Consider the following 81465-nt stretch of genomic DNA (forward strand, 5'->3'; position numbering starts at 1 on the left):
CAGCTTGGTGTGCAGGTCGGTCAGCGTGCCTTCCAGCCCATAGCCGACCTCGATGCGCATCTTGCGGTCGTTGGGCGCGACCAGAAGCAGAACGCCGTTGTTCTCCTTGGCCTGGCCGAGCTTCCAGAAGCGGAACAGCCGGTTGGCGTAGGGTTCGATCTCCTCGCCGCCGAGGCTGGGGATAGTGGCGACGACGATCTGGTCCGAGCCCTTGGTTTCGAAGTCCGCCAGCTTCTGCGTCAGCGCCGCCTTGGTCGCGGCATCGATGATGCCGGCATTATCGACCACGCGGCCCGTGAGCGCCGGCAGATCGGCAGCGAAGGCGATTAGGGGCAAGAGGAGGAAAAGGCAGAATAACGCGCCAAGAAAAACCAGGTTGGCGTTCTGTCGCGCCCCCCTCTGTCCTGCCGGACATCTCCCCCTCATGGCGAGAGATTGGATGTCATACAGGGTTTCGCCAATCGCCAGGGATTGAGAGTGGAAACCGGCCGCAAAGCTGCCAATCCCCTTTGAGGGAGAGGTGTCCGGCAGGACAGAGGGGGGTGTTTGCACGCCAGCGATCCGTCTTTTCGCGGAATTTATTCCGATGACAGTCGCCGTTCACCCGCCCTGCTTCGTGCCGAAATCGACCTTCGGCGGCTGCATCTTGTCTTCCTCGACGGTGAAGTTGGCGAAGGGCTCGCTGCCGCGGAACCAGAAGGTCGCCCACAGCACCGACGGGAACGTCTTCAGCGTCAGATTGTAGTCCCTGACGGCCTGGATGTAGTCGCGACGCGCCACCGCGATGCGGTTCTCCGTGCCTTCGAGCTGCGCCTGCAGCGCCAGGAAATTCTGGTTAGCCTTGAGGTCGGGATAGGCCTCCGACACCGCGATCAGCCGCGACAGTGCGCTGGTCAGCCCTGCCTGGGCATCCTGGAACTTCTTGAGCGCTTCCGGATCCTTCAACGTTTCCGGCGTCACCGTGATCTGCGTCGCCTTGGCCCGCGCCTGGACAACGGCGTCGAGCGTGTCCTTTTCATGCGAGGCATAGCCTTTGACCGTCTCGACCAGGTTGGGGATGAGGTCGGCGCGGCGCTGATACTGGTTCAACACCTCGCTCCATGCCGCCCTGGCGTTTTCTTCCGCCGTCGGGATCGTGTTGTAGCCGCAGCCGGCAAGCAGCGGCAGCACGATTGCCATCATCAGGAAGGCGGGCAGCGTGCGGAATGTCGATGGTCGAGCAAGGCGCTGGGCAAGCATGATGGGGGTCCCTCGATAGAAGTTGCATCCGAAGCATTACCACAATCGGCGCGCAAGAAAACGGCCCCGACCTCTGCAGCAGGCCCGGCGTGGATCGCCCCCGCGCAAGGCCCTGTGATTGGCCGCGCGAACGCGATAAGGTTCCACCAAAACGAGACATCATCATGCCGGAAGGCCAGGACAGCGACAGGGAATCGCGCCGTATCCTCCAGCGCGTCGCGCAGGAGACCGATCCGGCCGGCAACTCTTTCGTGACACGGACGACAAAAGGCATGCGCGACCACGTTTCCGCGGCCGATGCCGACCGCTCGGACCCGATCGAAGTCTGGGGTACGCGCGTTGGCAGGATACTCGGCCTGCTTCTGGCGCTGGGCTTGATGGTCTGGCTCGTGCTTTTCCTCACCCGGGGCAGCTAGGAATCAAAAACAATGAGCGCCGAAAAAACCGACGCGCCGCGCGCGGTCATCGTCATTTCCAGCCATGTCGCGCGTGGCTCGGTCGGCAACCGTGCCGCCGTCTTTGCGCTGGAGACGCTGGGTTTTCCGGTCTGGGCGGTGCCGACAATCATCCTGCCATGGCATCCCGGCCATGGCCGCGCGACCCGCATCGTGCCGCCGCTCGACCAGTTCAAGGCGCTGATGGCCGATCTGGAGCGCGCGCCGTGGCTCGGTGAGGTAGGTGCCGTGCTGTCGGGCTATCTCGGCGAGGCCGGCCAGGCCGAGGCGGTCGCCTCTCTGGTCTCCGCGGTCAAGGCGAGGACGCCCGACGCCGTCTATATCTGCGATCCGGTGATGGGTGATTCCGGTGGCCTCTATGTGCCCGAGCCCACCGCCGCCGTCATGCGCGACCGGCTGATGCCGATCGCCGACATCGCCACTCCCAACCGCTATGAGCTGGAATGGATGGCCGGCGCGCCGCTGCCCGACCTGAAATCGGTGATCTCGGCGGCACTCCATGCCGGACCGTCGACCATGCTGGTCACCTCGGCACCGTCGATGATTTCAGGCGGCACCGGCAATCTGCTGCTCGACGGCACCCAGGCGCTGCTCGCCGAACACCGCCTGATCGACAAGCCGCCGAACGGCCTGGGCGACCTGACCGCGGCGGTCTACCTGGCGCGCATCCTGTCCGGCCAGCCGGCGATCAAGGCGCTGCAGTCGACCACGGCGGCGGTCTACGAGATCCTGGCGCGCACGGCAAAACGCGGCGGCGACGAGTTGCAGCTCGAGACCGATGCGCAGAGCCTGTCGCACCCGATGGCCATGGTCCAGCTGCGCCACCTCACGCATCCGGGGCGGGACCGCCGGGCGTGACCCCGGCCAAAGTCGTGCTCGTCGGCGCCGATGGCTGCAAGGCCGGCTGGATCGCCGTGCTGCGCGAACCCGGTTCGACACCTCGTAACCCCGACGCCGCGCCGTCGGTCGATGTCTTCCCCACCTTCGCCGCCTTGCTGGCGGCGATCCCCCACGACGCGATCGTCGCCGTCGACATGCCGATCGGCCTACCGGAATTTTCGCAAAAGGGCGGGCGCGGACCGGAGGCGCAGGTGCGGCCGCTGCTCGGCGCGCGCCAGTCCAGCGTCTTTTCGATCCCATCGCGCGCCGCGCTCTATGCCGACACCGGCGGCTTCACCACGATCGAAGCCTGGTACGCGGCACATATCAGGGCAAGCGAGGTGGCCAGGACCACATCCGATCCGCCGCGCGGCGTTTCTATCCAGGCCTTCGGCATCTTCTCGAAAATCCGCGAGATCGACGCGTTGCTGATCGCGCGGCCCGAGCTGCGCGGTCGCGTCTTCGAATCGCACCCGGAAGTCGCCTTCTGCCGCCTGAACGGCGATCGGGCCATGCTGTTGCCGAAGAAGATCAAGGGCAGCGTCAATCCAGCCGGCATGGCGGAACGCAAGGCGCTGCTTTGCCGGCACGGCTATGACATGGACTTCCTCGACCAGCCGCCGCCACGTGGTGCGGCCGCCGATGATTTCCTCGATGCGGCGGCCATGATGCTGATCGCCGCCCGCATCGTTGGCGGCAAAGCAAAACCGTTTCCCAACCCGCCGCTCGCTGACGGTTTTGGCATACCGGTCGCGATCTGGGCGTGACAAAGCCGGCGGGCGTTCCCGCTTTGGCGCATGACATTTATGGCCAGCCACCGCAATTCTGCATTGCTCGCAGCGGGCTTTTACCGTTAGAGCCTTTCGTCGACCGCAACGAGCTTCCGCCTCCAACCGGAAAGGCCTTAGCCGCCCATGCCTCATCTTCCCGACCACCTCCTCGCCGGCTACCGCAATTTCATGAACGGCCGCTACCTCACCGAGAGCGGCCGCTATCGCGAGCTCGCCCGCGAAGGCCAGGCGCCCGAGACCATGATCGTCGCCTGTTGCGATTCGCGCTCCGCGCCCGAGGCGATCTTCGACGCCGGCCCCGGCGAGCTTTTCGTGCTGCGCAATGTCGGCAATCTGGTGCCGCCTTACGAGCCGGACGGCGAGTTCCATTCGACCTCGGCGGCGCTCGAATTCGCCGTGCAGAGCCTCAAGGTCAAGAACATCGTCGTCATGGGCCACGGCCGCTGCGGCGGCATTCGCGCCGCGCTCGACCCCAATTCCGCGCCGCTGTCTCCCGGCGACTTCATCGGCAAATGGATGAGCCTGATCGCGCCGGCTGCCGAGACGGTGTCGGCCAGCACCTTCATGACGGCGACAGAGCGCCAGACGGCCCTCGAGCGCATCTCGGTCCGCTATTCCATCGCCAATCTCAGGACCTTTCCCTGCGTCTCGATCCTCGAGGGCAAGGGGCGGCTGTCGCTGCACGGAGCGTGGTTCGACATTTCGACCGGCGAGCTCTGGGTGATGAACAAGGAGACCGGCGATTTCGAGCGGCCGGTGCTGGAATGAACGGGGCCGCGCGCCAGCTGACGGACGTCCGGCCGGTCGTCTTCACGGCAGCGGTATTGCTGTTGGCGATCATGGCCGCTCGCGCCGATGACCGCGCCATCATCAGCCGCTGGTATTCGGCGCTGCTGGTCGCCGATCGCACCGAACTGGCGGACCTGCTCGCCGACGACGTCCGCATCAAGCTCGACGACCTCGGCGTCGTCCAGAGCAAACAGGAATTCATCGCTTCGCTCGACGAATGGAAAGGTGCGGTTGCCGGTGCTGCTATCCGCCACCGCATCGAGAAGAGCGAAGGCGGGGTCACCACCGTGATCGCCTGCTACGATTTCCCCAACAATGACATGCTGATGCAGGAAACCTTCGCGGTGAGCGACAACCGCATCACCGCCAGCTCGCAAGCCGCGATCGCCGAAACCTGCGAGGGCTACTGAGGCGGAGCGGCCAACTGGTATATTGCGGGTCAGCAGGCAGCGTCCTACATCGGTGATACCCTCCTTCCTGCCGCCAGCGAAAGACCCTCCATGCCCTCCACGAAAGTCGTCGATCTTGCCGCCCATCCGTTGACCGTGTGGCGAGGCCCGCTCGGTCTGCCCGATTTTGCCCATATTGGCGACGGTGATTTTTCCCCCGTCTTCGACGCCGCGCTGAAGGCGCATGAGGCGGAGATAGACGCGATCGCCACCAACAAGGAAGTACCGACCATCGAGAACACGCTTGCCGCGCTGGAACTTGGCGGCGAGGCGCTCGATCATGTCTCGTCGATCTTCTGGTGCCGCGCCGGCGCTTACACCAATGAGACGATCCAGGCGCTGGAGCGCGACATTTCGCCGAAGATATCGAGGCACTTCTCGGCGATCTCGATGAACGAGAAGCTGTTTGCCCGTATCGACAACCTCTACCAGCGCCGCGAAGCTCTGAAGCTCGATCCCGAGACGCTGCGCGTCCTGGAGAAGACCTGGAAAGGCTTCGTGCGTTCCGGCGCCAAGCTCGACGCCGACGGCAAGACGCGATTGGCCAAGATCAACGAGGAGCTGTCGTCGCTCGGCACGACTTTCGGTCAGAACGTGCTGGCCGACGAGCGCGACTGGGCGCTGTTCCTCGACGAGGCCGACCTCGCCGGCCTGCCGGATTTCGTGAAAAGTTCGATGGCCGAGGCCGCCGAGATGCGCGGCCGGAAGGGCCGCTACGCCGTCACCCTGTCGCGCTCGATCTACGAGCCGTTCACGACCTTCTCGGAACGCCGCGACCTGCGCGAAATCGCCTATCGCGCCTTCACCATGCGCGGCCAGAATGGCGGCGCGTCCGACAACACGACGGTGGTGCGCGACATGCTGAAGCTGCGCGCCGAGAAGGCGAAGCTGCTCGGCTACGCCTCCTTCGCCGCGCTCAAGCTCGACGACACCATGGCCAAGACGCCGAAGACGGTGCATGCGCTGCTCGACCCGGTCTGGGAAAAGGCGCTGGAAAAAGCCGCCGCCGACCAGAAGGAGCTGGAGCGGCTGGCGGCGAAAGCCGGCAGCAACGAAAAATTCGCTGCCTGGGACTGGCGTTTCTACCAGGAGAAGCTGCGCGCGGAAAAGTTCGCTTTCGACGAGGCGGAGCTGAAGCCCTATCTGCAGCTCGACCGCATCATCGATGCCTGTTTCGACGTGGCGACACGGTTGTTCGGCATCACCTTCCAGGAGAAGAAGGGCATCGCCGCCTGGCATCCGGAGGCGCGTGTGTTCGTGGTGAAAAACGCCGACGGCAGCGAGCGCGGCCTGTTCCTGGCCGACTATTTCGCGCGGCCCTCGAAGCGTTCCGGCGCCTGGATGAGCGCGCTGAAGTCTGGCTACAAGCTCGGACATGGCTCGCAGCCGGTGATCTACAACATCATGAACTTCGCCAAGCCGCCGGCGGGCGAACCGGCCCTGCTGTCGGTCGACGAGGCGAAGACCTTGTTCCACGAGTTTGGCCATGCGCTGCATGGCATGCTGACCGACGTTACCTGGCCGTCGGTATCCGGCACCTCGGTCAGCCGCGACTTCGTTGAATTGCCCTCGCAGCTCTACGAGCACTGGCTGACGGTGCCGGCGGTGCTGGAAAAGCACGCACTGCATGTCAAGACCGGCAAGCCGATGCCGCAGGCGCTGCTCGACAAGATGCTGGCCACGCGCACTTTCGGCGCCGGCTTCGCCACCGTCGAGTTCACCGCTTCTGCCTTGATCGACATGGCCTACCATGCACGGCCCGATGCGCCGGAGGAAGCGCTTCGTTTCGAGGCCGAAACATTGGAAAAGCTCGACATGCCCGACACGATCGCGATGCGCCATCGCACCCCGCATTTCGGCCATGTCTTTGCGGGCGAGGGCTATTCGGCCGGCTATTATTCCTACATGTGGTCCGAGGTGCTCGACGCCGATGCCTTCGCCGCCTTCGAGGAAACAGGCGATCCCTTCAACCCGGCGCTGGCCGAGCGGCTGAGGAAGAACATCTATGCAGCCGGCGGCTCGAAGGACCCTGAGGAGCTTTACACGGCCTTTCGCGGCAAGATGCCTTCGCCGGAAGCAATGATGGTCAAGCGCGGATTGGTGTAGCGCCCTTTTTCCTTCTCCCCTTGTGGGCCACAAGGGGAGAAGGAAGAACCCTACACCGCCCAAGGATCAGCCATCCTTGGCCACACCGGCCGGGTCAGCTTCGTGTAATTCGTCGCCGCCGGATTGCTGGGATACGAACTCGGCGCAGCGACATAGATGATCTCGGCGGCGATCGGCTCGAAGCCGGCGTAGAAATGATTCGTTGATTTGATCAGCAGTATGTCCTTCGTCAGCGGATCGACGCCGATGTTGGAAAAGATATCCGGCTCGAAGGTCTGCGTGCGATTGGTGTTCAGGATCACATCGACCTCGGTGCCTTCGATGCGCACCACCGCTGACGGTCCCAATGTCACGCGGCTCGGACCGAAACTCTGCCAGCCTTCGCCGACGGCCTTTAACACCGTCACGCTCGCATCGATCGGCTCGCCCGCCTGCGGCCCGGCCTTGCCGCCGAAGCGCAGGTCGATGACCGCGCCCTCGCCCGCTGCCTGGCAGAAAGTCACCGCGATCGGATCCCAGATCGTCGCCACGCCGACGCTTGTGATGCCCCGCGCCAGCAGTTCGCGAAGCACGATGGTGCCGTCGCCGGGAACGCCGCCGCCGGGATTATCCCAGATGTCGGCGATGACCACGGGCTTGCCGGGATTTTCGGCGCGAACGGCCAGCGCCCGATCGATGCCGTCGGCCGCGCTCAGCATGGCCATCGCCGTCGTTTCGCGCATGGCATAGAGCTCGCGTCCCAGCCGCTCGGCCAGCGCATCGCCTTTGGCCTTGTCATCGTTGGTGACGACAAGGATGCGCGTGCCCATTTCGGGCACGTCCGCGGCCATGAAGCCATGGATGACCGAGACCGACAGCACGCCGTCCTTGCCGTGCAGCGCCTTGATGCGGTCGACGAAGGAGCGCATCGGTTCGCGGCTGGTCGGCAGCACCTGGATCATGCGGCAGTCGAAGGTCGAGATGACGGGTTTGATCTCGCCGCGCGCCGCGGCAAGTCCAAGTTCGACGACGTGTTCGCCGCGCTCGTAGAAATCGGTGTGCGGGAATTCGAGGAAGTAGGCCATGATGTCGGAGGCCGCCACGCGCTTCGGCGTCAGATGGCTGTGCGGATCGAACTCGCAGGCGATCACCACGCCGGGCCCGACAATGCCGCGCACGCGCTCCAGCAGATCGCCCTCGCAATCATCATAACCCTGCGCCACCATGGCGCCATGCAGGCCCAAAATGACGGCATCGACCGGAAGTGCCGCCTTGAGCTGGCCGAGTATCTCGTCGCGCAGCGCTTCATAGGTCTGCCGCTGCACCAGGCCGCCGGGCTCGGCCCAGGTCGCGGTGCCCTCGATCACGGTCAGACCTTCCGCGGCCGCGCGACGGCGCAGCGCCACGATCGGCGAGGAACACAGGGTCGGCGTTTCCGGATGCTTGCCCGGCCCGGCATAGAACGCCATCTCGAACGAGGCCCGGTCGGTCGGCACCGGCGAGAAGGTGTTTGTTTCCGTCGCCAGCGAGGCGGTGAAGACGCGCATGAAAGCTCCATGGACTTCTTGTTTTTCGCAATTCCGGACGGAAAACCGCCGCGCACTTTTCCTGGACTTGCTGGGATCGCTACTTGACCGCCCCGAGCGCCAGCCCCCGAACGAGATAACGCTGCAGCCAGATGAACAGGATCGCCACCGGCAAAGTGGCCAGCAGCGTCGCGGCCATGACGTGATGCCATTCGATCGTGTAGCGGCCGGCGACCAACGAGAACACCTGGATCGGCAGCGTGTAGCTCTCCTGGCTGCGCAGCATGGTCAGCGCCACGACGAATTCGTTCCAGGCGTTGATGAAGGTGAAGATCGCCGTCACCGCGATCGCCGGCAGGCAGAGCGGCAGAAACACTTTGCGCAGCGTCAGCCAGCGGCCGGCGCCTTCCATCCAGGCCGCCTCCTCGAGGTCACGCGGAATGGTGTCGAAATAGCTCTGCAGCATCCAGACCGTGAAGGCGACGTTGAAGGCCATGTAGATGAAGCCGAGCGCGGTGGTCGATTCGACCAGCCCCCAGGCGGCCATCAGCCGGAACAGGCCGAGCACCAGCACGATCGGCGAGATCATCTGCGAGATCAGCAGGAACTGGCGGAAGGCGCCGTAACCGGCAAAGCGAAAGCGCGACATCGCGTAAGCCGCCGGCACCGAGATCAAGATGGCGCCGAGGGTGGCGATCACCGAGACATAGAGTGAATTGGCCAGCGCCTGGCCGAAGCCGGTCGCCACCCACATGTCGGAAAAATTCGACCAGCGGAACTCGCTCGGCCACCATGTGGGTGTCAGCACCTCGGTCCGTGGCTTGACCGCCGTCAGGAACATCACCGCGAAGGGAAAGATCGTCACCACGATCAAGGGCGCCAGCAACAGCCAGGCGATGACGGTGCGCTTCAGCTTGCCAGTCATGCGCGCTGCTCCCGCATCGCGAGGCGCACATAGATCATGGTGAAGATCAGCAATATGGCGAACATCACCAGCGACACCGCCGAAGCTTCGCCGAGTTTGCCGATGCGGAACGCGAGCTTGTAGAGATGGGTGACCAGGATGTCGGTCGAGTTGGCCGGCCCGCCCTGCGTCATCACCCAGATGATCGGGAACGAGTTGAAGACGTAGATGGTGTTGAGCACGATGGCGATGTTGATGAACGGCTTCAGCAGCGGAAAGGTGATCTCGCGGAACTGCTGCAGCGGCGTTGCCCCTTCCAGTGCGGCCGCCTCGTAGAGATCGTCCGGGATCGACGACAGGCCGCCGAGGAAGATCGTGGTGGTGAACGGCACCGTCACCAAGATGCCGATCAGAACCTGCATCGGAAAGGCGGTTCCGGCCTGTGCCAGCCACTGGATGTTGTGGTCGATCAGGCCAAGCCCGATCAGCGCCGAATTCAGCATGCCGCTTTCGCCGCTCAGTGCCCAGCGCCAGACCACCGCCGTCATGGTCAGCGACACCGCCCAGGGCAGCATGACGATGACACGGGCAAGGCCCCGGCCATAGAAATCGGTGTTGAGGATCATCGCCACCGGGATCGAGAGCAGCAGCGCGCCGCCGACCACCAGCACGGTCCACAGCCCGGTGCGCCAGAGTGCGGCGACAAAATCGGGATCGGCGGTCAGCGCGGCGAAATTGGCAAGGCCGCTGAACTCGCGCAACTGACCGAAGCGGTTGACGTCATGTGTCGCGATCTGGATCAGGTCCCAGACCGGCCAGAAGATGACCACCGCCGCCAGGAACAGGCTGGGCAAGGTCAGGAGATAGGGCAGGAAGCGATTTTGCATCGGCTTGGGTTGAGTCCCGGTGCGCTGGATCTGAGTTTCTGCTTATGCGAATTTCGGATCCGCTGCACCCGGCAGGAAGTCAAAAATGTGGCGCGCCCGCCTGAGTCGGGAGCGCGCCACGGGCGCAGGGAGATACGCCCTATTTCTTCAGCACCGCATTGGCCTTGGCCGCGGCGTCCTTCAAGCCTGCCTCTGGATCGCCGCCGAGATAGATCTTCTGCATGGCATCCGAGGTGATCTGGGCAACTTCTTCCCAGCCCGGGATGACTGGCGCGAAACGGGCATCCGGAAGCAGGGCGGTGAAGGCGGCGAGATCGGCGTTGTTGACGTAATAATCCATTTTGGCCTCTTCCTTGTTCACCGGGAGGAAGCCTTCGCCTTGCGTGAACTTGGCGCGCTGCTCCGTGGTGAACAGGAAGTCCATCAGCTTCCAAGCCTCGTCCTTGTTCTTGGAGTTCTTGAACATGATCATGGAGTCGGTGACGCCATAGGTGCCGCGCGCGCCGGTCGGACCGGCCGGAATGGCGGCCACGCCGTATTTGAGGCTCGGCGCCTCCTCCTTGATCTGGTTGGACAGGAAGGGCGCCGTGATCATCATGCCGACCTTGCCCTGCTTGAACAGGTTCTGCACGTCCTCGCGGTTGTTGGAGGTGACGCCGGGCTCGGTCAGCCCCTCGTCGATCATCGACTTGTAGAGCTTGGCGGCTTCGAGCGCGCCCGGCGTGCCGAGGCCCGACGTGCCGTCCTTGTTGAGGATCTCGGTGCCCTGCGACCACATCGCGTAATAGTAATAGACGTCGGTCTCGATCTCCTTGCCCTGCAGGCCGAAACCGAAGGCACCCTGCGCCTTGATCTTGCGCGCATCCTCCTGCAGTTCGGTCCAGGTTGCCGGCGGTTTGGCGATGCCGGCCTTCTCGAACAGCTCCTTGTTGTAATACATGGCGCGCGCCGAAGCGGCGATCGGCAGGCCGTAGGTCTTGCCGCCCATGATCGAGGGCGACAGGAAGGTGTCGATGAAGCGGCCCTTGAATTCGGGCGTGATATAGCTGTCGAGCGGCTCGGCGACATCCTGCTGGACGAAATCGATCAGCCAGCGCGTGCCGATGATGGAGAGATCCGCATTGGTGCCGGCGGTGATGTCGGTGGTCAGCTTCTGTAAGAGCACATCCCACGGCACCACCTCGAACTTGACCGTGATGCCGGGGTTCTTCGCCTCGAACTCCTTCTTGACCTGCTCGAAGTAGGGGCCCGTCTTGGCGCTGTACTCAGCGACGGTAACCCGCACTTCGCCGGCCTCTGCCTGCGCCGCGAAGGCCAGCATGCCCATTCCGGCCATCAGGCCGGCAGTCCATTTTGCAAGGTTCATCCGATCTCTCCCATTTGTTTCGCGCATTCGCGCTCTTTGTGCCGGTGCTGACACAAGATTTATGTGACTTTCCTACATTATCGATGAATTCGCCGCATGCAAGCGGATTAACATGTTGCTTAATTACATCTCGTTCTTTAGCCTCCCGGCATCTGCCTGACCTGCGGGAGGAGTAAGCGCCGTGGTTTCGAGAGCCGAATTCGAAGGCAGGACCGTCATAGTCACCGGCGCCGGTGGCGGCCTTGGCTCGGCGATCATCGCACTGCTGGCCGACAGGGGCGCGCGGGTGGTCGGCTGCGACCAGTCGCAAGAGGCGCTGGCGAGCCCGCACCTTGCCTCGCGCCATGTCTTCGACCTTCTCGACCGGGCCTCGGTCGAAGCCGCGATCGCCGCCGTGCTTGAAAAGGACGGTGTCCCCGACATCTTGATCAACAATGCCGGCTGGACCCGCGCCGAGACGCTTGATGCGCTGACGGCGGACAGGATCGAGCACGAACTCGACCTCAACCTGACCGGCGTGATGATGTTCGCCGATCCCATTGCCAAGGCGATGGCCGCGCGCGGTTCGGGCAGCGTCGTCTTCATTTCCTCCGTCAACGCCATCGCGCATTTCGGCAACCCCGCCTATGCCGCCGCAAAGGCCGGCATCAACGCCTATGCCAAATCGATCGCCGTCGAGCTCGGCCGCCGCGGCGTGCGCGCCAATGTGGTTTGCCCCGGATCGATCCGCACCGCCGCCTGGGACCATCGCCTTGCCAAGGACCCTGAGATCTTGGGCAAGCTGCAGCGGCTCTATCCGCTCGGCCGCATCGTCAACGCCTCGGAAGTCGCCGAAGCGGTGGCTTTCCTTGCTTCCGACCGGGCCTCGGGCGTAACAGGCGTGGTGATGCCCGTGGATGCGGGATTGACCGCCGGCTGCCTGCCGTTCATCGACGACATATTGGGAGCGTGACCATGACCGACGTCGAGTTTCGCAACCTGTCGAAATCCTTTGGCCAGCACAAGATCCTCGAGGACATCAGCCTCGACATCAAGAGCGGCGAGTTCGTGGTGCTGGTCGGCCCGTCTGGCTGCGGCAAATCGACCTTGCTGCGCATGCTGGCAGGATTGGAGACCATCAGTTCCGGCGATCTCCTGATTGGCGGCACGCGCGCCAACGACCTGCCGCCGCAGCAGCGCAACATCGCCATGGTGTTCCAGTCCTATGCGCTGTTTCCGCACCTGAAGGCCTCGGACAATATCGGCTTCGGCCCGAAAATCCGGGGCGAGAACCGCACGGCCATCGACCAGAAGGTCAAGAAGGCGTCCGGCGTCCTCAACCTGTTCTCCTATCTCGACCGGTACCCCCGCCAGCTCTCGGGCGGCCAACGCCAGCGCGTCGCCATGGGGCGCGCCATCGTACGCGAACCCTCGGTGTTCCTGTTCGACGAGCCGCTCAGCAACCTCGACGCACAGTTGCGCGTGCAGATGCGCACCGAGATCAAGGCGCTGCACCAACGGCTGAAATCGACCATCGTCTACGTCACCCACGACCAGATCGAGGCCATGACCATGGCCGACCGCATCGTGGTGATGGACCGCGGCAGGATCCAGCAGGTCGGGGCACCGCTGGAGCTCTATGACCGGCCGGCCAACAAGTTCGTCGCCGGCTTCCTCGGCTCGCCGTCGATGAGTTTTGTGTCCGGGGCTCTCAAGACGACGCCCGAGAAAACCTGGTTCGAGTCGGTCGGCGGCGGGCGGCTTGCGCTCGCCGGCAAGCCGGTGCCGGCAGGCAGTGCGGTGGAGGCGGGCATCCGGCCCGAGCATTTCATCGTCGGTGAAGCCACCGGCACCATGACGCTCAAGGTTGACGTCGTCGAGCCGACTGGTTCCGAAACCCATGTCTATGGTGCCATTGGCACTGATACGGTACGCGCAGTGTTCCGCGACCGGCTGCCGGTCCGGCCAGGCGACCTGCTGCCGGTCTCCGTCGATCCCGGCAACATCCATCTGTTCGACACGGCGACGGGCCTGCCTCTGAGATGACGACGGAAACTCGGATATGAAGACGCCTGCCGACATCATCACCCGGCTGCAGCTGATGTCGCAGGACGGCACCAAGTCGGATCGCCGGCTGGCAAGCCTCGTCCTGTCCGACCTCGACTTCGCCTCGAAAGCCGCGATCTCCGAGATTGCCGCGCGCGTCGGCGTCAGTGAGCCGACGGTGACCCGTTTTTGCCGCAATCTCGGCTGCGAGGGCCTGCGCGACTTCAAGTTCCATCTGGCGCAGGCCATTGCCATCGGCGGCCAGTATCTGTCGCCGGAGCCGCTGAGCCGCGACGCCCGCGAGCAGCGCATTGCGTCGGCCATCACCGAAGCGGCTGTCACAGCCATCCAGCGCGCCAGCGAGAATCTCGACATGACGACGCTGGTCGATGTCGCCGCGCGCCTTGCTGCGTCAGGCAATGTGCTGTGCATCGGTTCGGGTGGCATTTCCTCGATGATGGCGACCGAAATGCAGAATCGGCTGTTCAGGCTCGGCCTGCCGGTTCTGGCGCAGATCGACGGGCAACTGCAGCGCATGTACGCCGCCGTCGCCACGCCGGACACCACCGTGGTCGCCTTCTCGGTCTCCGGCTATGCCCGCTCGGTCATCGAGGCGGTGCAGGTCGCCCAGCAATACGGCGCCGCCACGGTGGCCGTCACCGCGCCCGACTCCGCACTCGCCAAGGCCGCCGACACGGTCATCCACCTGCAGCCGCTCGAGGACGGCAACATCTACAAGCCGACATCGTCGCGCTACGCGCTGCTGGCGATCGTCGACATGATCGTGACATCGGTCGCCGAGACGCGCGGCCCGAAGGTGCTGGAGAACCTGCGCCGCATCAAGCAGAGCGTGAACACGCTGAAGGTCGACGATCCGCGTTTGCCGCTGGGCGATTGATTGAACTTCAGGCAGAGGATTGATCGCAGAGCGCTTCGACACGTCTTGCCAGCGCAGCCGGTTCGCCAACAATGCGCAGAGTCTTGAGCCGGGCCGTGCCGCCTGCAACGACCGAAGCCGGCACGCCCAGCGCCTTGGCGACCAGCTTCTCCAGCGCTTGATTGGCGGCGCCGTTTTCCGGCACGGCGCGGACCCGCGCCTTCACGTGACTTCGTCCGTCCGCCGATGTCTCGACACCTTCGAGCCTGTCCACCGAAGACTTTGGCGTCAACCGGACAAACAGCTCGATGCCGCTCTCGCTAATGCGGTACGGCGCGCTCATGCGATCTTCAGGCCAGCAGCAGCGGCGCCACCGTGGTGAGAATGAACTGCCTGAGGAAGAACAGGATCAGCAGCAGGATGATCGGCGAGATGTCGATGCCACCAAGGTCGGGCATGAAGCGCCGGATCGGCCGCAGCGCCGGCTCGGTCAGCCGGTAGAGCATGTTGCCGATGCTGCCGACGAACTGGTTGCGCGAGTTGACGACGTTGAATGCATAGAGCCAGGAAAAGATCGCCGAGGCGATGATGACCCACCAATAGAGGTCGAGCGCCATGACGATGGTTTGAATGAGGGCGAGCATGCCGGTCTCCAATTGTTGCCGACATGTAGCCATTACGCGCCAAACCGGCAAGGGCAGGTTCCGCCATGCGACCGGCGGTCCGGTTTTCGGCGAAGCGCCGCCTTGACAGGAAACCGCGTCCCCCGATAAATGCGCCATCCGCTGGACGGGGCTGTAGCTCAGCTGGGAGAGCGCGTCGTTCGCAATGACGAGGTCAGGAGTTCGATCCTCCTCAGCTCCACCAGCGGAATAATCGATTGTCCGCCTTTCCCGAGCGGTAACGCCCAAGCATCACACGATACCTGCGATGCGTCACACGGCGTCAATGCCCCCAAAAATGGCCAGATGCGATTTCGCGGTCCCAAGGCGAAATGGTTGTCAATTGGACTTATGGCGATGGCCTCTGTCCGGTAGACGCTATTTTTTTTGGAAGCCGCCCCATTAGACTGGGGTTCTCAAATCAGTTTTTTCTGTGTGTTGTGACAAGGCGTTTCGGCAGGGGCGACCGAAGGCGCTATACGGATTCCGACTCGAAATGAAGAAGCCGCCCGCGGAAGCAAAAAAGTGTCCATTCGCGAGAATCTCGCTGCAAATCTCAGGCGGCTCTGCAAGGACCATGCTTCCGTCAGCGCGGTGTGCCGCGAGCTGGGCATCAACCGCACGCAGTTCGAGCGTTACCTGCAGGGGCAGACCGTTCCCAACAAGACCACCGCCAAGCTGATCTGCGACTACTTCCGCGTCGATGAACCCGAACTGTACCAGGACCCCGGCACGCCTGAGCTCTCGGCTCCCGGCCTGCCGCCGATTTCCGAAAGCCTGTTCACCCAGATGATCCGTCCGCCCGCTCCGTCGATCGCGAGCGGCACCTATTTCACCTATTTTTCGATTCCGACCCGCGCCGACCTCCTGATGCGCTCGGTGACCTTCGTGCGTCGCGAGGCCGAATTGGTCACATTCCGCAGGGTTACCGGATGGTCGGAGCGCCGCGGCTCGACATGGGCGCGGGCGTGCGGCAACCACTATGGCGTGGCGATCTCGCGTCTCAACTGGATCTATTTCAGCGGCGTCAACCGCCGCCAGACAGGCGAGCCGTCGCTGATCTCGGTGCAATGGGCGCCTATCTCCGAACCGGTGCTGACAGGCAAGGCCATGCTTCTGACCGAAACCGGACCGGCATTCGTGTCGGTCATCATGCGGCAGGACATGTCCAATATCCCGCCCAGGCGTGCGATCCGCATGGCGCACGTCATCAGGCTCGATGATCCCGGTATCGATCAGCTCGTCGTCAGCCTCGCCCGGGATGGACTGGGCTAGCCACTAGCTTACGCTAAATAAGAACAAGAATATCCCGAAAAAGCGTATGTTTGCGATTGCCTACTCCATATCCGAGTAAAATCGTTTTTTTCGACTTTGCAGCCAAGAAAGATATTTTAGATCACATTCGATTTACTACAATTTTAACAAAGTATTAAGTCTTGGGACCTTACCTTTCTTCTTGCGGATCCGAACCTGGCCCGCATTTGGCGGCTCGGTCGACCAATTAGCCGACTCGACATGCACATTGTAGCCAATACGGGTTCCCAGAATTCCATCGGATGACAGGAGTAGCACGTGTCAAACCAGTCCCTACGTCAGTCAGAGCTCGATAGTCTGCAATATATCGCGACGATGACCAATGAGCTGGTGCAGATGGCCGAAGCAAGCCGTTTTCCCATGATCTCCTATCTGCTCGGCATGGCCTATGCCGAGGCCTTCGATGTCTTGCGCGGCGCACGGCCGGCCAGACATGCGCAGCTCAGCGGCAACCCGATGCACTCCAAGGTACAAGCGAAAGACAATCACGCTCAGCCAAGAACGGCGTAGCGCGATGGGCGGCGGCTGCTAGTCCCGCAAACTGAACACAAATGGCGCCGTACGGGTGACGCGCGAGCCTAGTTCCGACGGCGGCGCCGGCACGGTGGCGCCCTGCAGCACCGCGAGCGCGGCACGGTCGAGTTCGGCATCGCCGGACGAACGGACCACGTGCGCCGAGATCACCCGGCCTGAGGCATCCACGGTGAAGGCCACATTGGCATTGCCCTGCGCGCGCCGGGATTTCGCGGCGCTCGGGTAGCGCTTGTGGCGGTTGATCCACGCCGTCAGCCGCGATTCCCATTTGGCTGGGCTGACACCCGAAATCCCGGCCGCCGATTTCGGCGTCGCTGTCTTGGCGGCGGGCTTGATCTCGGCGCTCGCGGCACTTGCCGTCTTCGGCGGTTCCGCCTTTTGCTTCTTCGGCTTTGGCTTGGGCATGTCGACAGGCCTTTTGACCTTGGCTTCGGCCGGTTCCTTTTCCTTGCGCCGCTCCGTCGGCTTTGCCTGCGGCAGCGGAACGACAACCTCCGGCGCGACGGTCTCGACGATATCGGGGACGACCTCGTCCAGCGGCGGCTGGTCGACTGGTTCTACTTTCGTCATCTCCGTTGGCTCGTCCGGCGGCACCGTCTCCGGCTCGGCAGCAGGCTCCGCTTGCTCGATCTCCTTGTCGGGTTCGGCTTTGGTGACCTTTTCGGTCTCTTCAACCGGCTCGGTCTGGTCGGGAATGGCCGCATCGAGCATCGCGGCCTGTTCAGGTAACGCCGGCGTCACCATCATCGGCGCCATTTCGATCATCAGGGCTGGCGGCGGTCCGCCATCCGGCAGGTCGGCTGGACTGAAATTCTGCACGGCATAGGCGACCGCGACGTGCGCCCCAAGCATCAGCACCGCCGCACATGCCCACAGGCCAAGATCGCGCCAGCCGAAGCGCGACAGGACCATCGTGGCCGAGGCGGCGGAGCATGTCATGGGGCAGCCGTCGCGCCTGGCACCGGTGCGGCGGCATCACTGGCGGGAGCGGCCTCCAGGCCGACCAGGGCGACCTTCAGATAGCCGGCTGCACGCAGCAGGTTCATCGCCTCCATCAGGTCGCCATAGGCGACCGCCTTGTCGGCGCGCAGGAAGATGCGCGTCTGCTTGTCGCCCTTGGTGCGGCTGTCGAGCGTGGCGGCAAAAGCCGGGCGCGGCACGGTGTCATTGCCGATCGCGAGCGTGAGATCATCCTTCAATGTCAGGAAAAGCGGGGTCTCCGGCCGCGGCGCCGATGTCGCGGTCGACCCGGGCAGGTCGACATTGACATCCACCTTCGCCAGCGGCGCCGCGACCATGAAGATGATCAGGAGCACCAGGATAACATCGATGAACGGCGTGACGTTGATCTCGTGGCTCTCCTCGAGGTCGTCATCCACGGTCTGGCGGATCCGGCTGCCCATGGTCTTGCTCCGCTATTCGGCCGCCAGCGCCGTCGCGGGTGCGACGGAGCGGAAATCGAGGTCGCGGCTGACTAGCCGTTCGACGCCCGCCGAGGCGTCGGCCAGGATCTGCCGGTAGCCGGCTATGGAGCGGGCAAAGACGTTGTAGATCACCACCGCCGGAATCGCCGCGACCAGACCCATCGCGGTGGCCAGCAGCGCCTCGGCGATGCCTGGCGCGACCACGGCGAGATTGGTGGTCTGCGCCTGCGAAATGCCGATGAAGGCGTTCATGATACCCCAGACGGTGCCGAACAGGCCGACGAAAGGCGCGGTGGAACCGATCGTCGCCAGCAGGCCGGTGCCGCGCGACATCCGCCGCGACGCCGCCGCCTCGATGCACGACAGGCGCGAGCTGACCCGTTCCTTCAGGCCGTCTCCCCCGACATGGTCGAGCGCACCGGCCGAAAGCGCGGTCTCTTCCTCCGCCGCCCGCACCAGGAGCGCGCCGGGGCCGCCACCGCGGTCGAGCGCACGGCTCGCCTGCTTCAACGTCGCGGCATCGCCGATCGCGCGAACCGCGCGGCGGATGCGCAGCTTGCCGCCGAAAATCTCCAGCGATTTGGCCAGCCATATCGTCCAGGTGACGAGCGACGCGAAGGCCAATCCGATCATCACCGCCTTCACGATGATGTCGGCGGCCATGAACATGCCCCATGGCGACAGGTCGTGCGGCAGGTTCAACTCCATCGCCCCCGCAGGTGCCGCCCCCGCCGGCAGCGCGGGCGCAGGCGTCGCCGGTGCGGCCGTCGTGGCGGGTGCCGGTGCGGCTGGAGCAGCTTGTGCCGCTTCGGTCGCCGCGGCTGGTGCCTCGACTGCTGGAGCAGCGCCGGCCGGTTGCTCCTGGGCCATCGCGCTGGTCGCCGCCAGGATCACCGATGCGACAAATGCCACCAACAAACCATGTCTCGACACGAGCTTCTTCCTTGTCCTTACAGCGGCCCCGGTCATGGCATTTCTCCAGCGCGGCCGCCGCATTCCAATTCCGGCTGCGCCAGGCAAGGTGCCCGGCTGACTATGAAACATGAACTTATTAGTCAACATTAAAGATGACTGCAATGCTCAACAATTTGGGAATGCGCCGCAAAATCCCTGAAACGCTACGGCGCCGGTGGTCTGCGATATCCGCCCCGGGCTATACGATGACAGGCATCCGGGGTCGCCGCGTCGATGCGGACTCGCTAGACTGATCCGGCGGCAAGGAGCTCCGGATGATCAAGGCAATACCTTTCGACTACCCCTATGACGGCAGGCTGGTTGCCGAAAACACTGCGTTGATCGTCATCGACCTGCAACAGGATTTCCTGTCGACATCGGGCTATTTCGCCAGAAAAGGGTATGACCCCTCGCCGCTGCGGGCGATCCTGCCGACGGTGAACCGCCTGATCGCGGCCGCACGCGAAGCCGGCGTCACGGTCATCCACACCAGACAGGGCTACCGCGCCGACATGGCCGACATGACGCCCTACGAGAAATGGCGCCGCAAGCGCGCCGGCCTCGACGGCACCGACGTCCTGCTGCGCTCCGGCGCAGGGTTCCAGATCGTTCCGGAGATCGATGTCGCCCCGCGCGACATCATCGTCGACAAGACCTGCAACAGCGCTTTCACCTATACGGATTTCGAGCTTGTGCTGCGCGCGCAAGGCATCACCCATCTGATGTTTTCCGGGTGCACGACGGATGTCTGCGTTCACACCACGTTGCGCGAAGCCTGTGACCGCAATTTCCAGTGCCTGACGATCTCGGACGCCTGCGCCAGCGGCGACAAGCAAGCGCATGAAGCGGCGTTGCACATGGTGACGGTCGAGGACGGCGTCTTCGGCGTGCTGGCCGATTCGGACGCCGTCATCGCGGGCTTGTCGCGCCTTCCTTGCCGGACTGATCCGGGTGCCGCTACTCCAGCATGACGATGGCCTCGACCTCGAAGAGCATCGGATCGATCGCAAGCTTGGGAACGGGAACCAGAGTTTGTGCCGGCAGCGTCTCGCCGAACATCTCCTTCGCGCTCTGGGTCAACACGCCAAGCTTGGACATGTCGTGATCGACGACGAAGACCGTGAGCTTGGCGACCTTGTCCGGCCTGGCGCCGAGCGCATCCAGCGCGGCGCGCAGATTTGCGTAGGCCTGCTTAACCTGGACGGCGAAGTCGGGCGACAAGCCTCCCGTGCTGTCTTGGCCGCCCTGCCCGGAAATGTAGGCCACCCGGGCTCCGGCGGGCATGATTACGGCTGTGCTATAGCCATTCGGCGACGGGTCGTAGAGGGTTTTTGGATTGACGATGGTCAACCTGGAATCATTCGCATTCACTGGCGCCACAGTGGAAGCTGCCATGATCATGATTAGTCCTCCGATAAGCAGATGGTTGGTTGTGCGTGACATGATTTTTCTTACCTCCGCGGACCGACTCGTACGCCATACGAGCCAGTCGCATGGTACATTGTACGAGTCAATTGAGCGGGATCGACATTCCTGCCATTGCCGGCCAAAATCGATATACTGAACAGAGAGGAAGATGGATGACCGCCAAACGCAGCGGCGCCCGGAGCAAACGGCCCCGACCGACGGAATTCCAGCCCGCGCCGGAGCCGCGCGGTGAACCGCACCTCTCGCTGGAACGCCCTCTCTCCCTGGAACGCCCTCTCTCCTTGGAACGCATTGTCGCCACTGCGGTGGAACTGCTGGACGCACGGGGGATCGACGGATTGACGATGCGTCGACTGGCTGATCGCCTCGGCTCGGGCGTGATGAGTCTATATTGGCACGTCGACGACAAGGACGGCGTCTTCGATCTGGCGCTCGATTCCGTGCTCGAATATCGCGGATCGCCGCAAATGAATGGCGCTGAGGACTGGCGAGTGGAAATTGTCCATATGCTCGAAGACTGGCGGGCCGGCATGCTGCGCCATCCCTGGTCGGTACCGCTGTTGTCGAGCCGGGCGCTTGGACCGAACATTCTCAGCCGCCTGGAATTGCTCGGCAGGACTTTGTCCCGAGCCGGTGTAGCGGACAAGGATTTGAACGTCGCGATCTGGTCGCTATGGAACTATGTGATGGGCGCCACCATAACCCGGACGAGTTTCGACCTCGCGGACAGCGACAAGGCCGCCACGCAGCAGCACCACGCACATCCGGGCGAACGCTATCCCACGATCCAACGCTCTCGCCTGCTGTTCGACGACGATTGGGTCGGCACCTTCAGGAAGGGCCTCGATTTGCTGCTTGCGGGCCTCGCTCCCGGGAGATGAACCTGCCAAGCTGTGGCGCATCGGCCTCCCGGCGCGCCAGGGAGTTGCGCAGCAGCGCCATTGTTTCCCGGCCAACTGTCGCGATCTCGTGTGGCCTGTCGACGCCGACGACCATGAACTCATCGATGCCGAGAGCCGCATAGGCAAGCAACGACAGCGCGACCTGGGCCGGTGGCCCGGAGAGGTCGACCGCCTGGTGGCCGGCGGCGGAAACACCTTGGTGGATCCTGACCGGAAGCGCGAAGCGCAATTTGCCGGCACGGCCATATTCGGCTGCGGCGCCACGCGCCCGCTCCATCAATTGCCTGATATCGTCGATCGAGCCCGGCGCCAGCTCGAAGAGATCGGCATGCCGGCCGGCCACCTTCAGCGCCGTTCCGGATTGCCCGCCCATGCGGATCACGAGGTCGGCGCCATGCGGACCCTTGCGCGGCACGTAACCGCCCTTGATGCTGTAGAACGCGCCTTCGTGATCGAAGGGCCGGTCGTTCGACCACAGCCGCTTCAACAGCACCAGATATTCATCGATGCGCTGCCACACGACGCCATGGCCGACCGGCCGTATCTCGGCATCGTCATCGTTCAGCGGCTCGCTGATCATCCTGAGCGCCAACCGTCCGCCGCTCTCCTTGTCGATGGACGCCAGCTGGCGGGCAGCCACCGTCGGGTCGATCACCCCGGCCCAATGAGTGAGCACCACTTCCAGCGAAGCGGTGCGGTTGAGCACCTGGGACGCAAGATCCATGTTGGTCAGCAGCCCGGCCGAATCGTCGACGACGATCTTCTGGAAACCGCTGTCCTCGATCAGCCCGAGCTTCGTCGCGGTCTCGGCGAAGTCATAGAAAAAAGGAACCGCCGCGTCGGCGGTCTTGCCGGGAATATGCGTGAATTCTATCGGCATTGTCATCTCCTCCATCTCTGGAATCACTGATGCTGTGAAATGCGGCCCCTCAGGCGCGCGAAAGCGCTCCGGGATCCGGTTCATTCAACTCCGATTGCCTGAAAGCTGTGGGGCAACAGCCCCTGTCGATCCCTTAGCGAATAAGGCCCAGCACGACTGCCCCGGTGAACACGAACGCAAGGGCAAAGACGAGATAGGCGAAAGCGCCGGCATAGGCCGGGCGAAAGCCCTGGGCATTGGCCAGCTTCTGGCCGTTGCTGTCGGTCTGGGCGTTCTGGATATAGGACATATCGACCTCCGTCTCGCCGGTTAATCTATAAAACTTGTAGACTTTGTCGATTGCTATTTTTGCGTCATGGGCAGAATTATTTTCTGATCGATCGCCGAAAATTGGTACGAAATTGCTGTGGAGGCAAATCCAGGCGACCGATGGAAATGGATGGCGGCATCGCTTCACGCGCTTTGAATGAACCTATGTGCTTGTCGCCGCTGCGCCTATTTCTTGCATTGGCCACTCGATGCAGGAAGGATAGCATCGCTGCCGGTGGCAACATGAAATCGTCCAAAAGGACGTTGGGAGCAGAAAAATGGGCGAACGACTGGCCGGCAAGGTCGCCATCATTTCGGGCGGCGCGACGGGAATGGGCGGCGCAGCTTCGGAACTGTTCGCCGCCGAAGGCGCCAGGGTCGCGATCATCGACCGCAACGGTGAAGCAGCCGCTGCAACCGCGGCCGCGATACGCGCGCGGGGACACATAGCCGAACACTGGGTGGCCGACGTCTCCGATGAGGCCCAGGTCGAGGCGGCGGTTAAAGGAGCGACCGAAAAACTCGGGCCCGTCACCGTGCTGTTCAACCATGCCGGCACCATCGTGATAAAGCCGTTCCTGGAGACGACGCTGCAGGAATGGGATTGGCTGCACGCCGTCAATGTGCGTTCGATGTTCCTGATGACACGCGCCGTGCTGCCCGGCATGATCGCCGCCGGCGGCGGATCGATCGTCTGCACCTCGTCGATCTCGGCGGTAGCGGCGACGCCGAATGAAGTGCTCTACGACACCACCAAGGGCGCCTGCCACATGTTCGCGCGCGCCATCGCGGTGGAGTTCCGTGACCGCAACATCCGTTGCAACGCGGTTTGTCCCGGCTTCATCAGAACGCCGCACGGCCTGCGCGAGGTCGCCGACCTTGGCAGGCTCGGCGTCGATGTCTCGGACGCCGCACTTGCCGCGCAGCAGGGCCGCATCGGCGAGCCGGAGGAAGTGGCGAAGGCGGCGCTTTACCTGGCGAGCGACGAGTCCAGTTTCGTCAACGGCACGCATCTGTTCGTGGACAATGGGTTTACCGCGATGTGAGGGGTTCGGGTTTTGGCTCTTCGTCCCAGGGACAGCCTGGCGCCCTTCCCCTACCCCGTCGATCGGGGGAGAGGAAAGGATGCCAAGTCCTATTCGCTTACCGCTCTTCCCGCCGAAACGGCTTCAGCAGTGCCGAGGGTGCCACCGCGTTGCGCGACATGACCGCCATGGCGACTATGGTAAAGATGAACGGCAGCATCAGGAACGCCTCGTAGGGGATATGCCCCAAACCGCTCGCCTGCATGCGGAGTTGCAAGGCATCGACGAAGGCGAACAGCAGCGCGGCCCCTGCCGAGCGCCACGGGTCCCAGCGGCCGAACACGACCAGCGCGATCGCCACCCAGCCGCGCCCGGAGACGACACCAAAGGTGAAGGCATTGAATTGCGCCATCGACAGGAAGGCGCCGGCGAGCCCCATCAGGGCGCCGCCGAGAATGACGGCCTGGAAACGCGTGGCAATGACGCTGACGCCGGCCGAATCGGCGGCGCGCGGGTTTTCGCCGACCATCCGCACCGACAGGCCCCAGGGTGTGCGGTAGAGCACGAAGGCAGCGAGCGGGATGGCAATGATCGCCATGTAGACCAGCGCGAACTGGTTGAACACCGCAGGTCCCAGCACTGGAATATCTGAGAGGACCGGGATCGGCAGCGTCTGAAAACCCTTGATGCTCGGCGGCACCGATTGCTGGCCGAAGATCAGCCGGTAGAGGAAATAGGCTAGGCCCGACGAGAACAGCGTGACGCCGATGCCGCAGACATGCTGGCTGAGGCCGAGCGCCACCGTGAACAGCGCATGCAGCGCGCCCATCAGCATGCCGGTCAGCACCGCCACCAGCACGCCGAGCCACAGGCTTCCACTGAGGCTGGTGGCGGTGAAGCCGGTCATCGCGCAGAGCAGCATGATGCCTTCGATGCCGAGATTGAGCACGCCGGCCCGTTCGGAGAACATTTCGCCGAGCGTGGCAAAGGCCAGCGGCGTGGCGATGCGGATGATGGCGGCGAGAAAGCCGACCTGAAAAATCTGTTCAAACACCGCGCTCATCCGATGGCTCCAACGCGGCGGATGCGATAGGCGGTGAACAGCAGCGCCACCAGCATGGCGAGCAGCGCCGTGCCCTGGATGACGTCGCTGAGGAAGGCCGGCACGCCGGTCGCCCGCGACATCGCCTCGGCGCCGGTCATCACGGCGGCCAGGAAGATCGCCGCAGGCACGACGCCGAGAGGGTTGAGGCGCGCCAGCATGGCGACGACGATGCCGGAATAGCCGTAGCCCGGCGAGATGTCGCTCATCACCTGGAAGTGCACGCCGCCGACCTCGCCGACGCCGGCAAGACCAGCCAGCGCGCCCGACAGCAGCGCCGTCGAGATCAGCACTCGCTCGACATGGATGCCGCCATATCTGGCCGCTTCCGGGTTTTCGCCGGTAACCCTGATCCGGAAGCCGAGCGTCGTGCGCACGATCAGGAACCAGATCAATGGGGCCGCGACCAGCGCCGCGACGACACCGAGATGCAGCCGCGTGCCTTCGATCAACACCGGAAAGTTCGCCGAATCCTCGATCGGCGGCGAAATCGGGTAGCCGCTGAAGCTATCCTTCCACGGCCCTTCGATCAGCGCCATCAAGGCGTAGTAGATGACCGAGTTGAGCAACAAGGAGCTCACCACATCATCGACCTTGAATTTTACGCGCAGCGTCGCCGGCACCAGCGCGACCGCAGCGCCTGCGGCCGCACCCGCCAGCGCCATCAGCAGCATGGCGAGCGGCCCCGGCATGGGGATGGCGCCAACAAAACAGCTGGCCACCGCGCCGGCAAGCAATTGCCCCTCGGCGCCGATGTTCCAGAATTTGGCACGGAAGGCGACAGCCACCGCCAGCCCGGTGAAGATCATCGGTGCGGCCCGCACTAGCGTTTCGGTGATGGCATAGCTGTCGCCGAGCGAAGCCGTGAACATAACCCCGTAGGATTCGAGGACACCCGCGCCGGCCAGCGCGATCAGCCCGCTGCACAGGATCAGCGTGGCGGCAATCGCCAGCAGCGGCAAGGCGAGGTTGAACCAGGCGGGTGTCGAGGTGCGGACTTCGAGGCGGAACATCAGCCGTGCCCCTCCGCGCCGGTCATCAGCAGGCCGAGCCGCGCGACGGTCGCGTCAGCGCTGTCCAGCGTGCCGGCGATGCGGCCTTCATACATCACCGCGATGCGGTCGCAGAGCACCAGCAGTTCTTCCATATCCTCGCCGATGACGATGATGCCGCAACCCTTGGCGCGCATGTCGAGGAATTTTTCGTGGATGAAACGGGCGGCGCCAATGTCGAGGCCACGCGTCGGCTGCGACACGATCAGCACCTTTGGGTCGAAGGCAAGCTCGCGCGCCAGCAGCGCCTTCTGCAGATTGCCGCCGGACAGCGCACCGGCGCGCGTCATCGGCCCGGGACATCTGATGTCATAGGCCTTGATCTGTTCTTCGGCGAAAGCGCGGATCGCATCCGGCTTGAGCAGCCCCCTGGCGGAGAAGGCCGATGTGCCGATGCGCGGCAGCACCATGGAATCGGCGAGCGGCAGATTGGTGACCAGCCCCGTCGTCATGCGGTCCTCCGGGATGCGGCCAAGGCCCAGCGCCTGCACCTCGCGCGGCGAGAACCGCGATACGGTCTGGCCGGCGATGGTCATCCGGCCGGCATCCGGCGCGCGCACGCCCGAGATGACCTCCGCCAGTGCCCGCTGGCCATTGCCGGAGACGCCGGCAATGCCGAGGATTTCGCCGGCACGAACCGCAAGCGACACATCGCGCAGCGCCGTGCCGGAATGTCGCGAGGTTGAAATGCCGTCGAGCGTCAGCACACCGGCGCCGGGCACCGACGGTCCCCTCGCCGGCGGCACGATCTCATGGCCGCACATCAATTGCGCCATTGCGGCCGACGTCGTGTTGGCAGGATCGTCGACACGGCCGGCGACGCGGCCATGCCGCAGTACGGTGCAGCGATGCGTCAGCGCCCGCACCTCATTGAGCTTGTGCGAGATGAAGATGATGCCGAGCCCTTGCGCCGCCATCGACCGCAACGCCGAAAACAAACCCTCGACCTCGCTAGGCGCCAGCACCGCCGTCGGTTCGTCGAGGATCAAGAGCCTGGCGCCGCGAAACAGCGCCTTGACGATTTCCAGCCGCTGCTGCTCGCCGACCGACAGCGCCGAGACCGGCAGATCGGGATCAAGCGTCAGCCCGTGCTGGCTGCTGATTTCAGCAAGCCGCGCCAGCCCGCCGGTGCGGTCGATCCGCCCCGACTTGCCTGGAATACCGATGAGCAGGTTTTCCAGCACCGTCAGCCGTGGTGCCAGATGGAAATGCTGGTGCACCATGCCGATGCCGGCGGCCAGCGCATCGGCCGAGCTCGTGATCCGTACCGGCCGGCCCTGGATCAGGATCTCGCCGGCATCCGGCGCGTAAGCGCCGAACAGCACGTTCATCAATGTCGTCTTGCCGGCGCCGTTCTCGCCGAGCAGACCGAGGATTTCGCCCGGCGCCACGCTGAGATCCACGGCCTCGTTCGCCTTGAGGGCGCCGAAGGTCTTGGTGATGCCGCGCATTTCGATGAGGGGGGCGGACAAGGGCGCTCCTGAGAGGATTGGCTTTACCATGGCAGCTTTGATTGACAGGGATGCGCTGCACCCCCCCCTCTGGCCTGCCGCCCATCTCCCCCTCTAGGGGGGAGATCGGATGTCATTTCGGCTTTCGCCAATCTCCAACCTTTAAGAACAAGCACTGCCGGAAAAACCGCCGATTTCCCCCTAGAGGGGTTGAGGAGTGGTCCGCGAAGCGGACGGAAGGCCAATTGCTTGGCTTTCCGAGTGACCAACGTTCGGCAGGACAGACGGGGGCGCCACGCACCGGCCCCTCGCAACCAACCCTCAATCCGAAACCGGCGTGTTCTCGTCCACATCCACCCGGAAATTGCCTTCCAGGATCTCGGCCTTCTTCTTCTCGACCAGATCCTTGACCTCGGCGGGCAAGGTCTTGTCGAACTTGTGCAAGGGCGCCAGATACGAGCCGCCCTTGGCCATGCGCGAGAAATCGCCGTAATCCTGCGCCGTGTAGACGCCGGCCTTGACCAGCTTGATCGCTTGCTCGACCGTCGGGTACATGTCCCAGACCGGGCCGGTGATGACCGTGTCGGGGCCGAGGCTCGACTGGTCGGACATGTTGGAGATGGCGAAGATCTTCTTCTCCACCGCCGCCTCGATGACGCCGAAGCGTTCGGCATAGATGACGTCGACGCCGGCATCGATCTGCGCCACCGCGGCCTCCTTGGCCTTCGGCGGGTCGAAGAACGAGCCGATGAAGGCGACCTTCTTCTTGACGTTCGGATTGACCTCCTTGGCCCCGGCGAAGAAGGCGTTGACCAGCCGGTTCACTTCCGGGATGCCCATCGCCGCCACCGCGCCGACCGTGCCCGACTTCGACATCTTGCCGGCGATCATGCCCGAGAGATAAGCCGGCTCATGGATCCAGTTGTCGAACACGCCGAAATTGGGTTCGGCCGGCCCGGCACCCGAGCCGAACAGCCAGGCGGTCTTGGGGAACTGCTTGGCGGTGCGGCGCGATTCACGCTCGGCGGCGAAGGCATCGCCCAGCACCAGCTGGTAACCGCCTTGCGCATATTCGCGCATGACGCGGCTGAAGTCGGCGGTCTGCACCTTCTCGGACCACTTGTATTCGATGCCGAGTTCCTTCTCGGCCTTCTGCAAGGCGACGTGGATCTGGTTGTCCCAAGGCTCCTCGATCGGCGTGGCGAAGATCGCCGCCACCTTCAGTTTTTTGCCCGCCGCGAAGGCCGCACCAGGCAGCATCGCCGCCGCCAGGCCAAGAGCGCCCAGCTCCAGCACGTTGCGCCGCGACAGCCCTTCGCGCATCGAATGGGATTTGTTCTTCCGGTTTTCCATTGAAGTGCCCNTCTATTCGACAGCCGTGTCGAGCCGGCTGTTCCAAAAATCAGACGGGTAACTATGGAACGGGTCAGCACTTTTGTCCACATGGTCAAATTTGGCGGAGCGCCGAATCTGACCATGGTCTTGTCGAGCCGAGAACCGACGATCAGGCCCGTTCGAGCGCGACGGCAATGCCTTGGCCGACGCCGATGCACATGGTGGCCAGCGCATAGCGGCCACCGCGTTCGCGCAGCTCAAGTGCGGCCGTCCCCGAGATGCGGGCGCCCGACATGCCCAGGGGATGGCCAAGTGCGATGGCGCCGCCATTCGGATTGACGTGCGGCGCATCCTCGGCAATGCCGAGCTCGCGCAGCACGGCGATGCCTTGTGAGGCGAAGGCTTCGTTGAGTTCGATGACATCGAACTGTTTTGGCGTCAGGCCAAGCCGCGCGCACAGCTTCTGCGTCGCCGGCGCCGGGCCGATGCCCATGATGCGCGGCGCGACCCCGGCGGCGGCCCCACCAAGGATACGGGCGATCGGCGTCAGCCCGTATTTCCTGACAGCTGCTTCCGAGGCAACGATCAGTGCCGCCGCGCCGTCATTGACGCCGGAGGCATTGCCCGCCGTCACCGTGCCGCCTTGCCGGAACGGCGTCGGCAGTTTGCCCAGCGTCTCGACCGTGGTGCCGGCGCGGGGATGTTCATCCTTCGAGGCCACGACCGGATCGCCCTTGCGCTGCGGGATCGCCACCGGGGTGATTTCCTTCGCCAGCCGGCCGTTGGCTTGGGCCGCGACCGCCTTGTCCTGGCTGCGCACGGCAAAGGCATCCTGGTCCGCGCGGGAAACAGCGAAGTCTTCCGCCACGTTCTCGCCCGTTTCCGGCATGGAATCCACGCCATACTGCTTCTTCATCAGCGGATTGACGAAGCGCCAGCCGATGGTGGTGTCGTAAATCTCGGCATTGCGCGAAAACGCGGTGTCGGCCTTGGGCATGACGAAAGGCGCACGGCTCATCGATTCCACCCCGCCCGCGATCATCAGCTCCGCTTCGCCGGCCTTGATGGCACGCGCGGCGATGGTCAGCGCATCCATGCCCGAGCCGCACAGCCGATTGACGGTCGAGCCGGGGACTTCCTTGGGCAGGCCGGCCAGCAGTAGCGCCATGCGCGCGACGTTGCGGTTGTCCTCGCCGGCCTGGTTGGCGCAGCCATAGACGACGTCATTGACCGCCTGCCAGTCGATGCCGGGATTGCGCTCAAGCAAAGCCTTCAGCGGGATTGCGGCGAGGTCATCGGCACGCACCGAAGATAGCGAACCGCCGAAGCGGCCGATCGGCGTGCGAATGTAGTCGCAGATATAGGCCTCGGCCATGTCAGGCAGCCTTCCCTTTTCCGGTTCCTTCATGCGCCGCCTTGGTGCGGGCCTGCAGGTCGCGCAATGTCTTGAGTTCGAGTTCGCTTGGCGCCGGTGTTTCGTCAAGCGCCTCGGCGAACTTAACCACCCAGCCACAGCTCTCCTGCACCTGCTTGCGGGTGACACCGGGATGCAGCGAAACGACCGTGAATTCCTTGGTCACCGGATCCGGCTTCCAGATGGCGAGATCGGTGATGAGCAATGTCGGGCCAGCTGTTCCGATGCCGAGCCGCTTGCGGTGGTCGCCACCCTCGCCATGGCCGAAGGAGGTGAAGAAGTCGATCTTTTCGACCATGCCGCGCTTGGTCTGCGCCATGGTTATGTAGATCTCCTTCGACGATGTCGCGATCTCCGGTGCGCCGCCGCCGCCGGGCAGACGCGTCTTGGGATGGAAATAGTCGCCGATGACGGTGGTGTTGATGTTGCCGAATTTGTCGAGCTGAGCGGCACCGAGGAAACCTATGGAAATGCGGCCGCCCTGCAGCCAGTAGCGGAACATCTCCGGCACCGCGACGGTGGTGACGGCGGTTTCGCACAATTCGCCGTCGCCGATCGAAAGCGGCAACACGTCGGGCGCGGTGCCGATCGTGCCGCTCTCATAGATCAGCGTTATATCAGGCGCATGCGTCAGCCGCGCGACGTTGCAGGCGGCCGACGGCGCGCCGATGCCGACGAAACAGACATCGTCGTTCTTCAACGCCCGGCTGGCGGCGATCGTCATCATCTCGTTGGGGGTAAAGGCAACCTCGCTCATGCCGATTTCCTCAGATGTTCGACGCGGGCCGCGAAATCGTCGGCGGTTCTTTCGATGACGTTCGCCTGCATCCACGCCTGGAACTTTTCGCGGTCGGCGGCAATCTCGTCCCATTCGAGATAGGCGGTATTGTCCCTGACGTAGTAGCCGTGCGCATAGGACGGATGCGAGCCGCCGGGCACGACCGAGATCGCCGAAATGATCCAGCGCGGCAGCACGGTCAAATTGGGGTGCAGGTCGTCGAAATTGTCGACGACTTCTTCCACCGTGACCACGGCGCGTTTGGCCGCCAGCACGGCTTCCTTCTGGATGCCGATGATGCCCTCGACCAGCACATTGCCTTTTCTGTCGGCCTTCTGCGCATGGATGAAGGTGACGTCGGGCCGGATCGAAGGCACCGCCGCCAGCACCTCGCCGGTGAACGGACAGGTGACCGACCTGATGTTGGGATTGACGTCGGCCAGCCCCGCACCGCGATAGCCGCGAAACACGGCACAGGGCAGTCCGGCCGCGCCCGCTTCATAGGCGTTGGCCATGCCGGCGTGGCTGTGTTCCTCGATCGCGATCGACCGGGGAAAATCGTTCTCGATCGCATCGCGGGCGCGCCGCAGCAGGCCGACGCCGGGATTGCCGATATAGGAGAAGACGATCTTCTTGGCCATGCCCATGCCGATCATCTGGTCGTAGATCAGGTCGGGCGTCATGCGGATCAGGGTCAGGTCGCGAAAGCCCTGGCGGATCGCCTCATGCGCGGCGGCTGTCGGGATCAGATGGGTGAAGCCTTCGAAGGCGACCGTGTCGCCATTGCTGAGGTTCTCGGCCACGGACTGTTTGAGCGGCAGGAACTTGACCATCGCGGCGATCCTCAAGATGCAACAAAGTTCGCATTGCGAACAAAGGTACCGTATGTGATATTTTCTAGCAGGATTTCTTTGTGGTCTAAGGGGCCTGAACTTCCCGAAGTCGGCGGGACAGTGCCCCCCTCTGCCCTGCCGGGCATCTTCCCCTCAAGGGGGGAGATCGGATGTCGCGATCGCCTCGCCAATTTTCACCGCCGAAGAAGAGGCGCTGAAGTCAAAACTGCCAATCTCCCCCCCCTTGAGGGGGAGATGTCCGGCAGGACAGAGGGGGGCGCCGGCCCGCCAGCTTCTAAATAAGCGCCCCTCAATGCTTGAGCCTATCCCGCATCGCGTACCACAGCATTCCCAGCACATAGAGCGGCCCGCGCAAGGCCGTCCCACCTGGGAACGGCATTGGTGTCAGCGTCGAGAACAGGTCGAGCCGCGACGCATCGCCGGTGATCGCTTCGGCGAGCAGCTTGCCCGACAGCGTAGACAGGATGACGCCTTTGCCGGAATAGCCATGCGCGAAATAGACCTCGCCATAGTGCCCGACATGCGGCAGCCGCGACGTTGTCACCGACACCAGTCCGCCCCAGGCGTGGTCGATGCGGCATCCCTTCAACTGCGGGAAGGTGCTTTCCATGTGCGGTCGCACGAAGCCGGCAATGTCGGCCGGCGGTGACGGCGTATAGCGCTCGCCGCCGCCGAACAGCAGGCGTCCATCCGCCGACATGCGGTAATAGTTGACGACGAAGCGTGTGTCGGACACCGCGACATTGGCGGGGATGACGTTGCGAGCGCCCTCCAGCGGCTCGGTGGCGACGATGTAGTTGCCGACCGGCATGATGCGGCTGTTGACGCGCGGCTCCAGCCCATTGAGCAGCGCATCGCCCGCCAGCACGACATGTCTGGCACGGACCGATCCCTTTGCCGTCGAAACCCGGATCGACGGCTCCCGCTCCAGCTTCACGGCCACTGAATTCTCGTGGATGGTGACGCCGGCCGCGACGGCCGCGCGGGCAAGCCCGAGCGTGTAGTTCAAGGGATGCATGTGGCCGCCGAGCGGCTCGTACATGGCGCCATGATAAGGCGTGTCGACCTTGGCCCGCGCCTCCGCCGCCGAGAGTATCTCGACATCGCGGAATTTCATCACGCTCTCGAGGCACTTGGCCTCCTCTTCCAGATCCCTGAGGTCGGAGCCATTGACCGCGCCGACCAGATGGCCGGTCAGCCTGAGATCGCAATCGATGGCGTTGCGCTCGATGATGTCGAGCACCAGTCCGCGCGCCTCGAAGGCAAGGTCGAACAGCACCTTGGCCCGCTCAGGCCCATAGAGCTTGACCAGACCCTTGGCGCCCTTGCGCAGGCCGGGGATCATCTGGCCGCCATTGCGCCCCGACGCACCCCAACCGATCCTGCCGCCTTCGAGCAGCACCACCTTCAGGCCGCGCTCGGCGGCGTGAAGGGCGGCCGACAGCCCGGTGCAGCCGCCACCGACGACGACCAGGTCCGCATCGACATCGCCGGCGAGCGCCGGATGGTCCGGTGCCGGATTGGCGGTGGCGACGTAGTAGGATTTGCCGATATCGAGACCGGAATTGAAACCCGTTGAAGATGCCACGGTCACACCTTCAGCAAGAGGTGGTCGCGCTCCCAGCTCGTCACCACGCTCTGGAACAGGTCGAGCTCGACACTCTTGACGCGCAGATAGGTCTGGAAGAAGTCCTCGCCGAGCAATTCCCGCACCGGGTCGCAGGCGGTGAAGCGGTCGAGCGCTTCCTCCATGGTCTTCGGCAGCGTGCTCCTGATCTTGTAGGCGTTGCCCGAGGCTTCGGCCGAGCGCGCCAGCTTCTGCTCGACGCCGAGATAGCCGGCAAGCAGCGAGCCGGCGATCGCCAGATAGGGATTGCAATCAGCGCCCGGCAACCGGTTCTCCACCCGCCTTGCGGCGCGCCCTCCCGCCGGCACGCGCAGCCCGCAGGACCGGTTGTCATGCGACCACTCGATGTTGGCCGGCGCGCTGTGGTTGGGCCGGATGCGGCGGAACGAGTTCACGTTGGGCGCGAACAGTGGCATGATTTCGGGAATGTATTTCTGCAGACCGCCGATGAAGTGGCCGAACATCCCGGTGTCGGCATCGTCAGCGCTGGCGAAAAGCGCGTTGCCGGCCTCGTCGACGACGGACATGTGCAGGTGCATCGAACTGCCGGCCTGGGCCGCGATCGGCTTGGCCATGAAGGTCGCATGCATGCCGCATTGCTGCGCGGCCTGGCGCGTAAACCGCTTGAACAAAAGCACCTGGTCGGCCAGCGGCAGCGCGTCGCCATGCAGCAGGTTGATCTCGAGCTGCGCCGTGCCCGATTCATGGATCAGCGTGTCGAGCGGCAGGCCGGCCGCCGCTGAATAGTCATAGATACGCCGGATCACCGGCTCGAACTCCTCGAGCGCCGCCATGTCATAGGGATGCTGCACGCCCTCGGCCCGGCCATTGGCGCCGAGCGGGGCGGTCAGCGGTCTGTCCGGATCGGGATTGCGCGCGGTGAGGTAGAATTCGAGCTCCGGCGCCACCACCGCGCGCCAGCCGCGCTTGCGGTAGAGATCGAGCACGGCGCGCAGCACATGGCGTGGCGAGGCCATCCATGGCCTGCCGTCCATGTGGAAGGCGTCGGCAAAGACATAGGCCTTGCCAGCGCCAGCGCCCGGCGCCAGGCACAGCGTCGAGACATCGGGCACCATGCGCATGTCGGGGTCCGAATAGGCAAAACCCTCGTCGATAGAGCCGGAATAGCGGCCATCGATGCTGACCAGGAAGGCGCTGCTCGGCAAATAGAGCGCGCGGTCTTCCAGCGCCTTGAGGAATTTGGCCGTCGGCAGCGCCTTGCCGCGCAGCACGCCATTCATGTCCGGCACCAGGCACTCGACCTCGTTGATGCCGTGCTGCGTGAGCCAGACCTTGGGGTCGTTGATTGCGGTATTCGTGTTCTTATCGAGCATTTCGTTCATGTCCGTATCAGGGAGAGTATGGCTTGCGCGGCCACGTCCGTTCCGGGTTTCAGCGCCATCTCGGCTGCATTGTTCCTGAGGCGCGCGCGCATGGCGTCATCGGCCAGCAGGCCGAGAATGGCTCTCTCCAATCCTCCTTCGGTCCAGCCGTCACGGCCGATATGGTCGCCGACGCCGGTCTCACCGGCGCGTTGCGCATTATCGTGTCCGTCCCAGCAATAGGGCATGATCAGCGACGGCACGCCGAAACGCAGCGCCTCGCAAAAGCTGTTGTTGCCGCCGTGGTGGATGAACAGGTCCGACTTCGCCACCACCGAGGGCTGCGGAAACCAGGCGTCGAGATAGACATTGTCGGGCACCGCCCGATAGGCGTCGCGCAGGCCGCCGACATTGACGATGAAGCGCGCCGGCAGCCGGTCGAAGACGGCAAGCATGCGCTCGATCAGGCCGACATCCATGGCGCCGAGACTGCCGAAGCTGACATAGACCAGCGGCCCGCCATTGCGCGGGAAAACCGGCACCTCGAAGGGCCCTTCCGAACGCACGCAGCCTTCGAGATAGACGAAGCGCTCGGGGTCGAGCGGCTCGGCGCGTTCGCGGCGCACGATCGAAGGCGTCAGGAGCAGATTGAGATCGGGCGAGGTTTCCAGAAAAAGGCCCTTGGGCAGCGGCGCCACGCCGCAATCCGCGCGAAAACGGTTGAAGCGGTCATGCGCCGGAGCCGAAGCCTGGAGATAGCGGGCCTCGAAGGCCCCGCGTTGCGGGTCATCGGCGGCAAGCCCGGACAGATAGGGCGGCACTTCGGCGTCCGGCAGCTCCGTCTCGGCGCAGGAAACGACGCGCACCCACGGGCAGCCGGCTGCGGCTATCGCCGGGAACATGATGACGTTGTCGAGCACCACGGCGTCGGGCTTCAGCCGCGCCAGCAATTGGCGCAGCGGCGCCTCGGCATTGACCGCCGTGTCGACGATCGCCTGCCAGGTCGGCGCGACATAGGTTTCGAGCTGGTCGATCGGGCTCAGCCTGAAATGCGGCAGGTGCCGGCGCACGAAGGCCTGCCAGTAGCTCTGGCGCTCGCTGTCGCTCAGCGGCTCCTCGGTCGGCAGCTGGTATTCCTGGAAACCATAGTCGGCAAAGACGCCGGAAAACCCGGCATGGCAGATGAACACCGGCCGCGCGCCCTTCGCGCGTAGCGCCTGCGCGATGCCGACGCAGTTCAACGCCGCCCCGAAACTGGCTTCGGGAAACAGCGCGATGGTCGGGCTCGCTTTACGCGTCAATTAATCCTCTTCAATCCGGCCGGCTGATCATGCCGAACAGTGCGGGGGCGCCGCGGCTGGCAGCTTGCGGTCGCTGGCTGCGGGAGAGCCGCAGGTGGATGCGAAGCAGATCGGCAGCTACCTCATACTGCCGGCTTTCGAGATGGTCGAGTATGTTCAGGTGCTCGCGCAGCGATTGCTTCAGCCGGAAGACGTTGACGCCGGCATAGATGCCCGGCAGCCGGCGCAGCCTGAGGTGATCGGCCAGCGCGTCGGCGACGAAGCGGTTGGCGCAGCCCTCGGCGATCATGCCGTGGAAATCGATGTCGAGCCGCTGGAATTCGCGTGTGTCGAAGGCGGCGTCGGGCAGCGCCGAAAGCGCCTCCATGGCCTGGCGCAACATCGCGGCGCGCGCGCCGTCCAGCCTGAAGCCCGGAATCAGGATCGCCGCCGGCTCCAGCAAAAGCCGGAACTCGTAGCTTTCGCCTTGCACCTCCGGATCGTCCGGCGCGCGGCGGAACAGCCAGGATTGCCCCGGCGCACGGTCGAGAAAGTTTTCTTCCGTCAGTCTGTTCAGAGATTTTAATACCGTCTTCCGCTCGGCACTGTAGCGCCGCATCAGCCCGGCGACGGTCACTGTCTGGTCCAGGCGCCGCGCCGACCGGTCACGCAGGATGGCTTCGGCAAGCTCGTCTTCCTCGGCGGCGGGCAATTCGGCTGACATCGCCGGCTGCGCGGCGAGGTCGATCGCCAGGACATAACCGGTGTCGGCTTCCCAGCGCACGACACCCTGTTCCGTGAGCAGGCTGAGCGCCGCCCGCACCGGGGTGCGTGAGACATTGCAGAGCGAGGCGATCTGCTGCTCGGGCAGGCGCGCGCCGGGCGCGAAGCCGCGCTGCCGCGCCACATCCAGGATACGCTGGGCCAGATCGAGATGGTTGGTGCGAGGTCGTCGGGCTGCGGTTTGCATGACTGGGCTCGTGAACGGACGTGACAGCACTGGTTTGACCGATCGGCCTTTCCAGCGCAATCGGCCAGATTCCTCGGCCTGTTGGCAAATTATGGATTGACGTACTTTTTTCTGCAATAGTACTGTCCAGGCAGTCGGCGATAAAAAGACCGAGGGAACAGGACCGATGCAGCGGCGCATGTCGCGGGTCCGGCATGAATTCGACGAAGCAACCGGAATGGGAGTCCGCCATGACTGCAACCAGCCTGCGGCGCCGTGCGCTGAGAATGCCTTCGATCGCCCTGGGGTTTGCCATGGCGCTGTCCGCGCAGGCGATGGCCGCCGACCTCGTCATTTCCAACTGGGACGGATACATGGCGCCCGACGCCATGGCGTCTTTCAAAATGGCGACGGGCGTCTCCGGCGAAGTCGTGGTGCACGCCACCAATGAAGAGATCATGGGCAAGCTGATTGCCGCCGGCGGCAAGGGCTACGACGTGGTCTTCGTCTCCTCGCCCTTCGCCGAGGTGCTGAACAAGCTCGGTCTGACCGAGCCGATGGACCACGCCAGGATCCCCAACCTCGCCAACCTCTACCCCGAAGCGACCAAGCTGCCGCACGATGTCGGCCACTTTCTCCGTGCCTTATACCTGGGGCACGACCGGCCTCTGCTACCGCTCCGACCTGGTCAAGACGGCCCCTACGAGCTGGAGCGACCTGCTGGCGCCGTCCGCTGAGCTCAAGGGCAAGACCACCATGCTGGCGACCGACCGCTGGCTGCTCGCCGCCGGCCAGCTAGACAAGGGTTTCTCCGTCAACGAGACCGACCCGGCCAAGATGGCCGAGGTCAAGGACCTCTTGATCTCGGCCAAGAAAACCTTGCTCGCCTATGACGACACCACATTCTATTCGAAGCTGGTCTCGGGCGAAGCGCTGATGGTGCAGGCCTGGGACGGCTGGTGCAATTACGGTATCGCCGACAAGCCCGAGATCAAATACGTCATCCCGAAGGAAGGTTCGGATCTCTGGGTCGACACGATGATGGTGATGAAGGCCTCCGAGCATAAGGACGCCGCCTTCCAGTTCATCAACTTCATGCTCGACGCCAAGAACCACGCCTGGGCGGCCCAGAACATCGACTACAAGGTGCCGAACAAGCCGGCCATGGAAAGCCTGCCGGCCGACTTCCTGGCAAAATTCCCCAACATGGCGATGCCGGTGGCCGACCTCGTCAAATTCGAACAGCTGCGTGATGTCGGCGAAGCCCAGCGCGACTATTCCAAGATCGTCAGCGAGATCAAGGCTGCGCAGTAAGCGACCCCAAACCAGAGATCACGGCCGACGGCGCTTCCGTCGCCGGCCCTGAACGGTGCCTTAAAGATTGTCACAGCCCCGACTTCGCTCCTCCTTGCTGATGGCCCCGGCGCTGGTCTGGCTGACCGCGCTGATGGTGGTGCCGTGCGCGCTGGTGCTGGCGCTCGCCTTCTTCCGGCGCGGCATCTATGGCGGCATCGAGTACACCTTCACGTTGGAGAATTTCGGGCTGGTCTTCGACCCGCTCTACGCCGGTATCTTCCTCAACTCGGCACGCATAGCCGGCACCGCCACGCTGGTCGCGGTAGTAATCGGCTATGCCGCTGCCTATGCCATCGCGGCGGCCCCACGCCGCTGGCAGCCGGTGTTCCTGTTCTTCGCCGTGCTGCCGTTCTGGTCCAACTACCTGATCCGCACCTACGCCTGGATCGTGCTGCTCAATCGCGAAGGGCTTGTCACCCAGCTCCTGCGCTGGTTCGGCTACACCGGTGAGCCGCCCTCGATGCTTTATACCGAAGGCGCCGTCATCGCCGGGCTGGTCTACAACTATCTGCCCTTCGTCATCCTCGCCTGCTACGCGCCGCTGTCGCGGCTCAACCCGGAACTGGCCGAAGCCTCGCGCGATCTCGGCGCGTCCGCCATGACGACGTTTCGCCGTATCATCCTGCCGCTGACCGTGCCCGGCATCGCCGCCGGCGCCGTCTTCGTCTTCGTGTTGTCGATCGGCAATTTCGTCACCCCGGCGCTGCTCGGCGGCGGCCGTTTCCAGATGATCGGCAACCTTGTCTATGACCAGTTCCTGACCGCCAATGACTGGCCGTTCGGCGCGGCCTTGGCGATGGCGCTGATCGCCATCATGCTGGTGGTACTGATGGCGCAGGCGTTCGCCGCCAACCGTGCCTCAGGCCATGCCGCCGAAGTCAGGAGCGACGCCAATGGTTGAGCGCTCCCCTGCCACGCGGCGCACGCTCTGGTTCGTGCTCGCCCTCGTCTTCGCCTTCCTCTACATCCCGATCGCCGTGCTGGTGACGCTGTCCTTCAACGAAGGCGGGTTGCCGACGGCATGGTCCGGCTTTTCCTTGAAATGGTACGTCTCGCTGGCCGGCAATTCCGCCATCCTCTCGGCAGCGCTCAACACGCTGATCGTGGCACTGGTCTCCACAGCCATCGCGACCTTGCTCGGCACCTTGCTGGCGATCGGCATCGAGATGCGCCGGCAATATGGCAAAGGGCTTGAGGCGCTGATCTTCGCGCCGATGATTATTCCCGACATCGTGCTGGCGATCGCGCTGCTGTCGTTCTTTTCGATGCTCAACCTCACCATGGGCCTGCACACCATCATCCTCGCCCATGTCGTGTTCAATCTCGCCTTCGTCTGTTCGGTGGTGCGTGCCCGGTTGAAAAGCTTCGACTGGTCGATCGTCGAGGCTTCCACCGACCTCGGTGCCTCGGCCATCACCACCTTCCGGCGGGTGACACTGCCGGTCATCCTGCCGGCGGTGATTGCCGGCGCGCTGCTTGCCTTCACGCTCTCGGTCGACGAGTTCATCATCGCCTTCTTCACCGCGGGCGCCGGCCGCGCCTCGACCACGCTGCCGATGCAGATCTACGCCATGATCCGCTTCGGCATCACGCCGGAGATCAACGCCCTGGCCACCATCGTCATGGCGGTCTCCGTCACCGCGCTGACCCTGTCGCAGCGGCTCAACCGGGGAATGATCGGCCAATGAGCGAACCGCGCACGCTGCTGGCCATCGATCATGTGTCGAAGAATTTCGGCCGGGTCACCGCCGTCGACGGCATCTCGCTGGATATCAGGGAGAACGAGTTCTTCGCGCTGCTCGGCCCCTCGGGCTGCGGCAAGACCACGCTCTTGCGCATGCTGGCCGGTTTCGAGACGCCTAGCGACGGGCGCATCCTGCTCGACGGCAAGGACATCGCCAGGACGCCGCCCAACAGGCGGCCGGTCAATTTGATGTTCCAGTCCTACGCGCTATTCCCGCATATGAGCGTGCGGGCCAATGTCTCCTATGGGCTGGAGATGGAGCGTTTGCCGGCTACGGAAATCCGCTCCCGCGTCGATGCCATCCTGACGACAACCGAGCTCGTCCCCTTCGCCGATCGCAAGCCGGAGCAATTGTCTGGAGGCCAGAAGCAGCGCGTGGCGCTCGCCCGGGCGCTGGTCAAGCGCCCGCGCCTGCTGCTGCTCGACGAGCCGCTCGGCGCGCTCGACAAGAAGCTGCGCGGCGCCATGCAGCTGGAGCTGAAACGCCTGCAGCACGAGGTCGGCATCACCTTCGTCATCGTCACTCATGACCAGGAGGAATCGCTTGTCATGGCCGACCGCATGGCGGTGCTCAGGGATGGCAAGCTCTTGCAATGCGACACGCCGCACGCAGTCTACGAACAGCCGGCCGACCGTTTTGTCGCCGACTTCATCGGGGTGATGAACTTTGTTCCGGGCAAGGCGTCAACCGATGGCGTCGTGGCCGTGAACGGCGCGCGCATCGCAGGCAATGTTCCCGCCACGCTTTCGCCCGGAGCGGCTGCCGTGGCGTCAGTGCGGCCCGAACGCGTGCGGCTGTTCCCGGAGGCGCAAACCGCCAACCGCACCACCGGAATGGTCTAGGCGCTGGCCTATCAGGGACTCGACCTGCAGCTGCATGTCCGAACGCCGCTGTCCCAAAAACCGTTCCTGGTGCGTGTCACCGCCGACGCCGCCGACCGGCGGCCGGTCGCATCGGGCGACCAGGTCGAACTCGGCTGGGACGCCGCCGATGTCAGGATTTTCGCGGAATGATTGGAGGAGTAGCCTGATGGCGCAGAAGACGATCGCGTTTTTCCCCGAAGCCGCCTACGGCCCGGCGCTCAATTCCGTCGGCATCGCGCAAGCCGTGGAAGTGCGCGGACACAAAGCGGTGTTCCTGTCCGACCCGGGCTTCGTTGATGTCTACAAGGGCTATGGCTTCGAGGCGCATCCGGTGAACCTTTCCGAACCGATGCCGCCCGAGCAGATGGCCAAGTTCTGGGAGGACTTCATCAACGGCCACATCCCGAACTTCCGCAAATCGCCCTACGACCAGGTCGACAATTACGTCAAGGATTGCTGGACGGCGATCGTCAACAGCGCCAAGTGGGCCCAGAAGGACCTGCCGCGCGTGCTCACCGCCATCAAGCCCGACGTGATCTGCGTCGACAACGTCATCCTGTTCCCGGCGATCAAGCAGTACGGCAAGCCCTGGGTGCGCGTCATCTCCTGCTCGGAAAACGAGATCGAGGACGAAGGCATCCCGCCGCATCTTTCCGGTTGCGGCGAGAACGACCACGCCGGGCACCAACGCTACCGCGACCATTTCAATGCGGTGATCAAGCCGATCCATGATGACTTCAACACGTTCCTCACCGCCAACAACGAGGCGCCCTATCCGATCGGCCAGTTCTTCGAGGCTTCGCCCTATCTGAACCTGCTGCTCTATCCCGAGGCGGCAAAGTTCAAGCGCCGCCATCCGCTCGATCCGGCGAAATTCCAGTACCTCGAAGGCTGCGTGCGGCAGGAAAAGCCCTACACCGTCCCGACCTTCGCTAAGAACAGTGACGGCCCGCTGCTCTACGTCTCCTTCGGCAGTCTGGGGGCCGGGGATGTCGATCTTTTGAAGCGTATCATCGCGACACTGGGCAAGACCCGCTATCGCGCCCTGGTCAATGTCGGCGGCTACAAGGATCAGTACACCGACGTACCCGGCAACGTCATCGTCGACAGCTGGTTCCCGCAGCCTTCGGTCATCCCGCAGGTCGATTCCGTCATCCACCATGGCGGCAACAACTCGTTCACCGAGTGCCTCTATTTCGGCAAGCCCGCGATCATCATGCCCTATGTCTGGGACGGCCACGACAACGCCACCCGCGTCGAGGAAACCGGCCACGGCTTCGGCATGCCGCGCTATGATTGGACCGATGCAGAGTTGATCGCGAAGATCGAAGCCTGCCTGACCGATCCGAAGATAAAGGCGAAGCTCGCGAAGACATCGGCACAGATGCAGGCACACAACGGGCCCGAGAAGGCGGCGAGTTTGCTGGAGGCGCTGCTGTGATTGGAATTGCAATGCCGAGCCCAGGCGCCCCCCTCTGTCCTGCCGGACATCTCCCCCTCAAGGGGGGAGATCGGATAGCGTCCCGACTTTCGCCAATCACCAAGATCGCCAAGGGAGAACCGGCCTCTAAGCTGCCAATCTCCCTCCTTGAGGGGGAGATGTCCGGCAGGACAGAGGGGGGCCTCGTAGAGCGTCAACGAATCGAAGTTGGGCGTCATAACTATGGAGCCCGCTCATGACCTCCTCCGCCCCGCACCTCCACCAGGCCTCGACGCGCACCGACCTCGTCGACTGGGGCGTCCAGCCCGACGCCCTATCGGGCGTCTCCCACTCCACCGGCAAGCTCGTGCACAAAGGGCCCAACAATCAGCCGGAATCCGGCATCTGGGTCTGCACGCCAGGCCGCTGGCGGCTCTCGGTCCCGCGCGACGAACTGTGCCACTTCGTCGCCGGCCGCGCGACTTACCGGTCGGATGTCGGCGAGGTGATGGAAATCTCCAGGGGAACCGTGGTCATGTTCCCCGCCGGCTGGACGGGCGAATGCACCGTGCATGAGACCATGCGCAACGTCTACATGCTGGCCTGAGAGCATGATCCGAAAAGTGGAAACCGGTTTTCTCCGGACAAACGGTTCTCGTTTGTCCGGAGATCATGCTCAAGCAATATTCAGCCGCATAGGAGCAAGATATGTCGACCCCGCATTGGCCTGAGGCCTCGACCGTGGAGCTGGAGGATTGGGGCGCGGGCGCCAATACGCTCGCCGGCGCGCCGCGGGCCTCAGGCAAGATCCTCTCGAAAAATCCGGACGGATCGAGCGAGTGCGGCCTGTAGTCTTGCACGCCGGGCACCCGCAAGGTCAGCTTTGCCGCCGACGAGTTCTGCCATTTCCTTTCGGGACACGGCAGCTATGTCAGGGACGATGGCGAAGACATCCCGGTTGGAGCCGGCACGCTCGTCTTCTTTCCCGCCGGCTGGACCGGCATCTCCATCATCACGCAAACGCTGACCAAGGCCTTTGATGTGCCGGTGAGCACTTTACCAGGGAATTCGATATGACCACGCCGATCATGCAATCGCCGCTTGCCGTCACGGACCTCGTCGACTGGGGCATCATCCCGACAATGATCGAGGGGCAATCCCACACGTCGGGCAAGCTGCTCCACAAGGGGCCGGAAGGCCGTTCCGAATGCGGCCTCTGGGTCTGCACGCCAGGCAAGTGGCACTGCCACGTTACCCGCGACGAGTTCTGCCACTTCCTTGAAGGCCGCTGCACCTATGTGCATGAGTCCGGCGAGGTCATCGAGATCGAGCCGGACACGGCAGCCTTCTTCCCGCAGGACTGGATAGGCGTCTGCACGGTCCATGAGACCATCAAGAAGGTCTACATGATCCGCTGAGCCTTCTTGACCACAGGGGAGCGACCATGCATTTTTCACCCGACCGGCCGACTTTCTTCATCAATCCGGACTACCGGCCGATGACCGGTGCGACCAAACCGGTGGTTGATCCGGCGACGCTGGAAACCGTCGGCGCCGTCGCTTCGGCCAGCGACGGCGAGATCGACGCCGTGCTCACCGCCGCGACCAGGGCGCAGCTTGCCTGGAAAAAGCTCGACGCCAAGAGCCGGGCAAAGCATCTGCACGCCGTCGCCAACGCCATCGAGGCGGCGGATTTCACGCGCTGCGCCGAACTGATGGTGCGCGAGATAGGCAAGCCCTATCCCGAAGCCATTGGCGAGATCGCCAATTGCGCGCCGATTTTCCGCTACTATGCCGAGATGGCGCGCGACGATGCCGGCAAGATTGCCGGCACGACGCAGGCCGGTTCGTTCCAGTATGCGCGCTATGAGCCCTATGGCGTCTCCGTCCACATCATGCCCTACAATTTTCCCATCCTGCTGATGTGCTGGACCGTCGCCGCCTCGCTCGCCGCCGGCAATGCCTGCATCATCAAGCCCGCGGAAGCGACGACGCTGTCGACGCTGAAGTACATGACCGTCTTCCGCGCGCTGCCGGAAGGCCTGGTCTCCTGCCTGCCCGGCGGAGCGGCCACCGCGCAGGCGTTGATAGCGTCTGACCGTACGCACGCGGTTGCATTCACCGGCTCGGTCGCCGCCGGCAAGGCGGTTGCGGTGGCCTGCGCCGAACGCATGAAGCCCTGCGTCATCGAGGCCGGCGGCAGCGATCCGCTGATCATCAGCCGACACGCCCCGCTTGAGGTGGCAGCCGCCGGCAGTGTCACCGCTGCCTTCCATCTCACCGGCCAGGTCTGCACCTCGGCGGAGCGTTTCTTCGTGGTCGACGCCGTGCATGACCGCTTCCTCGAATTGTTTGCCGAAAAGACGCGCGCGCTACGCATCGGCAACGGCATGGACAAGACCGAGATCGGCCCGCTGGTCAGCGAGGCGGCCCGGGCGAAGGTCATGCGGCTGGTCGACGATGCCATTGCCCACGGGGCCAAGGCCGTCACCGGCGGCCGCATTCCACCGGCGCACAATACCGGCTGGTTCTACGAACCGACCATCCTGACCGGCGTCACGCCGGATATGGCGATCGTGCGCGAAGAGTGTTTCGGCCCGGTCGCCGCGATCTGCCGGGTGAAGGATTTCGACGAGGCTATCCGGCTCGCCAATGACTCGGGTTTGGCGCTTCGGTGTTCACCACGGATCTCGCCGAAGCGCATGAGGCGGCCGAACGGCTCGAGGCCGGCATGGTTTGGGTCAACAACCCCTTGATCGACAATGACGCCCTGCCCTTCGGCGGCTGGAAGGCTTCCGGCCTCGGCCGCGAACTCGGACGTCAGGGCCTCGATGCCTTCCGCCGTTCCAAGATGGTCATCATCGACCACAGGCCGGCCATCCAGGACTGGTGGTATCCCTATCCCGACAGCTGGTTCCGCGAGACCGGCGGCCGCAAACACGTATGAAGAATGGCGCGCGGCAATAGCACGCGCCTGTTGTGCCCTTGTGCCTCGATTGGTTCGACCAGGGCGCGCGAGCAGGAAAAACAATGCCGCCGGGCGAAGCCCAGCGGCATCTTCTTTGACTGGCTACCGCCGTTTCAGTGACGATCCGCTACGGCGTCGTTCCCGCTTGAAGCTTGGCCGCCGTCTGGTCGATCTTGCCGGCAAGGACGCCTTGGGCCCAGGCCGTGACCTCGGCGTCGACAGGCTTGTTGGCCATGTCCGTCAGCGCCGCGTCGAGCGATGCGTCATCGGTGCCGACCGCTGCCGCGGTTGCCGCGGCCGCGGCTTCGTCGGCAGCCGCATTATCGGCGGCAACCACAGCCTGCTGAGCTGTGACATCGGCCTGCAAGGCCGATATCTGCCCAGGCAGGGCCGCCTGCTGTTCGGGTGTCATGGCGTCGATCTCGGCCTGCGACAGCGACGTCAGTGCGCTCAGCTGCGAGTTCAGCGCATCCAGCTGGGCCTGGGCAGCGGCAGCCGTGGTGGCGGCCGCCGCAGCCGCGGCCTGCGCATTCTTGGCTTTCGCCGATTGCGTCACGAATGCCTGAATGGCACCGAACTTCTTGCTCTTGGAGTTCATATAGGCGTTGATGTTGCGCTGCAGCGAGTTCAGCCGGCCGAGTTTGGCGTGGATGTTCTTCTGCTTCGACGAGACTTCTGTATCGACCGTGGTGCTGGCCGTGATGTCCGTTTCCGTCTTGGCTGCCCGTCCCGGTGCCGACGACGACTTGCCGTGCGAAGCGCCGCTGTTGCCGCCACTATTCCCGTGGGTGCCGCTATTGCCGTTGCCCCCGGAATTGCCGTTGCCGCCGCCATTGCCTCCAGCATTGCCGCCGCCGTTGCCATGCCCATTGCCGGCGAGCGCCGGAGACGCCAGAAGCGCCAATGCGGCCAGCGCCGCGAACAGAGTTTTCCGGTTTGTCATGGTAATCTCCTCGGGAATCGCGTTCTCGCCCACCGCTGAACCATCTGCGTATGAGAAATCGCTAATTGTACCCGGTAAACTTTAAACAAATGCGGTCGCAATCCGAGAGCGGGCGCTACGCCGGAAACGTAAGCCACTGAAAAGCAACGGCATTCGCTGCATTTGACTTGCAATGGCACTGAAGTCCCATGCCAGCCAGACCTTGGTCTTGTGCCGTCCGGCGCCACGCGAAACCGCAGGAAAAAGGGGGCTGAAATAGGTAGGTCGATAGATAAAAGATAGATAAAAGCAGAGGTCTCAGCCGATGCTTTCACCGCCGTCGATCACCAGCGCCTGGCCGGTCATGAAGGACGATCGGTCCGACACGAGAAACAGGATCGCTTCGGCGATCTCTTCGGCCACGGCCCAGCGCCCCATCGGGATTTTGGTGCGGACATAGGTTTCGATCGCCGCGCGTCCGCCCATCTGGGCGATGAACGGTTCGTTGAAGGGCGTGTCGACCCAGCCCGGGCAGAGCGCGTTGACGCGCACATTGTGCCGGGCATAGTCGAGCGACATCTGCCTGGTCATCGCCACCACGGCATGTTTGGACGTCGCATAGGCGATCATCTCGCGGTCGTAGAAGACGCCCGAATTCGAAGCCGTGTTGAGGATGACGCCGCCCCCTTGCGCGATCATCGACGGCATGACGATCCGGGCCGCCAGGAATTGCGCCCGCACATTGACCCGCCAGGAGGCATCCATGCCGTCGGTCTCGACCTCGGTCAGCGTGCCGCCGACCTGGATGCCGGCATGATTGTGCAGGATGTCGATGCGCCCATGCTTTTCCAGCGTGCCGGTTATGAGTTGCTCAACAGCCGCGTCCTCGCCGACATCGGTGGCGATGGCCTCGGCCCGGCCGCCNAATGCCCGAATGTCTGACGCCGTTGCCTCGCCGTTGGCCGCATCCCTGTCGGCGATGACGACCATAGCGCCTTCCTTGCCCATGATCATGGCGCCGGCACGTCCGATGCCGGAGCCGGCGCCGGTCACCACGGCAATGCGGTCTTTGAGGATCATGGAGCGGCTTTCAGTTTGATGGCTTGCGCTGGCGCAGCTGCCATTGGGCAAGCACCACGAGCAGGACGGAAGCGACGAGCACGATGGTCGCGATGGCGTTGATCTCCGGCGTCACGCCGCGCCGGATGGAGGCGAAGACATAGATCGGCAGCGTCGTCTGCGCGCCGGCGACGAAGAAGGCGACGATGAAATCGTCGAAGGAGAAGGTGAAGGCGAGCAGGAAACCGGCGATCGCCGCCGGCATGATCTGCGGCAGGACGATCGAGCGGAACGTCGTCAGCGGCGTGGCGTAGAGGTCGCTCGACGCTTCGACCAGATTGCGGTCGAGGCTGCCCAGCCGCGTGCCGACGATCATCGTCACCAGCGCCATCGAGAACAGGCCATGCGCGGCGATGATCGAGCCGTAGCCGAGCGACAGGCGCGGCGGCTGGTCACCGGGCCAGACTGAGGCGAGGAACGGATTGACGACCGCGAACAGCTGGACAAGCGCGACCAGCGTCGAGATGCCGATGACGACGCCGGGAACGACGATCGCCGCGCCGAGCAGCCCGTCGAAGACGGCGCGGGTTCTGATGCCGACACGCGCCAGGCCGAGGGCTGCCGCGGTGCCGAACACCGCCGCCAGAAGGGCGCTGGTGGTGGCAATGAACAGGCTGTTCTTCAGCGCTTCGACCAGGAACGGATTGGACAGCGCCTTGCCGTACCATTGCACGGAGAAGCCGGTGAACTCGCTGGCATGGTGGCCGGCATTGAAGGAGAACAGCACAACCAGCACGATCGGCAAATAGAGGAAGGCAAAGACGGCAATGACGAAGGCGCGCATCAGATCAGGTCCACCCTGCGGGCGCCCGAGACCCGGGTCGAGATGCGGTTGGCGGCAATCAGCACCACCACCGAAACCAGCACCAACGTGATCGCGATGGCCGACCCGAATGGCCAGTTGCGCGACTGCAGGAACAGATCGACCAGCGCATTGCCGATGAAGAACACCTTGCCGCCGCCAAGCAGCGTCGGGATCAAATATTCGCCAAGCAGCAGGATCATGACCAGCGAGAAGCCGGTCATCACGCCCGGCAGTGACAGTTTCAGGGTCACGCCCAGAAAGGTCGATAATGGCGTCGCGCCGAGATCGGCGGAGGCTTCCAGCAGCCTCCGGTCGAGCCGCTCGAGGCTGACATAGATCGGCAGGATCATCAGCGGCAGATAGCCGTAGACGATGCCGAGCAGGACGGCGCCCGGCGTGTTGATCAGCCTGACATCCTCGATGCCTGCAAAGGCGAGCAGCGCCGGTATGCCGCGTCCACCCAGAATGTACATCCAGGCATAGGTCCGCATCAAAAGGCTGGTCCAGAATGGAATGACGACCAGCGCGAGCAGGATCAGCCGCCAGCGCTGCGGCGCCTGCAAGGCGAGGTAATAGGCGACCGGATAGGCAACGAGCAGGCAGGCAAGCGCGCCCACCGGCGCCAGCACCATCGTGTTCCAGAACGCGGTCGCCCGCGCCGGAAGATTGGCGTATTGCGCCAGCGTGAAAGCCGCCTGATAGCCGCCCTCGGGCGCCCGCTCACCGACGCTGAACACGGCGATGGCGATGAACGGCAGCACCAGGAACACCACCAGCCATGCTGTCGCCGGCGCGAGCAGCAAGGCAGTCAGGAAATTATGCCGAAATCTGTTGCCGTGCATTTGAAAAACCGCCCCGGTACCGGCGGACATGGGCCCGCCGGTCGATTGTCTTTGTCCAGGCCAGTCTCAAGCCGATTTGAAGCGCGCCATCAGTTCGGCGCGGCCCGGATCGGTCAGCGTCGCCGCCGCGCCGAATTCGAGCGGCGTCAACAGGTCCGCCGCCGGATAGAGGATCGGATTGTCGAGCACCTCCTTGGGCAGCAGCTTGTTGACCCGCGCATCGGTCGAAGGCGCGCCATTGGCCAGGTGCTCCTTTACCGCGACCTGCGGGTTCATCAGATAGTTGAGCAACGCATAGCCGGCGGGCTTGTTCGGCGCATCCTTCGGGATGGCATAGAAATCGGTCCAGATCTCGCCGCCTTCCTTGCCAAGCACATAGGCGATCTCGGGAATGTCGCGATGCAGCTGCGCGCCGTCATTGGTCCAGCACATCGTCATCCAGGCGTCGCCCGCGCGCATGCCCGGCTGGTAGTCGGACGAGACGGCGAACAGGTGCGGCTTGACCTTCAGCAGCAACTCCTCCGCCTTGGCGAGCTCGTCCTGTTTCAGCGAATTGAACGAATAGCCGTAATATTTCAGCGCATTGCCGATAGTCGTGAGCTGGTAGTCATGCACCATGGTGCGGCTGTCGCCCTCGGCCATGGCGGTATCCCAGAATTCCTTCCAGCTCGTCATCGGCTTGGTGAGCTTCTTGGTGTTCACCGCAAAACCCGTCGTGCCCCAGTTCTTCGGCACGGCGTAAATAGTGCCATCGATGGTACCCTCGGAGGTGAAGCGCGGATCTTCCTGGGTGCCGTCGAAATTCGGCAGCTTCGCCATCTCCAGCGCCTCGATGATGCCGAGCTTCTTGTAGGTCGAGATCGTATAGTTGGTCGGCACGAACAGGCTCCAGCCCGAGGCCCCGGCCTGCAGCTTGGCCAGCATCTCCTCGTTGGAGCCGAACACGTTGACCTCAACGGCGACGCCGGTGTCCTTCTTGAAGTTCTCGAAGGTCTGCGGGTCATGGTAGTTCGGCCAGGTGGCAATCGACATACGGTCGCCAAGGCTTTCGGCGGCGAAAGCCGGCGTCGGCATGATGCCGATCTCGCGCGCCATCACCGCCGTCGCGATGCCGAGGCCGGTGAGGCCGAGGAAGTCGCGGCGGCCGATTGAGCCACGCTTCAGGCGCATCAGTTGGTCGACGAAATTCTCGGGGCTTATCGGCAGTCCGTCACGATATGATTTCGACATGTTTGTTTACCCTCTGGTTGGTCCCGTTGTTCTTGGTTTCCGGAAACGCCAGCGGCGTTCCGGTGGCATAGCCGATGGCGACGGGTTCGCCCGGCTTGAAGAGATTGCCTTGGCCGATCAGGTGATCAGTCTTGGCGAGCAAAGTGCCGATGCCCTGGACCTCGATCGCGTATTCCGCCGTCGAGCCCAGGAAAATCCGGTTGCGGACGACGCCCTTGAGCGGACCGCTTGTCGGCCCGCCAAGGCTGAGTGATTCAGGACGCAGGCTGACCGAGACGGTCTCGCCTTGCTGCAGGGCAGTGCGCTTGCGGGCCGCAATGACGGTGCCGTCCGCCAGCGCCACGCTGACAAGATCACCCGCATGCCCGGCAACCTTGCCGGGAAGCAGATTGGTCTTGCCTACGAAATCGGCCACGAACAGATCGGCCGGCTCGTCATAGATCTCGCTTGGCTGGCCGAGCTGGACGATGCGCCCGCCATTCATGACGCAGACGAAATCGCTCATCGACAGCGCTTCTTCCTGGTCGTGGGTGACCAGCACGAAGGTGATGCCGATCTCGCGCTGCAGGTTCTGCAGCTCGATCTGCATGTCGGTGCGCAGCTTCTTGTCGAGCGCCGCCAGCGGCTCATCGAGCAACAACACCGCCGGCTTGTTGACCAGCGCGCGCGCCAGCGCGACACGCTGCTGCTGGCCGCCGGACAATTCGTGGATCTTGCGGCCGCCATNGCCGGCGAGCCGCACCATTTCGAGCGCTTCGCCGGCCCGCCGGCCGATCTCGCGCGACGACAGCCGTGGTCTTGCCTGGCGCAGGCCATAGGAAACGTTGGCTTCCACGTCGAGATGCGGGAACAGCGCATATTGCTGGAACACCATATTGACCGGCCGCCGGTAGGGCGGCGTGCCGGCCATGTCCTGGCCGCGGATGAACACCTGGCCTTCGCTCGGCTGCTCGAAGCCACCGATCATGCGCAGGCAAGTCGTCTTGCCGCAGCCGGACGGTCCAAGCAGGGCAACGAAGGCGGACGGTGGCACGGCAAGATCGATGCCGCTGACCGCGGTCACCGCGCCATAGCGCTTGGTGACGCCGCGAAATTCGATGTCGGGCACTGCGGTCAAGGCTGCGGGCTCCAGCGACAGGACGATGCGATTTCAAGACGCTACCAGAGCCAATGGCAGCTAGTATATACCTCGCAGGTGGTATATCTGATCTATTTTCTCATTTGAGGGGGTATGGATTGAGCGGATCCCGCAGCGATGAATACAGCCGGCTCGCCACCCTTGTCGCGGCGACGCGGGAGACGAGCGGCGACCTTTTCGGCCAAGCGATGGTCGACTGGCTGCGGCAGCATGTCGGCTTCGACCACTGCGTGATCTTCGGCTATCGCGGCGCCGCGCGCCCGTCGCTGCTGTTCGAGACGTTCACACCGGCCGAAAGCCACGTCTTCGTCGCGCTCTATCAGGAAGGGCCCTACCTGCTCGACCCGTTCCATCACGCGGCGGTAGAGCGCAAGGAAGGGTTCTGGCGCATGCGGGAACTCGCGCCTGATCGTTTCTACGCCAGCGAATATTTCCGCTCCTACTACAGCCAGACCAGGCTGGCCGAGGAAGTCGGCTTCTTCGTGCCGCTGCCGGGCAAGGACGCGCTGGTGCTGTCGCTGATGCGGCTCAGCGCTTCCGGCCCGTTCGGCACCGCCGATGCCAGGCTGCTGCGCGATATGGCGCCGGCGGTGATCAGCTTCATCAGATTGCGCTGGCCAACGCTTCCCGCCGACCAACCGGCAGAGGCGAAACAGGACGAGACAATCGCCGCGGTCAACGAGTTCGACCGCGCCCATATCTGGAAAAGCCTGTCGCTGACGCCGCGCGAAAAACACGTCGTCGATCTGGTGCTGCAGGGACACTCCACCGAGTCGATCGCCAGGGCCATGCGCATCGTGCCGGGAACCGTGAAGGTCCATCGCCGCAACATCTACCGCAAGCTCAAGATCAAGTCGCAGGCCGGCCTTTTCGCCCGCTTCGTCGAGATCATCGACGCGCGGATCCGATGATTCCCGCAGGCCGCTGACTACCCTCGGATCCCGGCTGTTGACCCGGCTTCCCAGGAGCCGGTCTCTGCCATCCGCTTCAGCAAAGGCGCTGGCTTGAAAACATCCTTGCCGGTCCGCTCGTGCCAATATTCGAGCCGCTCGACGATCCTGGCCCCGCCTTCCAGGCCGGCCCAGAACATCGGACCGCCCTTGCCGACGGGAAAGCCGTAGCCATTGACCCAGACGACGTCGATGTCGGAGGCGCGGGCAGCAATCCCTTCCTCCAGTATCTTCGCCCCCTCGTTGACCAGGGGATAGAGCGTGCGTTCGATGATCTCGTCGGCGCCTATCGTGCGCGGCGCGATGCCCTTCTCGGCGGCCTTGTCGCGGATCAGCGCCTCCACTTCGGGATCGGGTACCGGCGTGCGCGATCCGTTCTCGTAGAGATAGAAGCCACGGCCGGTCTTCTGACCGAAACGGCCCTGTTCGCACAGTGTATCGGCGATGACGGCCGTCAGGCCGCGCGCCTTTCGGTTGCGCCAGCCGATGTCGAGGCCGGCCAGGTCGCCCATCTGGAACGGCCCCATCGGCCAGCCGAAATCGATGAATGCCTTGTCGATCCGGCTGGGAGCCGCGCCCTCCAGCAGCAGCGCTTCCAATTCCGATCCACGCGCCGCCAGCATGCGGTTGCCGACGAAGCCGTGGCAGACGCCGACGACGACAGCCACCTTGCCGATCCGCCTCGCCAGGTCGACCACGGTCGCCAGCGCATCCGGCGCGGTCTTTTGCGCCCGCACGATCTCCAGCAGCTTCATGACGTTGGCCGGCGAGAAGAAATGCAGGCCGAGCACATCCTGCGGCCGCGAGGTCGAGGCGGCGATCTCGTCGATGTCGAGATAGGAGGTGTTGGTGGCAAGTATAGCGCCAGGTTTCGCCACTGCATCAAGCTTGCCGAAGATTTCTTTCTTGACCGCCATGTCCTCGAACGCCGCCTCGACGATCAGGTCGCAATCCGCGAGATCGGCATGGTCGATCGAGCCTTTGAACTGACCGAGCCGCTGCCGCTTGGCGTCTTCGCTCAAGGAGCGGCGCGCGACCGAGACGGCGTAATTCTTCTCGATCGTCGCCAGCCCCCGCTGCAACGCTTCCTGGCTGGTTTCCAGCAAGGTGACGGGAAAGCCGCCATTGGCGAAAGCCATGGCGATGCCACCGCCCATCGTGCCGGCGCCGATAACGCCGACGCGGGCGATCCTGCGCTTGACGACATTGCCGGGAAGCTTGGCCGCCTCGCGTTCTGCGAAGAACAGATGCCGCTGCGCGCGCGACTGGTCGCTGGCGACGAGCTTGACGAACAGCGCCCGCTCCGCCGCCAGCGCCTCGTCGAAGGGCAGCGTAACGGCGTTGCGCACCGCCTGCGCACAGGCGATCGGCGCTTCCAGGCCCCGCGCCTTCCCAGCCAAATCCGCCGCCTCGGCATCGAAGGCCGCCAGATCGGTTTCCCTAAGTCCCTCATCGCGATCACGCACCGGCGTGAACGGACCACCCTTGCGGGCCATTTCGCGGGCGAAATTCACGGCGTGGGTGGTCAGATCGCCCGCGAAGACGGCGTCGACCAGGCCGGCCCCGTGCGCCTCGTCCGCGCCGATCGGTGTGCCGGAAACGATCATCCTCAGGGCCTTCACGGCACCAACAAGACGCGGCAGCCGCACCGTGCCACCGCCGCCCGGCAAGAGGCCGAGCTTCACTTCGGGCAGGCCGAGTTTTGCGCCTTGATCGGCAACACGGAAATGGCAGCCTAGCACCAGTTCCAGCCCGCCGCCGAACGCGGTGCCGTGAATGGCGGCCACCGTCGGCTTGGCGATGGCTTCGAGCGCCGCCACGATGGCACGCAGCTCAGGCTGCTGCACCGGCCTGCCGAATTCGGTGATGTCGGCGCCGGCAACGAAGGTCCGGCCGGCGCAGGCAATGACGATCGCCACGACCGATGCCTCCTCCTGCAAAGCGATCAGCGCCTGCATTAGTGGCTCGCGGACGTGAAAACTCAACGCGTTGACTGGCGGATTGTCGATGGTGAGGATGGCGACGCCACCCTCATTCGCGACACTGACAGAACTGGACAAGCGGAGCCTCCGAGACCGACTGAGATCGCGGACCGGTTTACTAGGCCACGCCGCGAATGGGAACCGGCTGGTCCAATTGTTGGCCCGACAGGCTGAGGTCGCGCCCTAGACGTCGCAGTCAGCGTACTGCCTTCTCGCCACCCGCCGCCGTGATCACCCCTACGATGATCAGCCCGGTCAGCAAAAGCCGCACGCCGGCGCTGACGCCGAATGTGTTGAGCATGGTGAGCAGCAGCACCAGGAACAGCGCCGCGCCCCAGACGCCGGGCACATTGGCCTTGCCGCCGGCCACCGACGTGCCGCCGATGACGACGACAGCGATCGAAGCGAGCAAATATTCGTTGCCGATATCGACATTGGCGCCGCGGAAATAGCCGGCGAGCAGCGCGCCGTCGATGCCGCCGAGCGCGCCTGACAGCGTGTAGGTGAGGAAGCGGATACGCCCGACCTTGACGCCGGCGAGCCAGGCGGCTCGGATGTTCTGTCCGATCGCCAGCACCGAGCGGCCGTAGACCATGCGCTGCAAAGCGATGGCCGCACCCATGGTGAACAGCACGGTGAGGATCGCCAGCACGGGAATGCCGAGCACCTGCCAGTTGGTGAAATCGGCGAAGCCGGGCGGCGGCTTGATCTGCAGCCCGCGCCCATAGCTGATGTCGACCGACTGGATGATGAAGCTCGCCGACAGCGTCGCGATGATCGGCGGGATGCGCAGCGCCCAGATCAGCAGATAGTTGATGACGCCGATCGCGGCACCACAGGCGAGCGCCGCCAGCAGTCCGACCACGATCATGGCATCGCTGCCGCCCATCACCTTCATGGCAACCGCGCTTGCCAAGCCGATATTGGCCGGCAGCGACAGGTCGACATTGCCGGGCCCGAGCGTGATGACGAACATCTGGCCGACGCCGACGATGACGGTGAACACGGCAAGCGACAAAGCGGCCGTGACCATGCCGCCGCCGCCATAGCCGCCGGTGAAGGCGATCGTCGCCAGCCACACCAGCAGCGCGCCGACAAACGACCAGATCCAGGGTTTTGTGAGCAGCGTTTTAAGCGAAGCCATCGCTCACCTTTCCCTGCGGCTGATCAGCACGCGCGCCGCCAGCACGATGATCAGGATGGCGCCGTTGGCGGCCACCTGCCAGTCGGGCGGAATGTGCATGAAGGTGAGCAGCGGCGAGGCGGCCAGCGCCAGCGTCAGCGCGCCGATGACAGCACCGATCGGCGAGACCCGGCCGCCGACGAACTCGCCGCCGCCGAGGATGACGCCGGCGATGGCCAGCAGCGTGTAGCCATTGCCGATATTGGCATCCGCCGAGGTGGTGATGCCGATCAGCGCCATGCCCGACAGCACGCCGAAAAGACCGGCCAGCGCGAACAGCACGATCTTGGTCTTGAGCAGCGACCAGCCGGCGCGTCGCAGCGCCGCCGGATTGCCGCCGGACCCGCGCAGGATCACGCCGTAGGAGGTGCGCATCAAACCAAAATGCACGACCGCGGCGATCAGCAGCGCGGCGATGATCGGAAACGGAATGAAAGGTGGCTTGAAGGACATGATCGCCAGCAACCAGTCCGGCGCCTTGCCGCCGGGTTTGGGCAGGACGAGGATGGCCAGCCCCTGCCAGACGAAACTCATGCCGAGCGTCACCACGATCGAGGGCAGGTTGCGCATGTGGATCAGCGCGCCGAGCAGCGCATAAATGCCGATCAACCCGACGAGAATGAGGACGCCGATGAGCGGTGCGTCCTTCAGCCAGGTCGCGGTGACGCAGCCGACAAAGCCGACAAAGGTGCCGATCGAGAGGTCGAGCTCGTTGCCGGCGATGACGAACATCTGCGCGATCGTCGCCAGCGCGATCGGAATCGCCAGGTTCAGCATCAGGCTGAAGCCGAAATAGCTGATGGCGCGCGGGTTGAGCCAGGCGATTGCCGCCAACACCAGCGCCAGCGACAGCGCCGGCAGCAGGCCTCGCAACAGCCGCGCCCGCGCCGCCTCATTGCGTGCCGCCGACCCCTTGAAGCCATTGTCCATTGGCGTCGCCGTCATTTCAGGCCGCATCGCCGAAGGAGGACTGGATGATCTTCTCCTCGGTCAGCTCGTCGCGCGTCAAATTGGCGACGATGCGGCCGTTCTTGAAGACATAGATGTGGTCGCAATTGTCGAGCTCTTCGGTTTCGGTCGTGTACCAGAGGAAGGTGCGGCCGCGACCCGCTTCTTCGCGCACGAGGTCGTAGACCTCCAGCTTCGTGCCGATGTCGACGCCGCGCATCGGATCGTCCATCAGCACGATTTCGGCATCGGAGCCCAGTGCGCGGGCAAACAGGGCCTTCTGCTGGTTGCCGCCCGACAGCGAGAAGATGTTGTTGTTCATGTCAGGCGTGCGGATGCCGATCTTCTTCTTCCAGGCATCGGCGAGCTCCGCCTCGCACCGCGGCGAGATCAGCAACCCGTTGCGCAGACGCGCCAGCGAGCGGATGCCGATATTCTGCGCAATCGACCATTGCGGGAAAATACCGTCCGACTGGCGGTCGCCCGCCACCAGCGCCACCGGCGCCGTGACCTCGATGCCGGCCTTGGCGCGCGCGGCGGCATTAAAGATCCGCAGCAGCAAGTCGGTCTGTCCGTGCCCGGCCAGCCCGGCGAGGCCGATGATCTCGCCCGCGCGGGCGACAAGGTCCTTACCGTCAGTCTGCCCGGCGGGCCGCGCCCGGACGCGCAGCGGACTGGCGCCTGGCTTGGCGGCAGCCGCCTGTGCGGCGATCTTCTCGCGCGCCTCGGCTCCGCCCATCACCGTCACGAGCCGGTCGCGATCGAAGGCACCAGCCGCGTCCGACGCCACCACCTTGCCGTCGCGCATCACGACGATGCGGTCGGCGTTCCGCAACACTTCACCCAGCACGTGCGAAATCAGGATGCAGCTTTTGCCGCCGGCGACGAAGCGGCGCACGAAAGCCAGCAGCTGGCCGGCCGTGTGCGCGTCGAGCGACGAGGTCGGCTCGTCGAGGATGACCAGGTCGAGCCGGTCCTGTGTCACCGTGAAGGCGCGCGCCACCTCGACCATCTGGCGCCGGCCGATCGAGAGATCGCCGACAATGTCCCAGGCCGAGATGCCATGGTCCGGGAAGATCTCATCGAGCTTGGCGGCGATCAGCTCGGCCGCCCTGCGCCGCCAGCCGAAGCCGGAGAGCGAAGCATGGTTGATGCGCGTGTTTTCGGCGACGCTGAGATTGGGACAGAGCGAGAGCTCCTGGAACACGCAGCGTATGCCGAGCTGCTGTGCCCGCGACACCGAGTAGTTCTCCTCGATGCCGCCATGCACGCCGATCGTCCCGCTGTCGGGCGTCGAGGTGCCGGCCACCATGTGCATCAGCGTCGACTTGCCGGCGCCGTTATGGCCGACGAGGCCGACGCATTCGCCGGGACCGACATGGAAATCCACCCCGCCCAGCGCCCTGACGGCGCCGAAATGCTTTTCGGCATCGTCAAGTCTTACGATGAAAGTATTGGCGGCGCCGAATTGCTTTTCGGCGCCGCTCAGTCTGATGTCCCTATTGCCTGCAGCCATGCTCAACGATATCCGCTTAGCGGTGCGCGCGGCAACGCGTGTGCGACTTTCACTTGATATTGGCTTTGATCGCTGCGATGGCATCTTCCTGCGTGTATTCGTGCGTGGCGACACCGCCCTCCTTGATCTTCGGCAGGGCCGCCTCGAAATCGTCCTGGGTGAAGGCGAGATACGGCACCAGCAAATCGTGCGGGATGTCCTTGCGGCCATCGAGCACCTGCTGCGCCACCCAGAAGGCGAGCGTCGACACGCCAGGCGCGATCGAGGCCGACCAGGTCTGGTAGCCGTCCTTGTCCTTCTGTTCCTTCCACCACTTCAATTCGTCCTGCCGGTTGCCCATGATGATGGTCGGGCGCGGCTTGTTGGCGGCCGCGAAGGCTTGCGCGGCGCCATAACCGTCGCCACCCTGGTCGACGATGCCGACGATGTCGGGCAGCGACGGCAGGATGGTCGCCACCGCCTTCTGCGCCGTGGTCTGGTCCCAGTCGCCGGTGACCGAGCCGACGATCTTGAACTCGGGATGGGCGGCAACGCCCTCGAGGATACCGGCATGGATGGCGTCGTCGATCGAAGTGCCGGCCAGGCCTCGGATTTCAAGCAGATTGCCGCCCTTGGGCTGGAACTTGGCCATATGCTCGACTTCCTGCTTGCCCATGTCCTTGAAGTCGACGACGACGCGGTAGGCGCAAGGCTCGGTCACGGTGCCGTCGAAGGAAACGACGGTGATGCCGGCGTCGCAGGCCTGCTTGATGGCGCCGTTGAGTGCATCCGGCGAGGCGGCGTTGATGACGATGGCGTCATAGCCCTGCAGGATCAGGTTCTGCACCTGAGCGGCCTGGGTCGGCACCTCCTTGTCGGCGGTGGTGAAGACATCGGCCGCGCCGACGATCTTGTCGTCGACCGCCTTCTTGGTGACGATGCCGTAGCTGTCGAGCATCGCCTGCCGCCACGAATTGCCGGCGTAATTGTTGGAGAACGCGATCTTCTTGCCGCTGGTGTCGGCCAAAGCCGTACCGGCTGCGAGCACCGCCGCAAGCGTGCTGAGAACCAATAGCTTCTTCATGTGATACTCCTCCCGAGAGTTGCTGATCAGTTTGGTTGTCGACGATTTCGCGGTTGCGATCCTGTTTTTTATCTATTGTCAGACAAAGTGCAGAAGGCCGGCGGGCTGTCAACTGCAATCCGATGTACGCCGGCGATCAACTTGCGGTGCGCTGATTGAAATGGCTCCGGTTGATGGCTAGGCATACGGGCCAGGAGAGCGAACAAGCATGACGCCGACTGTGCCGCCGGGCGCACCGGGAATTCCCGCGCGCTGGACCTCTAGCGCCAAGAGCGGCGTCGGATCGGCGCTTTCGCCGTCCAGTCGCGTCTGGTTCACCATCAGCCACGGCATCCTGAACGAGGTGTACTATCCGCGCGTCGACAGCGCCTGCACGCGCGACCTCGGCCTGATCGTCACCGGCAGGAATGGATATTTCTCCGAGGAGAAGCGGGATGCCGCGCACGGCATCGAGCCGTTCGAGGACGGCGTGCCCGCCTACAGGCTGGCCAACACGGCCGATGACGGCGCCTACCGGATCGAGAAGCGCATTCTGGCCGATCCGGCGCGCCCGACCTTGCTGCAGGAGATCACCTTCAACCCGCTGAAGGGCTCCGTCGCCGACTACCGCGTCTACGCGCTTCTGGCGCCGCATCTGGTCAATGCCGGCATGGGCAACACCGCCTGGGTCGGCGAGTACCAGGGAAAGCCTGTCCTGTTTGCCTCGGGGCGCGGCACCTGCCTGGCGCTGGCCTCGTCGCTGCCCTGGCGGGATTGTTCGGCCGGCTATGTCGGCTTCTCCGACGGTTGGCAGCAATTGAACCATGCCGGCAAGCTCGATCCGGCTTGGCGGCGCGCCGAGGACGGCAATGTAGCGCTGACCGGCGAGATCGGTTTCACCGCCGTCAACACAAAAGCCGTGTTGGCGTTGGGTTTTGGCGCGACTCCAGACGAAGCCGCCGAAAACGCCTTCGCCAGCCTGAAACGGGGTTTTGAACCGGCGGCGAAATCCTATGTCGAAAAATGGCGCAAATGGCAGGCGGGGCTGCTGCCACTGGACCGCGACCGGACGCCCGGGGTGCCGGGAGTAAACAGCTACCGCGTCTCCACCGCGATGCTGGCCACCCACCGGTCATCGGCCATGCCGGGCGCGGCGGTGGCCAGCCTGTCGATCCCGTGGGGGTTCGACAAAGGTGACGACGATCTCGGCGGCTATCACCTGGTCTGGCCGCGCGACCTGGTCGAAACGGCGGGCGGCTATCTCGCCGCCGGCGATGCCGCTTCGGCACTGCAGATCCTGGAATACCTCCGCTCCATCCAACAGCCGGACGGCCATTGGCCGCAGAACGCCTGGCTCGACGGCTCCGCCTATTGGCCCGGCATCCAGATGGACGAATGCGCCTTCCCCATGCTGCTGGCCGATGCCCTGCATCGCGCTGGCCACCTGCCGACTGCCAGGCTCAGGGCCTTCCTGCCGATGATTGAGCGCGCGGCGTCCTATGTCGTGCGCAATGGTCCCGTGACCGGCGAGGACCGCTGGGAAGAAGACGCCGGCTACAGCCCGTTCACGCTGGCCGTCGAGATTGCGGCACTGCTTGCCGGCGCCGACCTGCTCGATGTCTGCGGCAAGCGGGACGCGGCAAGCTATCTGCGCGGGACCGCCGACTGCTGGAACGACCAGGTCGAGCGCTGGACCTATGTCACCGGTACCGCCATCTGCAGGGCCGTGGGCGTCGGCGGCTACTACGTCCGCATCGCGCCGCCCGACAGCGCCGATGCCGGCTCGCCGAAGGATGGCTATGTCCCGATCAAGAACCGGCCGCCCGGCGACACGGAACGGCCGGTCGAAGAAATCGTCAGCCCGGACGCACTGGCCCTGGTGCGCTTTGGCCTGAGGGCCGCCGACGATCCGCGCATCGTCGACACCGTCAAGGCCATCGACGCGCAGTTGCGCTGCGAGCTGCCGCAAGGACCGCTCTGGTACCGCTACAACAGCGACGGCTATGGTGAACACGAGGATGGCTCGCCCTTCGACGGCACCGGCCAGGGCCGGCCGTGGCCGCTGCTCGCCGGCGAACGCGCCCATTACGAGCTGGCGGCTGGGCGCAAGGATAAGGCGGCCAGCCTGCTCGATGCGCTGGAACGGTCGGCCGGACCCGGCGGCCTGCTGCCCGAACAGGTCTGGGACGGCGCCGATATTCCCGAGCGCGAACTGTTGTATGGCAAGCCATCAGGCAGCGCCATGCCGCTGGTCTGGGCGCATTCCGAACATATCAAGCTGTTGCGCTCGCTGCGCGACGGCGCCGTCTTCGACATGCCGCCGCAAGGCGTTAGGCGCTACATCGAGGACAAGACCGTTTCGCCGTTCAGGACATGGCGCTTCAACAACAAGATCCGCGCGCTGCCGGCCGGCAAGACGCTGCGTATCGAATTGCTGACAGCAGCCACTGTCCACTGGAGCACCGACAGTTGGGCAACCGCCCACGACAGCCAGACGGGGGAGAACGCTTTCGGCATTCACCTTGTCGATCTGCCCACGGCCAGTCTCCCCAGCGGAAGCACGCTGATCTTCACTTTTTTCTGGCCCGGAACCGGCGATTGGGAGAATGTCGACTTCTCCGTCATGTCAGGCGCTCAGGACAGCCAGTAGATCCTTCTTCGACAAACTCAGCAAATCTCTAGGAAACAGGACGAAACCATGCAGATCGGAATGATGGGACTGGGCCGGATGGGCGCCAACATGGTGCGGCGTTTGATGCGCGACGGCCACGAATGCGTCGTCTACGACATCAATCCGGCCAGTGTCGCGGCGCTGGTGGGCGACGGCGCGTCCGGAGCAGCCTCGATGGCGGAATTCGTCGGCAAGCTCGCCAAGCCGCGCTGCGTCTGGCTGATGCTGCCGGCGGCGATCACCGGCAAGATCATCGATCAGGTCGCGGCGCTGATGGAGCCTGGCGACATCGTCATCGACGGCGGAAATTCCTATTATCACGACGCTGTCGATCAGGCCGCGAAACTGGCCGCCAAGGGCATCCACCTTGTCGATGTCGGCACCAGCGGCGGTGTCTGGGGCCTGGAACGCGGCTACTGCCTGATGATCGGCGGCCCCGACGTGGCGGTGCGGCACCTCGATTCGGTCTTTGCCACGCTGGCGCCTGGCGCGGATGCCGGCGCGCCCACCCCGGACAAGGCCGCTGGCACCGCGCCCTATGGCTACCTGCATTGCGGACCGAGCGGCGCCGGCCACTTCGTCAAGATGGTGCACAACGGCATCGAATATGGCGTCATGGCCGCCTATGCCGAAGGCATGAACATCCTGAAGTCAGCCAATGCCGGCAAGCGGCAGCGTATGGCGGATGCCGAGACAAGCCCGCTTGAAAATCCGCAATACTACCAGTTCGACGTCGACCTTCCGCAGGTGGCTGAGGTCTGGCGGCATGGCAGCGTCATCGGCTCCTGGCTGCTCGATCTCACCGCCGGCGCGCTGAAGAGCGATCCGGGTCTGGCGCAATTCGGCGGCCGGGTCTCGGATTCCGGCGAGGGACGCTGGACGCTGAAGGCGGCGATCGACACCGGCGTGCCGGCGCCGGTGCTGTCCTCGGCCCTGTTCGATCGCTTCTCCTCGCAAGGCGAATCCGAATTCGCCGACAAGCTGTTGTCCGCCATGCGTTATGCCTTCGGCGGTCACATCGAAAAACCGAAGGACGGCAAGTGACGGCGACAGGGGAGACGCAGGCATGAGCCAGGAACGGTCCGACACGCTGGTGCTCTTCGGAGCGACCGGCGACCTCGCCCACAAGAAAATATTTCCAGCGCTTTACCAGATGATCGCCAAGGGCACGCTTACCGAACCGGTGATCGGCGTCGCCTTCGATGCCTGGGATTTGAGGCAATTGCAGGACCGGGCTCGCGACGGCATCGTCAGCGCGCTCGGTGCTATCGACGAGAAGGTATTCGCCAAGCTGGGGTCGCTGCTGCGCTATGTCAGCGGCGACTATCGCGATCCGGCCACCTTCGAGAAGCTGAAGAAGGCACTCGGCAGCGCCCAGCGGCCGCTGCACTACATGGCGGTGCCGCCGTCCATGTTCGAGACTGTCGTGCAAGGCCTGGAGCAATCTGGCACCGCGCATGGCGCGCGGCTGATGGTGGAAAAGCCCTTCGGCCATGATCTGCAGTCTGCGCGCTGGCTGAACCGCGTGCTGCACCTGGTGTTCGACGAACAGTCGATCTTCCGCATCGACCACTATCTCGGCAAGGAAGCGATCCAGAACCTGCTCTATTTCCGCTTCGCCAACGCCTTGCTCGAGCCGATCTGGAACCGCAATTACGTCGAGAGCGTGCAGATCACCATGGCCGAGGATTTCGGCGTCGAAGGCCGTGGCCGCTTCTACGACGATGTCGGCGCTATCCGCGATGTCATCGAGAACCATCTGCTCAACATCCTGCTGCTCCTGGCCATGGAGCCGCCGGTCGGCCGCTCCGCCGACGACCTGATCGACGAGAAGGTGCAGGTGCTGCGCGCCATCCGGACATTGACGAAAGACGATGTCGTGCGCGGCCAGTTCGCCGGCTATCTCGCCGAGCCCGGCGTGGCGCCGAACTCGCCGGTCGAGACCTTCGCGGCGGTGCGCTTCTTCGTCGACACCTGGCGCTGGCAGGACGTGCCGTTCTTCATCCGCGCCGGCAAGAACATGCCGGTGCATGTCACCGAGGTGGTGGTGCGGCTGAAGCGGCCGCCGCTCGACGTCTTCGATCCGATCAAGCCCACCGACCAGAATTACGTCCGTTTTCGCATCGACCCGCAGGTGACGATCGCCATCGGCGCCCAGCGCAAGGCGCCCGGCGACGACATGACCGGCGAGCAGGTGGAACTGACCGCGCTCGACGATTCGAAGGGCGACATGCCGCCCTATGAACGGCTGATCGGCGACGCCATGAACGGCAATGGCCAGCTCTTCACCCGCCAGGACGCCGCCGAACTGGCCTGGCGCATCGTCGGTCCGGTGCTCGGCGACACCACGCCGCCGCATCTTTACGAGCCGAAGACGTGGGGACCGGCGGACGCCATGGCCGGCTTCGGGCCGCCCAATGGCTGGATCGACCCGGTGGCATGAGCGGAGGGGACGAGATGGCCAAGGTGGCTGAGAAGGCGGCGTCGGATACCGGGAAGATAGTGCTGGCGATCGACATTGGCGGGTCGCACGTCAAGATCCTGACCAGCGACGGCGGCACCGAGCGCCGGGCGGATTCCGGGCCTGAGCTGACGCCACGGCAGATGATCGGCAAGGTGAAGAAGCTCGCCGAGGGCCTGTCCTACGACGTCATCTCGATGGGTTATCCGGGCCCGGTGCGCCACAACAAGCCGGTGCTCGATCCCATGAATCTCGGCAAGGGCTGGGCCGGCTTCGATTTCGCCGCTGAGTTCGGCAAGCCGGTCAAGGTGGTCAATGATGCGCTGATGCAGGCCCTCGGCAGCTATGAGGGCGGGCGCATGCTGTTCCTCGGCCTCGGAACCGGCCTCGGTGCGGCGATGGTCCTCGACAATGTCGGCCAGCCGATGGAACTCGCTCATCTCCCCTACAAAAAAGGCCAGAGTTTCGAGGATTATGTCGGCGAACGCGGCCTGGTAAAGCGCGGCAAGAAGAAGTGGCGCGGCTATGTCTTCGACGTCGTCAACCGGCTGCGCGCCGCCCTGCAGCCAGACTATGTCGTCATCGGCGGCGGCAATGTCGACAAGCTCGACGAATTGCCCCCCGACTCCAGGCGCGGTGACAACACACGCGCTTTCGAAGGCGGATTTCGTCTGTGGCGCGACAAGGCCTTGATCGTCTGATATTATTACAGTTTAGTATAGTTGTTCAAAATGGCGTGTGATGTCGCGCCGATAGATTGCTTTGTGCAGATTTGCCGACTAGGAAGTCAGCCCCACTACATCGCGTCGTGCGCGACGCACAAAGACGACGCACTTTAATTTTGCGCATCATCCTTTTTGAAAACGGCCCCATTTTCGAGGTCATGCGCCATGGATGGAGGAAAATAGATTGACCGACGAAAACAGCCACGCCAGCAAAACCCTCGACCTTCTCGAACTGACGGCCCATATCGTATCGGCCTATGTCGAGAAGAACCGCCTGCCTGCGTCCGGCCTTCCTGAACTGATCGCCAGCGTCAGCGCCTCGATCAGCGGGCTCGGCCAGCCGGTCGCTCCGGTGGCGGCACCGCTGGTCCCCGCCGTCAACCCGAAGAAGTCGGTGACCCCGGATTTCATCATCTGCCTCGAGGACGGCAAGAAGTTCAAATCGCTGAAGCGTCATATCGGCGTGCATTTCGGCCTGACGCCGGACGCCTACCGCGCCAAATGGGGCTTGCCGTCGGACTATCCGATGGTCGCACCCAACTACGCCGCTTCGCGCTCGGAACTGGCGAAGTCGATCGGGCTCGGCCGCAAGGCCGTCGCGCCGGCGCCTGCCAAGTCGAAGGGCAGGAAGGCCAAGGTTTCGGCCTGAGCGGTTTCATCTGAGCCAATGTTTTGTCTGAAGCCTGCCGGCGATTCCGCCTTGGCAGGCTTCATGCTTTTGTGGCTTGGATGAACCAGACAAGCTTTGAGCAATTCCAGGAAAAGTGTGAAACGGTTTTCCGTCCGGAATTGCGTCTAGACAAAGGGGATGGAGCTCTTGCCGTTTCCGTGAAACGGTGAACCGCTCCGGAGGGGAAGCGATGAACTACACCAGGATGGTGATCGAGAGAGAAGCCCCGGAGGAGTACGGCTATGAGCGTATCCGCTACAATCTCTCCGAAAGCTCGATTGCCGACCAGAAGCTCTCCGACATCGGCCTCTCGCTGCCCGACCTGACGCTCTTTTACGGCGAGCACCGCGGCGACAAGGCGTTGCGCGACCTGATCGCCGCGCAGGATGCCGGCATCGCGCCCGACGATGTGCTGGTCACAGCGGGTGCCGCCGGCGCGCTGTTCATCATCTCGACCTCGCTGCTGTCGGCAAGCGATCACCTCGTCGTCATCAGGCCCAACTACGCCACCAACATTGAAACCCCGAGGGCGATCGGCTGCGCCATCAGCTTCGTCGACCTGGCATTCGAGGAAGGCTTTGCCATCGACGTCGAGCGCATCAAGGCAGCGATGCGGCCGAACACCCGGCTGATCAGCGTTACTTGCCCGCACAACCCGACCGGGACCATGATGAGCCGCGCCGATCTCGACGCGCTGGTCGCGCTCGCCGAGGCCAGTGGCTGTCATTTGCTGGTCGACGAAACCTACCGCGATCTTTCCTATGGCAAGCGCCTGCCAGTGGCGGCCTCTCTGAGCAAAAAGGCCATCAGCGTCTCGTCGCTGTCAAAAGCCTTCGGCATTCCCGGCATCCGCATCGGCTGGCTGATCACCAGGGATGCAGCCCTCCAGGAAAAATTCCTCGCCGCCAAGGAGCAGATCGGCATCTGCGGCAGCATCATCGACGAAGGCATTGCGCGTGGCATGCTGGATCGCCGGGACGCGTTTCTGGCAAAGCTGCTTCCCGAAATGGCCAAGCGCCGCGACATCGTCCAGGCCTGAATCGACCGCGAGCCGCTGGTCGACTGGGTACGGCCTGAGGGCGGTGTCGTCGGTTTCCCGCGCCTCGATGTCGAGTCCGGCTTCGACCTAGACCGGTTCTATATCAGGCTGCTGGAAGACCACGGCACCTATGTCGGGCCCGGCCACTGGTTCGAGATGGAAAAGCGCTTCTTCCGCGTCGGCTTCGGCTGGCCGACGGAGGCCCAATTGAGAGGCGGATTGAACGCGATTTCGGCCGCGCTACGGCAATAACTTCCGCGTGCGATCGACGACGCGGATCGAAAGTCTCTTGCTCCAAGCCTGTTTTTGACGCATATCCGCGCCGAATTTTACCAAGTTCCATTGGCCGGAACAGCGCCCATCCGGGAAGTGCCCCGCCAGCCGATGCCAAAGCAACCGGGGCCCTATCTTCATGATACCTGAACAAACTTTACCGGAGCAGCGTTACGCCGCTTTCCGGCACAAAGCCTTCCTCAGCTATTGGACGGCGCGCTTTCTCACCACCTTCGCGACCATGATCGTTTCCGTCGCCGTCGGCTGGCAGATCTATGACCTGACGCGCGATCCGTTCGATCTCGGCATCGTCGGCATCGTTCAGTTCCTGCCATCGCTGTTGCTGGTGCTGGTCACTGGCGTCGTCGCCGACCGCTTCGGTCGCCGCCTGATCATGGCGCTGGCAACGGTGGTCGAGGCAGCCTGTGCGCTCGTTCTCCTGTACTTCACGCTGCGCGGCCTCGTCAGTCCGCTGCCGATCTTCGTCGTTCTGGCGCTATTCGGCATGGCGCGCGCCTTTTACGGACCGGCCTCGTCGTCGCTGTTCGCCAATCTGGTGCCGCCGGAAGATTTCGGCAACGCGATTGCCTGGAACTCCTCTGCCTGGCAGACGGCCACGATTGTCGGTCCCGTCGCCGGCGGCCTGCTCTATGGCGTCTCGGCCGAAGCCGCATACGCCGTCGCCTCTGTGCTGATGCTGGTGGCCGGTCTCCTGATCTTCACCATTCCCAAACCCGCCCAGCAAAGCGCCACCGACAAGCCGACGATGGAGACGCTATTTGCCGGCTTCCGCTACATCTGGAGCGAGAAGATCGTGCTCGGCGCCATCTCGCTCGATCTGTTCGCAGTGCTTTTGTCCGGCGCCTCGGCACTGCTGCCGGTCTATGCGCGCGACATTCTGCAACTCGGCCCATGGGGCCTCGGCCTGCTGCGCTCGGCGCCGGGCATCGGCGCCATCTGCGTCGCGGTATGGCTCGCCGGGCATCCGATCCGCGACCACGCCGGCAAGATCATGCTGAGCTTCGTGGCGGCGTTCGGCGCCTTCACCGTGCTCTTCGGTCTGTCGACCCTCACCTGGCTGTCCATCGTGGCCCTAGTCTTCCTCGGCGCCACCGACATGTTCAGCGTCTACATCAGGGAAACGCTGATCCAGCTGTGGACGCCGGACGAAGTGCGCGGCCGCGTCAACGCCGTCAACCAGGTCTTCGTCGGCGCCTCCAACGAGGTCGGCGAATTCCGCGCCGGCACCATGGCGGCGCTGATCGGCACGGTTCCGGCGGTCGTCATCGGCGGCGTCGGCGCCGTCGCGGTTGCTGGCTTGTGGGCCTATCTATTCCCGGCGCTGCGCAAGGTGCGGCACCTCAAAGGACGAAACTGACGGCTTCATCGGTATCGGCGGGGCCGCGAATCTGTGCTAGAGCAATTCCAGGAAAAGTGCGCAGCGGTTTTCCGTCCGGAATCGCGTAAAAACAAAGAGTTAGAGCGGTTCAGCGGTACTGCCGATCGCTAAACCGCTCTAAGCCGCCCGCCGAACCAACGAAAGGACAACACCTGTGAGCGAACCGACTGTGGCCGAGGCGACCGAAAGTATCTATGCGTCGCTTCGGGCGGACAATGCCGACATCGACGCACATATCGCGACGCTCAAGGCAGCGCTGGCACGAGAAGGGATAAAACAGGCGGTGTTCGATCCCACAAAATTGGCGCAGAACAACCGCTCGGGCCGCAAGTTGATGCAGGCTTATTTTCGGCAACGCGGCGTGAGCGTGAGCTTTTCGGACTAGAGCGGTTCAGTGTTTATTGGAATCCCCGAACCGCTCTAACTCTTTGTTTTCACGCAATTCCGGACGGAAAACCGCTACGCACTTTTCCTGGAATTGCCCTAGTTTTCACGCGCCGAAAGCCGCCGGTCAGAAGTCGGCCGGATTTGGCCGTTCAGAGCACTGGTTCGGCTCTACCGCGCCACCGGTCCGCCAAAAATCATGCGCAAGAACTCGTTCAGCCAGCGCTTCAGATGCATGTCCCAGATCAGCCGGCCGCCGAGATGGTCGCGGCCGGGCTGGGCGCCGGGCAGCTCGAAGCGGTGGGCGCCGCGCACCACCCAGCGCTGCATCATCACCCGGGTCAGTTCGCCATGGAACTGGATGCCCCAGGCATTGTCGCCGTAGCGGAAAGCCTGGTTGGGATAGGTCTCGTTCGTGGCCAGCAGCATCGCGTCGCTCGGCAGCGAAAAGCCCTCGCGATGGAACTGGTAGACCATTTCGGGCCAGTGCATCAGTTTCTTGCCGGCCTCGGTCGGCTTCAGCGGATACCAGCCGATCTCGACCAGCCCTTCACCATGGCCCTCGACCTTGCCGCCGAGATGATTGGCCAGCATCTGCGCGCCAAGACAGATGCCGAGCAGTGGCCGGTTTTCCCTGAGCGGGATTTCCAGCCAGTTGGTCTCGCGGCGGACGAATTCGTCCTCGTCATTGGCGCTCATCGGCCCGCCGAACACCACCGCGCCGGCATGACCATCCAGTGTTTCGGGCAAGGCGTCGCCAAGCGGCGGGCGGCGGATGTCGAGATCGAAGCCTTCTTCCAGCAACATGTGGCCGACGCGCCCGGGGCTCGAATTCTCCTGATGCAGCACGATCAGGATTCTTGGCTTCGGGCTCGTTCTGGGCGGCATCGTTGGGCGAGATCCGTCTATTCGTCGCTTGACGTCCCACGGGCGCCCGGTACCTCGGCCGCGGCCTTGCGGCGCGCCTCGACCCGGTCGTGGCGCTCGACGCCGATCAGCTCGGCGACCCGCCACACCGTATTGTCCTCGAGCTCATGCAGCTCGCCATCGGCATAGACGATCTCCCACATCAGGCCGATGAAGGCCTTGCGCCCCTCCGCGTCGAGATGGCGCTTGAGCACGCTGGTGAAGGCGTAGAGGTCGATCGCCTCGTTGTCGGCGCGCTCGCCTGCGGCGGCCAGCGCTTCGAGTTCGGCACCGTTGATCGAATAGCTCTGCGCCAGCACCGCCTTGAACCGCTCCCACTCGACATCCTGGCGAACGCCGTCGGCATTCATCACATGGTAGAGCAGCGCCGAGGCCGCGACGCGCGGGTCGTCCGTGCTTGTATGGCTGGCGGAGCCAGCCGGCAAATCCCTGAGAAACGACAGAACGCGCTCGAACATCAATTCATTCCCAAACGGCCCGATGGCCGGCCCAAAATCAAAACAGCCGGAACCGGCGTGGCGACTTTTCCGCCTCGTCGTCCGGATCGACGCCTGGATCGTCCGGCAGGCGCGCCAGTTCTTCCGCCGGCTCGACGGCCTCGGCATCGGCCGGCACCGCGGCAAAGGCGGCTGCCGTGACCGGGGTGACATGATCCTCGCGGCTTTCGGCGTCCTTGCCCGTCGCCTCGTTGCCCGAGGCGGCATGATCGATCACGTCGACCGGCTTTTCCGGCCTGCCCGGCGCCTCTATGGCCACTACCGGGGCATCCGGCTCATCGCGGCTGTCGATCAGTTGGCCAAGCCGCTCCATGGGCGCGCGCCATTCGAAGGCGTCGAGACGGCCGGTAACCGGCGATACCGGCGCCCAGCGCTCGGAGACGACGCCGTCGGCCACCCAGGCCGGATCGCGCGGCGCCCGAACCGCCTTGGAGAGCAGCTGCCGCACCTTGCCCTGGTCGCCGGTCTCGGCCTCCTCGATATCGGCAAGGAGCAGATAGGCACCCTCGCGGCGATCCATGCGGATCGCGGCTTCGGCCTCGCGCCTGGCGGTCGACAAATCCTGCGCGTCGAGCGCGGCACGCGCCACTGTCATCGACGATTCGGCGTGGTTCTTCTTCATCTCCTGCAGCTTCTTTGCCCGGTTGAGCCGATCAACCACGGCGTCACCCGGCCTTGCATGAGTATAGAGCTCCGCGATTTCGGGATGCGGCTCGGCCTTCCATGCTGCTTCGAGGATCTTCGAGCCCTTGCGTACGTCGTTCTGCTTGAACAGCGCCGCGGCGGCGGCAACGGCGGCGGGGGCGAAATCCGGCTGCAGTCTGTTAGCCTCGATCGCCGCTGTCCTGGCAGCCGCGGGATCGCTATCGGCGAGCGACTGCGCCTTGGCGGTCAACAGCACGGCGCGGCGGCGGTTGGCGGCGTCGCGTTCGATTTGCCGCGTCGACTTCTGCGCATCGACCAGTTTCAGCGCCCCGTCCCAGTCACCGCGCGCGGTCAGCTCCTCCAACGTCGATTCGGCTGCCCAGGCCAGTTGCGGCGCCACGGCGGCGGCACGGCCGGCATAGTGCCGGGCTGCGTTGCGGTCGCCCAGCCGCTCAGCCTCCAGGTAAAGCCCGCGCAGCCCAAGCAGCCGCATTTCGGGGTCGTCGAGCATGCTCTCGAACTTTTGGCGCGCGCCTTCATGATCGCCTTCGAGCAGCGATGCCTGCGCCTCGAGCAGATGGATCAGCGGCTCCTGGTCGGAGCGGATCAGCTTGGCCGCTTCCTTGGTCTTCTTGCGGGCCAGCGCCCCGTCGCCGGCACCGGCGGCGATCATGCCGGTCGACAGCGCCTGATAGCCACGGTCACGGCGGCGCACGCGGAAATAGCGCGAGATGGTGTAGGGGCTGTTCCACAGCGACTTGATGAGCCACCAGACGATCATCACCGCCGCAACGACGGCAACGACGGCCACCGCCGCCACCATCAGGCTCACCTGGTACTGGTAGCCGTTGAAGGTGACGACCATGTCGCCGGGCCTGTCGGCCAGCCAGGCAAAGCCCAGCCCGAGCGCGAAGACGACGATGAGGAAGGCGAGCAGGCGGATCATCGTGTTGCCCTCATGCCTTCATCGCGCCGGAGATCAGCGCGTCGACCTGGGTTTCGACCTCGATGCGGGCTTTCAGTTTGCCGGCAAAGTCGGCGCCCGCGGCCTTCACGGCTTGCGGCAACGTGTCGTATTCGCTGAGTGCCTTGGCATAGTCGCCCTGAGTGACCGCAACCTCCATGCGCGCCACGGTTTCCGGTGCGCCGGCGCCTTCGACGGCACCGATCGGCCGGACCTTGACCAGCGATTCGGCGCTCGACATCAGGTTCTGCAGGAAGCCGGCATTCTGGTCGACCGGCGTGGCCGCTGCCACCATGGCATTGGCGGCCGCATCCATCTGCGAAGCGATCTCGGTGCGGGTCGGCACGCCTTTTTCGGCATAGGGGCGCAATGTCGCGAGCTGCGGCGCATCAGGCGAAATCGCGGCCAGCGTATCGAGTTCGGCCGAAAACGGCGCGCCACGATCGAGCGCGGCCTTCAGCGCCGAAGCCGCGATGGCGAGCGCGACCTTCGGCTGCGATGCCTGTGCATCGACCTTGCCGGAAAGCTGCGACACCGACTGTTCGAGCGCGGCAAGCCGGCCTTCCTGCGCCTTCGCCGCCTCGCCCGTCGACTTCACCAGCGCATCGAGACCCGCCATTTTTTCGTTGAGCGGACCAAGATCGACCGGTGCCGTGCTGCCGGCCTTGCCGAGGGCCGCCACCGTGGTTTCGATCTGCTTGACCTTGTCGCCAAGTGCTGCAAGCCCGGCATTGTCGCCGGCGCCGCCCTGTTCGACCGCCGATTTCAGCGCCGCGACATCGCTCTTGACCTGGTCGAGCCCCGACGACAGGCCATCCACCTTGGCCGACGCACCATTGTTGTTGCCGGCTTCCCTCATGTCCGCGATTTCGCTCTTCAGCGAGGCGATCTCGCCATTGACACCAGCGAGCGAGGCACCGGGTGCGGATCCCGGCGCGCCGAGCAGGCCGGCAAATTGCAGCCCGCCGGCACCGACCAGCGCGATGACACCCCCGATGATGCCGGCGGCGACGCCGTTGAGGCCGCCCCGCTTCGGCTGCACTGTCATCGGTTCGCTCCTTGCGTCGGCTTTTCCGGAAGCCGCCTTGGTCTCGGCTGTTTTGGCGGTTGCATCCTCAAAATTATAGTCGGAAGCCTTGGCGCGGTCGGCGGGAGTATCCGAACCGGGATAAGGCATTTCCGGCTCGGCGGCTTTGGCCTCGGCATGCGGTGGCGAATCCGTGCCAGACTGCCCGGCGGCGGCATCGCCATGCTCCCAGGGTTCGAGATCCGCTTGATCGGCATGCACCGGCTCTTCCGGGGGCTCTGGCCGCGAGGCATTCGCTGCTTCCTCGGCCTTCGCCTCGTCCGTCTGGGCGATATCCTTGGCGGCATCCCCGTCGACGATGCGTGAGACGGCGCCCGGATCGAGGTCGATGGTCACCGGGTCGCGGCGGCCTTTCGAGTGTCGCATCTTCGGCGTCTTGACCATGCATGGGCTCCGCAAAATTCGCTTCGTCTCAACGCCCGGCGGCGCGTGATGGTTCAGAAAGGGTCTAGCACATCACCAAGCGGTGAAAAGGGGCGGTGTGATGACGCGGGTCAGGGCCGTGCCTGCAAAAGTGCCAGCAGCGCCTCCTCGTCGGATCGTGCGGCGACGCGGATTGCTTTGCCGGCACTGTCGCCGAAGGCGGCGGCGATGCGCGCGGAAAGGACAAAAACCCGCGTCTTTTCAAAGACCTTTTGCAGGGCAGGCCGGCTGGCCAGGACCTGCATCGCGGCAGCGGCCTTGGCCGAATAGAGCAGCACCGCATCGACGGATTGGCCTGCTATCAGCGGAAGAATCGCTTCGTCCGAATAGCTCACCGCAATCGTGTCATAAGTCTCGACGGCATGGACCTGGACGTGAGCAGCTTTCAGCTTCTGTTCGAAGGCGGGAAACCGCACGCGCCCGCAGAGATAGACGATCGCTTTACCGGAAAACGCGATTCCCATGCCCGCGGCCAGCGCCTCGGCATCGCCAGGCCCCTCGATGACCGAGAGAAAGCCGGCTTCGCGCGCCGCCTCCGCTGTCCTCTTGCCGACAGCATGGCAAGGCAGGTTGGACAGCACCGCCATCAGATCTCCAGGGGTATGGCGCATGGCATTGGCGCTGGTGATGGCCACGGCGGCCACGTCGTTCGGAACCGCCTTGGCATCGACCGGCAGTGCCGTCGTCTCCGTCAATGGCAGCAGAAGAGGCTCAAAACCCATCTCCTCCAGCTTTCGCGCCGTGCGCGACGCACCCGGCTCCGGTCTGGTGACCAGGACGCGAAGCATTTTCAGAGCCAACCGTCGAAGAACTTTTCGCCGGCCCTGGCGCGAACTGTCCGTGCGGCATCAGCCCCAATTTCCGCCGCGTCCGCGGCCTCGCCTTCCAGCCGGACGTCATGCCACTCCGTGCCGTCGGGCGAGATGATCAGCCCGGCAAAGGACAGTTTCCCGCCTGATACCGTCGCATGGCCGGCGATCGGTGTGCGGCACGAGCCGTCGAGCGCGGCGAGAAACGCGCGCTCGCAGGCCAAGGCCTGGCCGGTCGGCGCATGATGGATCGCCGCAAGCATATTCTCGATATCACGGTCGCCGACGCGTGTTTCGATGCCGATCGCGCCTTGTCCCGGCGCCGGCGGAAAATCCTCCAGCGACATCAGGTCGGTGATCACGCCTTCGAGCCCGAGCCGCTTCAGCCCGGCATAGGCGAGGATGGTGCCCTCGGCGATGCCTTCATCCAGCTTGCGCAGCCTCGTCTGCACATTGCCGCGGAACATCACCACCTCGAAATCCGGCCGCATCCGGCGGATCAGCGCCTGGCGACGGAGCGACGACGATCCGACCTTGGCGCCATGCGACAGATCGACGATCCGCTTGACCCCCTTGCCTATGAAAGCGTCGCGCGCGTCTTCGCGCGGCAGGAAAGTGGAGAGCTCCAGTCCGTCAGGAAGCATCGTCGGCATGTCCTTCGACGAATGCACGGCGATGTCTATACGACCGTCGAGCAGCGCTTCCTCGATTTCCTTGGTGAACAGGCCCTTGCCGCCGGCCTCCGACAGTGGCCGGTCCTGAATACGGTCGCCGCTGGTCGAGATAGGCACCACTTCAAACGCCTGCTCGGGAAGGCCATGCGCTTTCATTAGCCGCACACGCGTCTCATGCGCCTGGGCGAGCGCCAGCGGGCTGCCGCGTGTTCCGATTTTCCGTGTTCCGATTTTCAAAGTTTGCATGGCGCGCGGTCCGTGATAACCCCCGAGCGAAATCGAGGTCTTGCCGGCCTTTTCCTAATGGGGAATAGCCTCATAAACAATCTCTTGGGATAGCGACGAATTGATCCGCGTTCTGGGCATTGAGACGAGTTGCGACGAGACCGCCGCCAGCGTCGTGGCGCTGGAGGGCGATGCCGCGCCGAAAATCCTGTCCAATATCGTGCTCTCCCAGATCGAGGAGCATGCCGCCTTCGGCGGTGTCGTGCCGGAGATCGCCGCGCGCGCGCATGTCGAGGCGCTGGACGGCATCGTCGAGGCGGCACTCGCCGATTCAGGCGTGGCGCTTGCCGATATCGACGCGATCGCCGCCACCGCCGGGCCGGGCCTCGTCGGCGGGCTGATCGTCGGCCTGATGACGGCCAAGGCCATCGCGGCGGCGGCCGGCAAGCCGCTGATCGCCGTCAATCACCTCGAAGGCCATGCCCTGACGGCGCGGCTGACCGACGGTCTGGAATTCCCCTATCTCTTGCTGCTGGTCTCCGGCGGCCACACGCAGATCCTCGCCGTGCGCGGCGTCGGCGACTACCAGCGCTGGGCCACCACCATCGACGACGCGCTCGGCGAAGCCTTCGACAAGACCGCCAAAATGCTCGGCCTGCCCTATCCCGGCGGTCCTAACGTCGAGAAGGCGGCGCTGTCGGGCAATGCCTCGCGCTTTGCCTTCCCGCGGCCGATGAAAGGCTCGGCACAGCCCGATTTCTCGTTTTCCGGTTTGAAGACCGCCGTGCGCCAGGCGGCAACCGCGATCGAGCCCTTGAGCGACCAGGATGTCGCCGATATCTGCGCCTCGTTCCAGGCGGCGGTCGCCGATGCGCTCGCCGACCGCGTCTCTCGCGCCCTGGCACGCTTTCGCAAGACATTCCCTGGCACCAAAAACCCGGCGCTGGTCGTCTCCGGCGGCGTCGCCGCCAACCGCGCCATCAAGGCGACGCTGGAGCGGCTATGTACCGAGAATGGTTTCAACTTCGTCGCGCCGCCGCTGAAATTGTGCACCGACAATGCCGCGATGATCGCCTGGGCCGGCATCGAGCGGCTGCGCGAAGGCATGGCACAGGAGAACGGCTTCGATTTCGTGCCACGCCCGCGCTGGCCGCTGGATAGCGTCTCGACGCCAATGGTCGGCTCCGGCCGGCGCGGAGCCAAGGCATGACCGACAAAGCCATGAAGAGCGCGGACCCCAGCAAAAGCGGCTGGCGTGTCGCCGTGCTCGGCGGCGGCGCTTGGGGCACGGCGCTGGCGCTGGCCATGCTGCGCGCCGGCCACTCGGTACGGCTGTTCGCGCGTGACCCTGAAACCGTGGCCGCGATCGGTCGTGGCGAGAACCCGCGCTATCTCCCAGGCATTGCCATCGCGCCCGGTATAGAGGCGACGAGCGACATCGCCGCAGCGCTTGCCGGGGCCGATTGCGTGCTGGCGGTGACGCCTGCCCAAGCGTTGCGGGCGACGCTGGCGGCCGCGAAGGATCATATGCCGGCTGGCATTCCACTCGTGCTTTGCGCCAAGGGTATCGAGCGCGACACAGGCGCCTTGCTGTCGGCAATCGCTGCGGAAATCCTGCCGCGAAACCCGGTCGCCGCGCTGTCGGGGCCAAGCTTCGCCAGCGATGTCGCCCGCGGTCTGCCGACGGCGGTGGTTGTGGCTGCCGGCGACGAGGCGCTAGCGGCCGACCTTGCCGCCCGTTTCTCGGCTGAAAACCTGCGCTGCTATTCGAGCGACGACCTGATCGGCGTCGAAATCGGCGGCGCCTTGAAGAACGTCTTCGCCATCGCCGCCGGCGCTGTCACCGGTGCCGGGCTCGGCGCCAGCGCCCAGGCCGCCATGGTCACGCGCGGCTTCGTCGAGCTGCGCCGCATCGGTGCCGCCTTTGGCGCCAGGCCCGAAACCCTGATGGGGCTTTCCGGCCTTGGCGACCTGCTGCTCACTTGCTCGTCGACGCAATCGCGCAATTTCGCCTATGGGCTGGCGCTCGGGCAAGGCAAGGCGCTTTCCGGACTGCCGCTGGCCGAGGGCGTGCCGACCGCGGCGATCGCCGCCCGCATCGCCGCCGAGCGCAATATCGATGCGCCGATCATCGCCGCCGTGGCCGCGATACTGGATGGCAGGATCACCATCGGCCAGGCCGTGACGGCCCTGATGACCCGGCCGCTGAAGACCGAGACCAACGATTGATCCCTGATCCAACCACCCAGGAGAGAAAGACCATGCTGTTTGCTCTGATTTGCAAGGACAAGCCCGGAAGCCTGCAGGTGCGCCTCGACACGCGGCCCGAGCATGTCGCCTTCCTCGAAGGGCTGAACAGCGACAAGCAGCTGGCCTTTGCCGGTCCGTTCCTCGACGCCGACGGCAAGCCAAACGGCAGCCTCGTGGTGGTCGAGGCGCCCGATCTGGCTGGTGCGCAGGCCCTGTCGGCCACTGACCCCTATGCCAAGGCCGGCCTGTTCGAAAGCGTCGAAATCCGCCAGTGGAACTGGACGTTCAACAAGCCGGCGGCTAGTTAATTCGCGGCGCCGCGACGACTGGAACGCAAGGAGGAGAAAAAATGAATTACTGGCTGTTCAAATCCGAACCCTCGGTTTTCTCCTTCGAGGCGTTGAAGGCCAAGGGCAAGGCCGGCACGCAATGGGACGGCGTGCGCAACTACGCCGCCCGCAACAACATGAAGGCCATGCAGATCGGCGATCTCGGCTTCTTCTACCATTCCAATGACGGGCTGAACGTGGTCGGCATCGCCGAGGTCTGCGCGCTGGCCCATCCCGACACCACATCGGATGATCCGCGCTGGGAGTGTGTCGACATCCGTGCTGTCAGGGACATGCCGAACCCGCCGACGCTGGAAGAAGTCAAGGCCAATCCAAGACTGGCCGAGATGGCGCTGGTGCGGCTCGGACGGCTTTCCGTGCAGCCGGTGACCCCGGCCGAATGGAAGGAAGTCTGCCGCATGGGCGGCCTGACGCCTGCGCCGTGACGGCACTCACCCCCGATAGCGCCAGGCAGTTCATCCTCGACAACACGGCGCTGACGGCACCGCCGCATGTACCGGAGATTCTTCTCCACCTCGCCGACGAAGCGCATGATCTTTGGCAGCGGACCGAGGACGAACTGGTCGAGATCGGCCTGCCGCCACCCTTCTGGGCTTTCGCCTGGGCCGGCGGCCAGGGCCTCGCCCGCTATGTCATCGACAATCCCGACACAGTGCGAGGCAAGCGCGTGTTCGACTTCGCCTCGGGCTCCGGGCTCGTCGCCATCGCCGCCGCCAGGGCGGGGGCCGCCGAGATAACCGCTGCCGACATAGACCAGTTCTGCGCCACCGCGATCCGGCTCAACAGCGACGCCAATGGCGTCGTGATCAAGTTCCTCGGCACGGACAGTATCGGCACCGATGCGGGCTGGGATGTGATCCTGGCTGGCGACGTCTTCTACGACAAACCCTTCGCCGACCGGCTGATGCCGTGGTTTTCTGCGCTCAAACGGCGTGGCGCCGACATCCTGATCGGCGATCCCGGCCGGTCCTATCTGCCGCGATCGGGGCTGGAGCCGCTTGGCGTCTACCAGGTGCCGGTGACAAGGGCGCTCGAGGATGCAGAAGTCAAGCGCACGATCGTGTGGCGACTGCTTGACGCCATCGCCGAACAGGCGTTTCCATAAACCGCACAGGAGGGGAACTCATGGACTTTTCAGCAGTGAATTGGCTGGCGGTGGTTGCCGCCGCCGTCGTCGCATGGCTGTTCGGCGCCGCCTGGTACATGGCGTTGAGCAAGCCCTGGCTGAAGGCCGTCAAGCTCGATCCGGCGACGATGAAGAAATCGCCGCTGCCCTTCGTCATCTCCTTCATCGCCGAGCTGCTGATGGCCTACATCATGGCCCTGGTCGTCGGCGCGATGACGGGTGGTGAGCCGACCTGGCTGGCCGGCCTGATCTTCGGCTTCGTGCTTTGGCTGGGTTTCGTCGCCACGACGCTGTCGGTCAACCATCGCTACGAGAATTTCGGCTGGGACCTGACCCTCATCGATGGCGGCCATTGGCTGGGCGTGCTGCTGATCATCGGCGCGGTGATCGGCTGGTTCGGCGCCGCGGCGAGCTGAGATAACGCTTTGACGACGACGGATGAATCCGGATTTCCCCGCGACCTGGTGTTCACCCGGATCTGCCACGTCAAGCATGGCTATGACGAACGCCGCCGCCACATTGTCCGCGAGTTTGAGCGGCGCGGCGTGCCCGTCTACTTTTACACTGACTGGGACAAGCCAGATATCACCCCGGAGATTCGTGCTGAATTGGTCGCTCCCGATTTTGTCCACCCGGCGCAGGTCTCTCTGGCGCTGAAGCATGTCGGCATCTGGCGCGACTTCCTCGAAACCGACCTTCCCTATTGCCTGGTGTTCGAGGATGACGTCTTCCTCGCGCGCGACTTCGTCGCCAAATTCCGGCAAGGGCTGGCCGAACTCGGCAGCCCGATGCGCAAGGCCGTCATCTATCTCGGCAACGGCAGCAACTACTACACGCCGAGCTGGAAATTGCGCAGGGGTCAGAGGCTCTACCCGGCACTGCATGCCAGGTGCGCGGATTCCTATCTCATCACCCGTCCGGTCGCCGAAGCCCGTTGTGCCTGGATCGATCAGCACAAGATATACACCGTGATCGACCACCAGATCGAGCAGATGGACGAAAAACTGGGCATTGAGATGCTGTGGTTCGAGCGGCCAATTGTCGAGCAAGGCAGCGAAAACGGCGCTTTCCAGACTTCCGTCGCCGGCAAAAAGCACCCGCTTCTGTACAAGAAGCTGAAATGGAAATGGAAGAAATACACAAGGATGATCTTCGGCCACAACGCCCGGTCCTGAGCGCGGAGCAATTCCAGGAAAAGTGCGTCGTGGTTTTCCCGGGAAAAGCGCGTAGCGCTTTCCCTAGGGAATGCATAAGACAAGAGATTAGACCTTGTCCGTCGTCCGCGTCCTGGCAACTTCCTCGAGGATCCATTCGCGGAACGCGACGATACGGGGATCTTCTGCCATGGCCTGGGGATAGACCAGGAAATAGGCGAATTCCGGCGCAACCCTGATGCTGAGTTCGAAGGGCCGCACAAGCCGGCCCTCGGACAGGTCGTTCGCCACCATGGCGAAATCGGCGAGCGCGACGGCATTGCCGTCGAGCGCTGCCTGGACAGCATCCGTGGACGTGCCGAAGACGACGGTGCGGCTGTCGTCGAAATCGTTGATGCCGGCCGCCGCCATCCACATGCGCCAGTTCGGCCAGGTCACGCCCTGGCGGGCCCATTCAATATGGGCAAGCGTGTGGTTGAACAGGTCGCGCGGTTCGCGCAGGGGCGGCCCAGATGCCAGGAGGCCCGGACTGCACACCGGAATGATGATGTTGTCGAACAGGCGATGCGCGCAGAGTCCTGGATATTTGCCGGCGCCGAAGCGGATGCCGACATCGACGTCGTCGAGATCGAAATCGCGCAAGCCATAGGCAATGTCGAACCTGAGTTCGATGCCCGGCCGCTGCTTGCGGAAATTCTCGACGCGCCGCATCAGCCATTTCGCCGCGAACTGCGCGTCCAGCGTCACCTTCAGGAATTCCGTGCCACGCGCCAATTTGCGCGCCCGCATCACGGCCCGGCCAAGCAGGTCGAGCGTGTCGGTCGCCGCCTCGTACAGCACCGTGCCCGCTTCCGTCAGACGGATGGTGCGGCTGGTGCGGGTGAACAGCACGATGCCGAGCTGATCCTCGATTTCCTTAATCTGGTGGCTGACGGCGGCGGGCGTCAGGCCGAGCTCGTCGGCGGCTCGGGTGAAATTGAGGTGCCGGGCCGCCGCCTCCAGCGTCCTGAGCGCCCGTGTTCCAGGCAAGAGGGCTGCCATCAGCGCGCCGCCCGATCGAAGCGGTCCATAGAGCCTCAATCCTAAAATAAAACTTGATGATGAGAAAAGAACTACTCGTTTCCCGTTTATTTTTCAATCCGGCATGATTGCAACATCAAAACACCATCAAACCGGATTTGATGTCCGGAGAATACGGATCCCATCATGTCTCACATCGTTCTTCACCCTGCATACATCGCCCGGCCGGGCTGGCTGTCGGCTGTCCGCGATTGGCTGCGGCAGGCCAGGGTCGCGGTCAATCTTGGCCACCAGAACGTCGAGGATCTATCCGATCGCCAGTTGCGCGATATCGGCGCCGCCCGCAAGGACATCACCCGCGCCATGGACCGCGAGACCGGCCGGCTGGGCCTTCTAGACATCGGCTGGCAGCGAAACAGGAGGGGATAAGGGAGTAGCATTGATGATGCGGCTTGGGCGTGTCTGCTGCTCCTGAAGACCCCCTATTCCCCTATTCCCCTATTCCCCTATTCCCCTATTCCCCTATTCCCCTATTCCCCTATTCCCCTATTCCCCTACCTCACCTATTCCCCTATTCCCCTATTCCCCTATTCCCCTATTCCCCTATTCCCCTATTCCCCTACCTCACCACTCTCATCACCGTCCGGTCCGAGAGCAGCGGCAAAAGCCGCGCCATCGTGCGCGCGGTGACCGCCACACAACCTTCCGTCGGCGTGAAGCCGGGACGCGCCAGGTGGAAGAAGATGGCGCTGCCGCGCCCGCGGCGACGCGGCGCGATGTTCCAGTCGAGCACCAG

At 64.1% G+C, this 81465-nt stretch carries 82 protein-coding genes, 1 tRNA gene and 3 pseudogenes; 43 read left to right on the forward strand and 43 right to left on the reverse strand.

Annotation, left to right across the window (positions count from 1 at the left end):
- Together M653_RS0117625 and M653_RS0117630 are read right to left on the reverse strand one after the other, a co-directional pair.
- Nucleotides 1-426, reverse strand: a 426-nt coding sequence (locus M653_RS0117625) for a TPM domain-containing protein (RefSeq protein WP_032935477.1), incomplete at its 3' end; no start/stop codon positions are given.
- A 174-nt stretch (nt 427-600) separates the two neighbouring features.
- On the reverse strand, nt 601-1239 hold the full coding sequence (locus tag M653_RS0117630) for a LemA family protein (protein WP_027144535.1): 639 nt from the start codon (nt 1237-1239) through the stop codon (nt 601-603).
- A gap of 164 nt (nt 1240-1403) precedes the next feature.
- Between M653_RS0117630 and M653_RS0117635 the strand changes: the two genes are divergently transcribed.
- The 6 genes from M653_RS0117635 (at nt 1404) to M653_RS0117660 (ending at nt 6708) form a co-directional block, all read left to right on the forward strand.
- Complete coding sequence (locus M653_RS0117635; protein ID WP_027144536.1) at nt 1404-1655, forward strand: hypothetical protein; 252 nt, start codon at nt 1404-1406, stop codon at nt 1653-1655.
- Between the two features lie 12 nt (nt 1656-1667).
- On the forward strand, nt 1668-2552 hold the full coding sequence (gene pdxY, locus M653_RS0117640; RefSeq protein ID WP_027144537.1) for a pyridoxal kinase PdxY: 885 nt from the start codon (nt 1668-1670) through the stop codon (nt 2550-2552).
- Nucleotides 2549-3340 (forward strand): DUF429 domain-containing protein, encoded by a 792-nt coding sequence (locus tag M653_RS0117645; RefSeq protein ID WP_027144538.1) that lies wholly within the window; start codon nt 2549-2551, stop codon nt 3338-3340. Before pdxY ends, M653_RS0117645 begins: the two co-directional genes overlap by 4 nt.
- A 147-nt stretch (nt 3341-3487) precedes the next feature.
- Nucleotides 3488-4132 (forward strand): carbonic anhydrase, encoded by a 645-nt coding sequence (locus M653_RS0117650; protein ID WP_027144539.1) that lies wholly within the window; start codon nt 3488-3490, stop codon nt 4130-4132.
- Nucleotides 4129-4563, forward strand: a complete 435-nt coding sequence (locus M653_RS0117655) for a nuclear transport factor 2 family protein (RefSeq protein WP_027144540.1) — start codon at nt 4129-4131, stop codon at nt 4561-4563. The genes M653_RS0117650 and M653_RS0117655 overlap by 4 nt, the downstream gene beginning before the upstream one ends.
- Before the next feature lie 90 nt (nt 4564-4653).
- Nucleotides 4654-6708, forward strand: coding sequence for a M3 family metallopeptidase (locus M653_RS0117660; RefSeq protein WP_027144541.1), 2055 nt, complete (start codon nt 4654-4656; stop codon nt 6706-6708).
- A 50-nt stretch (nt 6709-6758) separates the two neighbouring features.
- Here the strand turns inward: M653_RS0117660 and M653_RS0117665 are convergent, their stop codons facing one another.
- The 4 genes from M653_RS0117665 to M653_RS0117680 form a co-directional block, all read right to left on the reverse strand.
- On the reverse strand, nt 6759-8234 hold the full coding sequence (locus tag M653_RS0117665; RefSeq protein WP_027144542.1) for a M81 family metallopeptidase: 1476 nt from the start codon (nt 8232-8234) through the stop codon (nt 6759-6761).
- Nucleotides 8235-8313: 79 nt separating this feature from the next.
- Nucleotides 8314-9138 carry a carbohydrate ABC transporter permease gene (locus M653_RS0117670; RefSeq protein WP_027144543.1) on the reverse strand — a complete coding sequence of 275 codons (825 nt, stop codon included), beginning with the start codon at nt 9136-9138 and terminating at the stop codon, nt 8314-8316.
- A complete protein-coding gene (locus tag M653_RS0117675) occupies nt 9135-10004 on the reverse strand; it encodes a sugar ABC transporter permease (protein WP_027144544.1) in 870 nt (289 codons plus the stop codon). Before M653_RS0117675 ends, M653_RS0117670 begins: the two co-directional genes overlap by 4 nt.
- Before the next feature lie 139 nt (nt 10005-10143).
- Complete coding sequence (locus tag M653_RS0117680; protein ID WP_027144545.1) at nt 10144-11370, reverse strand: sugar ABC transporter substrate-binding protein; 1227 nt, start codon at nt 11368-11370, stop codon at nt 10144-10146.
- A 181-nt stretch (nt 11371-11551) separates the two neighbouring features.
- Here M653_RS0117680 and M653_RS0117685 point away from each other — a divergent pair, with 181 nt between their 5' ends.
- Genes M653_RS0117685 through M653_RS0117695 form a run of 3 tightly spaced genes read left to right on the forward strand, consistent with a single transcriptional unit; the run spans nt 11552 to nt 14293 of the window.
- Complete coding sequence (locus M653_RS0117685) at nt 11552-12322, forward strand: SDR family oxidoreductase (RefSeq protein ID WP_027144546.1); 771 nt, start codon at nt 11552-11554, stop codon at nt 12320-12322.
- A 2-nt stretch (nt 12323-12324) separates the two neighbouring features.
- Nucleotides 12325-13395, forward strand: a complete 1071-nt coding sequence (locus M653_RS0117690; protein WP_027144547.1) for an ABC transporter ATP-binding protein — start codon at nt 12325-12327, stop codon at nt 13393-13395.
- Nucleotides 13396-13411: 16 nt separating this feature from the next.
- Nucleotides 13412-14293 carry a MurR/RpiR family transcriptional regulator gene (locus tag M653_RS0117695; protein WP_027144548.1) on the forward strand — a complete coding sequence of 294 codons (882 nt, stop codon included), beginning with the start codon at nt 13412-13414 and terminating at the stop codon, nt 14291-14293.
- A 7-nt stretch (nt 14294-14300) separates the two neighbouring features.
- On the opposite strand, the gene M653_RS0117700 is transcribed toward M653_RS0117695, so the two are convergent.
- Entirely contained in the window at nt 14301-14615 is a 315-nt protein-coding gene (locus tag M653_RS0117700; RefSeq protein WP_027144549.1) for a DUF167 family protein, read from the reverse strand.
- A gap of 7 nt (nt 14616-14622) precedes the next feature.
- The gene (locus tag M653_RS0117705) at nt 14623-14916 is read right to left on the reverse strand and encodes a YggT family protein (RefSeq protein ID WP_015315112.1); all 294 of its coding nucleotides are present in this window, start codon (nt 14914-14916) and stop codon (nt 14623-14625) included.
- A 147-nt stretch (nt 14917-15063) separates the two neighbouring features.
- On the opposite strand from M653_RS0117705, the gene M653_RS0117710 reads away from it, so the two are divergent.
- The 3 genes from M653_RS0117710 to M653_RS0117720 all read left to right on the forward strand — a co-directional run bounded on the left by M653_RS0117710 (nt 15064) and on the right by M653_RS0117720 (nt 16758).
- Nucleotides 15064-15139: transfer RNA gene (locus M653_RS0117710), tRNA-Ala, on the forward strand.
- Between the two features lie 320 nt (nt 15140-15459).
- Complete coding sequence (locus M653_RS0117715) at nt 15460-16209, forward strand: helix-turn-helix transcriptional regulator (protein ID WP_027144550.1); 750 nt, start codon at nt 15460-15462, stop codon at nt 16207-16209.
- Nucleotides 16210-16506: 297 nt separating this feature from the next.
- On the forward strand, nt 16507-16758 hold the full coding sequence (locus tag M653_RS0117720; protein ID WP_027144551.1) for a hypothetical protein: 252 nt from the start codon (nt 16507-16509) through the stop codon (nt 16756-16758).
- A gap of 18 nt (nt 16759-16776) precedes the next feature.
- On the opposite strand, the gene M653_RS0117725 is transcribed toward M653_RS0117720, so the two are convergent.
- Genes M653_RS0117725 through exbB form a run of 3 tightly spaced genes read right to left on the reverse strand, consistent with a single transcriptional unit; the run spans nt 16777 to nt 19139 of the window.
- Entirely contained in the window at nt 16777-17721 is a 945-nt protein-coding gene (locus tag M653_RS0117725; RefSeq protein ID WP_027144552.1) for an energy transducer TonB, read from the reverse strand.
- A complete protein-coding gene (exbD, locus tag M653_RS0117730; RefSeq protein ID WP_027144553.1) occupies nt 17718-18185 on the reverse strand; it encodes a TonB system transport protein ExbD in 468 nt (155 codons plus the stop codon). Before exbD ends, M653_RS0117725 begins: the two co-directional genes overlap by 4 nt.
- Nucleotides 18186-18197: 12 nt before the next feature.
- Nucleotides 18198-19139 (reverse strand): tonB-system energizer ExbB, encoded by a 942-nt coding sequence (gene exbB / locus M653_RS0117735; RefSeq protein WP_027144554.1) that lies wholly within the window; start codon nt 19137-19139, stop codon nt 18198-18200.
- Nucleotides 19140-19435: 296 nt separating this feature from the next.
- Between exbB and M653_RS01000000132830 the strand changes: the two genes are divergently transcribed.
- Nucleotides 19436-20131, forward strand: a complete 696-nt coding sequence (locus M653_RS01000000132830; RefSeq protein ID WP_032935466.1) for an isochorismatase family cysteine hydrolase — start codon at nt 19436-19438, stop codon at nt 20129-20131.
- Here M653_RS01000000132830 and M653_RS0117745 read toward each other — a convergent pair.
- The gene (locus tag M653_RS0117745) at nt 20118-20603 is read right to left on the reverse strand and encodes a RidA family protein (protein WP_027144555.1); all 486 of its coding nucleotides are present in this window, start codon (nt 20601-20603) and stop codon (nt 20118-20120) included. The genes M653_RS01000000132830 and M653_RS0117745 overlap by 14 nt on opposite strands.
- 137 nt (nt 20604-20740) lie before the next feature.
- Between M653_RS0117745 and M653_RS0117750 the strand changes: the two genes are divergently transcribed.
- Nucleotides 20741-21469, forward strand: coding sequence for a TetR/AcrR family transcriptional regulator (locus M653_RS0117750; protein WP_027144556.1), 729 nt, complete (start codon nt 20741-20743; stop codon nt 21467-21469).
- Here the strand turns inward: M653_RS0117750 and M653_RS0117755 are convergent.
- Nucleotides 21420-22370, reverse strand: a complete 951-nt coding sequence (locus M653_RS0117755; protein ID WP_027144557.1) for an LLM class flavin-dependent oxidoreductase — start codon at nt 22368-22370, stop codon at nt 21420-21422. The two genes, M653_RS0117750 and M653_RS0117755, sit on opposite strands and share 50 nt — an antisense overlap.
- Before the next feature lie 133 nt (nt 22371-22503).
- The gene (locus M653_RS1000000135740) at nt 22504-22659 is read right to left on the reverse strand and encodes a hypothetical protein (RefSeq protein WP_084636742.1); all 156 of its coding nucleotides are present in this window, start codon (nt 22657-22659) and stop codon (nt 22504-22506) included.
- A 298-nt stretch (nt 22660-22957) separates the two neighbouring features.
- Here M653_RS1000000135740 and M653_RS0117765 point away from each other — a divergent pair, with 298 nt between their 5' ends.
- Nucleotides 22958-23725 (forward strand): SDR family oxidoreductase, encoded by a 768-nt coding sequence (locus M653_RS0117765; RefSeq protein ID WP_027144558.1) that lies wholly within the window; start codon nt 22958-22960, stop codon nt 23723-23725.
- Between the two features lie 97 nt (nt 23726-23822).
- Here M653_RS0117765 and M653_RS0117770 read toward each other — a convergent pair whose 3' ends face one another.
- The 11 genes from M653_RS0117770 to M653_RS0117820 form a co-directional block, all read right to left on the reverse strand.
- The gene (locus tag M653_RS0117770) at nt 23823-24767 is read right to left on the reverse strand and encodes an ABC transporter permease (RefSeq protein WP_027144559.1); all 945 of its coding nucleotides are present in this window, start codon (nt 24765-24767) and stop codon (nt 23823-23825) included.
- A complete protein-coding gene (locus M653_RS0117775) occupies nt 24764-25819 on the reverse strand; it encodes an ABC transporter permease (RefSeq protein WP_027144560.1) in 1056 nt (351 codons plus the stop codon). Before M653_RS0117775 ends, M653_RS0117770 begins: the two co-directional genes overlap by 4 nt.
- Nucleotides 25819-27330, reverse strand: a complete 1512-nt coding sequence (locus tag M653_RS0117780) for an ABC transporter ATP-binding protein (protein WP_027144561.1) — start codon at nt 27328-27330, stop codon at nt 25819-25821. Before M653_RS0117780 ends, M653_RS0117775 begins: the two co-directional genes overlap by 1 nt.
- 300 nt (nt 27331-27630) lie before the next feature.
- Nucleotides 27631-28662: a BMP family protein gene (locus M653_RS0117785; RefSeq protein WP_027144562.1), complete on the reverse strand. Its 1032-nt coding sequence runs from the start codon at nt 28660-28662 to the stop codon at nt 27631-27633.
- A 151-nt stretch (nt 28663-28813) separates the two neighbouring features.
- On the reverse strand, nt 28814-30019 hold the full coding sequence (gene pcaF / locus M653_RS0117790; protein WP_027144563.1) for a 3-oxoadipyl-CoA thiolase: 1206 nt from the start codon (nt 30017-30019) through the stop codon (nt 28814-28816).
- A 1-nt stretch (nt 30020) separates the two neighbouring features.
- Complete coding sequence (locus tag M653_RS0117795) at nt 30021-30815, reverse strand: CoA-transferase subunit beta (RefSeq protein ID WP_027144564.1); 795 nt, start codon at nt 30813-30815, stop codon at nt 30021-30023.
- Nucleotides 30812-31669: a CoA transferase subunit A gene (locus M653_RS0117800; RefSeq protein ID WP_027144565.1), complete on the reverse strand. Its 858-nt coding sequence runs from the start codon at nt 31667-31669 to the stop codon at nt 30812-30814. Before M653_RS0117800 ends, M653_RS0117795 begins: the two co-directional genes overlap by 4 nt.
- A gap of 310 nt (nt 31670-31979) precedes the next feature.
- Complete coding sequence (locus M653_RS0117805; RefSeq protein WP_027144566.1) at nt 31980-33278, reverse strand: FAD-binding oxidoreductase; 1299 nt, start codon at nt 33276-33278, stop codon at nt 31980-31982.
- A 2-nt stretch (nt 33279-33280) separates the two neighbouring features.
- Nucleotides 33281-34651: a glutamine synthetase family protein gene (locus M653_RS0117810; RefSeq protein WP_027144567.1), complete on the reverse strand. Its 1371-nt coding sequence runs from the start codon at nt 34649-34651 to the stop codon at nt 33281-33283.
- A 5-nt stretch (nt 34652-34656) separates the two neighbouring features.
- Complete coding sequence (locus tag M653_RS0117815) at nt 34657-35940, reverse strand: glycosyltransferase (RefSeq protein ID WP_027144568.1); 1284 nt, start codon at nt 35938-35940, stop codon at nt 34657-34659.
- A gap of 10 nt (nt 35941-35950) precedes the next feature.
- The gene (locus tag M653_RS0117820; RefSeq protein ID WP_027144569.1) at nt 35951-36889 is read right to left on the reverse strand and encodes a GntR family transcriptional regulator; all 939 of its coding nucleotides are present in this window, start codon (nt 36887-36889) and stop codon (nt 35951-35953) included.
- 230 nt (nt 36890-37119) lie between these two features.
- On the opposite strand from M653_RS0117820, the gene M653_RS1000000137740 reads away from it, so the two are divergent.
- The 11 genes and pseudogenes from M653_RS1000000137740 (at nt 37120) to M653_RS1000000134525 (ending at nt 45198) form a co-directional block, all read left to right on the forward strand.
- Complete coding sequence (locus M653_RS1000000137740) at nt 37120-37605, forward strand: PotD/PotF family extracellular solute-binding protein (RefSeq protein WP_245262198.1); 486 nt, start codon at nt 37120-37122, stop codon at nt 37603-37605.
- Entirely contained in the window at nt 37508-38182 is a 675-nt protein-coding gene (locus M653_RS1000000137745) for a spermidine/putrescine ABC transporter substrate-binding protein (protein WP_245262199.1), read from the forward strand. Before M653_RS1000000137740 ends, M653_RS1000000137745 begins: the two co-directional genes overlap by 98 nt.
- 100 nt (nt 38183-38282) lie before the next feature.
- Nucleotides 38283-39125: an ABC transporter permease gene (locus tag M653_RS0117830; RefSeq protein WP_032935468.1), complete on the forward strand. Its 843-nt coding sequence runs from the start codon at nt 38283-38285 to the stop codon at nt 39123-39125.
- The gene (locus M653_RS0117835; protein WP_027144571.1) at nt 39118-39912 is read left to right on the forward strand and encodes an ABC transporter permease; all 795 of its coding nucleotides are present in this window, start codon (nt 39118-39120) and stop codon (nt 39910-39912) included. Before M653_RS0117830 ends, M653_RS0117835 begins: the two co-directional genes overlap by 8 nt.
- Nucleotides 39909-40982: pseudogene (locus M653_RS1000000134515) on the forward strand (ABC transporter ATP-binding protein). Before M653_RS0117835 ends, M653_RS1000000134515 begins: the two are co-directional and overlap by 4 nt.
- A 16-nt stretch (nt 40983-40998) precedes the next feature.
- Nucleotides 40999-42273 (forward strand): glycosyltransferase, encoded by a 1275-nt coding sequence (locus M653_RS0117845; RefSeq protein WP_027144572.1) that lies wholly within the window; start codon nt 40999-41001, stop codon nt 42271-42273.
- Between the two features lie 235 nt (nt 42274-42508).
- Nucleotides 42509-42859: a cupin domain-containing protein gene (locus M653_RS0117850; RefSeq protein ID WP_027144573.1), complete on the forward strand. Its 351-nt coding sequence runs from the start codon at nt 42509-42511 to the stop codon at nt 42857-42859.
- Between the two features lie 101 nt (nt 42860-42960).
- Nucleotides 42961-43104, forward strand: a complete 144-nt coding sequence (locus tag M653_RS1000000137755) for a hypothetical protein (protein WP_245262203.1) — start codon at nt 42961-42963, stop codon at nt 43102-43104.
- Between the two features lie 12 nt (nt 43105-43116).
- Nucleotides 43117-43329, forward strand: a pseudogene (locus M653_RS1000000137760) (cupin domain-containing protein); the annotation flags it as partial.
- Nucleotides 43326-43670 carry a cupin domain-containing protein gene (locus M653_RS0117865; protein ID WP_027144574.1) on the forward strand — a complete coding sequence of 115 codons (345 nt, stop codon included), beginning with the start codon at nt 43326-43328 and terminating at the stop codon, nt 43668-43670. The pseudogene M653_RS1000000137760 and the gene M653_RS0117865, both read left to right, overlap by 4 nt.
- Before the next feature lie 26 nt (nt 43671-43696).
- A pseudogene (locus M653_RS1000000134525) lies at nt 43697-45198 on the forward strand (aldehyde dehydrogenase family protein).
- A 148-nt stretch (nt 45199-45346) separates the two neighbouring features.
- Here M653_RS1000000134525 and M653_RS0117875 read toward each other — a convergent pair.
- The 6 genes from M653_RS0117875 to M653_RS0117900 all read right to left on the reverse strand — a co-directional run bounded on the left by M653_RS0117875 (nt 45347) and on the right by M653_RS0117900 (nt 51254).
- Nucleotides 45347-46162: a hypothetical protein gene (locus tag M653_RS0117875; protein ID WP_027144575.1), complete on the reverse strand. Its 816-nt coding sequence runs from the start codon at nt 46160-46162 to the stop codon at nt 45347-45349.
- A 297-nt stretch (nt 46163-46459) separates the two neighbouring features.
- Nucleotides 46460-47221, reverse strand: coding sequence for a glucose 1-dehydrogenase (locus M653_RS0117880; RefSeq protein ID WP_027144576.1), 762 nt, complete (start codon nt 47219-47221; stop codon nt 46460-46462).
- 10 nt (nt 47222-47231) lie between these two features.
- On the reverse strand, nt 47232-48044 hold the full coding sequence (locus tag M653_RS0117885; RefSeq protein ID WP_027144577.1) for an ABC transporter permease: 813 nt from the start codon (nt 48042-48044) through the stop codon (nt 47232-47234).
- Complete coding sequence (locus M653_RS0117890; RefSeq protein WP_027144578.1) at nt 48044-48907, reverse strand: ABC transporter permease; 864 nt, start codon at nt 48905-48907, stop codon at nt 48044-48046. Before M653_RS0117890 ends, M653_RS0117885 begins: the two co-directional genes overlap by 1 nt.
- A gap of 66 nt (nt 48908-48973) precedes the next feature.
- Nucleotides 48974-50137 carry a spermidine/putrescine ABC transporter substrate-binding protein gene (locus tag M653_RS0117895; RefSeq protein WP_027144579.1) on the reverse strand — a complete coding sequence of 388 codons (1164 nt, stop codon included), beginning with the start codon at nt 50135-50137 and terminating at the stop codon, nt 48974-48976.
- On the reverse strand, nt 50118-51254 hold the full coding sequence (locus M653_RS0117900; RefSeq protein ID WP_032935471.1) for an ABC transporter ATP-binding protein: 1137 nt from the start codon (nt 51252-51254) through the stop codon (nt 50118-50120). The genes M653_RS0117895 and M653_RS0117900 overlap by 20 nt, the downstream gene beginning before the upstream one ends.
- A 119-nt stretch (nt 51255-51373) precedes the next feature.
- Between M653_RS0117900 and M653_RS0117905 the strand changes: the two genes are divergently transcribed.
- Entirely contained in the window at nt 51374-52186 is an 813-nt protein-coding gene (locus M653_RS0117905; protein ID WP_027144581.1) for a LuxR C-terminal-related transcriptional regulator, read from the forward strand.
- Nucleotides 52187-52203: 17 nt separating this feature from the next.
- Here the strand turns inward: M653_RS0117905 and M653_RS0117910 are convergent, their stop codons facing one another.
- The 5 genes from M653_RS0117910 to M653_RS0117930 all read right to left on the reverse strand — a co-directional run bounded on the left by M653_RS0117910 (nt 52204) and on the right by M653_RS0117930 (nt 58917).
- Entirely contained in the window at nt 52204-54285 is a 2082-nt protein-coding gene (locus M653_RS0117910; protein ID WP_027144582.1) for a 3-hydroxyacyl-CoA dehydrogenase NAD-binding domain-containing protein, read from the reverse strand.
- A 118-nt stretch (nt 54286-54403) separates the two neighbouring features.
- On the reverse strand, nt 54404-55351 hold the full coding sequence (locus M653_RS0117915) for an ABC transporter permease (protein WP_027144583.1): 948 nt from the start codon (nt 55349-55351) through the stop codon (nt 54404-54406).
- Nucleotides 55352-55354: 3 nt separating this feature from the next.
- Nucleotides 55355-56320 (reverse strand): ABC transporter permease, encoded by a 966-nt coding sequence (locus M653_RS0117920; protein WP_245262213.1) that lies wholly within the window; start codon nt 56318-56320, stop codon nt 55355-55357.
- A gap of 16 nt (nt 56321-56336) precedes the next feature.
- Nucleotides 56337-57854: a sugar ABC transporter ATP-binding protein gene (locus M653_RS0117925; RefSeq protein WP_027144585.1), complete on the reverse strand. Its 1518-nt coding sequence runs from the start codon at nt 57852-57854 to the stop codon at nt 56337-56339.
- Nucleotides 57855-57903: 49 nt separating this feature from the next.
- The gene (locus M653_RS0117930; protein ID WP_027144586.1) at nt 57904-58917 is read right to left on the reverse strand and encodes an ABC transporter substrate-binding protein; all 1014 of its coding nucleotides are present in this window, start codon (nt 58915-58917) and stop codon (nt 57904-57906) included.
- Nucleotides 58918-59125: 208 nt separating this feature from the next.
- On the opposite strand from M653_RS0117930, the gene M653_RS0117935 reads away from it, so the two are divergent.
- From M653_RS0117935 to M653_RS0117970, 8 genes are all read left to right on the forward strand, one after another.
- Complete coding sequence (locus tag M653_RS0117935) at nt 59126-61546, forward strand: glucan 1,4-alpha-glucosidase (protein WP_027144587.1); 2421 nt, start codon at nt 59126-59128, stop codon at nt 61544-61546.
- 48 nt (nt 61547-61594) lie between these two features.
- Nucleotides 61595-62611, forward strand: a complete 1017-nt coding sequence (gene gnd, locus M653_RS0117940; RefSeq protein WP_027144588.1) for a phosphogluconate dehydrogenase (NAD(+)-dependent, decarboxylating) — start codon at nt 61595-61597, stop codon at nt 62609-62611.
- A 22-nt stretch (nt 62612-62633) separates the two neighbouring features.
- Complete coding sequence (zwf, locus tag M653_RS0117945; protein ID WP_027144589.1) at nt 62634-64010, forward strand: glucose-6-phosphate dehydrogenase; 1377 nt, start codon at nt 62634-62636, stop codon at nt 64008-64010.
- A 14-nt stretch (nt 64011-64024) separates the two neighbouring features.
- Complete coding sequence (locus tag M653_RS0117950) at nt 64025-64729, forward strand: ROK family protein (RefSeq protein ID WP_027144590.1); 705 nt, start codon at nt 64025-64027, stop codon at nt 64727-64729.
- Nucleotides 64730-64937: 208 nt separating this feature from the next.
- Complete coding sequence (locus tag M653_RS0117955; RefSeq protein ID WP_027144591.1) at nt 64938-65402, forward strand: MucR family transcriptional regulator; 465 nt, start codon at nt 64938-64940, stop codon at nt 65400-65402.
- 211 nt (nt 65403-65613) lie between these two features.
- The gene (locus M653_RS1000000134530) at nt 65614-66462 is read left to right on the forward strand and encodes a pyridoxal phosphate-dependent aminotransferase (RefSeq protein ID WP_245262204.1); all 849 of its coding nucleotides are present in this window, start codon (nt 65614-65616) and stop codon (nt 66460-66462) included.
- A 412-nt stretch (nt 66463-66874) separates the two neighbouring features.
- Nucleotides 66875-68113 carry an MFS transporter gene (locus tag M653_RS0117965; protein ID WP_027144592.1) on the forward strand — a complete coding sequence of 413 codons (1239 nt, stop codon included), beginning with the start codon at nt 66875-66877 and terminating at the stop codon, nt 68111-68113.
- 175 nt (nt 68114-68288) lie between these two features.
- Nucleotides 68289-68519, forward strand: coding sequence for a hypothetical protein (locus M653_RS0117970; RefSeq protein WP_027144593.1), 231 nt, complete (start codon nt 68289-68291; stop codon nt 68517-68519).
- 170 nt (nt 68520-68689) lie between these two features.
- Here M653_RS0117970 and M653_RS0117975 read toward each other — a convergent pair whose 3' ends face one another.
- From M653_RS0117975 to hemC, 6 genes are all read right to left on the reverse strand, one after another.
- Nucleotides 68690-69406, reverse strand: a complete 717-nt coding sequence (locus M653_RS0117975; RefSeq protein ID WP_027144594.1) for a glutamine amidotransferase — start codon at nt 69404-69406, stop codon at nt 68690-68692.
- Between the two features lie 17 nt (nt 69407-69423).
- Nucleotides 69424-69903, reverse strand: a complete 480-nt coding sequence (locus M653_RS0117980; protein ID WP_027144595.1) for a TerB family tellurite resistance protein — start codon at nt 69901-69903, stop codon at nt 69424-69426.
- A 37-nt stretch (nt 69904-69940) separates the two neighbouring features.
- Nucleotides 69941-71533, reverse strand: coding sequence for a heme biosynthesis protein HemY (locus tag M653_RS0117985; protein ID WP_027144596.1), 1593 nt, complete (start codon nt 71531-71533; stop codon nt 69941-69943).
- A gap of 10 nt (nt 71534-71543) precedes the next feature.
- Nucleotides 71544-73022 (reverse strand): COG4223 family protein, encoded by a 1479-nt coding sequence (locus tag M653_RS0117990; protein ID WP_027144597.1) that lies wholly within the window; start codon nt 73020-73022, stop codon nt 71544-71546.
- Between the two features lie 110 nt (nt 73023-73132).
- The gene (locus tag M653_RS0117995; RefSeq protein WP_027144598.1) at nt 73133-73849 is read right to left on the reverse strand and encodes a uroporphyrinogen-III synthase; all 717 of its coding nucleotides are present in this window, start codon (nt 73847-73849) and stop codon (nt 73133-73135) included.
- Between the two features lie 2 nt (nt 73850-73851).
- Nucleotides 73852-74790 (reverse strand): hydroxymethylbilane synthase, encoded by a 939-nt coding sequence (hemC, locus tag M653_RS0118000; RefSeq protein ID WP_027144599.1) that lies wholly within the window; start codon nt 74788-74790, stop codon nt 73852-73854.
- 103 nt (nt 74791-74893) lie between these two features.
- Here hemC and tsaD point away from each other — a divergent pair, with 103 nt between their 5' ends.
- The 7 genes from tsaD to M653_RS0118035 are packed head-to-tail and all read left to right on the forward strand — an operon-like array spanning nt 74894 to nt 79670.
- Entirely contained in the window at nt 74894-75979 is a 1086-nt protein-coding gene (gene tsaD / locus M653_RS0118005; protein ID WP_198028803.1) for a tRNA (adenosine(37)-N6)-threonylcarbamoyltransferase complex transferase subunit TsaD, read from the forward strand.
- Entirely contained in the window at nt 75976-76998 is a 1023-nt protein-coding gene (locus M653_RS0118010; protein WP_027144601.1) for an NAD(P)H-dependent glycerol-3-phosphate dehydrogenase, read from the forward strand. Before tsaD ends, M653_RS0118010 begins: the two co-directional genes overlap by 4 nt.
- Before the next feature lie 32 nt (nt 76999-77030).
- On the forward strand, nt 77031-77327 hold the full coding sequence (locus tag M653_RS0118015) for a YciI-like protein (protein ID WP_027144602.1): 297 nt from the start codon (nt 77031-77033) through the stop codon (nt 77325-77327).
- A gap of 41 nt (nt 77328-77368) precedes the next feature.
- On the forward strand, nt 77369-77794 hold the full coding sequence (locus M653_RS0118020) for an EVE domain-containing protein (RefSeq protein ID WP_027144603.1): 426 nt from the start codon (nt 77369-77371) through the stop codon (nt 77792-77794).
- Nucleotides 77749-78474, forward strand: a complete 726-nt coding sequence (locus M653_RS0118025; RefSeq protein ID WP_198028802.1) for a methyltransferase — start codon at nt 77749-77751, stop codon at nt 78472-78474. The genes M653_RS0118020 and M653_RS0118025 overlap by 46 nt, the downstream gene beginning before the upstream one ends.
- A 20-nt stretch (nt 78475-78494) precedes the next feature.
- On the forward strand, nt 78495-78911 hold the full coding sequence (locus tag M653_RS0118030; RefSeq protein ID WP_027144605.1) for a DUF1761 domain-containing protein: 417 nt from the start codon (nt 78495-78497) through the stop codon (nt 78909-78911).
- Nucleotides 78912-78920: 9 nt separating this feature from the next.
- Nucleotides 78921-79670, forward strand: coding sequence for a glycosyltransferase family 25 protein (locus M653_RS0118035; RefSeq protein WP_027144606.1), 750 nt, complete (start codon nt 78921-78923; stop codon nt 79668-79670).
- An 87-nt stretch (nt 79671-79757) separates the two neighbouring features.
- On the opposite strand, the gene gcvA is transcribed toward M653_RS0118035, so the two are convergent.
- Complete coding sequence (gene gcvA, locus M653_RS0118040) at nt 79758-80690, reverse strand: transcriptional regulator GcvA (protein ID WP_027144607.1); 933 nt, start codon at nt 80688-80690, stop codon at nt 79758-79760.
- 165 nt (nt 80691-80855) lie between these two features.
- On the opposite strand from gcvA, the gene M653_RS0118045 reads away from it, so the two are divergent.
- On the forward strand, nt 80856-81098 hold the full coding sequence (locus M653_RS0118045; protein ID WP_027144608.1) for a hypothetical protein: 243 nt from the start codon (nt 80856-80858) through the stop codon (nt 81096-81098).
- Nucleotides 81099-81465: the final 367 nt, after the last annotated feature.

The organism is Mesorhizobium sp. WSM3626, from assembly GCF_000513935.1.
Lineage (GTDB): Bacteria > Pseudomonadota > Alphaproteobacteria > Rhizobiales > Rhizobiaceae > Mesorhizobium > Mesorhizobium salmacidum.

Excerpts from the sequence above, each read along its gene's own strand:
- M653_RS0117865 (WP_027144574.1), top strand. The coding sequence starts at position 43,326 with ATGACCACGCCGATCATGCAATCGCCGCTTGCCGTCACGGACCTCGTC.
- zwf (WP_027144589.1), top strand. The coding sequence starts at position 62,634 with ATGAGCCAGGAACGGTCCGACACGCTGGTGCTCTTCGGAGCGACCGGC.
- M653_RS0117850 (WP_027144573.1), top strand. The coding sequence starts at position 42,509 with ATGACCTCCTCCGCCCCGCACCTCCACCAGGCCTCGACGCGCACCGAC.
- M653_RS0117985 (WP_027144596.1), bottom strand. The coding sequence starts at position 71,533 with ATGATCCGCCTGCTCGCCTTCCTCATCGTCGTCTTCGCGCTCGGGCTG.
- M653_RS0118010 (WP_027144601.1), top strand. The coding sequence starts at position 75,976 with ATGACCGACAAAGCCATGAAGAGCGCGGACCCCAGCAAAAGCGGCTGG.
- M653_RS0117975 (WP_027144594.1), bottom strand. The coding sequence starts at position 69,406 with ATGCCGCCCAGAACGAGCCCGAAGCCAAGAATCCTGATCGTGCTGCAT.
- M653_RS0118030 (WP_027144605.1), top strand. The coding sequence starts at position 78,495 with ATGGACTTTTCAGCAGTGAATTGGCTGGCGGTGGTTGCCGCCGCCGTC.
- M653_RS01000000132830 (WP_032935466.1), top strand. The coding sequence starts at position 19,436 with ATGATCAAGGCAATACCTTTCGACTACCCCTATGACGGCAGGCTGGTT.
- M653_RS0117665 (WP_027144542.1), bottom strand. The coding sequence starts at position 8,234 with ATGCGCGTCTTCACCGCCTCGCTGGCGACGGAAACAAACACCTTCTCG.
- M653_RS0117745 (WP_027144555.1), bottom strand. The coding sequence starts at position 20,603 with ATGTCACGCACAACCAACCATCTGCTTATCGGAGGACTAATCATGATC.
- M653_RS0117925 (WP_027144585.1), bottom strand. The coding sequence starts at position 57,854 with ATGGCTGCAGGCAATAGGGACATCAGACTGAGCGGCGCCGAAAAGCAA.
- M653_RS0117750 (WP_027144556.1), top strand. The coding sequence starts at position 20,741 with ATGACCGCCAAACGCAGCGGCGCCCGGAGCAAACGGCCCCGACCGACG.
- M653_RS0117995 (WP_027144598.1), bottom strand. The coding sequence starts at position 73,849 with ATGCTTCGCGTCCTGGTCACCAGACCGGAGCCGGGTGCGTCGCGCACG.
- M653_RS0117700 (WP_027144549.1), bottom strand. The coding sequence starts at position 14,615 with ATGAGCGCGCCGTACCGCATTAGCGAGAGCGGCATCGAGCTGTTTGTC.
- M653_RS0118045 (WP_027144608.1), top strand. The coding sequence starts at position 80,856 with ATGTCTCACATCGTTCTTCACCCTGCATACATCGCCCGGCCGGGCTGG.
- M653_RS0118025 (WP_198028802.1), top strand. The coding sequence starts at position 77,749 with ATGGAAGGAAGTCTGCCGCATGGGCGGCCTGACGCCTGCGCCGTGACG.
- M653_RS0117775 (WP_027144560.1), bottom strand. The coding sequence starts at position 25,819 with ATGTTCCGCCTCGAAGTCCGCACCTCGACACCCGCCTGGTTCAACCTC.
- M653_RS0117705 (WP_015315112.1), bottom strand. The coding sequence starts at position 14,916 with ATGCTCGCCCTCATTCAAACCATCGTCATGGCGCTCGACCTCTATTGG.
- M653_RS0117785 (WP_027144562.1), bottom strand. The coding sequence starts at position 28,662 with ATGGAAAACCGGAAGAACAAATCCCATTCGATGCGCGAAGGGCTGTCG.
- M653_RS0117895 (WP_027144579.1), bottom strand. The coding sequence starts at position 50,137 with ATGTCGAAATCATATCGTGACGGACTGCCGATAAGCCCCGAGAATTTC.
- M653_RS0117660 (WP_027144541.1), top strand. The coding sequence starts at position 4,654 with ATGCCCTCCACGAAAGTCGTCGATCTTGCCGCCCATCCGTTGACCGTG.
- M653_RS0117835 (WP_027144571.1), top strand. The coding sequence starts at position 39,118 with ATGGTTGAGCGCTCCCCTGCCACGCGGCGCACGCTCTGGTTCGTGCTC.
- M653_RS0117630 (WP_027144535.1), bottom strand. The coding sequence starts at position 1,239 with ATGCTTGCCCAGCGCCTTGCTCGACCATCGACATTCCGCACGCTGCCC.
- M653_RS0117800 (WP_027144565.1), bottom strand. The coding sequence starts at position 31,669 with ATGGTCAAGTTCCTGCCGCTCAAACAGTCCGTGGCCGAGAACCTCAGC.
- M653_RS0117725 (WP_027144552.1), bottom strand. The coding sequence starts at position 17,721 with ATGACATGCTCCGCCGCCTCGGCCACGATGGTCCTGTCGCGCTTCGGC.
- M653_RS0117650 (WP_027144539.1), top strand. The coding sequence starts at position 3,488 with ATGCCTCATCTTCCCGACCACCTCCTCGCCGGCTACCGCAATTTCATG.
- pdxY (WP_027144537.1), top strand. The coding sequence starts at position 1,668 with ATGAGCGCCGAAAAAACCGACGCGCCGCGCGCGGTCATCGTCATTTCC.
- M653_RS0117980 (WP_027144595.1), bottom strand. The coding sequence starts at position 69,903 with ATGTTCGAGCGCGTTCTGTCGTTTCTCAGGGATTTGCCGGCTGGCTCC.
- M653_RS0117920 (WP_245262213.1), bottom strand. The coding sequence starts at position 56,320 with ATGGACAATGGCTTCAAGGGGTCGGCGGCACGCAATGAGGCGGCGCGG.
- M653_RS0117935 (WP_027144587.1), top strand. The coding sequence starts at position 59,126 with ATGACGCCGACTGTGCCGCCGGGCGCACCGGGAATTCCCGCGCGCTGG.
- M653_RS0117680 (WP_027144545.1), bottom strand. The coding sequence starts at position 11,370 with ATGAACCTTGCAAAATGGACTGCCGGCCTGATGGCCGGAATGGGCATG.
- pcaF (WP_027144563.1), bottom strand. The coding sequence starts at position 30,019 with ATGGCCGAGGCCTATATCTGCGACTACATTCGCACGCCGATCGGCCGC.
- M653_RS0117765 (WP_027144558.1), top strand. The coding sequence starts at position 22,958 with ATGGGCGAACGACTGGCCGGCAAGGTCGCCATCATTTCGGGCGGCGCG.
- M653_RS0117635 (WP_027144536.1), top strand. The coding sequence starts at position 1,404 with ATGCCGGAAGGCCAGGACAGCGACAGGGAATCGCGCCGTATCCTCCAG.
- hemC (WP_027144599.1), bottom strand. The coding sequence starts at position 74,790 with ATGCAAACTTTGAAAATCGGAACACGGAAAATCGGAACACGCGGCAGC.
- M653_RS0117885 (WP_027144577.1), bottom strand. The coding sequence starts at position 48,044 with ATGCGCGCCTTCGTCATTGCCGTCTTTGCCTTCCTCTATTTGCCGATC.
- M653_RS0117890 (WP_027144578.1), bottom strand. The coding sequence starts at position 48,907 with ATGCACGGCAACAGATTTCGGCATAATTTCCTGACTGCCTTGCTGCTC.
- M653_RS0117990 (WP_027144597.1), bottom strand. The coding sequence starts at position 73,022 with ATGGTCAAGACGCCGAAGATGCGACACTCGAAAGGCCGCCGCGACCCG.
- M653_RS0117675 (WP_027144544.1), bottom strand. The coding sequence starts at position 10,004 with ATGCAAAATCGCTTCCTGCCCTATCTCCTGACCTTGCCCAGCCTGTTC.
- M653_RS1000000134530 (WP_245262204.1), top strand. The coding sequence starts at position 65,614 with ATGAACTACACCAGGATGGTGATCGAGAGAGAAGCCCCGGAGGAGTAC.
- M653_RS0117655 (WP_027144540.1), top strand. The coding sequence starts at position 4,129 with ATGAACGGGGCCGCGCGCCAGCTGACGGACGTCCGGCCGGTCGTCTTC.
- M653_RS0117795 (WP_027144564.1), bottom strand. The coding sequence starts at position 30,815 with ATGAGCGAGGTTGCCTTTACCCCCAACGAGATGATGACGATCGCCGCC.
- exbD (WP_027144553.1), bottom strand. The coding sequence starts at position 18,185 with ATGGGCAGCCGGATCCGCCAGACCGTGGATGACGACCTCGAGGAGAGC.
- M653_RS0117845 (WP_027144572.1), top strand. The coding sequence starts at position 40,999 with ATGGCGCAGAAGACGATCGCGTTTTTCCCCGAAGCCGCCTACGGCCCG.
- M653_RS0117810 (WP_027144567.1), bottom strand. The coding sequence starts at position 34,651 with ATGCTCGATAAGAACACGAATACCGCAATCAACGACCCCAAGGTCTGG.
- M653_RS0117670 (WP_027144543.1), bottom strand. The coding sequence starts at position 9,138 with ATGACTGGCAAGCTGAAGCGCACCGTCATCGCCTGGCTGTTGCTGGCG.
- M653_RS1000000135740 (WP_084636742.1), bottom strand. The coding sequence starts at position 22,659 with ATGTCCTATATCCAGAACGCCCAGACCGACAGCAACGGCCAGAAGCTG.
- M653_RS0117695 (WP_027144548.1), top strand. The coding sequence starts at position 13,412 with ATGAAGACGCCTGCCGACATCATCACCCGGCTGCAGCTGATGTCGCAG.
- M653_RS0117690 (WP_027144547.1), top strand. The coding sequence starts at position 12,325 with ATGACCGACGTCGAGTTTCGCAACCTGTCGAAATCCTTTGGCCAGCAC.
- M653_RS0117830 (WP_032935468.1), top strand. The coding sequence starts at position 38,283 with ATGGCCCCGGCGCTGGTCTGGCTGACCGCGCTGATGGTGGTGCCGTGC.
- M653_RS0117930 (WP_027144586.1), bottom strand. The coding sequence starts at position 58,917 with ATGAAGAAGCTATTGGTTCTCAGCACGCTTGCGGCGGTGCTCGCAGCC.
- M653_RS0117770 (WP_027144559.1), bottom strand. The coding sequence starts at position 24,767 with ATGAGCGCGGTGTTTGAACAGATTTTTCAGGTCGGCTTTCTCGCCGCC.
- M653_RS0117965 (WP_027144592.1), top strand. The coding sequence starts at position 66,875 with ATGATACCTGAACAAACTTTACCGGAGCAGCGTTACGCCGCTTTCCGG.
- M653_RS0118015 (WP_027144602.1), top strand. The coding sequence starts at position 77,031 with ATGCTGTTTGCTCTGATTTGCAAGGACAAGCCCGGAAGCCTGCAGGTG.
- M653_RS0117915 (WP_027144583.1), bottom strand. The coding sequence starts at position 55,351 with ATGGCTTCGCTTAAAACGCTGCTCACAAAACCCTGGATCTGGTCGTTT.
- M653_RS0117755 (WP_027144557.1), bottom strand. The coding sequence starts at position 22,370 with ATGCCGATAGAATTCACGCATATTCCCGGCAAGACCGCCGACGCGGCG.
- M653_RS1000000137755 (WP_245262203.1), top strand. The coding sequence starts at position 42,961 with ATGTCGACCCCGCATTGGCCTGAGGCCTCGACCGTGGAGCTGGAGGAT.
- M653_RS0117875 (WP_027144575.1), bottom strand. The coding sequence starts at position 46,162 with ATGACAAACCGGAAAACTCTGTTCGCGGCGCTGGCCGCATTGGCGCTT.
- M653_RS0118020 (WP_027144603.1), top strand. The coding sequence starts at position 77,369 with ATGAATTACTGGCTGTTCAAATCCGAACCCTCGGTTTTCTCCTTCGAG.
- gnd (WP_027144588.1), top strand. The coding sequence starts at position 61,595 with ATGCAGATCGGAATGATGGGACTGGGCCGGATGGGCGCCAACATGGTG.
- M653_RS0117820 (WP_027144569.1), bottom strand. The coding sequence starts at position 36,889 with ATGCAAACCGCAGCCCGACGACCTCGCACCAACCATCTCGATCTGGCC.
- gcvA (WP_027144607.1), bottom strand. The coding sequence starts at position 80,690 with ATGGCAGCCCTCTTGCCTGGAACACGGGCGCTCAGGACGCTGGAGGCG.
- M653_RS0117950 (WP_027144590.1), top strand. The coding sequence starts at position 64,025 with ATGGCCAAGGTGGCTGAGAAGGCGGCGTCGGATACCGGGAAGATAGTG.
- M653_RS1000000137740 (WP_245262198.1), top strand. The coding sequence starts at position 37,120 with ATGACTGCAACCAGCCTGCGGCGCCGTGCGCTGAGAATGCCTTCGATC.